Annotated in this window: 105 protein-coding genes, 2 tRNA genes, 1 pseudogene and 1 riboswitch (1 of these 109 only partly in view); of the genes and pseudogenes, 53 read left to right on the forward strand and 55 right to left on the reverse strand. The window is 66.2% G+C overall.

The window, feature by feature from the left end:
- Together I6J77_RS10830 and I6J77_RS10835 are read left to right on the forward strand one after the other, a co-directional pair.
- Window positions 1–56, forward strand: partial view of a phospholipase D family protein gene (locus I6J77_RS10830; protein ID WP_204108987.1) — the 3' end only. The gene continues 1,501 nt to the left of window position 1, outside the view; 56 of the gene's 1,557 nt are visible here — the last part of the coding sequence; its start codon lies off the left edge, out of view; the stop codon is at window positions 54–56.
- Window positions 57–134: 78 nt separating this feature from the next.
- Window positions 135–1,292: an isovaleryl-CoA dehydrogenase gene (locus tag I6J77_RS10835; RefSeq protein ID WP_056715690.1), complete on the forward strand. Its 1,158-nt coding sequence runs from the start codon at window positions 135–137 to the stop codon at window positions 1,290–1,292.
- Window positions 1,293–1,350: 58 nt separating this feature from the next.
- Here I6J77_RS10835 and I6J77_RS10840 read toward each other — a convergent pair whose 3' ends face one another.
- The 6 genes from I6J77_RS10840 to I6J77_RS10865 all read right to left on the reverse strand — a co-directional run bounded on the left by I6J77_RS10840 (window position 1,351) and on the right by I6J77_RS10865 (window position 11,172).
- A complete protein-coding gene (locus I6J77_RS10840) occupies window positions 1,351–3,414 on the reverse strand; it encodes an enterotoxin (RefSeq protein WP_204108988.1) in 2,064 nt (687 codons plus the stop codon).
- Window positions 3,415–3,539: 125 nt separating this feature from the next.
- Window positions 3,540–4,787: an RICIN domain-containing protein gene (locus I6J77_RS10845; protein ID WP_204108989.1), complete on the reverse strand. Its 1,248-nt coding sequence runs from the start codon at window positions 4,785–4,787 to the stop codon at window positions 3,540–3,542.
- Window positions 4,788–4,900: 113 nt separating this feature from the next.
- On the reverse strand, window positions 4,901–7,840 hold the full coding sequence (locus I6J77_RS10850; protein ID WP_204108990.1) for a TonB-dependent receptor: 2,940 nt from the start codon (window positions 7,838–7,840) through the stop codon (window positions 4,901–4,903).
- Between the two features lie 307 nt (window positions 7,841–8,147).
- Entirely contained in the window at window positions 8,148–9,077 is a 930-nt protein-coding gene (locus I6J77_RS10855) for a 1-phosphofructokinase family hexose kinase (protein WP_204108991.1), read from the reverse strand.
- Complete coding sequence (locus I6J77_RS10860) at window positions 9,074–9,997, reverse strand: carbohydrate kinase family protein (RefSeq protein WP_204108992.1); 924 nt, start codon at window positions 9,995–9,997, stop codon at window positions 9,074–9,076. Before I6J77_RS10860 ends, I6J77_RS10855 begins: the two co-directional genes overlap by 4 nt.
- A complete protein-coding gene (locus I6J77_RS10865) occupies window positions 9,994–11,172 on the reverse strand; it encodes an SIS domain-containing protein (RefSeq protein ID WP_204108993.1) in 1,179 nt (392 codons plus the stop codon). Before I6J77_RS10865 ends, I6J77_RS10860 begins: the two co-directional genes overlap by 4 nt.
- Before the next feature lie 117 nt (window positions 11,173–11,289).
- Here I6J77_RS10865 and I6J77_RS10870 point away from each other — a divergent pair, with 117 nt between their 5' ends.
- From I6J77_RS10870 to agaR, 3 genes are read left to right on the forward strand one after another with little or no spacing between them, the layout of a single operon-like run.
- Window positions 11,290–12,195, forward strand: coding sequence for a class I fructose-bisphosphate aldolase (locus I6J77_RS10870; RefSeq protein WP_239308938.1), 906 nt, complete (start codon window positions 11,290–11,292; stop codon window positions 12,193–12,195).
- Between the two features lie 25 nt (window positions 12,196–12,220).
- Entirely contained in the window at window positions 12,221–13,462 is a 1,242-nt protein-coding gene (locus I6J77_RS10875; protein ID WP_204108995.1) for an amidohydrolase family protein, read from the forward strand.
- The gene (gene agaR / locus I6J77_RS10880) at window positions 13,455–14,252 is read left to right on the forward strand and encodes a transcriptional repressor AgaR (protein ID WP_007806087.1); all 798 of its coding nucleotides are present in this window, start codon (window positions 13,455–13,457) and stop codon (window positions 14,250–14,252) included. Before I6J77_RS10875 ends, agaR begins: the two co-directional genes overlap by 8 nt.
- Before the next feature lie 16 nt (window positions 14,253–14,268).
- On the opposite strand, the gene I6J77_RS10885 is transcribed toward agaR, so the two are convergent.
- Window positions 14,269–17,100 carry a S8 family serine peptidase gene (locus I6J77_RS10885; RefSeq protein ID WP_204108996.1) on the reverse strand — a complete coding sequence of 944 codons (2,832 nt, stop codon included), beginning with the start codon at window positions 17,098–17,100 and terminating at the stop codon, window positions 14,269–14,271.
- A 227-nt stretch (window positions 17,101–17,327) separates the two neighbouring features.
- On the opposite strand from I6J77_RS10885, the gene I6J77_RS10890 reads away from it, so the two are divergent.
- The 5 genes from I6J77_RS10890 to I6J77_RS10910 all read left to right on the forward strand — a co-directional run bounded on the left by I6J77_RS10890 (window position 17,328) and on the right by I6J77_RS10910 (window position 23,996).
- Window positions 17,328–18,512 carry an acetyl-CoA C-acyltransferase gene (locus tag I6J77_RS10890; protein ID WP_204108997.1) on the forward strand — a complete coding sequence of 395 codons (1,185 nt, stop codon included), beginning with the start codon at window positions 17,328–17,330 and terminating at the stop codon, window positions 18,510–18,512.
- A 161-nt stretch (window positions 18,513–18,673) separates the two neighbouring features.
- Window positions 18,674–19,099 (forward strand): hypothetical protein, encoded by a 426-nt coding sequence (locus I6J77_RS10895; RefSeq protein WP_056715640.1) that lies wholly within the window; start codon window positions 18,674–18,676, stop codon window positions 19,097–19,099.
- Between the two features lie 155 nt (window positions 19,100–19,254).
- Window positions 19,255–20,862: a carboxyl transferase domain-containing protein gene (locus tag I6J77_RS10900; RefSeq protein WP_204108998.1), complete on the forward strand. Its 1,608-nt coding sequence runs from the start codon at window positions 19,255–19,257 to the stop codon at window positions 20,860–20,862.
- A 42-nt stretch (window positions 20,863–20,904) separates the two neighbouring features.
- Window positions 20,905–22,593, forward strand: coding sequence for a molecular chaperone HscC (locus I6J77_RS10905; protein WP_204108999.1), 1,689 nt, complete (start codon window positions 20,905–20,907; stop codon window positions 22,591–22,593).
- Entirely contained in the window at window positions 22,593–23,996 is a 1,404-nt protein-coding gene (locus I6J77_RS10910; RefSeq protein ID WP_204109000.1) for a J domain-containing protein, read from the forward strand. Before I6J77_RS10905 ends, I6J77_RS10910 begins: the two co-directional genes overlap by 1 nt.
- Here the strand turns inward: I6J77_RS10910 and I6J77_RS10915 are convergent.
- From I6J77_RS10915 to I6J77_RS10940, 6 genes are all read right to left on the reverse strand, one after another.
- Window positions 23,978–24,862 carry an FTR1 family protein gene (locus I6J77_RS10915; protein WP_204109001.1) on the reverse strand — a complete coding sequence of 295 codons (885 nt, stop codon included), beginning with the start codon at window positions 24,860–24,862 and terminating at the stop codon, window positions 23,978–23,980. The two genes, I6J77_RS10910 and I6J77_RS10915, sit on opposite strands and share 19 nt — an antisense overlap.
- Window positions 24,863–24,866: 4 nt before the next feature.
- Complete coding sequence (locus I6J77_RS10920) at window positions 24,867–25,193, reverse strand: cupredoxin domain-containing protein (RefSeq protein WP_056715623.1); 327 nt, start codon at window positions 25,191–25,193, stop codon at window positions 24,867–24,869.
- 203 nt (window positions 25,194–25,396) lie between these two features.
- Complete coding sequence (gene cgtA, locus I6J77_RS10925; protein ID WP_204109002.1) at window positions 25,397–26,476, reverse strand: Obg family GTPase CgtA; 1,080 nt, start codon at window positions 26,474–26,476, stop codon at window positions 25,397–25,399.
- A 176-nt stretch (window positions 26,477–26,652) separates the two neighbouring features.
- Window positions 26,653–26,910, reverse strand: a complete 258-nt coding sequence (gene rpmA / locus I6J77_RS10930; protein WP_007806105.1) for a 50S ribosomal protein L27 — start codon at window positions 26,908–26,910, stop codon at window positions 26,653–26,655.
- Window positions 26,911–26,929: 19 nt separating this feature from the next.
- Window positions 26,930–27,244 carry a 50S ribosomal protein L21 gene (rplU, locus tag I6J77_RS10935; RefSeq protein ID WP_007806107.1) on the reverse strand — a complete coding sequence of 105 codons (315 nt, stop codon included), beginning with the start codon at window positions 27,242–27,244 and terminating at the stop codon, window positions 26,930–26,932.
- 151 nt (window positions 27,245–27,395) lie between these two features.
- Window positions 27,396–27,911 (reverse strand): DUF2059 domain-containing protein, encoded by a 516-nt coding sequence (locus I6J77_RS10940; protein WP_204109003.1) that lies wholly within the window; start codon window positions 27,909–27,911, stop codon window positions 27,396–27,398.
- A gap of 139 nt (window positions 27,912–28,050) precedes the next feature.
- Between I6J77_RS10940 and uvrA the strand changes: the two genes are divergently transcribed.
- From uvrA to I6J77_RS10955, 3 genes are read left to right on the forward strand one after another with little or no spacing between them, the layout of a single operon-like run.
- Window positions 28,051–30,993 carry an excinuclease ABC subunit UvrA gene (uvrA, locus tag I6J77_RS10945; RefSeq protein ID WP_204109004.1) on the forward strand — a complete coding sequence of 981 codons (2,943 nt, stop codon included), beginning with the start codon at window positions 28,051–28,053 and terminating at the stop codon, window positions 30,991–30,993.
- On the forward strand, window positions 30,990–31,433 hold the full coding sequence (locus tag I6J77_RS10950; RefSeq protein WP_204109005.1) for a thioesterase family protein: 444 nt from the start codon (window positions 30,990–30,992) through the stop codon (window positions 31,431–31,433). Before uvrA ends, I6J77_RS10950 begins: the two co-directional genes overlap by 4 nt.
- Before the next feature lie 6 nt (window positions 31,434–31,439).
- Window positions 31,440–32,075 (forward strand): AraC family transcriptional regulator, encoded by a 636-nt coding sequence (locus tag I6J77_RS10955; protein WP_204109006.1) that lies wholly within the window; start codon window positions 31,440–31,442, stop codon window positions 32,073–32,075.
- 1 nt (window position 32,076) lies between these two features.
- Here the strand turns inward: I6J77_RS10955 and I6J77_RS10960 are convergent, their stop codons facing one another.
- Window positions 32,077–32,577 carry a GNAT family N-acetyltransferase gene (locus I6J77_RS10960; protein WP_204109007.1) on the reverse strand — a complete coding sequence of 167 codons (501 nt, stop codon included), beginning with the start codon at window positions 32,575–32,577 and terminating at the stop codon, window positions 32,077–32,079.
- 188 nt (window positions 32,578–32,765) lie between these two features.
- On the opposite strand from I6J77_RS10960, the gene I6J77_RS10965 reads away from it, so the two are divergent.
- Entirely contained in the window at window positions 32,766–34,235 is a 1,470-nt protein-coding gene (locus I6J77_RS10965) for a DUF4139 domain-containing protein (protein ID WP_204109008.1), read from the forward strand.
- 19 nt (window positions 34,236–34,254) lie between these two features.
- Complete coding sequence (locus I6J77_RS10970; protein WP_204109009.1) at window positions 34,255–35,016, forward strand: enoyl-CoA hydratase/isomerase family protein; 762 nt, start codon at window positions 34,255–34,257, stop codon at window positions 35,014–35,016.
- 65 nt (window positions 35,017–35,081) lie between these two features.
- Here I6J77_RS10970 and I6J77_RS10975 read toward each other — a convergent pair whose 3' ends face one another.
- The 3 genes and pseudogenes from I6J77_RS10975 to I6J77_RS10985 form a co-directional block, all read right to left on the reverse strand.
- Window positions 35,082–35,936 carry a sulfurtransferase gene (locus I6J77_RS10975; RefSeq protein ID WP_204109010.1) on the reverse strand — a complete coding sequence of 285 codons (855 nt, stop codon included), beginning with the start codon at window positions 35,934–35,936 and terminating at the stop codon, window positions 35,082–35,084.
- Window positions 35,933–36,738, reverse strand: a pseudogene (locus tag I6J77_RS10980) (DUF1289 domain-containing protein). Before I6J77_RS10980 ends, I6J77_RS10975 begins: the two are co-directional and overlap by 4 nt.
- Window positions 36,739–36,765: 27 nt before the next feature.
- A complete protein-coding gene (locus I6J77_RS10985) occupies window positions 36,766–37,494 on the reverse strand; it encodes an FKBP-type peptidyl-prolyl cis-trans isomerase (protein ID WP_007806123.1) in 729 nt (242 codons plus the stop codon).
- Between the two features lie 159 nt (window positions 37,495–37,653).
- Between I6J77_RS10985 and I6J77_RS10990 the strand changes: the two genes are divergently transcribed.
- Window positions 37,654–38,436 carry an enoyl-CoA hydratase/isomerase family protein gene (locus tag I6J77_RS10990; RefSeq protein WP_204109011.1) on the forward strand — a complete coding sequence of 261 codons (783 nt, stop codon included), beginning with the start codon at window positions 37,654–37,656 and terminating at the stop codon, window positions 38,434–38,436.
- Window positions 38,437–38,467: 31 nt separating this feature from the next.
- On the opposite strand, the gene I6J77_RS10995 is transcribed toward I6J77_RS10990, so the two are convergent.
- The 6 genes from I6J77_RS10995 to I6J77_RS11020 form a co-directional block, all read right to left on the reverse strand.
- Entirely contained in the window at window positions 38,468–39,376 is a 909-nt protein-coding gene (locus tag I6J77_RS10995) for a DUF1684 domain-containing protein (protein WP_204109012.1), read from the reverse strand.
- On the reverse strand, window positions 39,360–40,268 hold the full coding sequence (locus I6J77_RS11000) for a DUF1684 domain-containing protein (protein WP_204109013.1): 909 nt from the start codon (window positions 40,266–40,268) through the stop codon (window positions 39,360–39,362). The genes I6J77_RS10995 and I6J77_RS11000 overlap by 17 nt, the downstream gene beginning before the upstream one ends.
- Before the next feature lie 34 nt (window positions 40,269–40,302).
- Window positions 40,303–42,114: a DNA mismatch repair endonuclease MutL gene (gene mutL / locus I6J77_RS11005; RefSeq protein ID WP_204109014.1), complete on the reverse strand. Its 1,812-nt coding sequence runs from the start codon at window positions 42,112–42,114 to the stop codon at window positions 40,303–40,305.
- 43 nt (window positions 42,115–42,157) lie between these two features.
- Window positions 42,158–43,654, reverse strand: coding sequence for an N-acetylmuramoyl-L-alanine amidase (locus I6J77_RS11010; RefSeq protein ID WP_204109015.1), 1,497 nt, complete (start codon window positions 43,652–43,654; stop codon window positions 42,158–42,160).
- 166 nt (window positions 43,655–43,820) lie between these two features.
- Complete coding sequence (gene tsaE, locus I6J77_RS11015; protein ID WP_204109016.1) at window positions 43,821–44,297, reverse strand: tRNA (adenosine(37)-N6)-threonylcarbamoyltransferase complex ATPase subunit type 1 TsaE; 477 nt, start codon at window positions 44,295–44,297, stop codon at window positions 43,821–43,823.
- Window positions 44,290–45,789, reverse strand: a complete 1,500-nt coding sequence (locus I6J77_RS11020; protein WP_204109017.1) for an NAD(P)H-hydrate dehydratase — start codon at window positions 45,787–45,789, stop codon at window positions 44,290–44,292. Before I6J77_RS11020 ends, tsaE begins: the two co-directional genes overlap by 8 nt.
- A gap of 15 nt (window positions 45,790–45,804) precedes the next feature.
- Here I6J77_RS11020 and queG point away from each other — a divergent pair, with 15 nt between their 5' ends.
- Window positions 45,805–46,899, forward strand: a complete 1,095-nt coding sequence (gene queG, locus I6J77_RS11025; protein WP_204109018.1) for a tRNA epoxyqueuosine(34) reductase QueG — start codon at window positions 45,805–45,807, stop codon at window positions 46,897–46,899.
- Window positions 46,900–47,100: 201 nt separating this feature from the next.
- Here the strand turns inward: queG and panD are convergent, their stop codons facing one another.
- From panD to pcnB, 5 genes are all read right to left on the reverse strand, one after another.
- On the reverse strand, window positions 47,101–47,493 hold the full coding sequence (gene panD, locus I6J77_RS11030) for an aspartate 1-decarboxylase (RefSeq protein ID WP_204109019.1): 393 nt from the start codon (window positions 47,491–47,493) through the stop codon (window positions 47,101–47,103).
- Between the two features lie 104 nt (window positions 47,494–47,597).
- Window positions 47,598–48,443, reverse strand: coding sequence for a pantoate--beta-alanine ligase (gene panC, locus I6J77_RS11035; protein WP_204109020.1), 846 nt, complete (start codon window positions 48,441–48,443; stop codon window positions 47,598–47,600).
- Between the two features lie 49 nt (window positions 48,444–48,492).
- The gene (panB, locus tag I6J77_RS11040) at window positions 48,493–49,323 is read right to left on the reverse strand and encodes a 3-methyl-2-oxobutanoate hydroxymethyltransferase (protein ID WP_204109021.1); all 831 of its coding nucleotides are present in this window, start codon (window positions 49,321–49,323) and stop codon (window positions 48,493–48,495) included.
- Window positions 49,324–49,378: 55 nt separating this feature from the next.
- Window positions 49,379–49,858, reverse strand: coding sequence for a 2-amino-4-hydroxy-6-hydroxymethyldihydropteridine diphosphokinase (gene folK / locus I6J77_RS11045; protein WP_204109022.1), 480 nt, complete (start codon window positions 49,856–49,858; stop codon window positions 49,379–49,381).
- Entirely contained in the window at window positions 49,855–51,213 is a 1,359-nt protein-coding gene (gene pcnB / locus I6J77_RS11050; RefSeq protein WP_204109023.1) for a polynucleotide adenylyltransferase PcnB, read from the reverse strand. The genes folK and pcnB overlap by 4 nt, the downstream gene beginning before the upstream one ends.
- 192 nt (window positions 51,214–51,405) lie before the next feature.
- On the opposite strand from pcnB, the gene I6J77_RS11055 reads away from it, so the two are divergent.
- Window positions 51,406–51,481, forward strand: a tRNA-Glu gene (locus tag I6J77_RS11055).
- Window positions 51,482–51,649: 168 nt separating this feature from the next.
- Complete coding sequence (gene fdxA, locus I6J77_RS11060) at window positions 51,650–51,973, forward strand: ferredoxin FdxA (RefSeq protein ID WP_204109024.1); 324 nt, start codon at window positions 51,650–51,652, stop codon at window positions 51,971–51,973.
- A 72-nt stretch (window positions 51,974–52,045) separates the two neighbouring features.
- Here fdxA and I6J77_RS11065 read toward each other — a convergent pair whose 3' ends face one another.
- A complete protein-coding gene (locus I6J77_RS11065) occupies window positions 52,046–52,636 on the reverse strand; it encodes a hypothetical protein (RefSeq protein ID WP_204109025.1) in 591 nt (196 codons plus the stop codon).
- 35 nt (window positions 52,637–52,671) lie between these two features.
- Window positions 52,672–53,568 (reverse strand): 4-hydroxy-tetrahydrodipicolinate synthase, encoded by an 897-nt coding sequence (gene dapA / locus I6J77_RS11070; RefSeq protein ID WP_204109026.1) that lies wholly within the window; start codon window positions 53,566–53,568, stop codon window positions 52,672–52,674.
- A gap of 171 nt (window positions 53,569–53,739) precedes the next feature.
- Between dapA and I6J77_RS11075 the strand changes: the two genes are divergently transcribed.
- The 6 genes from I6J77_RS11075 (at window position 53,740) to I6J77_RS11100 (ending at window position 58,991) form a co-directional block, all read left to right on the forward strand.
- Complete coding sequence (locus tag I6J77_RS11075; protein WP_056766498.1) at window positions 53,740–54,258, forward strand: glycine cleavage system protein R; 519 nt, start codon at window positions 53,740–53,742, stop codon at window positions 54,256–54,258.
- Between the two features lie 253 nt (window positions 54,259–54,511).
- On the forward strand, window positions 54,512–54,973 hold the full coding sequence (locus tag I6J77_RS11080; protein ID WP_204109028.1) for a peroxiredoxin: 462 nt from the start codon (window positions 54,512–54,514) through the stop codon (window positions 54,971–54,973).
- A 55-nt stretch (window positions 54,974–55,028) separates the two neighbouring features.
- The gene (locus I6J77_RS11085) at window positions 55,029–56,411 is read left to right on the forward strand and encodes a PhoH family protein (protein ID WP_056766426.1); all 1,383 of its coding nucleotides are present in this window, start codon (window positions 55,029–55,031) and stop codon (window positions 56,409–56,411) included.
- A 168-nt stretch (window positions 56,412–56,579) separates the two neighbouring features.
- Entirely contained in the window at window positions 56,580–57,533 is a 954-nt protein-coding gene (locus I6J77_RS11090; protein WP_007806164.1) for an aspartyl/asparaginyl beta-hydroxylase domain-containing protein, read from the forward strand.
- Between the two features lie 59 nt (window positions 57,534–57,592).
- Window positions 57,593–58,495 (forward strand): RNA polymerase sigma factor SigJ, encoded by a 903-nt coding sequence (gene sigJ / locus I6J77_RS11095; RefSeq protein ID WP_204109029.1) that lies wholly within the window; start codon window positions 57,593–57,595, stop codon window positions 58,493–58,495.
- Between the two features lie 37 nt (window positions 58,496–58,532).
- Entirely contained in the window at window positions 58,533–58,991 is a 459-nt protein-coding gene (locus I6J77_RS11100; protein WP_056766428.1) for a carboxymuconolactone decarboxylase family protein, read from the forward strand.
- A 68-nt stretch (window positions 58,992–59,059) separates the two neighbouring features.
- Here the strand turns inward: I6J77_RS11100 and I6J77_RS11105 are convergent, their stop codons facing one another.
- From I6J77_RS11105 to grxC, 3 genes are all read right to left on the reverse strand, one after another.
- Complete coding sequence (locus I6J77_RS11105) at window positions 59,060–60,073, reverse strand: isocitrate dehydrogenase (protein WP_056716695.1); 1,014 nt, start codon at window positions 60,071–60,073, stop codon at window positions 59,060–59,062.
- A 212-nt stretch (window positions 60,074–60,285) separates the two neighbouring features.
- Window positions 60,286–60,681, reverse strand: coding sequence for a carboxymuconolactone decarboxylase family protein (locus I6J77_RS11110; RefSeq protein WP_204109030.1), 396 nt, complete (start codon window positions 60,679–60,681; stop codon window positions 60,286–60,288).
- Complete coding sequence (gene grxC / locus I6J77_RS11115) at window positions 60,660–60,923, reverse strand: glutaredoxin 3 (RefSeq protein ID WP_204109031.1); 264 nt, start codon at window positions 60,921–60,923, stop codon at window positions 60,660–60,662. The genes I6J77_RS11110 and grxC overlap by 22 nt, the downstream gene beginning before the upstream one ends.
- A 125-nt stretch (window positions 60,924–61,048) precedes the next feature.
- Between grxC and I6J77_RS11120 the strand changes: the two genes are divergently transcribed.
- The 19 genes from I6J77_RS11120 to I6J77_RS11210 all read left to right on the forward strand — a co-directional run bounded on the left by I6J77_RS11120 (window position 61,049) and on the right by I6J77_RS11210 (window position 78,119).
- Window positions 61,049–62,668, forward strand: coding sequence for a M48 family metalloprotease (locus I6J77_RS11120; protein WP_204109032.1), 1,620 nt, complete (start codon window positions 61,049–61,051; stop codon window positions 62,666–62,668).
- A gap of 73 nt (window positions 62,669–62,741) precedes the next feature.
- A complete protein-coding gene (phoB, locus tag I6J77_RS11125) occupies window positions 62,742–63,431 on the forward strand; it encodes a phosphate regulon transcriptional regulator PhoB (protein ID WP_204109033.1) in 690 nt (229 codons plus the stop codon).
- A 291-nt stretch (window positions 63,432–63,722) separates the two neighbouring features.
- Window positions 63,723–64,763 (forward strand): phosphate regulon sensor histidine kinase PhoR, encoded by a 1,041-nt coding sequence (phoR, locus tag I6J77_RS11130; RefSeq protein WP_239309275.1) that lies wholly within the window; start codon window positions 63,723–63,725, stop codon window positions 64,761–64,763.
- 54 nt (window positions 64,764–64,817) lie between these two features.
- The gene (gene ppk1 / locus I6J77_RS11135) at window positions 64,818–66,911 is read left to right on the forward strand and encodes a polyphosphate kinase 1 (protein WP_204109035.1); all 2,094 of its coding nucleotides are present in this window, start codon (window positions 64,818–64,820) and stop codon (window positions 66,909–66,911) included.
- Window positions 66,912–66,989: 78 nt separating this feature from the next.
- Window positions 66,990–68,507: a Ppx/GppA phosphatase family protein gene (locus tag I6J77_RS11140; protein ID WP_056766443.1), complete on the forward strand. Its 1,518-nt coding sequence runs from the start codon at window positions 66,990–66,992 to the stop codon at window positions 68,505–68,507.
- Window positions 68,508–68,570: 63 nt separating this feature from the next.
- Complete coding sequence (locus tag I6J77_RS11145) at window positions 68,571–69,302, forward strand: peptidylprolyl isomerase (protein ID WP_204109036.1); 732 nt, start codon at window positions 68,571–68,573, stop codon at window positions 69,300–69,302.
- Window positions 69,303–69,309: 7 nt separating this feature from the next.
- Window positions 69,310–70,041, forward strand: a complete 732-nt coding sequence (locus tag I6J77_RS11150; protein ID WP_204109037.1) for a UDP-2,3-diacylglucosamine diphosphatase — start codon at window positions 69,310–69,312, stop codon at window positions 70,039–70,041.
- A 603-nt stretch (window positions 70,042–70,644) separates the two neighbouring features.
- Window positions 70,645–71,874 (forward strand): site-specific integrase, encoded by a 1,230-nt coding sequence (locus I6J77_RS11155; RefSeq protein ID WP_204109038.1) that lies wholly within the window; start codon window positions 70,645–70,647, stop codon window positions 71,872–71,874.
- Window positions 71,871–72,419, forward strand: a complete 549-nt coding sequence (locus I6J77_RS11160) for a hypothetical protein (protein WP_204109039.1) — start codon at window positions 71,871–71,873, stop codon at window positions 72,417–72,419. The genes I6J77_RS11155 and I6J77_RS11160 overlap by 4 nt, the downstream gene beginning before the upstream one ends.
- Window positions 72,420–72,484: 65 nt before the next feature.
- Window positions 72,485–72,718 carry a hypothetical protein gene (locus I6J77_RS11165; protein WP_204109040.1) on the forward strand — a complete coding sequence of 78 codons (234 nt, stop codon included), beginning with the start codon at window positions 72,485–72,487 and terminating at the stop codon, window positions 72,716–72,718.
- A 167-nt stretch (window positions 72,719–72,885) separates the two neighbouring features.
- On the forward strand, window positions 72,886–73,092 hold the full coding sequence (locus I6J77_RS11170; RefSeq protein ID WP_204109041.1) for a helix-turn-helix domain-containing protein: 207 nt from the start codon (window positions 72,886–72,888) through the stop codon (window positions 73,090–73,092).
- Window positions 73,089–74,831, forward strand: coding sequence for a phage/plasmid primase, P4 family (locus tag I6J77_RS11175; RefSeq protein ID WP_204109042.1), 1,743 nt, complete (start codon window positions 73,089–73,091; stop codon window positions 74,829–74,831). Before I6J77_RS11170 ends, I6J77_RS11175 begins: the two co-directional genes overlap by 4 nt.
- Window positions 74,821–75,066: a hypothetical protein gene (locus I6J77_RS11180; protein ID WP_204109043.1), complete on the forward strand. Its 246-nt coding sequence runs from the start codon at window positions 74,821–74,823 to the stop codon at window positions 75,064–75,066. The genes I6J77_RS11175 and I6J77_RS11180 overlap by 11 nt, the downstream gene beginning before the upstream one ends.
- A gap of 238 nt (window positions 75,067–75,304) precedes the next feature.
- Complete coding sequence (locus tag I6J77_RS11185) at window positions 75,305–75,619, forward strand: hypothetical protein (RefSeq protein ID WP_204109044.1); 315 nt, start codon at window positions 75,305–75,307, stop codon at window positions 75,617–75,619.
- A 100-nt stretch (window positions 75,620–75,719) separates the two neighbouring features.
- Window positions 75,720–76,727, forward strand: a complete 1,008-nt coding sequence (locus I6J77_RS11190) for a phage major capsid protein (protein WP_204109045.1) — start codon at window positions 75,720–75,722, stop codon at window positions 76,725–76,727.
- On the forward strand, window positions 76,727–76,885 hold the full coding sequence (locus I6J77_RS11195; RefSeq protein WP_204109046.1) for a hypothetical protein: 159 nt from the start codon (window positions 76,727–76,729) through the stop codon (window positions 76,883–76,885). The genes I6J77_RS11190 and I6J77_RS11195 overlap by 1 nt, the downstream gene beginning before the upstream one ends.
- Entirely contained in the window at window positions 76,882–77,145 is a 264-nt protein-coding gene (locus tag I6J77_RS11200; protein ID WP_204109047.1) for a hypothetical protein, read from the forward strand. Before I6J77_RS11195 ends, I6J77_RS11200 begins: the two co-directional genes overlap by 4 nt.
- A gap of 107 nt (window positions 77,146–77,252) precedes the next feature.
- Window positions 77,253–77,579 (forward strand): P27 family phage terminase small subunit, encoded by a 327-nt coding sequence (locus I6J77_RS11205; RefSeq protein ID WP_204109048.1) that lies wholly within the window; start codon window positions 77,253–77,255, stop codon window positions 77,577–77,579.
- Window positions 77,580–77,582: 3 nt separating this feature from the next.
- Window positions 77,583–78,119, forward strand: a complete 537-nt coding sequence (locus I6J77_RS11210) for a hypothetical protein (protein ID WP_204109049.1) — start codon at window positions 77,583–77,585, stop codon at window positions 78,117–78,119.
- A 119-nt stretch (window positions 78,120–78,238) separates the two neighbouring features.
- Here I6J77_RS11210 and I6J77_RS11215 read toward each other — a convergent pair whose 3' ends face one another.
- From I6J77_RS11215 to I6J77_RS11250, 8 genes are all read right to left on the reverse strand, one after another.
- Window positions 78,239–78,811 carry a hypothetical protein gene (locus tag I6J77_RS11215; protein WP_204109050.1) on the reverse strand — a complete coding sequence of 191 codons (573 nt, stop codon included), beginning with the start codon at window positions 78,809–78,811 and terminating at the stop codon, window positions 78,239–78,241.
- A gap of 5 nt (window positions 78,812–78,816) precedes the next feature.
- Window positions 78,817–79,767 (reverse strand): hypothetical protein, encoded by a 951-nt coding sequence (locus tag I6J77_RS11220; RefSeq protein WP_204109051.1) that lies wholly within the window; start codon window positions 79,765–79,767, stop codon window positions 78,817–78,819.
- Window positions 79,768–80,665: 898 nt separating this feature from the next.
- Window positions 80,666–80,758, reverse strand: a tRNA-Ser gene (locus I6J77_RS11225).
- A gap of 79 nt (window positions 80,759–80,837) precedes the next feature.
- The gene (gene csrA / locus I6J77_RS11230; RefSeq protein WP_056716714.1) at window positions 80,838–81,041 is read right to left on the reverse strand and encodes a carbon storage regulator CsrA; all 204 of its coding nucleotides are present in this window, start codon (window positions 81,039–81,041) and stop codon (window positions 80,838–80,840) included.
- A gap of 271 nt (window positions 81,042–81,312) precedes the next feature.
- Window positions 81,313–83,940: an alanine--tRNA ligase gene (gene alaS / locus I6J77_RS11235; RefSeq protein WP_204109052.1), complete on the reverse strand. Its 2,628-nt coding sequence runs from the start codon at window positions 83,938–83,940 to the stop codon at window positions 81,313–81,315.
- An 84-nt stretch (window positions 83,941–84,024) separates the two neighbouring features.
- The gene (locus I6J77_RS11240; protein WP_204109053.1) at window positions 84,025–84,528 is read right to left on the reverse strand and encodes a regulatory protein RecX; all 504 of its coding nucleotides are present in this window, start codon (window positions 84,526–84,528) and stop codon (window positions 84,025–84,027) included.
- Window positions 84,529–84,767: 239 nt separating this feature from the next.
- The gene (recA, locus tag I6J77_RS11245; RefSeq protein ID WP_204109054.1) at window positions 84,768–85,805 is read right to left on the reverse strand and encodes a recombinase RecA; all 1,038 of its coding nucleotides are present in this window, start codon (window positions 85,803–85,805) and stop codon (window positions 84,768–84,770) included.
- Window positions 85,806–85,950: 145 nt separating this feature from the next.
- Window positions 85,951–86,460, reverse strand: a complete 510-nt coding sequence (locus I6J77_RS11250; RefSeq protein ID WP_082542815.1) for a CinA family protein — start codon at window positions 86,458–86,460, stop codon at window positions 85,951–85,953.
- An 87-nt stretch (window positions 86,461–86,547) separates the two neighbouring features.
- Between I6J77_RS11250 and mutS the strand changes: the two genes are divergently transcribed.
- Window positions 86,548–89,187, forward strand: coding sequence for a DNA mismatch repair protein MutS (gene mutS, locus I6J77_RS11255; RefSeq protein ID WP_204109055.1), 2,640 nt, complete (start codon window positions 86,548–86,550; stop codon window positions 89,185–89,187).
- Window positions 89,188–89,310: 123 nt separating this feature from the next.
- Here the strand turns inward: mutS and I6J77_RS11260 are convergent, their stop codons facing one another.
- The gene (locus I6J77_RS11260) at window positions 89,311–90,495 is read right to left on the reverse strand and encodes a PLP-dependent aspartate aminotransferase family protein (RefSeq protein ID WP_204109056.1); all 1,185 of its coding nucleotides are present in this window, start codon (window positions 90,493–90,495) and stop codon (window positions 89,311–89,313) included.
- 94 nt (window positions 90,496–90,589) lie between these two features.
- Between I6J77_RS11260 and I6J77_RS11265 the strand changes: the two genes are divergently transcribed.
- Window positions 90,590–91,066 (forward strand): Lrp/AsnC family transcriptional regulator, encoded by a 477-nt coding sequence (locus I6J77_RS11265; protein WP_204109057.1) that lies wholly within the window; start codon window positions 90,590–90,592, stop codon window positions 91,064–91,066.
- 72 nt (window positions 91,067–91,138) lie between these two features.
- Here the strand turns inward: I6J77_RS11265 and I6J77_RS11270 are convergent, their stop codons facing one another.
- From I6J77_RS11270 to I6J77_RS11285, 4 genes are all read right to left on the reverse strand, one after another.
- A complete protein-coding gene (locus I6J77_RS11270) occupies window positions 91,139–91,795 on the reverse strand; it encodes a PleD family two-component system response regulator (RefSeq protein WP_056716726.1) in 657 nt (218 codons plus the stop codon).
- Window positions 91,796–91,990: 195 nt separating this feature from the next.
- Complete coding sequence (locus tag I6J77_RS11275; RefSeq protein ID WP_204109058.1) at window positions 91,991–92,398, reverse strand: RNA-binding S4 domain-containing protein; 408 nt, start codon at window positions 92,396–92,398, stop codon at window positions 91,991–91,993.
- Between the two features lie 20 nt (window positions 92,399–92,418).
- Window positions 92,419–93,009, reverse strand: coding sequence for a PleD family two-component system response regulator (locus I6J77_RS11280; RefSeq protein WP_204109059.1), 591 nt, complete (start codon window positions 93,007–93,009; stop codon window positions 92,419–92,421).
- Window positions 93,010–93,075: 66 nt separating this feature from the next.
- Window positions 93,076–93,969 (reverse strand): AEC family transporter, encoded by an 894-nt coding sequence (locus tag I6J77_RS11285; protein WP_204111468.1) that lies wholly within the window; start codon window positions 93,967–93,969, stop codon window positions 93,076–93,078.
- A gap of 131 nt (window positions 93,970–94,100) precedes the next feature.
- On the opposite strand from I6J77_RS11285, the gene I6J77_RS11290 reads away from it, so the two are divergent.
- The 4 genes from I6J77_RS11290 (at window position 94,101) to I6J77_RS11305 (ending at window position 99,220) form a co-directional block, all read left to right on the forward strand.
- Window positions 94,101–95,237 (forward strand): phosphotransferase enzyme family protein, encoded by a 1,137-nt coding sequence (locus I6J77_RS11290; RefSeq protein ID WP_204109060.1) that lies wholly within the window; start codon window positions 94,101–94,103, stop codon window positions 95,235–95,237.
- 153 nt (window positions 95,238–95,390) lie between these two features.
- Window positions 95,391–95,486, forward strand: a riboswitch (TPP riboswitch).
- Window positions 95,487–95,541: 55 nt separating this feature from the next.
- Window positions 95,542–97,725, forward strand: a complete 2,184-nt coding sequence (locus tag I6J77_RS11295; RefSeq protein WP_204109061.1) for a TonB-dependent siderophore receptor — start codon at window positions 95,542–95,544, stop codon at window positions 97,723–97,725.
- A gap of 2 nt (window positions 97,726–97,727) precedes the next feature.
- Window positions 97,728–98,309, forward strand: coding sequence for a nicotinamide riboside transporter PnuC (gene pnuC, locus I6J77_RS11300; protein WP_007806225.1), 582 nt, complete (start codon window positions 97,728–97,730; stop codon window positions 98,307–98,309).
- Window positions 98,310–98,584: 275 nt separating this feature from the next.
- Window positions 98,585–99,220, forward strand: a complete 636-nt coding sequence (locus tag I6J77_RS11305) for a DUF4124 domain-containing protein (protein WP_204109062.1) — start codon at window positions 98,585–98,587, stop codon at window positions 99,218–99,220.
- Window positions 99,221–99,271: 51 nt separating this feature from the next.
- Here I6J77_RS11305 and I6J77_RS11310 read toward each other — a convergent pair whose 3' ends face one another.
- The 7 genes from I6J77_RS11310 to I6J77_RS11340 form a co-directional block, all read right to left on the reverse strand.
- Complete coding sequence (locus I6J77_RS11310) at window positions 99,272–99,964, reverse strand: histidine phosphatase family protein (RefSeq protein ID WP_204109063.1); 693 nt, start codon at window positions 99,962–99,964, stop codon at window positions 99,272–99,274.
- A 106-nt stretch (window positions 99,965–100,070) separates the two neighbouring features.
- Entirely contained in the window at window positions 100,071–101,702 is a 1,632-nt protein-coding gene (locus I6J77_RS11315) for a serine hydrolase (protein ID WP_204109064.1), read from the reverse strand.
- A 1-nt stretch (window position 101,703) separates the two neighbouring features.
- Window positions 101,704–102,618, reverse strand: a complete 915-nt coding sequence (locus I6J77_RS11320; protein ID WP_239308941.1) for a MurR/RpiR family transcriptional regulator — start codon at window positions 102,616–102,618, stop codon at window positions 101,704–101,706.
- A gap of 4 nt (window positions 102,619–102,622) precedes the next feature.
- Entirely contained in the window at window positions 102,623–103,945 is a 1,323-nt protein-coding gene (locus I6J77_RS11325; protein WP_239308943.1) for a peptide MFS transporter, read from the reverse strand.
- A gap of 16 nt (window positions 103,946–103,961) precedes the next feature.
- The gene (locus I6J77_RS11330; protein WP_204109065.1) at window positions 103,962–104,984 is read right to left on the reverse strand and encodes a dipeptide epimerase; all 1,023 of its coding nucleotides are present in this window, start codon (window positions 104,982–104,984) and stop codon (window positions 103,962–103,964) included.
- A 40-nt stretch (window positions 104,985–105,024) separates the two neighbouring features.
- Window positions 105,025–107,052, reverse strand: coding sequence for a serine hydrolase (locus I6J77_RS11335; protein WP_204109066.1), 2,028 nt, complete (start codon window positions 107,050–107,052; stop codon window positions 105,025–105,027).
- A 37-nt stretch (window positions 107,053–107,089) separates the two neighbouring features.
- Window positions 107,090–109,423: a TonB-dependent receptor gene (locus tag I6J77_RS11340; RefSeq protein WP_204109067.1), complete on the reverse strand. Its 2,334-nt coding sequence runs from the start codon at window positions 109,421–109,423 to the stop codon at window positions 107,090–107,092.
- 223 nt (window positions 109,424–109,646) lie between these two features.
- On the opposite strand from I6J77_RS11340, the gene I6J77_RS11345 reads away from it, so the two are divergent.
- The 3 genes from I6J77_RS11345 to I6J77_RS11355 all read left to right on the forward strand — a co-directional run bounded on the left by I6J77_RS11345 (window position 109,647) and on the right by I6J77_RS11355 (window position 111,258).
- Window positions 109,647–110,099, forward strand: a complete 453-nt coding sequence (locus tag I6J77_RS11345; protein WP_204109068.1) for a MarR family winged helix-turn-helix transcriptional regulator — start codon at window positions 109,647–109,649, stop codon at window positions 110,097–110,099.
- 64 nt (window positions 110,100–110,163) lie between these two features.
- On the forward strand, window positions 110,164–110,724 hold the full coding sequence (locus I6J77_RS11350) for an isochorismatase family protein (RefSeq protein ID WP_204109069.1): 561 nt from the start codon (window positions 110,164–110,166) through the stop codon (window positions 110,722–110,724).
- A gap of 72 nt (window positions 110,725–110,796) precedes the next feature.
- Window positions 110,797–111,258, forward strand: a complete 462-nt coding sequence (locus I6J77_RS11355; RefSeq protein WP_204109070.1) for a DoxX family protein — start codon at window positions 110,797–110,799, stop codon at window positions 111,256–111,258.
- Here I6J77_RS11355 and I6J77_RS11360 read toward each other — a convergent pair.
- Both I6J77_RS11360 and I6J77_RS11365 read right to left on the reverse strand, forming a co-directional pair.
- A complete protein-coding gene (locus I6J77_RS11360; RefSeq protein ID WP_204109071.1) occupies window positions 111,255–111,410 on the reverse strand; it encodes a hypothetical protein in 156 nt (51 codons plus the stop codon). The genes I6J77_RS11355 and I6J77_RS11360 overlap by 4 nt on opposite strands.
- A gap of 46 nt (window positions 111,411–111,456) precedes the next feature.
- Window positions 111,457–112,263, reverse strand: coding sequence for an isocitrate lyase/phosphoenolpyruvate mutase family protein (locus I6J77_RS11365; RefSeq protein ID WP_204109072.1), 807 nt, complete (start codon window positions 112,261–112,263; stop codon window positions 111,457–111,459).
- Window positions 112,264–112,491 lie beyond the last annotated feature (228 nt).

The following is a 112,491-nucleotide window of genomic DNA, read 5'->3' on the forward strand; positions in this document are numbered from 1 at the left end:
GGCTGCGCGCCACCACCCGCGTGATGAGCTGGCTGCCGATCGAATCGCAGCTGTAACTCCCTTGGGCGGGCATCGCCGGCGTTGGCGGGCCGCGTGGGTTAAAATCGCCGTTCTGCACACCCATGGAGTTCGTGATGCGCCCGTTTCCGCTTGGAGAAGACATCGACCTGCTGCGCGAATCCGTGCATGCGTTTGCGGAAAAGGAGATCGCCCCGCGCGCCGACAGGATCGACCGCGATAACCTGTTCCCGGCCGACCTGTGGCGCAAGTTCGGCGAGATGGGCCTGCTCGGCGTGACGGTTGCCGAGGAGTACGGCGGCAGCGGCATGGGCTTCCTGGCGCACATGGTGGCGATGGAGGAAATCTCCCGCGCATCCGGTTCGGTCGGGCTTTCGTATGGCGCGCACTCCAACCTGTGCGTCAACAACATCTTCCACAACGGCAACGAGGCGCAGAAGCAGAAGTACCTGCCGAAACTTTGCAGCGGCGAGTACGTGGGCGCGCTGGCGATGAGCGAGCCCGGCGCCGGTTCCGACGTGGTCGGCTCGATGAGCTGCAAGGCCGAGCTGCGCGGCGACGTGTGGGTCGCCAACGGCAACAAGATGTGGATCACCAACGGCCCGGACGCCGACGTGCTGCTGGTCTACATGCGCACCGCGCCGCGCACCGCCGGCAGCCGCTGCATGACCGCCTTCATCGTCGAGAAGGGCATGAAGGGTTTTTCCACGGCGCAGAAGCTCGACAAGCTGGGCATGCGCGGCTCCAACACCTGCGAGCTGGTGTTCGACAACTGCGAGATCCCCGCCGAGAACATCGTGGGCGAGGTCAACGAAGGCGTGCGCGTGCTGATGAACGGCCTGGACACCGAACGGCTGGTGCTGTCCGGCGGCCCGATCGGCCTGATGCAGGCGGCGCTCGACCTGGCCCTGCCCTACGTGCGCGAGCGCAAGCAGTTCAACGCGCCGATCGGCACCTTCGGCGTGATGCAGGCGAAGATCGCCGACATGTACACCGCGCTGCAGAGCTCACGCGGCTTCGCCTACATGGTGGCGCAGCAGTTCGACGCGGGCGTGAAGTCGCGCATCGACCCGGCCGCCTGCCTGCTCAACGCCTCGGTCAATGCGGTGCAGGTGGCGCTGGAAGCGATCCAGACGCTGGGCGGCAACGGCTACATCAACGAGTTCCCCGCCGGCCGCCTGCTGCGCGACGCCAAGCTCTACGAGATCGGCGCCGGCACCAACGAGATCCGCCGCATGCTGATCGGCCGCGAGCTTTTCCACGGCAAGGCGTGACGAGATCTGGTGCGAATGACCGGCGTTTCCACCCGATCATTCGCACCACCCCGGAGTATCAGGAACCCGCCACCGGCGTCAGCTCCAGCGTCAACACCTCGAACGGCGCCAGCGTGATCGTGCCTGGTTTGTCCGCATCAAGTGTCATTCCGGGCTTGGCCGCATCGCTTTTCCACGGACTGTGCGCATGGAAACGGCGCGCCGCGCCAGCAGGAAGTTCCAGCTGACGTTGCAGGTCGACCACCGCCAGCTGCGCGTGGTCACCCGGATTGCGCAGGGTGATGATCGACTTGCGCGGCGACCACGCTGCCCAACCGTATACGTCGAGCCGATCCGGATCGCCGCCGATCCAGTGTGTGTCGCGCAGCACGTCAGCGTTCGCGTGCGACCAGTTCGCCGCTTCGGCCAGCACGTCCCAGTCGTGGTCGCTCAGCAGCGACGGCGTGATGTACAGCTCCTGCAGCTCGGTGCCGCTGGCGAAGTACGAGTGCACCTCGTTGGCGAAGTCGTGGCCCGGATCGGTGTTGAGCTTGCGGTTCTCCTTCGCGTAGATGATGCCGTGGAGCATCAGCGAGTTGATCGGGAACAGCGGCCCCTTCAGCACGATGTTGCGGTAGGTCTGCGCATCGCGATAGGTGATCCACTGCTCGCGCGTGCTGCCGACGCCGGTTTCGCTGTCGTCCTCGCCGTCGCGCCAGATGGTGTCGGCGTAGCGCAGCCAGAACGGCGACGCCCAGGTCCCGGTGGTGAGGTTGATGAAGGTGTCCGGCTTGGCCGCGCGGATGTCGTCGATCAACTGGATCGCCGCCGCGAAGTCACTGTCGAAGCGGCTGCCCGGGAACACCTTGTCGGCGTTGCCGGTGCCGTCGAACTTGAACTGGTTGATGCCGTCCTTTTTGACCAGGTCCATCACCGCGTCGTGGAAGCGCTGGTAGTACTTCGGCCCGGACAGGGCCAGGCCGCCGTCGATGATTTCGTAACCCGCCTGGGCACCGCGTTCCGCGCGCTCCTTCGCGGGCGGGCCGTAGCCGCCCCACGGCGACAGCCACACGCCCGGCGCGGCGCCGTACTTTGCGGCGGCTTCGCGCAGCGGCACGAAACCATGCGGAAAGTCCTTGCTGAAGTGCCAGCTGCCGCTGCGGTCGTCCCAGCCATCGTCGAACAGGAACGAATCCAGTTTCACGCCGCGCTTCACGTGCAGCTCGGTGCCCACCGTGTTGATGCGGTCCAGCGCCTGCGCCTCGGTATACGGCGTGAAGTAGCCGATGTCGTACCAGGAGTTGTAGTGCAGGAACGGCCGGTACGGGTGCGCCCGCTCGCGCTCGACGTAGCCGGCGAAGTCGCGCCGCAGCTGGCCGTCGCGCACCACGCCGACCACTGCCGAATAGTCGACGGTCTTGCCCTTTTCCAGCGGCAGCGTGCGCGACAATGTGAGCTTCACTTCGTTGTGCCGCACCGCGCTGTCCGATTGCGGGTTCTCGAAACCGAGGTAGACGTTGCCGGCCACCACCGGCGAGCCGTTCACGCTGCCAACTACTTCGGCGTCCACCAGCTGCGTTTCCAGCAGCGACACCTTGGCGATCTTCTCGTCCTGCTTCAGCGCGGCGATGCTGACCACCTCGCGCAGGTAGGGCGAACCGTCACGCTGCACCAGTTTCCAGTCCACCCGGAAGCGGCCATTCGCGTCACCGAAGCTGGCCTCGACCGCCCGGCCAGGCTGGCGCATGGCGAGGCGCGAAGCCTTCGCGTCCACGGGCAGCGGGCGGGCGCGCGGCGGCGACAGCAGCTTCATGTCGGAAGCCTTGATCGTGCTGCCGTCGACCAGCAACAGCGCGAACGGCGCGGGCACGGCGAACGTGCGGTCGTGCGCCCGGTCGGTCATCGTCATGTCGACGAGCCGCTTGCCATCGAGCTTCCATGTCGCCTCGATCGCGGCGTTGCCGAAACGCTCCACGCCATGCCGATCGGCGAAGGTCGCTGCGCCGGGTTCGAGTACAGCCTTGTCCCGGACGGTGCCGTCACCGGCGTGTGCCGTGCTGAAACCCGTCAGCGCGGCCAACAGGCAGGAAGCCAGCACGCTCATGCGCGACAGGCGAAAGGGATGCGGATGCGTTGCTGCCATGGTTGCCTCTCGTGTTGATTCATTGATATCCACCCGCCGGTTGCGCTCGATGCCCGGTGCCAGTGCGGCTTCGCATGACGATGGGCGATGGCGGCATCGAGCGGCAGGTCGCCCTGCAGACACGCTTACAGCTGCCTGGGTATCCACTGCTGATAGTCGGACGAATTGCAATCCGCCAGATTCACCGTGCTGTTCTGGCCGGCATCGCCGGCTGCGTTCAGGCATTGACCGGAGCCCACGTTGAACCAGGCCTCCGAGCCCGGCATGTACAGCCACTCCTGATTGCTGTCGGCGGTGCAGCTTGCGGCAAGTACGGCACTGCTGCCGTTTGCCTGCAGGCATACGTTGCGATCGATCAGATTCAACCGGTTGCCGACATCGTTCGCCAGCAGCTGGTTGCCCACCGCCCAGGACGAGCTGTCGCTGCCCGCACAGACATTGAGGCCCAGATGGTTGCCGCCCAACGTATCCGCGCAGTAGTGCTGGACGCGGTTCCGGGCGATGAAAGGCGCCCCGGGCGGCTGGTTGATGGTGGCGATGGCCGTCTTGTCCGGGTTCATCATCGAACTGGCGATGGACGCGCAATCGCCATAGGTTTCTGTCGAGGCGTTGTTGGTCTGCACGGCATTGCCCGCGGGATCGTACATGACCGGAGCGTAGAACACCGCCGTCGTGGGCGGCACCTGGGAGCAGGAGGAATACTGCTGCGATCCCTGGGTGAAGTTTTCGACGAACTGCGGCACGACCGCCTGCAACAGGCCGTTGCCCGCCGGCGAATGGATGGTTCCGATCACCGTGGTCGTGCCGGTGTCCTCATCGGTGATGGAGGCCTGCCACAGGTAGTTTTCGCCGGCGTCGGCCGCGCCCGCAGGGATCGTCGTCTTTCCCGCGTACTCCACGTGCAAGGTGTACCTGGCCCCTTCCCTCCACGCCGGCTCCTTGCTGCCTTTGGTGGTGAACAGGCATTGAGTGCCGGTACCCTCGCCACCGAATGCCCGGCACACCGCACCGGAGGCGGAGCCGGGTTTGTCGACACTGGAATCGTAGGTCTGGCCGAAGATCGAAAAGAGAACGGTCTTGGTCTTTTTCGAATTCTGCTGGATCCCGGCATAGCCGCCCTGGTTGACGTTGACCGTCCAGAAAAACTGGCTGGCGTAGAACGTATTGCCGTTGTTGCCAGGCTCACGGGTCACCCGGATGGAAGCATCGATCCCGTTGTAACCGTACAAGCCGTCGGCGTTCGCGACGGTCGAGGCGGGATAGTAGTAGTGATTCGCCGCCATGCCGCCCGCAATCACGGCGTGCGCCGGGCCGGCCAGGAAGGCTCCGATACCTGCAAGCCCATAGGCGAGATGCAACAGATATTTTTTCATGGGATACCTCGGTGGATAAGCGAAGGTGATGCCGTCGGCCGCGCGGCGCGGGAACGTGGTTCGCGGACAATCAGCAGGGGCGTCGCACCGTATCGGCGCGACGCCCTGCGTCCTCATCGAAAGGTGTAACGGGCGATCAGCATCGTCGTCCGCGGTGCCTGCCAGGTTGCCGCGCCATAGCTCGGGTTGAGGATCGGCGAGCCATCGTTCTGGAAACTGCCGGTGTCGTAGCGCTGCTCCGCATCGATGCCACCCTGGCGATTGGTGACGTTCTGCATCTGCAGATCCAGGCTCAGGTGATGGGAGTCGCTGATGGCCCAGTCGTAGCCCACGCCCAGGTTCCATTGCCAGAACAACGGCGTACGCCCGGCCGCGCCCAGCGGTGCCGGTACGTTGTTGCAGAAGTGGCTGGCGGCGCCGTATTGCTCGGCGGGGTTGTCGATGTCCGGATAAGTGCCAAGGCAGTTCTGTGGCGTGCCGGTGGACAGATCGAACGTGCTGCCGATACGCAGGCCGGTCGCGAAGTAGTAGATGCCGTTGAGCTTGAGGCTGTGCCGCACGTCGCCGGCCAGGTTGCCGGAGCTGTGCTCCATCAGGCCGGGGAAGTCCCACAGGATCTGCTCGGACGGTCCGCCGTTGGTGCGCGTACCCAGGTTGAGCAGGCCGTCGTAGTTGCCGTACAGGTGCGCCCAGGTATAGCTGAGGTCGAGGAAGTACGGCTCGTCGCTGTTCTGCGTGTGCGTCAATTCCAGCGTGAGGTGGACGTACTTGCGCGTAGGCGCCGGACCGAACACGCTGCCCGGCACGGTCAGCGAATCCAGCTTGCCGTCGCCGTCGTAGTCGCGCATGAACACCTGGGCGATGCCCGGGTTGATCATCGGGCAGCCGCTGGAATCCTCGTAGTCCGGGTAGCCACGGGCCTGCGCGTAGTCGGTGATGCCCTGGGTGTAGCAGGTATCCTCGATGGCGCGCTTGAGCGAGGAGTAACCCAGCTCGGCCATCGACGACCAGCTGTTGCCCAGCGTCTTCTGCACGTACACCTGGAACTCGTACTGGTACGGCGCCTTGATGTTGGACGTGGCGACGTTCGCGGCGCTGGGCGCCTGGCCGTTGATCAGCGTCTCCTGCGGACCGATCTGGGTCAGTCCGGTCGGCGCCTGCGTGTTCGGATCCCTGCCGGCGTAGGTGTAATAGCGGTACCACTGGGTGACGGCGCCGGCTGCACCGTTGTTGACGCTGGACGGAATCGGGATGGTGTACTTGCCGGCGTTCGCACCGACCTTCATCGTGCTGTCGCCGTAGACGTCCCACGACACGCCGAACCGTGGCGACAGCAGCGGCAGGTGCCAGAAGTTCTGGCCGTTGACGTTCTTGTTGATGAAGGTGTCGTCGCGCAGGCCCGCATAGACGATCCAGCGGTCGGACGCCTGCCAGTAATCGTCGATGTAGAACGCCTTGTTGACCGTGTAGAACGGACCGCCGGTGCTGATGAAGTACTGCGCCACGTAGCGGCCATCGGCAGGTGCCGGCGAACCGTTTGGCAGCACGCTGCCGGGCTGGGTGTAATAGGTCCAGTCGCCGCCGTCGGTGGTGGTGCTGACGTTGTTGATGAAGTGCTTGTAATGCTCGCCGCCGATGGTGATCTTGTGGTCGCCCAGGTTCCAGGTGAAGTCGCCCTTGAAGCCGCGGCGCCAGTAGGCGAACGGATACAGCTTGCTGCTGGTGGTGGTGAGACCGATGTTCTTGTGCACCTGGGTCACCGGATCGACTTCGATCACGTAAGGCAGGTTGGTGCCCGAGGTGGAAGTCGGGCTGAGCGAGGACTGGCTCAGGTATCCGCCCATCAGGCGCAGGCTCATGCTGTCGTTGATCTGCCAGTGGTAGTTGCCGATCAGGAACTGGTTCTTCACCTGGGTCGAGGTCCAGCCTGCGTACGCGCCCTGCGAGGACGGGTCGTAGTCGCGCGTCAGGCTGTACCGGTTGTTGAAGGTATTCTTCCAGTCACGGTTGCCGACCACGTTGAACGACTGGTCGGCGTTGATGTTCCAGGTGAGGTTGAGCAGCCCGTTCTTGTCGCGGTTGGCCGTGTCGATGTGCCGGTTCTGCGTATTGCTCTGACTGGTATTGGCCGGCGAGTTGCCCAGCATGGCGAAGAAGAACAGCTTGTCCTTGACCAGCGCACCGGACGCGAACAGGTACTGGTTGGCCACGTTGGCGCTGTGGCTGTTGGAGGAATTGAAGTGGTAGTAGTCGCCCTGCGATGTGCGCGAATCGCGCGCATGCGGGTTGAACCACGAAGTCGCCGGCGTGAAGTACAGCGAATAACCCGCCTGGAACCGGTTGGTGCCCTGGCGCACGGTGGAGGCGATCGTGCCGCCGGTGGTGCTGGTCCAGCTCACGCCGGCGTTGGCGCTCAATACCTGGGTCGAGGTGATCGCCTCGGCCGGCAGGTAGGTGGCACCGAGCCCGTTGTAGTCGTAGGTGCTGTCGAATTCGTTGTAGTAGTAGCGGTTCTCGGCCGGACTCGCGCCGCCCATCTGGATCAGACCGGTAGTCTGGTTGTCGTATTTCACCTTCGAGCTCAGCAGCGCGACGCTCTCGGGGCCGCGCCCGGTCGGCAGCTGGTTGACCACGCTCATGCTGTAGTTGTTGGAGAACTCCGGCGTGCTCACGTCGATCGGCATCACGTCGGCATCGATGGCTCGTCCGGACACCCGAATCGCGCCGAGATTGGTGGCGCTCGCCGACGCGGTGGCAGCGGCCTCGACGCCGGAAAGCGCCGGCACCATCGTCTGCACGTTGGCGCTCACCACGACGGTGCGGGTGCCGATGGTGGAGCCGTCCTGCAACACGGTGACGGTGTACTTGCCCGGGTTGAGGCCGCCCACGTTGTAACGCCCATCGCTGTCCGGCTGCAGTTCGCGGTGGTAGCCGGTAGCCGGATTGACTACTTCGAGCGTGACATGACTGCCGCCAGGCTCCCTGCCATACAGGCCGCCGGTGATCGATTGCGCCTGCGCGACATTGGCGCCCAGTGACACCAGCAAACCCATGGCGAGCAGCGTTCGCCGCAAACCGTCAGCGCTGTTCCCGGCGCCCCGGTGTGCGGCAGCGATCAACAACTTCCTGCTCCTGCCCGCGACGGTGAAACCATCATTCTTTTCAGCATGCATTGAAATGCCCCTCACGTAGTTCGTTGTCGCCCTGCGCAGAAATGCCCCTCCCCTCTGCCACAGGCGGTTGTGGTTATCCGTGGGAACACCTCCTGCCCACGAACTCGCTTGCACGTTCTCCAGAATTTCGGACAAAAGCCTCCCTGCCGGACCCATGACTGGCCCGGTTTGACTTCCTGTTTTTCAATCACGCCAGACGCTGCACTCGAACCTTTGCGAGCAACGTCTCAACCGCCCGTCGTTCGACGAAACCGGTTTCCTGACCTTGCGCATTGGCCGAGCCGCAGGCCACGCCCAAACGCAAGATCCCCTCCAAATTCATGTTTCGCGCCATGCCTACCGTCATGCCGGCCAGCAGGCAGTCGCCGGAACCCACCGTGTTGCGTACCTGTTCCAGTTCGATCAAGGCATGCCAGACGCCAGTCGCATCGGCAGCCACCGCGCCCAGTGCACCCATCGTCACCACCGGCATCGCGATGCCGCCGGCATGCAGTTCGCGAACCGCCTCGACTGCTGCGGCGAGATCGCCGATCGGACGTCCGAGCAGATCGGCGATCTCGTCGCGATTGGGCTTGACCAGAAATGGTCGAGTCTGTGCCGCGTGCTGCAGCAGTTCGCCACCGGCGTCGATCAGGCAGTGCTTGCCGGCATCGCGCACATGCGCTGCCAGTTCGGCATAGGTGGTCGACGGAAACCCTCGCGGCAGGCTGCCGGACAGCACGATCAGCTCGCTGTCATCGACGCCACGACGAAACGCGCGCAGCAAGGCTTCCTGCTGCGCGCCGTCCAGCAGCGGCCCCTGCCCGAGAATCTCGGTGACCTGGCCGTCCGCATCCTGCAACGCGATGCAGGTGCGCAGGCTCTCGGCAACCTCGATGCCGTGGAACACAACGCCGCGTTCGCACAGCAGCCGACCGATCATGTTGCGATGGGCCGGGTCGACCAGGCCGACCAGTTGCACGCGCTCACCCAGCGCGGCAATGGTCTGTGCCACGTGCAAACCCTTGCCGCCGGGATACGCCTGTTCGTCGAGTGCGCGGCTGACTTCGCCGGGACGCAGCGCATCCAGCCGGATGAGCCGATCGATCGCGGTGTTGAAACCGATGACCGTGATCACGACAGGTTCGCCAGCAGGGTGTCCACTTCCGATACGCTGGCCTGGCCGACCGTGCCGCCGGTTCGGCGCGTGGAGAGGCTGCCGCAGGCACTGCCCCAGCGCATGCAGTCCTGCAGGGTCTGGCCACGCAGCCACGCATGCAGGAAACCGGCGTCGAACGAATCGCCGGCGCCGGTGCTGTCGACCGGATGGACCGCAAACGCCGGCACTTCGAGCAGTCGCCCCTGATCCAGGCTGGCGCAGCCGAGCTGTCCGCGCTTCACCACGGTTTGCGTGCGCCCGTTGTGCAGCGCATGCAGGCCATCAAGCACCCGCTCGCGGCCAGTGATGGCCGCCAACTCCAGCTCGTTGGGCAGGAACAGGTCGACTTCCTCAAGCGTGCCAAGCAGGTCGGACGCCCACGCCTGCTGCGGATCGAAGCCGGGATCAAGCGAAGTGCTCAGGCCGGCGGCATGCGCACGTGCGAACAGTGCGCGGCAATCGGGCCGCAGCGCACGCTGCAGGTAGTACGAGGAGACGTGCAGGTGATCGGCGCTGGCCAGCAACGCATCGTCCACCTCGTCCGCGCGCAGCGTGGCGATCGCGCCGGGGAACGTCACCAGAGCGCGATCCTGCGGCGTCGACAGCGAGACGGTGACGCCGGTGCGCAAGCTCGCCTGCGGCTGCACGGCGGCAATGTCGATGCCGGCGTTACGCAACGCATCGAGACAATAGGCGCCCCAGCTGTCGTCACCGAGCTTGCCGCGGAATGCCACGGGATTGCCCAGCCGGGCCAGCCCCATCGCACAGATCATCGAGGAGCTGCCTGGCGTCATGCAGAAGTCGTCGGCCAGCACTTCGCGGCCTGGCGCAGGCAAGGCATGGCAGTGCTTGAAGACCAGATCGACGTTGATTTCGCCGACGACCAGGATGCGCTTCATGCTTCCCCCTCATGCTCGCTTTCCGAGCTGCGCTCCCGGTGCATCGGAAAGTGCTCGACCACGCGCGTGAGTACGCCCTGCGACGGCGTGTCGGGTTTGCCACCCAGCTTGAGGCAACGGAAGAACGCGAGCAGTTGCCCCACCACCACATCCGCCAGCAGCGGCAATGCATCGTCCGTCGCACCCAGGCCCGCCTGCTCGATCGCCACGTCGTGCGGCCCCAGCACATCTGCCGGGATGTGCTCACCCACCAGCACACGGGTCGTGCCCAGTTGCTTGCGTGACAGTTCGCGCAACAGGTCGAGCTCGTAGGCACGCACCGCCGGGTCCGGTGACAGGAAGCCGACCACCAGGGTCCTGTCGTCCAGGCTCGACATCGGCCCGTGGCGCAGGCCGAGATAAGTTTCCGCCACCGTGACGACCGCGCCGCCGGTCATCTCCAGCATCTTCAGCGCACATTCGTGGGCCGCGCCGAGCGCGCCGCCACTGCCGAGATAGACGACCTTGCCGAACTCGCCACGGGCGACGGTCGCAAGCGCATCGGCCTGTTCGTCGAAGACGCGCTGGACGCCGCGCGCCAGCCGGGTTACCGCCGCGATGGCGTCGCTGCCTCCGCGCTGAACCAGGCCGAAGCCGGCCAGCAACAGGTTGGTGAAGCTGCTGGTCATCACCAGGCTACGGTCATTGGTGCGCTCGTCCAGCACCAGCACGGTAACCCGCGGGTCATTGCGATAACGGGTGGCGAGCTTGCCGTTGGCGTTGCAGGTGATGACCAGGTGGCGATAGTCGGGGGCATCCGCCAGCAGGCGATCCACCACGCCACAGCTTTCCGGGCTGTCGCCGGAACGCGCCAGCGAAATCAGCAAGCCGGCGCCGGGTGGTAGCAAACTGCGCCAGTGCGTGAGCAAGCTGCCGGCTGCAATCGCCTGGGCGGGGATACCCAACTCGACCTGCAGGCTGGGTGCCAGGCATTCGCCGATATACATGGAGCTGCCCGAACCGGTCAGCACGATATGGCTCGGGCGCGGCACCAGCGCTGCCTGCATCAGCTCGCGCAGTTGCGGCTGGCGCAGCAGCTCGGCCGTATCCGACCAGGTCGCCGGCTGCTGCAGGATCTCGCGCAGGGTATCGGCGTAGCCGTGCGCCTGCTGCGCCGCCAACGGGGCTGCATGCAAGGCGTCCAGCCCAGTCGAAACTTTCGTTTTATTGCTTAATTTTGACATTTTGCCAAATTCGATTGAATATGAAAGTATGCAGCTTCCGAACCGAGAGTATTCGAAATGAAACAAAGCTTGCAAGAGGTTTCGAACACCGGCAGCCAACTTTCCCGGCTCGCCCTGTCCCATGGCAAGCGCACCCGTCTATGGCGGTTGCTGTACGGCTACGGTCCGCGCAACGGCAGCTTGCTGGTGCTCCCGCTTGACCAGGGGCTGGAGCATGGTCCCACCGATTTCTTTCCCCACCCGCCGGCCGTCGATCCGAGCTATCAGTTCGAGCTCGCCGCGGCCGGTGGCTTTTCTGCCATCGCGCTGGGCATTGGCCTGGCCGAGAAGTACATGGCCGAGTACTGCGGCCGGGTGCCGCTGATCCTCAAGCTCAACGGCAAGACCAACATCGCCAGCGACGCCGAAGCCACCTCGCCGCTGTTCGCCTCGGTCGAGGACGCGGTGCGTCTCGGTGCCGACGCGGTCGGCTACACCATGTACGTGGGTTCGCCGCGCCAGCACGACGAAATCCGCCAGTTCGAAAAGGTACGCCAGGACTGCGAACGCTATGGCATGCCGCTGGTCATGTGGGCGTATCCCCGCGGCAGCGCGGTCAACGCCAGGGGTGGCACCAATACGCTCTACGCGCAGGATTACGCCGCCCGCGTGGCGCTGGAGATGGGCGCCGACATCGTCAAGCTGCACGAGCCGAACGACAGCGTGGCGAATGTACCGGCGCCTTACGACAAGTTGCAGGAGGAGGCCGCTGCCCGCTGCGAACGCGTGGTGCGCTCGGCCGGTCGCACGATGGTGCTGTTCTCCGGCGGCGAGAAGAACGACGATGACGCGGCGGTACTGCGCAAGGTCGAGTTCTACATGCAGTCCGGCGCCAATGGCGTGATGTTCGGTCGCAACATGTGGCTGCGCCCGTTCGATCAGGCAGTGGCGCTGGTTCGCTCCGTCCACGACATCATGGCGAAATATCCGCGCTGAACAGGCAGACGAGGCACGCAGCCCGATGAGCGACAGTTCCTCCCGATCGCAGTTCCTGATGCAGGCTGGCTGCCTGTGCTGCGCGCCGCCCGGCGGCGCCGGTACGGTGCGCATCGAGGGCAGCAAGAATCCCCTGCAAACCCGGCCTGACGCTGGCAAGAGCGGGTTGCGACTGAAGGACTTCCAGCCGCGCAGCATGCTGCAGGTACCGAAGACGCGCATCGAGCAACCGCGCTTCCCGGTCATCGACGTGCACGCGCACCTGAGCTGGTCGAGCAACGTGCGCAGCGGCATCTCGGTGGGCGAAGAAGTGACCTTGTTCGCCCGGCCCGAGGATCTGCTGCCGGTGATGGATCGCAAGGGCATCCGTACCCTGGTGAACCTCACCGGCGGCGTCGGCGCCGGCCTGGAAAAGAGCATCCGCAGCTTCGACCAGGCCGCACCCGGCCGTTTCCTCACCCTCACCGAACCGTCATACGAATACTTTGCCGAACCGAACTATGCGCAGTTGCAGGGCGACGCGATCGACCATGCCAAACATGTCGGCGCGCGTGGACTGAAACTGCTGAAGACGCTGGGCTTGTATCTGCGCGAACGGATCGACGAAGGCCCGCTGGTGGCGGTGGACGACCGCCGCTTCGATCCGATGTGGGAAGCCTGTGCCGCCCACGACCTGCCGGTATTCCTGCACGTCTCCGACCCGGAGGCATTCTTCCTGCCTACCGACGAGAACAACGAGCGCTACGAGGAACTGGCCAATCATCCGGACTGGTCGTTCTACGGTCCGGAGTTCCCCGGCAATGCGGAGTTGCTCGCCGCGCGCGACCGCCTGATCGCACGCCATCCGAAGACCACGTTCGCCCTGCTTCACGTGGGCAACAACGCGGAAAACCTCGCCGCCGTGGCCGCCTGCCTCGATCGCTTCCCCAACACGGTGATCGACATCAGCGCGCGCATCGGCGAGCTGGGTCGCCAGCCACGCATCGCGCAACGCTTCTTCGACCGTTACCAGGACCGGATCATGTTCGGCACCGACGCGGTACCATCACCGTACGGGGACGACGTGCCGCAGCAGCTGTTCGGCGACGAGCTCTACGAGATCTACTACCGCTTCCTGGAAACCGACGACGAATACTTCGATTACGCACCGGCGCCGACGCCGCCGCAGGGTCGCTGGTCGATCTACGGACTCGCCCTGCCGGACGAAGTGCTGCGCAAGGTTTACCATGACAACGCCGCCCGACTTCTGAAAATCGCCCATGAGTGAAACCCCCGTCGCCTCCCGCCGCCTGCTGGTCGAAGAACGTCGCCGCCTGATCGTCGAACTGGTCGAACAGCAGGGGCGCGCCACGGTGGAGGAACTGGCAACCCGCTTCGGCACCTCCACCGTCACCATCCGTGCAGACCTGGACGCGCTCGCGCGCAGCTCGGCAATCGCCCGCTCGCATGGCGGTGCCTTGCCGGCTGCGCCAGCAACGAACGACACCCCGCTCAATATCAAGGAAACCCGCTGGCACGCGCAGAAGCTGCGCATCGGCCAGGCCGCGGCGAAAATGATCCGGGACGGCGAGACGATCATCCTCGATTCCGGCTCGACCACGGTGGAGATCGCCCGGCAGATCCGCCAGCTGAAGTTCGAATCGCTCACGGTGATCACCAACGCGCTGAATATCGCGATGGAGCTGTCCGGCCTGCCGCAGATTCGCGTGATGATGCTGGGTGGCATGCTTCGGCAGACTTCGTATTCACTGGTCGGCCCGGATGCCGAGCAGGCGCTGGCCAAGCTTTCCGCGGATCGCCTGTTCCTCGGCGTCGACGGCCTCGATCCGGAGGTGGGCGTAACCACGCCCGATCCGCTCGAGGCGGCATTGAATGCGCTGATGATCCGCGTCTCGCGCCAGACCATTGCCGTGCTCGATGCCAGCAAGCTGGGCCAACGCAGCCTGTCGGTGATCACGCCGGTGAAGAACCTCGACATCGTGATCACCGACACCAGCGCGCCGGCCGAAACCGTCGAGGCACTGCGCGCCGCCGGCGTGCAGGTCGTGCTGGTCTGACGTCGGCGGGCGTCGCTCAGAAGTCCAGACGGAAGTTCGCCGTGGCCATCCTGGCCTGCTGGCGCTGACCGAGATACTCGTCGTAGCCCATCTGCAGGCTTGCGCGCGGGCTCATGCGCCAGTCCAGCGTGGTGCCGAGCACGCCGCCATAACGCGACAGCCCGATGCCGCCGACCGGAGCGAACTGATCGATACCGCTGAAGCTAGCGTCAAACACTTCGCCGCGCACACCGAACGACTGCTGCCACGACACGCGGCCCTGCAGGCTGAGACTGCCACCGCCGGGCAGACTCCAGTCACGCGTGGCCCGCAGGCCCGCGCCAGCCTGCCAGCGCGCCGTGGTTTGCGCCGCCGATTTCAGGCCGAAGCCATAGGCGCCCCGCTCGTTGAAACCGTCGCGCTGGATCTGCGCATACTGCAGGTTCATGTAGGGCGTGACCTGCGTGCGGCCCAGCGCCAGGCGATAGCCGCTTTCGCCATAGGCCACGCCGTAACGACCGTTGCCGTCACTGGCCACCCCGGCGAACTGATCGCCGAGCTGCAGCTGACGGCGCATGGTTTCGCGGTAGCTGCCGATGCCGAAGCGGCCCATCGCGTACCACGAGCCGTGGATCACGCCGCCATACAGCATCGCTTCCAGCGCATGGCTGTAACCCTGGTCCGCACGCTTGGTCAGCCGCCCCAGGCCCTGGCTCTGGCCCAGCGCGTAACCGACGATGCCGTTGCCGTCGACGCGATAATCCTGTCCCACCAGCGAGCCGCCAAGGTCATAGCCGACGTTGTCGTAGCCGCTGCGCGACAGGCCGCCGTGATAGCCGAGGTTCTGCGTCCAGCCACCCACGGTCGGTGCGTCGAGCAGGCTGTCGAAGCGATCGGACAACGCCCGCGTACCGGCATCGATCGCCTCGAACGTCATCGCCGCGCTGGCGGCATGCAGCTGGCCGGAAAGGCTGTCGAGTGAGCTTTGCACGGATGACACGTCACCCGACCGTTGCAGGCTGCCCGCACCCTGCACGAAGCTGGTCGATGCCGGGGTGATTCCTGTCGGTGCAGCCGGGCCCAACCGGGTGTTGATCAGGTCGAACGCGTTCTGGACGCGCTGCGCCGCTCCGTGGGATGCCGCGGTGTAGCTCATCCCCTGCACTGCGGTGACGCTGACCTGCGACACGTCCAGCCATACCGTGTTGGCATCGTAGTTGAGGGTCGCCGTGAGCAACACGTTGGACGCGGAACTCAGCGAATCGAAGGTACCGAAAAGTCCCCCGGTGGCATTGAGTACATCGGTATGGGAGTCGACCACGTAGTTGTCGACGACGGCGGCGACATTGAGGTCGCCGGCAATGGTCGCCTTGCCCGAGACGTTCAGCGCGGCGCCGAGATAGATGGACAGTTGTCCGCCGGAGCCCTGCGAATAATCGCCCGATATCAGGCCACCCCGGGATGCGAATCTGCCATTGTTCACCAGGTTTCCGTTGACGCCGTTGCCCAGCGCCGAGGCACCCACTTCCAGCGTGCCCCCCGGGCCGACCGATGCCGATCCCGGTACATATCCCGACACGACCGTGCCACCGAGTACGCTGGTAGTGCCCTTGTAAGTGTTGTTTCCTTGCAGATACAACGTGCCCGTGCCGGAAACGGTCAGGCCACCGTTGCCCGAGATGTCGTTGGACCAGGCGGACGTGCTTCCATCAAGCGTGACATCGGCATCGCCCCAATCGAACTTGCCCGGACCGTTCACCGCCTTGCCCACGTCCAGTTCGCCATAGCCGAACACCGGGTCCGGACCCGGCGCGCCAAGATCGTCGGCCGTACCCAGCAGGGTCTGTCGCACCAGGTCGTTGGTGAAGTAGGGAAACGCCTGCCATACCAGCGCCGCTGCACCGGAAACCTCCGGGGCAGCGAACGAAGTACCGCTGACCTGCCAGTAGGCGGGATTGGTGGTGCTGGCGAGGGTGTCCTTGTCCAGCACGATCACGTCGCCGGGTGCGGCCAGACAGTAATTCATCGCGACGCCACAGGCATTGGAATAGCTCGCCAGCTGGTTCGTATGGTTGCTGTCCACCGCCACCGCGACCAGCCAGCCCTTGTCGAGTTGGAGCGTCGGCGCGTAGGTCGGCAACGCGGCGATGTCGCTGGGGTCGCTCTTCGAATCATTGCCGGCAGCAAACACCACCAGGCCACCGTGTTGCACCACGAACGGCGCATAGGCGTTGCCGAAAGCCTGGTTGATGGAATTGTTGCCGGTATCCCAGTAAATGCCGCCCCAGGAATTGTTCATCACCTGCACCCCGGCAGCGATCATGGCCGGGTTGAGCGTCTGCGCAAAGAACGCCGCATCGGCGGCAGTGACTTCATTGCCCTGCCCCGAGCCGTCATCCTTGGGTGTCACGTCGCTGATGATTCGCGCGGATACCAGGGTGGCGCCCGGCGCAATGCCACCGGGGAACCTGCCAAACGCGGTACCGGCAGCAATCTCCGACACCCACGTGCCATGGCCCACCACGTCATCGATGGCAGTGTTGTTGCTGCCCGGGTCGACGTAGATCAACTCCTGCGAAACGCGCCCCGAGACGGTCGGATTGTTACGCATGATGCCGCTGTCGACGATCCCGATCACCACGCCGGTGCCGGTGTAGCCCTGATTGTGTGCGGCGTACGCGTTGGTGATGTAAAGCTGGGCATCCCGCGGCGGCGGATTGTTCGAGGTGGTGGGCGGCGGCGAGCTCGGCGTCGTCGGTGGCGGTGTCGGCTTGACGTTGCCGCCACCGCCGCAGGCGCTCAACCCCAGCGCCACCGCCACCAGCAGCGCCAACTCGCGACGCCGGAAAACCGAATCGAATCTGTTCATCATGCCCCCGCACGCGCGTTTCGACCTGACCACCGTCGGCGCAGCCAGCCCACCCGGCGCAGTCCCCGCACGCATCTTCGCACAACGAAATTCCAATGAAACACCCGCAAGTCCTTGCGCCCCAAGGATTCGCGTCGGTTTGCCCAGCTTCCCGACGGGCTGCGATAATCAATGGGTTTCCTTTCAGGCGTTCGCGCCCCACCAAAGTCTTGCAAGCGGAGTTGTCCATGTCGGATGTCAGCGTCGTCATCGTCGGTTCGAAGCGCACAGCGATCGGCTCGTTCCTCGGCCAGTTCACCGGCGTCCCCACCCCGAAGCTCGGTTCCGTCGCCATTCGCGCGGCGCTGCAGCAGTCCGGCGTGGCCCCGGCCGACGTCAGCGAGGTGATCATGGGTTGCGTGCTTCCCGCCAACCTCGGCCAGGCGCCGGCGCGCCAGGCGGCGCTGGGCGCGGATCTGCCGGTCGGCACCGGCTGCACCACCATCAACAAGGTGTGCGGCTCGGGCATGAAGGCGATCATGCTCGGCCATGACCTGATCAAGGCGGGCTCGGCCAACGTGGTGGTGGCGGGTGGCATGGAGTCGATGACCAATGCGCCGCACATGGTCAACGCCCGCACCGGCATCCGCTACGGCGATGGCCAGCTGGTCGACCACATGGCCTGGGACGGCCTGACCAACCCCTACGACGGCAAGGCGATGGGCGTGTTCGGCGAACTGTGCGCCGACAAGTACCACTTCACCCGCGAAGAGCAGGACGCGTTCTCGATCGAGTCGGTCAACCGGGCCAAGGCGGCCCAGCAGAACGGCGCCTTCGCCGACGAGATCGCCTCGGTCACGGTGAGCGGTCGCAAGGGTGACGTGGTGGTCGATACCGACGAGCAGCCGGGTCGTTCCGACGTGGCGAAGATCCCCACGTTGAAGCCCGCCTTCCGCAAGGAGAACGGCACGATCACCGCGGCCAGCTCCTCCAGCATTTCCGACGGTGCCGCTGCGGTGGTGCTGCTTTCCGCCGACGACGCGAACAAGCGGGGACTGAAACCGCTGGCGCGGATCGTGGCCCACGCCACCCATGCGCAGGAGCCGCAGTGGTTCACCACCGCGCCGGTCAGCGCGATCCAGAAGGTGCTGGACAAGGCTGGATGGAAGGTCGGCGACGTGGACCTGTTCGAGATCAACGAGGCGTTCGCCGTGGTCGCGATGACGCCGATGAAGGAGCTGGGCATCCCGCACGACAAGCTCAACGTCAACGGCGGTGCCTGCGCACTGGGTCACCCGATCGGTGCCAGCGGTGCGCGGCTGGTGGTGACCCTGTTGAACGCGCTGAAGATGCGTGGCCTGAAGCGCGGCGTGGCTTCCCTGTGCATCGGCGGTGGCGAGGCGACCGCCATCGCGATCGAATCCATTGACTGATCCCGAGGCCGACCGGCCACTGTCGCGCAATATTCACATGACGGCCGGTTAAATCTGTTTTTAATACGCACTGAAGGGTCGCCATAAACATCTGGCGCAATGTCCACGAAAGCGTTATTAATACACGGCCAAACGGCATTCCACGGCAAAGGAGATCCACCATGAAGTTTACGCGTACCCTACTCGCCGCCGCGCTCGTCGCGCTGTTGGCGGCATGCAGCAACGGCGCGCAGGATTCCGCGCAGGACGCCCAGAAGTCGGCTGATACCGCACAGCAGGCTGCCGATACGGCGCAGCAGGCTGCCGCGGCAGCTCCGACCCCGGCGACTGAGCAGGCTGCAGACCAGGCCAAGACCGCTGCTGACGCAGCTGGCCAGGCCGCCGATCAGGCTGCACAGGCTGCCGTCGCGGCTTCCGCCGCTGCTCCGGCCAACACCGATGCGTCGAAGGACGCCATGTCCCAGGCCAAGGACGCCGCCGGCAACGCTGCCGACGCCGCCGACAAGGCTGCCGACGCTGCGAAGGACGCCGCTGGCAACGCCAAGGACGCTGCCGACAAGGCCAAGGACGCGATGAAGGGTCACTGATCCCTCTCGGTTCTGCATTAAAAAAACGGTCGCCTCGTGCGACCGTTTTTTTTGGCCCGTGATTAACCGGCTGCACGGAGTGTTTTTGTCACGGCACAACGCCGGCTATCATCCATGGTTTGCCCCAACGGGAACCCGACCGTGAGCTTCCATTCATGAGCGTCATTGCATCGCAGATCGATCCGCGTTCGCCCGAATTCCAGGCCAGCAGCCAGCAGTTGCGCACCGTGGTCGAGGACCTGCAGCGCGAACTGGCCCGCAGCGCCGAGGGCGGCGGCGCCAGGGCGCGCGAAAAGCATGTGGCCCGCGGCAAGCTGCTGCCCCGCGAGCGCATCCGCGCCCTGCTCGATCCCGGCTCGCCGTTCCTCGAACTGTCGCCGCTGGCGGCGCATGGCATGTACGACGGCGACGCGCCTGCCGCCGGCGTGATCACCGGCATTGGCCGGGTCAACGGCACCGAGGTGGTGGTGGTCGCCAATGACGCCACGGTCAAGGGCGGCACCTATTTTCCGATGACCGTGAAGAAGCACCTGCGCGCGCAGGAAGTGGCGCTGGAAAACCGCCTGCCCTGCGTCTACCTGGTCGACTCCGGCGGCGCCTTCCTGCCGCTGCAGGACGAGGTGTTCCCGGACAAGGAGCACTTCGGCCGGATCTTCTACAACCAGGCGCGGATGTCGGCACTGAACATCCCGCAGATCGCCGTGGTGATGGGCTCGTGCACCGCTGGCGGCGCCTACGTGCCGGCGATGAGCGACGAGACCATCATCGTGCGCGAACAGGGCACGATCTTCCTCGGCGGCCCGCCGCTGGTGAAGGCCGCCACCGGCGAGGTGGTGGACGCCGAAACGCTGGGGGGCGCGGACGTCCATACGTCCATCTCCGGCGTGGCCGACCACTTTGCCGAGAACGACGCGCACGCGCTGGCGATCGCGCGCGACATCGTGGCCCACCTCAACCGGAAGAAGGAGATGCCGCTGGCGTTGCGCGCCCCCGTTGAACCGAAATATCCAGCCGAAGAACTCTACGGCGTGATCCCGGCCGACACCCGCCGCCCGTTCGACATCCGCGAGGTGATCGCGCGCGTCGTCGACGGATCGGAGTTCCACGAGTTCAAGGCGCGCTACGGCAAGACCCTGGTCTGCGGCTTCGCGCACATCCACGGCTACCCGGTGGGCATCGTCGCCAACAACGGCATCCTGTTCGCCGAGAGCGCGCTCAAGGGCGCGCACTTCATCGAGCTGTGCAACCAGCGCAACGTGCCGCTGGTGTTCCTGCAGAACATCACCGGCTTCATGGTCGGCAAGAAGTACGAGCAGGCCGGCATCGCGAAGGACGGCGCCAAGATGGTCACCGCGGTGGCCTGCTCGCACGTGCCGAAGTTCACCGTGGTGATCGGCGGCAGCTTCGGCGCCGGCAACTATGCGATGTGCGGTCGGGCCTATGGCGCCCGCTTCCTGTGGATGTGGCCGAACGCGCGCATCTCGGTGATGGGCGGCGAGCAGGCCGCGAGCGTGCTGGCCACGGTGAAGCGCGACGGCATCGAGGCCAAGGGTGGCGAGTGGTCGGCCGACGAGGAGGAAGCCTTCAAGGCGCCGCTGCGGGAGCAGTACGAGCGTCAGGGCCATCCGTACTACGCCAGCGCCCGCCTGTGGGACGACGGCATCATCGACCCGGTCGACACGCGGCGGGTGCTGGGCCTGGCCATCTCCGCGTCGATGAACGCACCGATCGAGCCGCAGCGTTACGGCGTGTTCCGCATGTAAGCTTTTCCGTCACGTACAACGACTTCACAGGGGAAGTCAGGGATGATTGTCGGTATCGATCTGGGCACCACGCATTCGTTGATCGGCTGTTACGACGAAACGGGGCCGCGGCTGTTCGCGAATGCGCTGGGCGAGTTCCTCACGCCCTCGGTGGTCAGCGTCGATGAAGCCGGCCAGGTGATCGTCGGTCAGCCGGCCCGCGATCGGCTGGTCAGCCATCCGCAGAGGAGCGTGGCCAGTTTCAAGCGCTGGATGGGCACCTCGCGCGAGACCCGGCTGGGCACGCACGGCTTCCGCCCGGAAGAACTGTCCGCGCTGATCCTGCGCTCACTGCTCGCCGATGCCGACGCGGCGCTGGGGGAAAAGGTCGACGAGGCCGTCATCAGCGTGCCGGCGTATTTCTCCGACGCCCAGCGCAAGGCCACCCGCGCCGCCGGCGAGCTGGCCGGCATCCGCGTCGAGCGGCTAATCAACGAACCGACCGCTGCCGCGCTGGCCTACGGCCTGCGCGAGCAATCCGACGGCGCCCGCTTCCTGGTCTTCGACCTCGGTGGCGGCACCTTCGACGTGTCGGTGCTGGAGATGTTCGAGGGCGTGGTCGAAGTCCATGCCAGCGCCGGCGACAACTTCCTTGGCGGCGAGGACTTCCTCGACCTGCTGGAACAGACCTGCCGCGCCGACCTCAAACTCGCCGACGACGCGCTGGACGCCAGCCAGCGCGGCCAGTTGCGACGGCGGCTGGAGGCGGCCAAACGCACGCTGGGCAGCGAAGGTCATGCACGCATCGATTTCGCGCTGGGCGACCGGCAGCTGGACTGGCGGATCGACGAGGAACGCTTCAACCGGCTGGCCGATCCGCTGGTGCAGCGCATGCGTGCACCGCTGGAGCGGGCGATGCGCGATGCCCGGCTAAAGCCGGAACAGCTGGACGAGATCGTGCTGGTCGGCGGCGCCAGCCGCATGCCGCTGGTCGCCCGCACGGTGTCGCGCATGTTCGGCCGGTTGCCGCTGCGTCACGTGAATCCCGACCAGGCCATCGCGCTGGGTGCCTGCATCGCGGCTGGGCTGAAGTCGCGCGACCAGCGCCTGGACGAGATCATCCTCACCGACGTCTGCCCGTATTCGCTGGGTACCGAAGTGGCGCGCCGCGACGAACAGGGGCGCGCCGTGACCGGCTTCTTCGAACCGGTCATCCAGCGCAACAGCACGGTGCCGGTCAGCCGCGAGGAGACGTTCTGGCCGGTCCAGGAACGGCAAAGGCAAGTGCAACTGGACGTCTATCAGGGCGAGAGCCCGCTGGTCGAGAAGAACATCAAGCTGGGCGAGCTGACGGTGGACATCGACCCGACGCTGTCGATCGCGGAGAACGCGGTGACCGTGCGCTTCACCTACGACATCAACGGTGTGCTGCAGGTCGAAGCGCACGTGCACGCCAGTGATCGCCGCTACGAGCTCCTGCTGGAACAGAATCCGGGCCTGCTCGACGCGCAGCAGATCCGCGAACGCCTGGCAGCGCTGAACGACCTCAAGATCCATCCGCGCAGCAAGCACGAGAACCTCGCCATGCTGGCCCGCGCCGAGCGCCTGTACGAGGAACACCTGCATGCGCGCGACCAGTTGCAGGAATGGATCGCGCGTTTCCGCACCGCACTGGAAAGCCAGGACGAGGCGATCATCCGCGAGCATCGCCGCGAATTCGGCCGCGCGCTGGATACGCTGGAGTCGGCCTGATGTCGCCGTTCGAGCTGCTCGGACTGGCCACCGACGCCGACGAACGCGCGATCAAGCGCGCGTATGCCCAGCGGCTTCGCTGCACCCGCCCCGACGACGACCCACAAGGGTTCCAGCAATTGCATGCCGCCTATCAGGCGGCGCTGGCCCATTGCCGGGCCGCGGCCGTCCATGAGTCCTTACCATCGCATGAGCCGATGCGTGAGCCATCCCTGCCCTTGCCCTCCGCATCCTTGGCAGCCACGGCCGCACCGGATCTCCCGGCCGCCATCGAGCCACCCGCGCCGCCTCGTTTCGACCTGGACGCATTCTGCAGCGCCGTGTTTGTGCAGGCTTCGATCGGCGATGCCGCGACGCTGCAGGCGTGGCTGGCGGGCCGCCAGGAACTGTGGTCGTTGCAGTTCAAGACGCGGATCGGCCGATACCTGCTGAACGAGCTCCACGAACAGGCGCCACCGATGCCGGTCGACTGCATGGAGGCCCTGCTGCGCTTCTTCGATCTCGATCACGCACTGGCCGACCACGATCCACTGGCCATGCTGCAGCTCACCCGGCGTTCTCGACTGGCCTGGCAACTGCAGGACAGCGACGAAGAAAGTCTTGGCGCGCGGCTGGAACTGCGTACGCCGCTGCAACGCTGGCAGGCGCATTGGGTTCTGCGCCAGTTGCAGCGCCCGTTCCGCTGGCTGCGCGTGCTCTGGCTGGGCGTGAATTTCGCCGTTCCCGAACGCATCGCGGATTTCGTCGCCGAGGTAAGCGACAACCACCCGGAAGACCTGCCCGAAACGATCGACCGCACCCAGCTCGGGTTCTGGCTGGCTGCTGCAGATCGTCAGCGCGTCACTCGTCCGCGGCTGATCCTGGGTGGCGTCCGCAGCGTGGGCATGCTGCTGCTTGGCATCGTGCTGGCGCCGCTGCTGAGCTTGCTCTACATCGACAGCATCGCGCTTCGCCCCATGCTGGTCGTGGCCGGCGTCGTGATGGTGCCGAGTGCGCTGTGGGCTCTCTGGATGGCCTGGTCTGCGCTCGTCTTCTGGTACATCGAACGGGAACCGGCCGGACGGCAGCGCGCCGCGCGCAAGTACGTGGTGCCGCTCCTGTGCGGTGCCGGCGTGGTGCTTGGCGCTTTGGGGCAGGACGGTCCCGGACTCGTGCTGATCGCCCCGGCCTTGTGGCTTTCGGTTCGTCGCTACTGGTACCACCACGCGAGCCGCTACGCGGTCTTCAACTCGGGCTACGTCCGACTGGCGCTGCTGTTGGCCATTCCTGTGCTCCACGCCGTATTGAATGCGGGCCTGGGCGCAGACCTGCTGTCATCCGGTGATGTCATCGCCGCGGCAGCCATGCTGGCATGGGCGGCCGATCTGCGAAGGCAGCCCCGGGGTCAGGCCAGCGTTCGCTGACCGAGGTTCGATGCAGCATCGTCAACGGACATGGTGCGCGACGGCGTCGTGCCGGTCGGGACTCGCCGCGTTTGCTGACGCCGCATGAAGCGCGCGCCCCACCACAGCACCACCAGGGTCATGCCATGGAACACCATCTGCATGCCGGCCGGGCGGGCGTCGTAACCGATCAGCACATGGGCGGTCTGGCCCAGCAGCGAGCCGTTGCCGAGCAGCCACGAGCTGTCCCACAACGGCTGCCCCCAGGCCGGCAGCAGGTCGGCCTGGATCAGGTAGCGTGCGGCGCTGGAGGCCAGTCCAGCGGCCAGCAGCACCAGCATGGCGTTGGTGGCGCCGAAGAAGTGGCGCAACGGAATCCGCAACAAGCCCGCATACAGGCCGAAACCCACGGCCGCGCCGGCCAGCACGCCAAGCGTCAGCCCGGCCCACAGGTGATCCGCACCGCCGGCGCGCATGCCGTACAGGAACAGCACCACTTCCGAACCTTCACGCAGCACCGCCAGGGCCACCACCAGCAACAGCAGGCCCAGCGAACTGGCGCCGCTGTGCACGGCCGTGCCCAGTGCCTGCATCTGCCGGCTCAATTCCCGCCCATGGCTGGACATCCACAACACGTGCCAGCCGATCATCAGCACGGCGGCGATCAGGATGGCCGCGTTGAACAACTCCTGGCCCGCGCCGCTGAAGGCATCGGCCAAGAGGTTGGCCGACAACGCCACCAGCACCGCGCCCAGCGCGCCGAGCGCGATGCCGCCGCCGACAAACCAGCCGCGCCGCGGCACGCCGCGGGTGGCGGCGGCGACCACGGTGACGATCAGCGCCGCTTCCAGCACTTCGCGAAATACCAGCAAGGCGATGGCCCACATGGCGCTACTCCACCACCAGCGTGCCCTGGGCCGTGGGCTGGTGGAAGTCGCCGTAGAAGCGGTAGCGACCCGGCTTGAACGGACCGATGAAGATGCTGATGCGGCTGTTCGGCATCACGATCTTCTCCGCCGGAAAATCATCGCTCTCGAATTCCTCCGGTGACGGGTCCTGGTTGACCAGTTCCACCTTCACCCGGGTATTGGCGGGGATATGCAGCTCGGCGGGCTGATAGCGGTGGTCTTTCAGGGTCAGCGTGTAGCCGGGCACGTCGGTCGCGCTGGCCAGCAGTGGCAGCATCAAGGCGAGCAAGGCGGACATCAGGATTTTCATGGCTTGGTCATGCCTCATCCAGTTGATTGATAATCATTATCAACCATGGCGACAAGAAAGCCCGCATTCAAGCCCTCCGCCCGACAAGGCACGGGTCTGGCATCGCTGCGGGCAACGGGCGTCATTCTGGCAGCAGAATGCAAGCGGGCCCCTGATCTGGATCAGGAGCCCGGCTGGAATGGAGGGCAGCAAGCCGACGCAGTTCAGTCCTGCGGCGGTTCCCCACGCAGGCGCACGTCGTTGGGCAGCATGTCGGTACGCTCCCGGTTTTCCTCGCGCTGGGACTCGAAGAAACGCTGCACCTGCTGGCAGACCGGCATGGTGTTGTCGCGGGTGGCCGCGGAGACCAGGAACCACGGCGCGGTCCAGCCCAGCTCGGCGACCACCTGCTCCGCCGCTGCCTGGCGTTCGTCCTCGGCCAGCAGATCGGCCTTGTTCAGTACCAGCCAGCGCGGACGCTCCAGCAGTTCGGGATTGAACTTCTCCAGCTCCTGTTCGATCGCCCGCACCTGACCGGCCACGTCGGAGCCGTCGATCGGCGCGATGTCGACAATGTGCAGCAACAGGCTGGTGCGCGACACATGACGCAGGAACTGGATGCCCAGACCGGCACCTTCGGAGGCGCCCTCGATCAGGCCGGGGATGTCCGCGATCACGAAGCTCTGGTCGGTACCCAGGCTGACCACGCCCAGGTTCGGATGCAGGGTGGTGAACGGGTAATCCGCCACCCGCGGCGTCGCCGCCGACACGGCGCGGATGAAGGTCGACTTGCCGGCATTCGGGAAACCGAGCAGGCCGACATCCGCCAGCAGGCGCAGCTCCAGCTTCAGCTCGCGCACGTCGCCCGGCGTGCCCGGCGTGGCCTTGCGCGGGGCCCGGTTCACCGAGGTCTTGAAATGGATATTGCCCAGTCCGCCCTTGCCGCCCTGGGCCACCAGCATGCGCTGGCCGTGGCTGGTCAGGTCGCCGATCACCTCGTCGGTGTCGACATTGGTGATCATGGTGCCGACCGGCACGCGGATCGTGGTGTCCTCGCCGCCCTTGCCGTACATCTGGCTGCCCATGCCGTTCTCGCCGCGCTTCGCCTTGAAGCTGCGCTGGTGGCGGAAGTCGATCAGCGTGTTCAGACCCTCGTCGGCCACCAGCCAGATCGAGCCGCCGAAGCCGCCGTCGCCGCCGTCGGGGCCGCCGAACGGGATGAACTTCTCGCGGCGAAAGCTGATGCAGCCATTGCCGCCGTCACCGGCCATAACCTTGATGTGTGCTTCGTCGACGAATTTCATGGGGGAGCCGGGAATAGGGAATGGAGAATCGGGAATGGGAAGAGCGCGCAATCAGGATAGGGTACGGGACTTGCGGAAACCCCGCTTTTACCATTCCCGATTCCCCATTCCCGATTCCCTGCCGCAAACGAAAAGCCCCGCCGAGGCGGGGCCTTCGCTATCGCATCGCGACAGGCTTACGCCTGGACGACGTCGACGAAACGGCGGTTCTTGTCGCCACGGATGGCGAACTTGACGGTGCCGTCGATCAGCGCGAACAGGGTGTGGTCACGACCCAGACCCACGCCCACACCCGGATGGAACTGGGTGCCGCGCTGACGCACGATGATGTTGCCGGCTTCGATGGCCTGGCCACCGTAGATCTTGACGCCGAGGTATTTCGGGTTCGAATCGCGACCGTTGCGGCTGGAACCTACGCCTTTTTTATGTGCCATGACTCAATGCTCCAGTTGCTCAGGCGTTGATGCCCGTGATCTCGATTTCGGTGAAATGCTGACGGTGACCCTGCTGACGCTTGTAATGCTTGCGGCGGCGGAATTTGATGATGCGGATCTTGTCGGCACGGCCGTGCTTGCGCACGGTGGCGCTGACGGTGGCGCCTTCGACGACCGGCGCACCGACGGTGACCGACTCGCCCGAACCGACCAGCAGCACCTGGTCAAAGCTGACCGTGGCGCCCTCTTCGGCGGTCAACAGTTCCACGCGCAGGACGTCGCCCTGCATGACGCGGTACTGCTTGCCACCGGTCTTGATGACTGCATAACTCATGGGAATGCCCTTCTGTCGTTATTCTCTTGGGTATCGCCATGACCCTTTACAGGTCTGGCGAACCGCGGATTATAGCGACGTGACCCCGCGCTGGTCAATTACTGACCACGCCGGCCCCGAACGGCCTTGCCGCGCGCCAGCGGCGAGCCGTTCAGTGGCCCGACCTGGGCGCCGGAATGGCCGGCTTCGCGGCCGCGGGACTGGCCGGACACTGGCCATTGGCGTCCAGCGTACCCTTCTGCTGCAGCTGCCTGATCATCGCCTGGCCGCGCTCGCGCCCCCAGGCCTGGCCCACCTTCATGCCCTCGGCCATCGTTACCGGCATCTGCGTGATGACCTTCTGGCCCAGCGGGGAGCGGTAGAACTTCAGCAAGCCGGCGACATCCTGGGCGGTGAAATGGCGCTGGTAGATCGGCACCATCTGGCCCAGCAACTGCCGGGTGCCGCTGGCGTCGATGAAACCCTGCCAGTAGGACGCCGGAACGCAAGGCACGGCCTGACCCATCACCGTGACCATCTGCGTGTTCATCTGCCCGAACATGCGATCCATGTGCATCACCTCGAACAGTTCGCGCACCTGCTTTTCGCTGGGCTGCGCGGCAACGGCCTGTCCGGCGGCGACCAGTGCCAGCGCTGCGGCAGCAGCGATTCCCGCCCATTTGTGCATGACTGGCCTCCGTACGGGTGAAACCGGCATTTAGCCACAGCCGGCACGGCGGGCCAAATCGACCGCCACCTGACGCCGTCGACACTGAACCATCAGAACTCCTTGGTATAGTAATGGTTCCCCCCCATATCCGGCGTCCATGGACACCATACGCATCCGCGGTGCGCGCACGCACAACCTCAAGAACATCGACCTCGACCTGCCCCGCGATCAGCTGATCGTGATTACCGGCCTGTCCGGTTCGGGCAAATCCTCGCTGGCCTTCGACACGATCTACGCCGAAGGCCAGCGCCGCTACGTGGAGTCGCTTTCCGCGTACGCGCGACAGTTCCTGTCGATGATGGAGAAGCCCGACGTCGACCACATCGAAGGCCTGTCGCCGGCGATCTCGATCGAGCAGAAATCCACCTCGCACAACCCGCGCTCCACCGTGGGCACGATCACCGAGGTGTACGACTACCTGCGCCTGCTGTACGCCCGCGTGGGTACGCCGCGCTGTCCCGACCACGGCATCCCGCTGGAAGCGCAGACGGTGAGCCAGATGGTCGACGCCACGCTGGCGCTCGATGCGGAGACCCGCTACATGCTGCTGGCGCCGGTGATCCGCGAGCGCAAGGGCGAGCACGTGCAGGTGTTCGAGCAGTTGCGCGCCCAGGGCTTCGTGCGTGCCCGCGTCGACGGCGCGGTGTACGACCTCGACGCCGTGCCGCCGCTGACCCTGCGCCAGAAGCACACCATCGAGGTGGTCGTCGACCGCTTCCGCCCGCGCGACGACATCAAGCAGCGCCTGGCCGAATCGTTCGAGACCGCGCTGCGGTTGGGCGACGGGCTGGTGATCCTGGCGAACATGGACGATCAGTCCGCGACGGAGCAGCTGTTGTCCTCGCGCTATTCCTGCCCGGTCTGCGACTACTCGCTGCCCGAGCTGGAGCCGCGACTGTTCTCGTTCAATTCGCCGGTGGGCGCCTGCCCGTCCTGCGACGGCCTCGGCGTGACCCAGGTGTTCGACGCCGCGCGCGTGGTCGGCCACCCCGAGCTGGCGCTGTCCAGCGGCGCGGTGCGCGGCTGGGATCGACGCAACGCGCACTACTTCCAGCTGATCCTGTCGCTGGCGGCGCACTACGGCTTCGACGTGGACGCACCGTGGCAGAAGCTTCCAGCGGACGTCCAGAAGGCCATCCTGTACGGCAGCGGCAAGGAACGCATCGCGTTCCGCTACATCACCGAACGCGGCGGCAAGGTCACCCGCGAACATCCGTTCGAGGGCATCCTGCCCAACCTGGAACGACGCTACAAGGAAACCGAATCCGCCGCGGTGCGCGAGGAGCTGGCGAAATACATCAGCGACCAGCCCTGCCCGGTCTGCGAAGGCCAGCGACTCAACCGCTCGGCGCGCAACGTGTTCGTCGCCGACCATGCGCTGCCTTCGCTGACCCATCGTTCGATCGACGACGCGCTTCAGTTCTTCGAAGAACTGAAGCTCACCGGCTGGCGCGGCGAGATCGCGGTGAAGATCGTCAAGGAGATCCGCGAGCGGCTGACCTTCCTCAACGACGTGGGCCTGAACTACCTCACGCTCGATCGCCAGGCCGACTCGCTCTCCGGCGGCGAGGCACAGCGCATCCGCCTCGCCTCGCAGATCGGCGCCGGTCTGGTCGGCGTGATGTACGTGCTCGACGAACCCTCGATCGGCCTGCACCAGCGCGACAACGAACGCCTGCTCGGCACGCTGACCCGGCTGCGCGACCTCGGCAACACGGTGATCGTGGTGGAGCACGACGAGGACGCGATCCGCATGGCCGACCACGTGCTCGACATCGGTCCCGGCGCCGGCGTGCACGGCGGCGAGATCGTGGCGCAGGGCTCGGTGCAGGACATGCTCGATTCGCCGCGCTCGATCACCGGCCAGTTCCTTTCCGGCGAACGCGCGATCGAGGTACCCAAGGAACGCCGCCAGCCGATCGACGACGAGTCGTGGCTGCACCTGAAAGGCGCCAGCGGCAACAATCTCAAGAACGTCGATCTGGCGATTCCGGCCGGCCTGTTCACCTGCGTCACCGGCGTGTCCGGATCGGGCAAGTCGACCCTGGTCAACGACACGCTGTTCCGCCTCGCCGCCGCCGAATTGAACGGCGCCAGCACGCAGGCGGCGCCGCACAAGTCCGCCACGGGCATGGACCTGTTCGACAAGGTGGTCGACATCGACCAGTCGCCGATCGGCCGCACGCCACGCTCCAACCCGGCCACCTACACCGGCCTGTTCACCCCGCTGCGCGACATGTTCTCGCAGGTGCCGGAAGCGCGCTCGCGCGGCTACACGCCGGGCCGCTTCAGCTTCAACGTGCGCGGCGGCCGCTGCGAGGCCTGCGAAGGCGACGGCATGATCAAGGTGGAGATGCACTTCCTGCCCGACGTTTACGTGCCCTGCGACGTCTGCCACGGCAAGCGCTACAACCGCGAGACGCTGGAGATCCTGTACAAGGGCCACACCATTGCCGACGTGCTCGACATGACGGTGGAGGACGCGCTGAAGCTGTTCGAGAACGTGCCGACCATCGCGCGCAAGCTCGACACGCTGCGCGCCGTGGGCCTCGACTACATCAAGCTGGGCCAGAGCGCGACCACGCTGTCGGGTGGCGAGGCGCAACGCGTGAAGCTTTCCAAGGAACTCTCCAAGCGCGACACCGGCCGCACCCTGTACATCCTCGACGAGCCCACCACCGGCCTGCACTTCCACGACATCGAGCAGTTGCTCGACGTGCTGCACCAGCTGGTCGACCAGGGCAACACCGTGGTAGTGATCGAACACAATCTCGACGTGATCAAGACCGCCGACTGGGTCGTCGACCTGGGCCCCGAAGGTGGCGCGGGCGGCGGTCGCATCCTGGTTGCCGGCACGCCGGAAACCGTGGCCGCCACACCCGCATCGCACACCGGCCATTTCCTCGCGCCGCACCTGAAACCGGCCAAGCCGAAAAAGCCGGGCACCGCCAAGCGCATCAAGGCCGCCACCAAGCACATCGCCTCGGCCGACAAGTACAAGCCGATGCGCGGCAGCGGAAAAAAGAAGAAGCCTGCATGAGCAACTTTTCGTCCGGCATTGCCGAAAACGGTACAGGAACGCCCGACGTCCCCCTGTTCGTCGCCTCGCTCGGCGTGCGCTGGCGCGACCTCGATGCGTTCAACCACGTCAACAATTCCAGCTACCTCACCTACCTGGAAGAGGCGCGGCTGCAGTGGCTGAGCCACGTGCCCGGCCCCTGGTTCGACGAGCACGCGATGCCAGTGATGGCCGCCAGCCAGATCAACTACCGTCGCCCCATCGCCTGGCCTGCGCAACTGCAGGTGCAGTTGTTCTGCGAGCGCATGGGCAACAGCTCGATGACCATCGCGCACCGGGTGATCGACGCCGACCAGCCCGACCGGCTGTACTGCGACGGTCACGTGGTGATGGTGTGGATGGACCCGGCCAGCGGCAAGCCCGTGCCGCTGCCCGAGGCGATCCGCGGCGCCGCCATCTAGCCGACCATGCGCATCCCGGTCGCCCGCACCTCATTCACGGTCCGCCCGGGCGGGTCCGGCTGGGTCGAGACGATTGCAGGCGCGCGCCATGACTGGCGCTTCCGGCCGCACTTCCACGCCGGCGACGAAATCGTCGAGGTGCTGGCAGGCCGGGCGCGGCTGCGCCTTCCCACGACCTGCCGCGAGGTTGCCGCCGGCGACAGCGTCGTGGTGCCGGCGGGCGTGATCCACCGCTTCGAGCCGGTGGACGGCAGCGGCTGGGCGTTCATCTCGCGCTTCGTGCCGCCGGCCACGGAGAATGTCCCGGCTGGCGGTCCCCGCGATGCGCTGGGCGTGCAAGCCAGGGCGTTGCTGGGCGAGCGTCCCTCGTTGCACACCGACGTGGAAGCGATCGCGCAAGCCTGCGCGGTTTCCTCCGGACATCTGGCGCGCACGTTCCGCCGCGAGACCGGCAGCAGCCTGCACAACTTCCACGTCCTGCTGGCCCTGCACAAGGCCAAGGCCCTGTTGCGCGATCGCGCCTTGATCATCGACGCGGCGCTCGAAGCGGGCTTCTACGACCAGGCGCATCTCAACCGCGAATTCGTCAAGACGTTCGGCATGACTCCCGCTGTATTCCAAGCGGGCTGGGCAGCGGTATAGCTCAGGGCGTCCCCGGCTCGAGCTCAAGCGCCATGTACAGCGTGTCCGGCAGCGGGTTGTCGTAGTACGGCGCCACCGGGCGAAAGCCCAGCGCGACATACAGCTGCCGCGCCGCCGTCATCGAGGCCAGCGTGTCCAGCAGCACCCGCACGTAGCCGGCCCGGGCCGCCGCGGCGATCACCGCTTCGGCCAGTCGTCGCCCCAGCGCCTGGCCGCGCGCCCCGGGTCGAACATAGAGGCGCTTGATCTCGCATGTGCCCGGCTCCGACCAGGGGCGCAACGCCACGCACCCCTGCACCGATCCGGCACCATCGCGTGCGATCAGGATCGCGCCCCGGGGCGGCGCGTACTTGCCGGGCAGCTGTGCCAGCTCCGCAGCCACGTCCTGGAAGGAAAGGTCGATGCCGAGGCTGTCCATGTAGTCGAGGAACAGCTCGCGCACGATCGCGGTTTCGTCCGGCAGCCGGGCCGCGGCGATATCGATCGTCGAAGTAGCGGACATGGTGGGTCTCCATGCGGAATACGCACGCCACGATAGTGAATCCCCGGCGCCGGCGCTTGGACAGTCCTGACCAGCACGGGAACCGGTGCAAGGCAGGCGTCCACCGCACACAGCGACGCAGTCGGCACGCGACATGCACCCACCCTCGTTATGATGGCAATCCACTCCCCACGATGGAATGCGCCCCCATGACGACGCCACATCGCACTGTTACTGCCTTCACCATCCTCGCCTCCACCTGCATCGCCGCCCTCGCCGGCACCTCCGCGGCGCATGCCGCCGAAGCCACCGAACTCACCCTGTATCGCAGCGACAGCGCCGCGCTGTATGCCGGCAACGATGGCGGCAGTGTCAACGACGGCTATGCCGTGGTGCGCGAACAGCGCACGCTGGAGCTCGCCGCGGGCACGCACGACGTGGTGATCGGCGACCTGCCGAATTCGCTCGACGCCGAGGCGCTGGCGCTGGGCTTTCCCGACCGCAATGCGAAGGTGGTTTCGCAGCGCCTGCTGTTGGCGCAGGGCGCGAATGCGGCATTGACCGGACTGGTCGGTCATGCGGTGGAAGTGCTCGGCGCCGGTGGTCTGCCGCTGGCCGACGGCACCCTGCTGCGCGCGGGTGACGGTCTGCTGATACGCGGCGTTACCGGCACCACGCTGGTACGCAACTACGCCTCGGTGCGCAGCACCGACGGCAAGTTCCCGCTCGGTTCCAGCCTGGCTCTGCGCGTGGACGCAGCACGCGCCGGCACGTCCCGCGCCGTGCTCAGCTATCCCACCTCGGGCCTGGGCTGGCGCGCTGCCTACGTGGCGACGCTGCAGCCGGGCGCCACCTGCCGCATGCAGTTCGAAGCGCGCGCCAGCATCGCCAACCGCAGCGGGCGCGACTGGCACGATGCGAAGCTCACCCTGATCGCCGGCGAGCCGAACATGGCCAAGCCGTCGGCGCCGCAACCGATGATGGCGATGGCACGCGGTTTCAACGCAAAGGCCGACGCCATGCCGCAACAGGACAGCATCGGCGACTATCGCAGCTATGCCCTGCCCGGCGCGATCGAGCTGCCGGATGGCAGCGTCAGCCAGGTGCCGCTGTATGCCAGCCGCGCGATGGATTGCACACGCACCGCGTTGTACGAGAACGGCGGCAGCTTCCAGCCGCAGCAGCCGATCGTGAACCGCGACTTCAACCAGGGCGGCGGCAACACCATCGTCAGCACCCTGAAGCTGAAAGCCTTCGACAGCCTGCCGGCCGGCTACCTGCGCGTACTCACGGCCGACCGCAACGGCACGCCCCGGTTCATCGGCGAAGGCCGCATCGACGACACGCCCAAGGGCAGCGACGCCACCATCACCCTGGGCACCGCGTTCGACCTGCGCGCCGAACGCGAGCGCACCAGCTTCAGCATCGACAAGGCCGCCCGCACGATGGACGAAGCGTTCCGCATCGACTTGAGCAATGCCGGCGAGAGCGCGCGCACCGTGACGGTCCGCGAGCATCCCGGCCGCTGGCGCCAGTGGGTACTGGTATCGTCCAGCAGCAAGCCCAGCCAGCAGAATCCGGACACGCTGGAGTTCCGCATCGAGGTGCCCGCCCACGGCAAGGCCGTGCTCGATTACGCGGTGCGCTACAGCTGGACCGCCGACGAACAGCCGCAATAATCATTGAACGGAGTCAACCATGCTCAACCTGATCAATCACGACGCGATCCGCGAGATCCAGCTGGCCCGGCCGCCGGTCAACGCGCTGAACCTGGAGCTGGTGCGGGCGCTGCACGCCGCCATCGATGAGGCAGTACGCGACAACGTGCGCGGCATCGTGCTGTCCGGCGCCCAGGGACTGTTCTCCGCCGGTGTCGACGTGCCCGCCCTGCTCGCCTGCGACCGGGCCGGCGTGCGCGAATACTGGCGCGAGTTCTTCGCGCTGTGCGCCACGCTGGCGCGCTGCCCGGTACCGATGGTCGCCGCGATCACCGGCCACAGCCCTGCCGGCGGCGCCGTACTGGCCCTGTTCTGCGACTACCGCGTGATGGCTTCGGGCCCGTTCCGGATCGGCCTCAACGAGGTGCAGGTGGGCCTGATCGTGCCCGAATCGATCCAGCTGGCATTGCGCCGCGTCGTGGGCACTTACCGTGCCGAACGCCTGCTGGTGGCCGGCGCGATGATCGAGTCGGACGCGGCACTGGCCTGCGGCTTCGTCGACGAACTGACCGGCGTGGACCAGGTCACCACCCGCGCCCTGCACTGGCTGGGCGAGCTGCTGGCGCTGCCCTCCAACGCCATGCTGACGACCCGCCGGCTGGCCCGTGCCGACCTGGCTGGCGTCTATGTCGACGTCGACGCGTTGCCGCTGGATGAATTCGTCGACGCTTTCTTCCATCCGGAAACGCAGGCCGTGCTGCAGGCGCTGGTGGCGAAACTGAAGAGCAAGAGCGAGAAGTGAGTGGCGAGGAGTGGGAAGAGAAAGTGGGAGTCGATAGCTCTATCTCGCTTCTCACTCCTCTTCACTCACTCCTCGCCCTTGGCCACGGGCCGCGCCGGATCGCTGACCCAGCCGCTCCATGACGGCGCGTACAGCCGCGAGCCGTGCAGGCCGGCGTGTTCCATCGCCAGCAGGTTGTAGCAGGCGGTGACGCCGGAGCCGCACATGTGCACGACCTGCCCGGGCGCGGCGTCGCCCAGTACGGCGGCGAATTCCTGGCGCAGCTGCGCCGGCGGCTTGAAACGGCCATCGGCCTGCAGGTTGTCGACGTACGGGCGATTGCGGGCGCCGGGCACGTGACCGGCGGCGCGATCCAGCGGCTCGACCTCGCCGCGATAACGTGCGCCGGCGCGGGCGTCGATCAGCAGCGGCGCCGGCGCGGCATGCAGGGCCGCGTGGTCGACGATCACCTGGCCCGCATCGCAGGCCAGCGTCACCTCGGTGGACGTGCGCGGATGGACGTCCGTTTCCAGCGGCAGGCCAGCCGCCTGCCATGCGGCGATGCCGCCATCGAGCACCGCCACGTTGTGCACGCCGGCCAGCCGCAGCAGCCACCACAGACGCGCCGCCGCCAGCGCCCCCGGCCCGGTGTCGTAGCTCACCACCTGCAGTTCCGGCTTCCAGCCCCAGCGACCGAGCACGGCGTTGAAGGCCGACGTCGACGGCAGCGGATGCCGGCCCAGTCCCTCGGGCACGCGCGACATGTCGGAAAGATCGCGTTCCAGGTCGGCGAACACCGCGCCGGGAATGTGGCCGGCCAGGTAGGTACGCTCGCCTTGCGTGCGGTCGGCCAGGTCGACGCGGCAGTCGACGATCAGCACCTCGTCGGACGGCAGCGCCGCCAGTGCATCGACATCGATCAGGGTGGTCTTCAGCGTCATGTCCGTCCCATCCTCTGCAGCAGGTTGTAAAGCATCGAGGCGGTGGCGCCCCAGATGCGATGGCCGCCGTGGACGAATTCCACCATCGGCCGGGTCTGGCCGCGGAACTCCATCGTGTAGCGGCGCAGGTTGGCTGGCTCCAGCAGGAACGCCAGCGGCACTTCGAAGACTTCGGAAACTTCATCCGGCGCCGGGTACAACTGCGCACTGACGTCGATGCTGGCCACCACCGGGGTGATGCAGAAGCCGCTGATGGTCTCGAAACGGTCGAGGTAGCCCAGCGGCTTCACCAGCTGGCGATCCAGCCCGATCTCCTCCTCGCTCTCGCGCAGCGCGGTGGCCAGTGCGTCGTCGTCGGCGGGATCGGTGCCGCCACCGGGAAACGCCACCTGACCGGCGTGCGCCTGCAGGTTGTCGTTGCGCACGGTGAGCACCAGCCGCGGCTGCACGCCTTCGCGAAAGCCCACCAGCACGGCCGCCGGCCGGCGCTCGGTGGTGCCAAGCAGCTGCGCCATGTCCGCATGGTTCCAGCCCGGGCCGGTCGGTGGCGACGACAACGGCAGCAAGGCGTCGATCAGGCCATCGATGCGGTCGTCGATCATGGTTGCCGGCGCAATGGCAGGACCTGCTGCATCACGTACCGGCGTTCGGCCTGGCTCATCATGCGCCAGCGGCCGATCTCTTCGCCGCTGCGCTGGCAACCGATGCAATAGCCCCGCGGGTCCAGTCGGCAGGTGCCGATGCAGGGCGTCAGCGGGGCATCGTGGGCGGCGTCTTCAGCGCGGGCGGGATCGTTCGACATGACCCCGGGATGTTATCACCGCAGGGGTCACGGCCGGGCCGGGTCAGACTTGATCGCCAGCAGTTCGATCTCGAAAACGAGCGCCTCGTTCGGACCGATGCGCGGCAGGGCGCCCGCCTCGCCATAGGCCAGCCTCGGCGGAATCACCACCTTCCAGCGATCACCCGTATGCATGCGCGGAATCACGTCCTGCCAGCCGGGGATCACCTTGTCGACGCTGAAGCTGACCGGCGCACCATGCGCCCAGGTGCTGTCGAACTCGGTGCCATCGATCAGCATGCCGCGATAGTTCACCGTGACCAGGCTGGTCACGGTGGGACTGACCTTGCCGTCGCCCTTGCTCAACACCCGGTACTGGATGCCCGACGGCAACTGCACCACGCCGGGCTGCTGCCGGTTGCTGGCCAGGTAGGCGGCGCTCTTGCGTGCATTCGCCGCGGCGATCCGCTTGAATTCGCTCAGCGCCTCGGCGTGCATCTGCTGGTCGAGGCGCTGCAGCTGCTGGTGCATCTCCTGCATCGACACGCCAGGTCGTCGCCTGGCGTAGGCATCCTCGATCGCCTTCACCAGCACCGGGATCTCCACATCGGGCTTGCCGTCGGCGAACTGGCTGCCGATCTGGTATCCGATCGCGTACGACAGGCTGGCCTTGTCCGTTCGCGCCGGTGCCGGAGCAGCGCTCTGGGCGCAGGCCGCGCCGGCAACCAGCAGCAGGCCGAACGCGGCGCAACGCAGATGTGTGATGCCTTGTTCCACCGATCCTTCCTCTCGCCGGCGCGAGCCTTGATCCCGAGCAAACATCCTAAGCGGTTCGCGCATCCCGTGCAGCGGATCGCGCACGTGGCTTGAGAAACCCGGCGGCGGCAAAGGTTCCCGCTGCTACCATCGGCGGCTTGCAACTGTCAGGAGCCAGCCATGGCCTATCGCAATCTCGAAATCGGCAACCGCGGTGCCGTGCGCACCATCGTCGTCAACCGTCCGGACAAGCTCAACGCACTGAACCGCGACACCTTGAACGAACTGACCCTCGCCTTCGCGCAGGCCGGCCAGGACGACGCCGTGCGCGTCGTGGTGCTGACCGGTGCGGGCGAGAAGGCCTTCGTCGCCGGCGCCGACATCGCCGAGATGAACGGCTATACGCCGGTGCAGGCCCAGGGCTTCTCGCGCACCGGCCAGCGCCTGATGAGCTCGATCGAGCGGCTGGGCAAGCCGGTCATCGCCCGCATCCAGGGCTTCGCACTGGGCGGCGGCATGGAGCTGGCGATGGCCTGCCACCTGCGCGTGGCCAGCGAGAAGGCGAAATTCGGCCAGCCGGAAATCAACCTCGGCCTGATCCCCGGCTTCGGCGGCACCCAGCGCCTGCTGCGCCTGGCCGGCCGCGGCGCCGCGCTGGAACTGTGCCTGACCGGCGCGGTGATCAACGCGCAGCGCGCGTTCGAGCTGGGCATCGTCACCCGCGTCGTCGCGCCCGAGGCGCTGGACGAGGCGGTCGACGCGCTGGCCGATCACCTGGCTGCTGCCGCGCCGCTGGCCGCGGCCGGCATCCTCGACGCGGTGCTGCAAGGTGGCGAAACCGCCATCGACCAGGGCCTGGAATTCGAAACCCAAGGCTTCGCGCTGGCGTTTTCCACCGAGGACATGCGCGAAGGCACCGGTGCGTTCCTGGAAAAGCGCAAGGCGGAGTTCAAGGGGCGCTGAGGCCCTGCACGCAGGGCAGGCGCTGCCTGCCCTACTTTTCGGCTTCGTCGAATTTCTTCTCGCCCGCGGTCACCGCGAGCTTCAGGCGATTCTCCGGCGGCGCCAGCGGGCAGACCACGTGCGGTGTGATCGCGCACGGCGGGTTCTCGGCCAGGTTGAAATCCAGCACGAGCTTGCCGTTCTTCGGCGCGGCCGCGTACAGGAAGCGGGCGCCGCCATAGGTCAGCTTCCCCGCCGTGCGGTCGCTGAAGACGAAGAACAGACGGCCGTCCTCTTCGATCGGCAGCAGCTCGTAGCTGCGGCCGTCACGCCGGAATACCGCCTTGCCGGCGATCGGCGTGTCGCTCACGGTGCCGGTGACGTAGGCCATCTTCAACGTGTGCGACGGCTTGAACGGCACCCAGTCCGCCTCGATCCGCCAGGACGGATCGATCGGGAAATAGTCGAAGCCCGGGAAGTGCGTGCGCAGCGGCGCATCGTTGTCCTTCACCCGCAAGCCGCGCTGCGCGCCGTTCTCGATCACGTACAGATAGCTGCTGCCGAAACCCACCCGGGTCGGTCGCTGCTTGCCGTCGGAACCTTGCGTGCGCAAGACGTTGTCGATCACCGCCGGTGCGCCGTCGACGGTGATGCCGCGGGTATCCGCCAGATGCAGCCTGACCTGCCCGTCGGTCGCAAGCTCCAGCACGCCCAGGTGCGCAGGGGCACCGGAGACGGGGAAGTGGTTGTCCGGCGCACTGCCCACGCTGTTCGATCCGGGCTCCAGCCAACCCGAGGCAGTCAACGCCAGATAGCCGTCCATCTGCCTGAGTTGCTCGACGCGCTCGCTGCGCGCGCGTTGCACCGAGGCGACGTAATCAGCCGGCGTGGCCGCCGGCGCGGAGAATGCCAGCAGCAGGCCCAGCGCGACCAGCGCGCTCCTTTCAGTGATGCGAGCCACGATAATTCTTCTCCCCCGCGGTCACGCGCAGATCCAGCCGGTTCTCCGGCGGCGCCAGCGGACAGGTGGCGAAGCCGGTGAACGCGCACGGCGGGTTGTAGGCTTTGTTGAAGTCCAGCACGACCTTGCCTTCCTTCGGCGGGTCGATGTACAGGAAGCGCGCCGCGCCGTAGGTTTCCTTGCCGCTGGTGCGGTCGGCGAACACGATGAAATACTGCGCGTCGCCCGGCTCCTCGATCACCGGCAGCAACTCGAAATGCTTGCCGTCGCGGGTGAACTCCAGTTTGCCCGGCACCGGGTACTTGTCGATGGTGCCGATCACCGAGCCCATCTCCAGCGTCTCGCCCGGCTGCGCCGGCACCCAGTTCGCCTCGATCCGCCAGGACGGATCGATCGGGAACGAGTCGATGCCGAGGAAATGCTTGCGCGAGGGTGCTTCGCTGTCCTTCACGCGCAGGCCCTTGCGGCCGTCGCGATCGATCACGTAGAAGCTCGCCGTGCCGAACGCCACCTTCGTCGGCGCCGCATCCGCGGTGGCGTGCGCATCATCCACCAGCACGGCTTCGCTGACGGCCTTGCCGTCGATGGTGGCATGGCTGTCCTGGTCCAGCACGATCCGCATGCTGCCGTCGGTCGCCAGCGTGACCACGCCGAGATGGGCCGGCCCGGCGGTCAGCACGATGTCGTTGTCGGCGGCGCTGCCGACCCGGTTGGCGCCCGGCTGCAACCACTCCAGGCCGATCAGGCTGAGCCAGCCGTCCGCGGCGGTAAGCCGTTCCACACGGCCGGCATGCCACTGCTGGATACCCTGCGTGTAGTTATCGATGTCGGTGGCGTGCACGGTAGCGACTCCCAGAATGGCGGCGGCAACAAAAAGGCTGTTACGGAGCATCGGTTTCTCCAGTGAAACGTTTCTCGACGGCGCGTCAGCGACCGCGCATGAACAACCGGTCCAGCTCGGGCAGGCTCAGTTGCACCCAGGTCGGACGCCCATGATTGCATTGTCCGGAGCGCTCGGTCGCCTCCATCTCGCGCAGCAGCGCATTCATCTCGGGAAGGGTCAGGCGCCGGCCGGCGCGTACCGAGCCGTGGCAGGCCATGGTGGACAGCAGTTCGTTCTCCAGCTCCTGCAGTCGACGCGAGCTGCCGTGCTGGGCCAGTTCGGACAACACGTCACGGCTGAGCTGGGCCACGTCGGCGCCTTCCAGCAACGCCGGGATGCGCCGCACCACGATCGTGGCCGGACCGCTGCGCGAAAGTTCCAGGCCCCAGTCGGCCAGCGCCTCGGCGTGTTCCTCGGCGGCGGCAGCCTCCCTGGCACTCACCGCCAGGCTCAACGGCACCAGCAGCATCTGCGAGCGCAGGTTGCTGCCGACGCGGCCGGATTTCAGCTTCTCGTAGGTGATCCGCTCGTGCGCCGCGTGCATGTCGACCAGCACCAGCCCGTGCGCGTTCTCGGCCAGCACGAAGATGCTTTTCAGCTGCGCGATGGCGAAACCCAGCGGCGGCGCCTCGCCTTCGGCCGACTCCGGCAGCGGCGCCGCAGCCACCGGCGCGAACGAAGACGGGCCCAGCAACGCGGCATAGTCGGCCAGCGGTTCCTCACGAGTGCCCAGACCCAGCCGACTCTGGCTGGATGCACTGGGCCACGCTGACGGATACGCGGCGGCCACCGGCGCCGGATGGGCTTGGGCCGGCATCGAAACAGCTTCCGTCACCGGCAGCGTGCCCAGCCCCGCCCGCGTCTGCGCCAGCGCCTCGTGCAGGGTGCGAAACAGGAAGTCGTGCACCAGTCGCTGCTCGCGGAAGCGCACCTCGTGCTTGGCCGGGTGCACGTTCACGTCGACGCCGGCCGGGTCCAGCTCCAGATACAGCACGAACACCGCATGGCGGCCGTGGAACAGCACGTCGGCATACGCCTGGCGCACCGCATGGGCCACGATGCGGTCGCGCACCAGCCGGCCGTTGACGTAGAAATACTGCGAGTCGGCCTGCGCCCGCGAGGCGGTCGGCAAGCCGACCCAGCCGGACAGGTGCAGGCCCGCCGCCGCGTGATCGATACGCAGGCTTTGCGATGGAAATTCATCGCCAAGCACCTCGGCCACCCGCTGCAATTGCGCCTGCTGATCGCGGGCGGCCTTCCAGATGCGCACCGGCTTGCCGTTGTGGCTGAGCCGGAATTCCACCGAGCCGCGGGCCAGCGCCAGCGATTTCAGCAGGTCGTCGACATGCGCGAACTCGGTGCGTTCGGCGCGCATGAATTTCCGTCGCGCCGGCACGTTGTAGAACAGGTCGCGCACCTCGACGCTGGTGCCGGAAGGATGCTGCGCCGGGCGCGCCGCCTGCAGCTTGCCGCCGTCGACCTCGATGCGGAACGCGGCGTCCTGGTCGCGCACGCGCGAAGTCAGCGCGAAACGCGACACCGACGACACCGAGGCCAGCGCCTCGCCCCGGAAACCCATGCTGGCGACATGTTCCAGGTCGTCGAAGCTGCCGATCTTGCTGGTCGCGTGCGAGGCCACCGCCAGCGGCAGCTCGTCGACATGGATGCCGCCGCCATCGTCGCGCACGCGGATCAGTCGCGCGCCACCGGCCTCGATGTCCACCTCGATGCGCGTGGCGCCGGCGTCGAGGCTGTTCTCGACCAGTTCCTTGACCACCGAGGAGGGCCGCTCGATGACTTCGCCGGCGGCGATCTGGTTGATGAGTTCGGGGGGAAGCAGGCGGATGACGGTCATCCGCCAACTTTAACAGCGAACAACCGCGATGCCGCGGGGAAAGTCAGCCGGCGGGAATGGTCAGCGTGGTGCCGGCGCGCACCGTATTGCTGCTGATCTGGTTCGCGTTCTTCAGCGCACCGACGCTGACGCCGTACTGGCGCGCGATGCTGCTGAGACTTTCGCCGCGCCCGACCTTGTGCACGTCGCGCCCGGACGCCTTGCCAGACGACTGACTGGCGCTGGACGCCAGCTGCACGCCATTGCGTCGCGCCGCCTCGGCAGCAAACCAGGTGCCCGGCGGCGGCGTCGATTCAAAATAATTCTTCACGCCGCCCATGACCGCTTCGGCGAGCTTTTTCTGGTGCCCCGGATCGCGCAGCTTGCGCTCTTCGGCCGGATTGCTGATGAAGGCCGTCTCGACCAGGATCGACGGCACGTCGGGCGAACGCAGCACCACGAAATTCGCGCGCTCGACATAGCCGCGATGGGTCGGCCCCAGACGCCCCAGCGCCTTGAGCACGTTGCCGGCGATCATGTCGCTGGCCTGTATCGCCCAGCCCTGCTGCATGTCCAGCAGCACCTTGGCCAGGCTGTCGTCCTTGTCGTCCAGCGAGGTGCCACCGATGAGGTCAGCGCGGTTCTCGCGATCGGCCAACCAGCGCGCGGCCTCGCTGGTCTTGCCGCGCGGCGACAGCACCCATACCGAAGACCCTTTGGCGTCGCCGCTGGTGAACGCGTCGGCGTGGATCGACACGAACAGGTCGGCATTGTGCTCGCGGGCGATCTTGTAGCGCTGCGCCAGCGGAATGAAGAAGTCGCTGTCGCGCGTCAGCACGGCCTTCATGCCGGGCTGGCGATTGATCTCGGCGGCCAGCTCGCGTGCCACCGCAAGGGTGACGTTCTTTTCCAGCGTGCCGCCCGGACCGTGCGAGCCGGGGTCCTTGCCGCCATGACCGGCGTCGATCGCCACCACCACCTGGCGCTGGCCGTTGAGCATCGCTGCCGCCTGCTCGGCGGCAACCCGGCGGCTGTGCGTGGGATTGCTGTAGGTCTCGACGGGGGCCGGCTTCGCGACCGCAGCAGCAGCCACCGGAGCCACCGGAGCCTTCGGCGCCGGCGCGGCACTGTCGGCAGCGACATCACGCTCGACCTCGGCGGCGTTGTCGGCCGGATAGAAATCCAGCACCAGCCGATAGTCGCCATCGTCCTTCGGTTTCAGCAGGAAGCTTTTCAGCCGGCTCGACGGATCGACCCTGGCGGTCAGCTGCATGCCACTGCCGAGGCGGGAATGCGTCATGCCGTGGAACAGGCCCTGTGCGGACGGGTCGGAGAAATCACCGCCGGGGTTGCTGTCCGGCAGTTCGATCAGCACCTGGCCATGCTTCTGGCTGATCTTGTACTGCAGCGGGCCGGACGCGTCGAACACCACCCGGGTATAGGCCGGACCGGCCCAGACGCGAACGTCCTTCAACTGCGCGGCACCGGTCGCGCCCACGGGCAGCAGCGCCGCGATCGCGACGGCACACCAGCCGATCCGGTTGTTCAGGCAAGCCCTCATGCTCCGCATTGAAACGCAGGGCGATGCGCATTGCAAGATCTTTCCCTTGAATATCCAATACCTGCGGGGCATTTATCAGGTGAGATCAAGCTAAGGGATGCAACTCGTGTTTCCAGCACAAGTCCCTGGCCTGCACGACCGAATCAGGTTTTTCCAGCGAAAAGAATTACTTGGAAATCCTGTCGAGCAGCCTTGCACCGCGTCCGCCATGGGCGCGCAGCGATGCCTGACGACCAGCCCCGGCGTAGTCCAGGGTCACGGCAAGATCCGCCGCAGGCAAAGCCCCGCTGCCGCGCTCGGGCCATTCCACCAGCACCACCGCGTCGGGATCGGCCAGCGCGTCCAGGCCCAGCCATTCCAGTTCGCCCGGATCGGCGATCCGGTACAGGTCGAGGTGCCAGGCGGGCCGTCCGCCTGCCACATAGCCTTCGACGAGGCTGTAGGTGGGGCTCTTCACCCGCTCACCGACTCCCAGCGTCGTCAGCAGGGCGCGGGCGAAACTGGTCTTGCCGGCGCCGAGCGGGCCGTGCAGGTAGATCACCAGCCCGCCGTCCAGCGCACCGGCCAGGCGCGCGCCCAGTGCCGCGGTGGCCGCCTCGTCGGCAAGCATCCAGGTCGATACCGCCTGCGCCGGTTCAATCATGGTCACGTTCGTAGCCCGTCATGCCATTGCCCAGTGCCCGCAACGGCGCCAGCAGGTCGCTGGCCAGCAGGCCGCGCTCGCCCTGCCGCGCCGCCCGGTCGCCGGCACGGGCGTGCAGGCCCGCGCCAAGCCCGGCCGCCTGCCACGCACTGCAGCCCTGCGCCAGCAGTGCCGCCACGATGCCGGTGAGCAGGTCGCCCATGCCGCCGCTGGCCATGCCCGGATTGCCCCACGGACAGACGTCCAGACGTCCATCCGGGTCGGCGACCAGACTGCCGGCGCCCTTCAACACCACGACGGCGTGGTAGCGGCGCGCGATTTCGCGCGCCGCGGCGAAGCGATCCTGTTCGACCTCGTCGGTGGTGATTCCCAGCAGACGCCCGGCCTCGCCCGGATGCGGCGTCAGCACGGTCGGCGCGGTGAATCGACGCGGTTCGCGTGCCAGCAGGTTCAGGCCATCGGCATCGAGCACCAGCGGCCTGTTCACATCCAGCGCGGTCAGCCACAGGGCGTGACCCCAGGCCGCCTGGCCCAGCCCCGGGCCCAGCGCCAGCACGCTGGCACGGTCGAGCTGCGTGGCCAGTGCCTGGGGACCGTCGGCACCATGCGCCATCAGTTCCGGTCGCGCCGCGTTCAGCGCGAACACATGGGCCGCCCGCGTCGCCACGCTGACCAGCCCGGCACCGGCGCGCAGCGCCGACTCCCCGGCCAGGTGCACCGCACCGGCCATGCCATGGTCGCCGCCGATCACCAGTACGTGGCCGTAGTTGCCCTTGTTGGCGTAACGGTCCCGCGGCGGCAGCGACTCGGCGAACAGCAGACGGGCATCCGCCGGCACCGCCGCGCAGACGCTTTCCGGCACGCCGAGGGTGGCCAGTTCGAGTACGCCGACGTGATCGGCGGCGCGCCCGGTATGCAGGCCGCGTTTGCCGGCGATGAAGGTCACCGTGACATCGGCGCGAATCGCCGCAGCGGCGCAGCTGCCGCGGTCGGTGTCCAGCCCGCTGGGCACATCCAGCGCCAGCACCGGGCGACCGCTGCGGTTGATCGCCTCGATCAAGCGTGTCGGAGCCGCTTCCGGCGCGCGATTGAGGCCGATGCCGTACAGCGCATCCACATGCAGTTCCGCTTCGGGAAGCGCGGCCTGTGCGTCCCAGACCAGCACCTGCCCGCCAGCGGACTCCCATGCCGCGCGCGCCACCGCTGCATCGCCATGCGAGCTGGCCGTCAAGTCGACCATGTCGACCTGCAGGCCGGCCTCGCGCGCCAGCACGCCCAGCAGGAAGCCGTCGCCGCCGTTGTTGCCGGGGCCGCAGTGGATGCAGACGTGCTGCACCTGCGGCCAGTGCCGGCGCAGGCTGCTCAGCGCGGCGCTGGCCGCGCGCCGCATCAGTTCGGGCCCGGAAATGCCCAGCGCCGACAGCGCCGCGCGCTCGATCGCGCGCAACTGGTCGACGGTATGTAGGTTGCGGCTGGTCGGGTGGACGGGCATGCGCGAATTATAGGCATGCAGCGCACCTACAATAGCCGGATGTCCGACATCGACACCCGCACACCCGACTACGCCACGCTTGCCCGCGACATCAAGGGCTGGGCGCGCGAACTGGGTTTCGCCGACACCGGCATCAGCGGCACCCAGCTGGCCGACGACGAACAGCATCTGCTGAGCTGGCTCGATCACGGCCACCACGGCGAGATGGAATACATGGCGCGGCACGGCACCAAGCGCACCCGGCCGGCCGAACTGGAGCCGGGCACCCAGCGGGTCATCTCGGTGCGCATGGACTACATCCCGCCCGGCACCGCAAACGCCTGGGGCGTGCTGAATGACGCCGAGGCCGGTTATGTTTCCCGCTACGCGCTGGGTCGCGACTACCACAAGCTGATGCGCGGCCGCCTGCAGAAACTGGCCGAACGCATCCACGGCGTCGTCGGCGACTTCGGCTATCGCGCCTACGTGGATTCGGCGCCGGTGCTGGAAAAGGCGCTGGCGCGCAACGCGGGCCTGGGCTGGATCGGCAAGCACACGGTGCTGATCAACCGCAGCGCGGGCTCGTATTTCTTCCTCGGCGAGCTGTACACCGACCTGCCGCTGCCAGTGGACGAACCGGCCAGCGCGCATTGCGGCAGCTGCACGCGCTGCATCGAGGTCTGCCCGACCCAGGCAATCATCGGGCCTTACCAGCTCGACGCCAAGCGCTGCATCTCCTACCTGACGATCGAGCTGAAGGGCAGCATCCCCGAAGAACTGCGCGCGCCGATGGGCAACCGCATCTTCGGCTGCGATGACTGCCAGCTGGTCTGCCCGTGGAACAAGTTCGCGCAGACCACCATCGAGGCGGATTTCGCGCCGCGGCACAGTCTGGATGGCGCGAAACTGGTCGAGCTGTTCGCCTGGAGCGAGGACGAATTCCTCAAGCGCACCGAAGGCATGGCGATCCGCCGCACCGGTTACGAAGGCTGGCTGCGCAACATCGCGGTGGCGCTGGGCAATGCGCCCCGATCGGCCGCCGCGATCGAGTCACTCCATGCACGCGCCGACGATCCGTCGCCGGTGGTGCGTGAACACGTGGCATGGGCGCTGGCAAAGCAGCGCCGCTGACGCTCAGGGCCTGTGAAGAAAACCAGGTCCTGTGGTTTTCTTCTATCGCGAGTCCGGCGCATGTCCGGACTCGCTCACATGAAGCGGTCACTTGCGTGACTGCTTCATGTCCGGCCATCGGGCAACCGCTCCTGCGTTGCCTCAACTCGGGCATCCATGCCCTCGCCCTGGCCGGCCTGAGAAGTTGGAACTCACAACTTCTCAGGCGTCGGCCATCTGCTTCGGGATCGAACGATTGGTGTGGCTGATGCGGTTGCCCGGGCCGGCGGCGACGTAGACGCAGGTCGGCTGGTAGTTCTCCAGCTCCGCTTCGCTCAACTGCACGAAAGCGGCGATGATGATGACGTCGCCGGCCTGGGCACTGCGCGCCGCGCTGCCGTTGACCGAGATGATCCCGGAACCTTCCTCGGCGCGCAGCGCATAGGTGACGAAACGCTGGCCGCTGTTGACGTTCCAGGCGTGGATCTGCTCGTACTCGCGGATGCCGGAGGCGTCCAGCAGCAGACCGTCGATCGCGATCGAGCCTTCGTAGTGCAGTTCGGCGTGGGTCACCGTGGCACGGTGGATCTTGGCCTTGAGCATGTTCAGGTGCATGGGAATCTTTGTTTCCGGCAGGGTCAGCCTGCAAAGTCGGGCATTATCGAACTGCTGACGCTGCATCGCAACATCAACGGCCTGTTCCCGGATATGCGGCCATCTCAGTCGAACAGCAAGTTGTCGATCAGGCGCGTGTTGCCCAGCCGGGCCGCCACCAGCGCAATCAGCCCGTCGGACTCGCCGTCGGCCGGTTCGGCCAGGTCCTCGGCGCGACGGATCACCACGTAGTCCGGCACGAATCCCGCGCGTTGCAGGCGCGCGGCGGCGGTCTGCTCGATCGCCTGCCACGGATGTCCCTGCGCCAGCAGTTCGCGCATTTTCTGCAGGGTGTCGTGGATCAACGGCGCACGCGCCCGCTCCTCGGCGCTGAGGTACTGATTGCGCGAGCTGAGCGCCAGGCCATCCTCGGCGCGCAGGATCGGCGCCGCCATCACCTTCAGCGGCAGGCCCAGGTCGCGCACCATCCGCTCGACCACCTTCAACTGCTGGAAGTCCTTCTGGCCGAATACGGCCACGTCCGGCTGCACCAGGTTGAACAGCTTGCACACCACCGTGGCCATGCCATCGAAGTGGCCTGGCCGATGGGCGCCTTCCAGCTCGTCGGTGATCCGCGGCACGCGCACGCTGACGCTGTGCGCGGCACCGAACGGATAGATCGTGGCGACCTCCGGTGCGAACAGCAGGTCGCATTCACTCTCGGCCAGCGCGGCCTGATCCTGCGCCAGGGTGCGCGGATAACGGTCGAAATCCTCGTTGGGACCGAACTGGGTCGGGTTGACGAAGACACTGGCGACGACCCGCTCGGTGCGCGCACGCGCCAGCTTGATCAGCGACTGGTGACCGGCGTGCAGGTTGCCCATGGTCGGCACGAAACCCACCGTCTGGCCCTGCGTGCGCCAGCCACGGATCGCGGCCCGCAGCGCGGGGATGTCTTGTACGGTCTGCATGATCGGTCGACTCGCAGCCCGGTAGAAACGGGCTCAATGAAAACGAAGGTCAGTTGAAACAGTGCTCGGGCGCCGGAAAGGCGCCGCTGCGCACGTCCTCGGCATAGGCGGCAATGGCCGCGGCGACAGAATCGCGCCCGGCCAGGAAATCCTTGCTGAATTTCGGGCGCTTGCCCGGCGTGATGCCGAGCATGTCGTGGATCACCAGCACCTGGCCGTCGCAATGCGGGCCGGCGCCGATGCCGATCACCGGAATCGAAAGCGCCTCGGTTACCCGCCGTCCCAGTTCCACCGGCACGCCCTCCATCACCAGCAGGTCCGCGCCGGCGGCCTGCACCGCCAGCGCCTCGGCCAGCACGCGATCGGCGGCGGCCTGTTCGCGTCCCTGGATGCGGAAACCGCCGAACTTGTGCACCGATTGCGGGGTGAGCCCCAGGTGCGCACAAACCGGAATGGCCCGCGCGCTCAGCGCCGCGATCGCCTCCTGGACGTGCGGCGCGGCGCCTTCGATCTTGACCATCGCCGCACCGGCCTCGCCGACCAGTCGCGCGCCGGCTTCCAGCGCATGCGCGACATCGCGATCGGCCATGAACGGCAGGTCGGCCACCAGCATGGTGGCCGCCAGTCCGCGGGCCACCGCGGCCGTGTGGTAGACCATGTGATCGAGCGTCACCGGCAAGGTGCTGCGATGGCCCTGCACCACCATGCCCAGCGAATCGCCGACCAGCGCGATGTCGATGCCGGCCGATTCCAGCTGCCAGGCGAAGCTGGCGTCGTAGGCGGTGAGCATCACGATGCGCCGACCCTCGGCCTTCATCGCAAGCAGGCCTGGCACGGTCACCGGCTTGCGGTCGGGGACACTGGCGTTCTGCACGTACACGGCAATTCCTGATCGATGCTGGGCCGCCGATTATCCGGCGCGCCACGTTGAGGGCTCAAGCCACGCGTTCACAACCGGATGGATCGAGCCGGGCCAGTTGTTCAGCTACGGTAGCCTGTCCGGACGGGCGCAGGGTGGGCACAATGTCGCACAGGGGCAGCAGCACGAAGGCCCGCTCGGCCATGCGGGGATGCGGCAGGGTCAGGTCGGGATCGTCAAGCTGCACGCCTTCGACATGGAGCAGATCCAGATCCAGCGTGCGCGGCCCGTTGCGCTCGGCCCGCACGCGACCGGCGCGCTGCTCGATGACCAGCAGCGCCTCCAGCAGCGCATGCGGCGAGAGCTCCGTGTCCAGTTCCACCACCGCATTGATGAAGGGCGGCTGCTCCAGCACGCCCCATGGCGGCGTGCGATACAGCGAGGAGCGTTGCCGCAGTCGGGTCCCGGGCAAGCGCGCCAGCGCGTCCATCGCGTCCAGCACCTGTTGCCGGGGATCGCCGAGATTGCTGCCCAGCGCCACGTAGGCCAGGCTCATGCGGAGCCTGATTTGTTGCCCGGCTTGCGACGACGACGGCGTGGACGCGGCGGCTTCGCGGCGACCGGCGCGGGGACGTAATCATTGGCGCCTGCCCCGCCACCGGCCGGCAGGGCCGAAGCCAGCACATCCTGCGGCAGCTGCTGGGCGTGGGCCCACCACTGGCCCAGCTCGCGCATCGCCGGCGACTCGTCGGCACGCAGCAGCAGGAAATCGAAGGCGGCACGGAAGCGCGGATGGGCCATCAGGCGGAATACGCGCTTGCGCTGGATCTGTTCGAAACGCGGCTGCAACGACCAGATCTCCTCCATGGTGAAGGTGAACCGGCGCGGGATCGCCACGCGCTGGCACTGCTCGCCCACCACCCGGGCGGCGGCTTGCGCCCAGGCCTCGTTGCTTTCGACGCCACGCCCGATCAACTGGTGCGCCACGTCGCGCACTTCGCCCCACAACAGCACGGCGAACAGGAAGGCCGGCGTGACCGACTTGCCCTCGTGGATGCGGGCATCGGTATTGGCCAGCCCATTCTCGACCAGCGAACGCAGCGCATCGTCGCCGCGCCGAAGCGCCCGTGCGGTGGCCGGAAACAGGAACTTGAGCAGGCCGCAGTGTTCCAGCATGCGGAAGCTCTTCAAGCCGTTGCCGGACAGGAACATCTTCAGTGATTCGTCGAACAGGCGCGCGGGCGCGGCGTCGGCCAGCAGCGGCCCCAGCGTCTCGAACGGCGCCATCGCGGCGGCGTCGATCTGCATGTCCAGCTTCGCTGCCAGCCGCGCCGCGCGCAGCATGCGCACCGGGTCCTCGTGGTAGCGGACGTCCGGATCGCCGATCAGGCGCAGCATCCGGTCCTGCAGGTCCTGCATGCCGCCGACGTAGTCGCGCACGGAGAAATCGCTGATGTCGTAATACATCGCGTTGACGCGGAAGTCGCGGCGGATCGCGTCCTCCTCGATGGTGCCCCAGATGTTGTCGCGCACGATGCGGCCATCGACGATGTGCCGGTCGCCCTCGCCGCCCTCCTCGCCGGTGCCGCGAAACGTGGCGACCTCGATGATTTCCGGGCCGAACACCACGTGGGCCAGGCGGAAGCGGCGGCCGATCAGGCGGCAGTTGCGGAACAGCCGCTTCACTTCATCCGGCGTGGCGTCGGTGGCCACGTCGAAGTCCTTCGGCTGCAGCCCCAGCAGCAGGTCGCGTACCGCACCGCCGACCAGATAGGCCGTGTGCCCGGCCTCGTTCAGCCGATACAGCACGCGCAAGGCGGCCTTGCTGATGTTCTTGCGCGAAATGATGTGCTGGTCGCGCGGAATGATCCGCAGCGTCGGCGTGGCGTCAGTCCTTGATTGTAGATTCAAGCGGTGGGAATCCTTGGCGGGGCGAAGCTGCCCGTCGGTTGCAATATATCGCGGCACAGAGCAACGCGGGCCGCTCCGCGTGGCGCCGGACACGTGCACCGGCAGGTCCCGTTTCGGGCAACGCAGGCAGATGCACGGCAAGCATTGCCGGGGGAAACAATTCCGCTATACTAGCGCGCCTCGCTGCATAACGCTCCCTTCGTCTAGTGGCCTAGGACACTGCCCTCTCAAGGCGGGAACACGAGTTCGAGTCTCGTAGGGAGCACCATTGTTTGTGCGATCATCCATGATCGCTGCAACATCGACTGCAAGAAGCTAGGGTGCAGACTGCGCTCCGGGTAGAGATCAAAAGCGGCCATCCATGGCCGCACTCCTCACAAAAGCTCGCATTCTGCGACACTCGTCTGCAGTGCATATCCTTTGAGAGCCCTCTTCCATGACCTTTGTTGTCATCGACAACTGCATCAAGTGCAAGTACACCGATTGCGTCGAGGTCTGCCCGGTCGACGCGTTCCACGAAGGCCCGAATTTCCTGGTGATCGATCCGGACGAGTGCATCGACTGCACCCTGTGCGAGCCCGAGTGCCCGATCAATGCGATCTACCCGGAAGACGACGTTCCCGCCGGCCAGGAAGCGCTGGTGGTGCTGAACGCGGAGCTGGCCAAGGGCTGGCCGGTGATCACCGAGCGCAAGGATGCCCCGGCCGATGCGAAGGACTGGGAAGGCAAGCCCGGCAAGCTGGAACTGCTGCAGCGCTGATATCGCGCCGCGCCGATGCCCGATGCGAAAACGCCGCCCGAGGGCGGCGTTTTCAATGGCCGGACGGAAGACTCAGCCGCCCAGACGCGACTTCAGCGTATCCACCACCTTGCCCACCGCGGCCGGATTTCCGGTGGCGCGCACTTCGCTGCCGCTGGCGCCGCTGGTGTTGATGCTGACCTGCACCTGGTGCGAGCCGGCGCCCGGCGCCTGCACCGCGCTGCTCTTGTCGCGACCGAACATGCGGCCGAAGAAGCCCTTCTTTTTCTGCTGGGCGACAGCATCGGACACGTTCAGCGTGTAGCTGTGCGCCGCATCGTCATGCGCGATCACCTCGCCCAGGTTGCCGCCTTCCAGCGCCTGGCCGACACGGCGATAGACGCTGTCGGCACCATCGGCGACCACGAAGCCGTCGCTGATCTGGCCATTCGACGAACCGACCCGGGCCGTTGCGCCATTGGCGGTCGGCTGGTTGCCACCGGGCGGCGGAATCACCAGCGCTTCAGCGGTCGAGGGCCGGTCAAGCGCAGGCGGGATCTCCAGCGGGGCTTCCTGCAGCGCAGTCTCCCAGGCCTTGTGCGAACGGAATGCGCCGCAGCCGGTGAGCAGCAGGCCACTGAGGGCCACGGCCGGCAAGGCCACGAGGAGCGAGGTTTTCTTCATGTAATCGGATTCCGTAAGGTAAGTCAGGCAACCGTTCAACCGGCCGCAGTCGCCAAGGATGCCAGACTGGACAGCGCTTGGTGCAATCGGGCGCGATCCGGACCGTCGTTCAGTTCCACCAGCGGCAACCTCGGCAGGGCCAGTCCCAGCCCCAGCACAGGCAAACCGGCCTTGACCGCGATCGGGTTCGGCGCGCAGTTGAGCGCCTCGACCAGGGGTTCCAGCGCGGCATGACAACGCGCGGTGGCCGCCCGATCTCCGCCGGTGGCCGCGTCGCACAAGTCACGGAACGCCCGCGGCACCAAGTTGGCCACCACCGAGATGGTGCCGGCGGCACCGGCCAGCATCGCCTGCCCGGCTGTGCCGTCGTCGCCGGACAGATAGACGAAATCCGGACGCACAAGTTCCGCCAGCGCCGAAATCCGCGGCTGGTCGCCACTGGCCTCCTTGATGCCCACGATCGCGGGATGATCACGCAGTGCGGCGACCGTCTCCGGCAGGACATCGCAACCGGTACGGCTCGGCACGTTGTAGAGCAGTACCGGCAGCTCGCCGTGTTCGGCCACTTCCAGGTAGTGGCGGCGCATGCCTTCCTGGGTCGGCCGCACGTAGAACGGCGCCACCACCAGGGCCGCATCGGCGCCCAGCGCACGGGCCCGCCGGGTCAGTGCCACCGTTTTTGCGGTGCCCGCCTCGCCGGTACCGGCAATCACCGGAACCCGTCCGTTCACCCGATCGACGGCAAACGCCAGCAGGCGCTCGAACTCGTCGTGTTCGAGCATGTGCGCTTCACCGGTGGAGCCGGCCACCACCAGCGCCTGGGTGCCGCCGGCGATCTGGTAATCAAGCAGCCGACCGAAGGCCGCCAGATCGAGCGAGCCATCGGCCGCGAACGGCGTGACCAGCGCGCAGATGCTTCCGCGAATGTTCAAGACCCGATTCCACTGCAAGGCAAGCCCTGCATGTTACTTGCCGCTTCGCGAGCCGGGCAAGTAAGCTCGATGGGAGTAGTCTCACCGTTCCGCATCACGCGGTCGACGTTACGCAGGCAGACCTCCTTGAAATCCACTTCCGGCTCCGCACGCTCGGGCAACGACAACCAGTTGCTGATCCATGCGCTTACCACCTCGACCCAGTCGCCACTGCTGGCACTGGCCCGGCGAATCGCCGACGCCGGCTGCAACCTGTCCGAATCGCGAGTCGCCACCATCGGCACGGAAACCTCGCTGATGCTGCTGGCCAGCGGCGCCTGGGACGCCCTGGCCAAGCTGGAAACAGCCCTGGCCAAGCTGACCCGCGACGAGAGCATGCGGCTGGTGCACTACCGCACCGGGCCGCGCGAGAACAGCTCGCACCTGCTGCCTTATCTGGTGGAAGTGGTGGCCGCCGACCGGCCGGGCATCGTGGCCCGCATCGTGGACTTCTTCAGCCAGCACGGCATCAGCGTGGAGCAGCTCAACTCCACCCGCTATCACGCCATGCAGACCGGGGCGGAGATGTTCCAGGCCCAGTTCACCATCGGCATTCCGGCGGAAATCCACATCGCCGCCTTGCGCGACGACTTCCTGGAACTGTGCGACGGCCTGAATCTCGACGCGATCATGGACCCGGTCAAATTCTGAGCCGGTGACATCCGCCGAGCATCGCGCGATCGTGGCGTCCTGACAAGGACTGTCCTGCGCCAAGCCACCCGCGCTAGTCTGTGGCCGTGAGTTGCCGGAGGACCGTTGCATTGCAGCCAGCTTGTCGAATCACCCCGACCCTTTCCGGCGCAACAGCTCGCCCTGCCGCCGTCGCAACGTCGACCTCAGCGGCCTTCTCCATCCTTTCCTTTTCCCACACGTCGCGGCATCGCCTCGCCGCGCAGGACCCCTCATGCCCGATATCGGCAAGAAACTGCCCGCACTGAAAGGCCTCACCGGCGACGGCAGCGAACTGAAGCTGTCCAGCCTCAAGGGACAATGGCTGGTGGTGTATTTCTACCCGAAGGACTCGACGCCAGGATGCACCACCGAAGCGAAGGACTTTCGCGACCTCTACCCGGCCTTCCGCAAGCGCCATGCGCAGATCATCGGTGTCTCGCGCGATTCGCAGAAGTCGCACGCGAACTTCGCCAACAAGCAGGAACTGCCGTTCCCGCTGGTCTCCGATGCCGACGAAACCTGGTGCCGCGCCTTCGACGTGATCCACGAAAAAGTGCTGTACGGCAAACGCTTCATGGGCATCGTGCGCAGCACGTTCCTGATCGATCCGGAGGGCAAGCTGGCCGCGGAATGGCGTGGCGTGAAAGTTTCCGGCCATGCGCAGGCCGTGCTCGACGCCATTCCCGCTGCCTGACCCTGGACGTACCCGCCGGCCCGTTCCTTCCACCCACCAGTGAGGACACTTCCGCATGACCGGAAGCAAGCGCATCTACGCTCTCGACACCAACGTCCTGCTGCATGACCCGACCTCGCTGTTCCGCTTCGAGGAACACGATGTCTTCATCCCGATGACCGTGCTGGAGGAACTGGACGAAAAGAAGAAGGGTGCCTCGGAAGTCTCGCGCAATGGCCGCCAGGTCAGCCGCTTCCTCAACGAACTGGTCGAACTGGGCAAGCAGCACGATCTGGGCGAGGGCCTGGAACTCAGCAATCCGCAGGGCATCAAGCTCAAGCGCGGCGGCTCGGTGGGCCGCCTGTATTTCCAGCATCGCACCAGCAGCAACGGCCACACCAAGGCGGACAACCAGATCCTCGCCGCGGTGATCGAGTTGCGCGACCAGAACCCCGGTCGCGACGTCATCCTGGTCACCAAGGACATCAACCTCCGGATCAAGGCCAGCATCAACGGCATCGTCGCCGAGGATTACGAAAACGACCGCGCGCTGGACGACTTCTCGCTGCTCTACACCGGCTCGGCCGAACTGCCCGAGGACTTCTGGGACCTGCACCCGGAAGTGCGCTCGTGGACCGAGCGCGGCCGCACCTATTACGAGGTGAACCGGCGCGAGCAGGACGACTGGCATCCGAACCAGTGCCTGTACCTGCCGGGCGAAAACGCAGTCGAGCTGCGCGTGCTGCACCTGGACGAGACCAGTGCCACCTTGCTGCTGCTGGACGACCATTCGCACGCGAACCATCACGTCTGGGGCATCGGCGCGCGCAACCGCGAGCAGAACTTCGCGCTCAACGCGCTGATGGACCCGGACATCGACTTCGTCACCCTGCTCGGCAACGCCGGCACCGGCAAGACCCTGCTGGCGCTGGCCGCCGGCCTGGCCCAGGTGATGGACCAGCAGCGCTACCGCGAGATCATCATGACCCGCGCCACCGTGTCGGTGGGCGAGGACATCGGCTTCCTGCCCGGCACCGAAGAGGAAAAGATGACGCCGTGGATGGGCGCGCTCACCGACAACCTCGAAGTGCTGGCCAACCCCGAGGATGGCGGCAGCTGGGGCCGCCAGGCCACCAACGACCTGCTCGCCTCGCGCATCAAGATCCGCTCGCTGAACTTCATGCGCGGGCGCACCTTCCTGTCGCGCTACCTGATCATCGACGAGGCGCAAAATCTCACCCCGAAGCAGATGAAGACCCTGATCACCCGCGCCGGCCCGGGCACCAAGATCGTCTGCCTGGGCAATGTCGAGCAGATCGACACGCCGTATCTGACCGAGACCACCTCCGGCCTCACCTACGCGGTCGATCGCTTCAAGAACTGGGAGCACTCCGCCCACATCACCCTGCGCCGCGGCGAGCGGTCGCGACTGGCGGACTTCGCGGCGGAGTCGCTTTAGTACCGGGATTTCGGATTCGGAAAGGCCGAAGCCGGCGCTTCGTCGATGACTGGAAACTCCCCGCGCGGCTGAATGCCGCGCGGGTGATTCGGCGGGCACCGAGCCGGGGCGCGGCAAACGCGTAGAATGGCAGGCCCCGGAATCCCTGCCACGGCTGCTCGCGTTGCCATGATCCTCACCCCTCGCCTCATCCTGCTTGCCGTATTCGTGTTCTTCGCGCTGTGCGTGCTGCTGGTGCACCTGCGCGGTCGCGTGCGGCTGCGTTTCGATCGCCAGCTGGTCGACCACTCGGCGATCTTCGCCCCGTACAACCTGCTGATGTACGCGTTTTCCGCCGTGCCGGCGAAACCCATCCTCGATCGTCGCGGCTTTCCGCAACTGGACCTGCTGCAGGCGAACTGGCAGGCCATCCGCGACGAAGCGCTGCAGCTGTTCGACGAAGGCCACATCCGCGCGGCCGCGAAGAACGACGACGCCAGCTTCAACAGCTTCTTCAAGCAGGGCTGGAAGCGTTTCTACCTGAAGTGGTACGGCGAGCCGCTGGCCTCGGCCGAGGCGCTGTGCCCGAAGACGGTCGAGTTGCTCAACGCGATTCCCGGCATCAAGGCGGCGATGTTCGCCACGCTGGCGCCAAACAGCAAGCTCAACCCGCATCGTGACCCGTTCGCCGGCTCGCTGCGCTACCACCTGGGCCTGATCACGCCGAACTCGCGCGACTGCCGCATCTTCGTCGACGGCGAGGAGCACGCCTGGGGCGACGGCAAGGACGTGGTATTCGACGAGACCTTCGTGCACTGGGTCGAGAACAAGACCGACCAGACCCGGGTGATCCTGTTCGCCGACGTGGAGCGTCCGCTGCGCACGCGCTGGATGAGCGCGATCAACCATCGCGTCGGCGCGTTCATGGGCAGGATCACCGCCTCGCCGAACAGCGACGCCGGCACCGAGAAGACCGGTTTCGTGAACCGCCTGTACGCGCTCAGCCAGCGCAAGGGCGCCACGCATCGCTGGAAGGTGGAGTTCAAGCGCCGCCACCGGACGCTGTACAAGGCCTTCAAGTACACCGGCATCGTGCTGCTGATGTGGCTGATCTTCCTGGCGCCGTGGCCGCTGTTCCGCTGAGCAGTCACATCGCGTGAGTGGCGCGCGTCCTTGATCAGGATGCCTCAACCGAGAACGCCATGGACCCGCAAACCGCACTGTTCCAGCAACACCGCCCCCGCCTGTTCGGGCTGGCCTACCGCATGCTCGGCACGCCCGCCGACGCCGAAGACGTACTGCACGATGCCTGGCTGCGCTGGCATGCGCAGGACACTGCCGCGCTGGACGATCCCGAAGCATGGCTGGTGACCGTCACCACCCGGCTGGCGCTCGACCGCCTGCGCCGCGCCCGGACCGAGCGCGAACACTATCCTGGCCCCTGGCTGCCCGAGCCGCTGCTGGTCGACGCCGACCAGCCCGAGGCGCAACTGGAGCGGGCGGAAAGCCTGACCCTCAGCTTCCTGCTGCTGCTCGAACGGCTCAGCGCCGAGGAGCGCGCCGCCTTCCTGCTGCGCGAGGTGTTCGATTACAGCCACGCCGAGGCCGCGGCGATGCTCGAGATCAGCGAAGACGCCTGCCGCCAGCGCGTGCACCGGGCGAAACAGCGTCTGCGCCAGGAACGGCCGCGCCCGGACGCGCCCGATACCGATCGGCAGCACCGTTTGCTGGAGCGCTTCGCCGAGGCCCTGCAACAACCGGACATGGATACCTTGCGCGCGCTGTTCGCCGAGGACGCGGTGCACATCTCCGACGGCGGTGGCCTGGTCACCGCCACCCTGCGCCCCCTCCACGGGGCCGAACGCCTGGCCCGGTTGTATCTGCAGATCGCCCTGCATCAGCGCGGACAGGGCGTGCGCCATGAAATCCATCGGCTCAACGGCACGCCTGCCCTGCTCAGCTGGCAGGGCGACACCCTGATATCCGCCAGCTGGATCGACGAAGACGAGACGGGAATCAGCGCGATCCACGCCTTGCGTCACCCCGGAAAGCTGGCCCGGCTGGCGGCTGTCACGAAATCGGCCGGCCCTGCGTCCTTGCATTGAACGGCCACTGCGGCCGCACCACAGAAAGGAGTTCCCCATGTCATCCCGTCAATCCTCGGTCCCCACCCAGGAAGCCATGAAACCCTTGTTCGCCCTGAACAAATACGTGCACTCGGGCAGCCTCGAACCGGCCCTGATCGAGCTGGTGCTGATGCGAGCCTCCCAGCTCAACGGCTGCGCCTACTGCCTGGACATGCACAGCAAGGATGCCCGCGCCGCCGGCGAAACCGAGCAGCGGCTGTATGTGTTGCAGGCCTGGCGCGAAGCGCCGTTCTACAGCGATCGCGAGCGCGCCGCGCTGGCGTGGTGCGAGGCCGTCACCCGGCTCGATCCGGTCCACGGGGTAGCCGACGACGTCTACGAGCAGGCCCGCGCGCAGTTCAGCGAAAAGGAACTGGGCGACCTCAACATGGCGGTGATCCTGATCAACGCGTGGAACCGCATCGCGATCCCGTTCCAGAACCCGCCGGGCGCATACCAGCCCGCAAAGCACTGAACATCGCGCCCATGAAAAAAGCCGCGGCTGCCGCCGCGGCTTTTTTTACGCTCGACGAAAACCGCAGCTCAGCCCTTGATGCGCTTCACGATCGCATCGGCGAAGCTGTCGGTGCTGCCCTTGCCGCCGATGTCCGGCGTCACGCTGTCGCGATCATTCGTCATGGTGTCGCGGATCGCCTGGCGCAGCCGGTCGCCCTTGGCCACCATGTCCAGGTAATCCAGCATGTCGGCGGCGGCCAGCAGCAGCGCGCAGGGGTTGGCGATGCCGCGGCCGGCGATGTCCGGCGCCGAGCCGTGCACGGCTTCGAAGATCGCCGCGTGCTCGCCGATGTTGTCGCCCGGCGCCAGGCCCAGGCCACCGACCAGGCCGGCGCACAAGTCGGACAGGATGTCGCCGAACAGGTTGGTGGTGACGATCACGTCGAACTGCTCGGGCTTCATCACCAGCTGCATGCAGGTATTGTCCACGATCATCTCGTTGAACTCGATCTGCGGGTATTCCTTCGCAATCTCGCGCGCCACGTTGAGGAACAGGCCCGAGCTGGTCTTCAGGATGTTCGCCTTGTGCACGGCGGTGACCTTCTTGCGGCCCTTCTTCACCGCCAGCTCGAACGCGTAGCGGACGATCCGGCTGCTGCCCTTGCGGGTGTTGCGCGCCACCGACTCGGCGATCTCGCCGTCGGCGGACAGGGTCTGGCCCTCGGAGCGGTAGGCGCCTTCGGTGTTCTCGCGCACCGTGATGATGTCGATGTTCTCGTAGCGCGACTTGGTGCCGGGGAAGCTCACCGCCGGGCGCACGTTCGCGTACAGGTCGAAAAGACGGCGCAGGGTCACGTTGACCGAGGTGAAGCCGCCACCGATCGGCGTGGTCAGCGGGCCTTTCAGCGCGACCTTGTGCTCGGCGATCCTGTCCAGCGTGGCCTTGGGCAGCAGATCGCCATGCTTGTCCAGCGCGACCATGCCGGCGTCGACGAAATCGTAGGTCAGGCCGCAGTCCAGCGCGTCGAGCACGCGCAGCGTGGCGGTCATGATCTCCGGGCCGATGCCGTCGCCCGGGATCACGGCGATGGTTTTGTTCATGGGGATACTCCTTGGGGGGACGATTGCGTGCGCATGGAACGGCGCAGGTCAAGACCGCCCATTATCGCCCATGCAACCGTTCCCGGACAGCCGATGGCCCGGGAAAACCGTTGCAAATCCTCGCACGGAGCATTGCAGAAACTCGCAGGGGAGCATTCCCGTGCCTCCCCGCCGGTGAACCGCCTCGCCCGCGAACGGGCTCCCGCGCAGGATCAGCCGTGGTCGGCGCATTCCGCCGTGGCCGATTCGCCGGCTTCCAGCTTGTCCAGGAAATCCACCGCCCTGCGCAGATGCGGGATCACGATCGAGCCACCCACCACCAGGCCGACACTGAACACCTCGAAGAACTCTTCGCGCTGCACGCCGGCCTCCTTGCACTGGGCCACGTGGTAGCTGATGCAGTCGTCGCAGCGCAGCACCATCGAGGCGACCAGGCCCAGCATCTCCTTGGTCTTCACGTCCAGCGCGCCGGCCTTGTAGGTCTGCGTGTCCAGCGCGAAGAAGCGCCGCACGACCTGGTTGTCCTCGGCCAGGATGCGCTCGTTCATGCGCTGGCGGAAGGCGGTGAATTCGGCAAGCTTGTCGCTCATGCGCCCTGCTCCAGCCATTGCGCCAGCTTGCCGCTGCGGTCAGCGGCCACCAGGTCGTCGTAGCCGCCCACGTGCCGGTCGTTGATGAAGATCTGCGGCACCGTGCGGCGACCGCCGCTGCGCGCCAGCATCGCGTCGCGTTGCGCGGGATCGGCGTCCACGCGCACCTCGGTCCATTCCAGCCCCTTGGATTTCAGCAGGTTCTTGGCCGACACGCAGTACGGACACACGGCGGTCGAGTAGACCTCGATCTTGGACATCACGACACTCCACGAACAATGGGGAACTGCACAGCAGATGGGGCCGCGCGCGCCCGGCTCAAGCCGGACGGCTGCGGTGAACCGACGCAGCAGGACACGGTCACAATGCTATTGTCGCCGAACCCATGATCATGCCGCCACGTCCCGTCCCCTGCCTGCTCGCCACCCTGCTCTGCGCCGCGCTGGCGAGCACCGCCAGTGCCCAGCAGGACATGCGCCTGCCGGACCTGGGCAGTTCGGCCAACGCACTGATTTCGCCCAGCGAGGCGCAGGATTACGGCGCCTCCATGCTGCGCCAGATGCGCGCGCTGGACATGGTGGTCGACGACCCGCTGCTGGACGACTACATCAACGACCTCGGCTACCGGCTGGTCGCCAGCAGCGACAAGCCGAAGGAACACTTCGCCTTTTTCATCGTCAAGGACCCGGAAATCAACGCCTTCGCCGCGCCCGGCGGCTATATCGCGGTGAACTCGGGGCTGCTCACGATCACCCGTGACGAAAGCGAGCTGGCCGGCGTGATCGCCCATGAGATCGGCCACATCACCCAGAACCACCTGCAGCGTGCGTTCGAGGACTCGAAGAAGGATGCGCCGCTGATGGCCCTGGTGCTGCTCGGCGCGATCGCCGCCGGGGCCAGCAACCACAGCGGCGACGCACCGATGGCCGTGCTGGCCGGCGGCCAGGGGCTGATCGCGCAGAAATCGATCAATTTCACCCGCAAGGACGAGATCGAGGCCGATCGCGTCGGCATCCAGACGCTGTCCAAGGCCGGCTTCGACCCCAATGCGATGGCGGGCTTCTTCCAGCGCATGCAGGATGCGATGAGCGCCGGCGCCGGCGGCGAGGACGTGCCGGCGCTGTTGCAGACGCATCCGGTGACGACCAGCCGGATCAGCGACGCCAAGGCGCGCGCCGATGCGCTGATCGCCGCGCAGAAGCTGCGCGTGGGCACCACCGGGATCGATCGGCAGCAATGGGCGAGGAGCACGGCGCCGATCCCCTTCGTGAAGGACCCCACCACCCTGCTCGCTGCCCACCGCCCAAGCGATCTGGACACCTACGCGCTGATGCGCGAACGCGCCCGCGTGCTGGCCGGCGACGCCACGCGGCTGGCCACGTATTACGCGTCCAGCCTGCAGACGCGACACGATTTCGACACCCCGGCAAATCACTACGGCTACGCGCTGGCGCTGACGCGCAGCGGCCGCGGCGCGCTGGCCATGGGGCAATTGCAGCCACTGCTGGACAACCACCCGGGAAACCTGCTGCTGAAGCTGGCCGTGGCCGATGCCCGCCTGCAGGCCGGCCAGCGGGCCGCCGCGCTGGCCATCTACTCGGAACTCAACACCCAGTCCCCGCGCAACCGTGCGGTCGCGCTGGCGTATGCCCATGCGCTCACCGCCGGCGGCGACAAGGACCAGGCCCGGCTCGCCGCCGGCAAGTTGCGGCCGCTGCTGGACAATGCCAGCGAACCGGAGATCTACAGCACCTACGCCCGCGCCAGCGACAAGGCCGGCGACAGCGTGCGCGCCGGCGAAGCCTACGCCGATGCGAGCTATTACTCGGGCCGACCGTACGACGCCATGGAGCAGCTCAAGCGGCTGCTCAAGCGCGACGACCTGGACTACTACGCCCGCGTGCGCATCCAGGCGCGGATCACCGAGCTGACGCCGCTGGTGCTGGAACTGCACAAGCGCAAGATCAGGACCGCGGACAGTCCAGGCGATGATTCGCGGCAATAAGTGCCGCACTGTCATCGCCGCGTAACATGGATTCGCTGCAATACTTTCGTCATCCGCCACGGCAGACCACCGCGTGCACAAACGCATCCTCATCGTTGAAGACGAAACCTCGATTCGCGAAATGATCGCCTTTGCCCTGCGCAAGGCCGGCATGGAAGCGATGCAGGCGGTCGATGCCCGCGCCGCACAACTGGCGCTGTCCGAACAGGTGCCGGACCTGATCCTGCTGGACTGGATGCTGCCGGGCATGAGCGGGCTGGAACTGGCGCGGCGCCTGCGCAAGGAAGAGCTCAGCCGCGAAATCCCGATCATCATGCTGACCGCGCGCGGCGAGGAAATGGATCGCGTCAACGGCCTGGAGGCCGGCGTCGACGATTACGTGGTGAAACCGTTCTCCACCCGCGAGCTGGTCGCCCGGATCAAGGCCGTCCTGCGGCGCAGCCAGGGCGACGACGGCACGGGTGCGATCGAACTGGGCGGTCTGCGCATCGACGGGGCCGCGCACCGGGTGTTCGCCGGCGAGGAACCGGTGGCGATCGGCCCCACCGAGTATCGGCTGCTGTATTTCTTCATGACCCATGCCGAGCGGGTCTACTCGCGTGCGCAATTGCTGGACCACGTCTGGGGCGGCAGCGTCTACGTGGAAGAGCGCACCGTCGACGTGCATATCCGCCGGCTGCGCAAGACGCTGGAGCCCTGGAAGCTGGATGAACTGGTGCAGACGGTGCGCGGCACCGGCTACCGCTTTTCCACCAGCATCTGAACGGCGCCGCCTCGCTTGCGTCGCCAGGATCTTTTGCCGATGCTGGCGGTCGCCGCATACGCCCCCGGATGATCCCGCTCCCGCATGCCTGACTGGAAACTCCCCGCGTTCCTCGCCTCGATCCTGTGCGCCGGGGCGGCACTGGGCTGGCTGGCCGGAAGTTCCGCCTGGGTCGGGCTGGCCATCGCCGCCATCCTCGGAGTCGTCTTCCTGCTGACCCGGCTCCGTCATCTGCAGCGGGCCATGATGGCCGCACCCGCTGCCGCCGGCGCCACTCACGATGACCGACTCATGACCCGCGCGCACCAGCTTGCCGCGAACCTGCGCGACCTTCGCCGGGCCGCGGACCACCTGCCGGATGCGATGGTGCTGCTCGACCGTCACCAGCAGGTGCGCTGGTTCAACCACGCCGCGGGCAACCTGCTGGGACTGGATCGGGCGGGGGATCGCGGCCAGTCGCTGACCGAACGACTGGCCGGCTCCGAACTGGCCGACTGGCTGCGCGACGGGGCACAAGACCAGCTCGACGACGTCGCCGCCCCCGGCAACAAGGCGAGCCAGCTCAACGTCACCCTGCTGCCGTTCGGCAAGCATCAGCAATTGCTGCTGGCGAACGACATCACCCACCTGAAGCGACTGGAACAGGTGCGCCGGGATTTCGTCTCCAATGTTTCCCACGAGCTGCGCACGCCGTTGACGGTGATCCACGGCTATCTCGAATTGCTGGACCCCGAAGACGTGCCCGAGCTGGCGCCGGTGCTCACCGAGATGCGGGCGCAGTCGAAGCGGATGGGCCAGATCGTCGAGGACCTGCTGACCCTGTCGCGACTGGAGACCCAGCACGAGGTGGTCGACGAACGCGTGCCGATGGCCGCCCTGCTGGCCACCGTGCGCAAGGAAGCCGAGGCGCTCAGCCAGGGCCGCCATCAGATCAGCCTGGAATCCACCGCCAACGCGGACCTGTTCGGTTCACCGAAGGACCTGCACAGCGCCTTGTCGAACCTGGTCAGCAACGCGGTGCGCTATACGCCCAACGGCGGCAGCATCGCGATCCGCTGGCGGCGCGAACCTGGCGGCGCGGTGTATTCGGTCAGCGATACCGGCTTCGGCATCCCCGCCAGCCACCTGGCCCGGCTGACCGAACGGTTCTACCGGGTATCCTCCAGCCGCTCGCGCGACAGCGGCGGCACCGGACTGGGGCTGTCGATCGTCAAGCACGTGCTGAACCTGCACCAGGCACGCTTGCAGATCGAAAGCGAAGCCGGTGCGGGCTCCACCTTTTCCTGCCACTTCGGCGATGCACGGTTGCTGGCTCCCGACGCCGGCGGATGAAGCCGCTGCCACGCGCGCGATATATTTGGCGCACGTCATGGGCCAGAATGAAGCATGCCCACACCACCGAGTTGCCCATCGCCCGATACCGGTCCCGGTGCACCGGAGTTGTATCTCAGCCGCGAGCTGGCCGCGCTGGAATTCAACTTCCGGGTGCTGGCGATGGCGCGCGACCCGAGCGTGCCGCTGCTTGAGCGCTTGCGCTACCTGAGCATCGTGGCCAGCAACCTCGACGAGTTCTTCGAGGTGCGGGTGGCGATGCTCAAGCACCACCACGCGTACGGTTCGGCCGCACCGGGTCCCGACGGGGTCAGCTCCGGCGACCTGCTGGCGCAGATCCGCAGTCGCGTGCTCGACCTGGTCGCCGAGCAGTACGCAACCTGGCAGGAACAGATCGGTCCCCAGCTGGATGCCGAGCAGATCCACATCCTCACCCGCAAACGCTGGAACCCGCGCCAGCGGCGCTGGCTGCAGGGCTATTTCGAGCACGAGGTGCTGCCGGTGCTGTCGCCGCTGGGACTGGACCCGGCGCATCCGTTCCCGCGCATCCTCAACAAGACGCTGAACATCGCGGTGGTGCTGAAGGGACGCGACGCCTTCGGCCACGAGGGGCACATGGCGCTGGTGCGGGCACCGCGTTCGCTGCCCCGGATCATCCGGGTGCCGGCCGAGGTCAGCGGCCCGGGGGAGCACTTCGTGTTCCTGGCCGAGCTGCTGCAGGCCTTCGTCGACCTGATGTTTCCCGGCCTCAGGGTGGTCGGCTCGTACCAGTTCCGGGTCACCCGCAACAGCGAGCTGATCGTCGAGGAAGCCGAAGTGGAGAACCTCGCGCTGGCCCTCAGCGAGGAGCTGGTCGGGCGCGGCTACGCGCGGCCGGTGCGGCTGGAGATCGCCAACGATTGCCCGAAGGCGATCACCGCGATGCTGATCGAGAACTTCCAGCTTGAAGAGACCGACGTCTATCGCTGCGACGGCCCGGTCAACATCATCCGCGCCGGCCTGATCTACGACTGGCTGGACCGGCCGGAGCTGAAGTTCCCGCGCTTCAATCCGCAGCTGCCCTCGGCGCTCGAAAGCAACCGCAACAAGTTCGACCTGATCGGCCAGCACGACGTGCTGCTGCACCATCCGTACCAGAGCTTCGCGGCGGTGATCGACCTGCTGCGCCAGGCTACCGCCGACCCGCAGGTGCTGGCGATCAAGCAGACCCTGTATCGCGCCGGCGAGGACACCCCGCTGGTCGACCTGCTGGTCGAGGCGGCCCGCCACGGCAAGGACGTCACCGTGGTGATCGAGCTGCGCGCGCGCTTCGACGAGGAGGCCAACATCCGCCTGGCCACGCGGCTGCAGGAAGCCGGCGTGCAGGTGGTCTATGGCGTGGTCGGCTACAAGACCCACGCCAAGATGATGCTGATCGTGCGCCGCGAGGGCGAGGCGCTGCGCCGCTACGTGCACCTGTCCACCGGCAACTACCACCAGGCCAACAGCCGGATGTACACCGACATCGGGCTGATGACGGCCAACCCCGAGATCGGCGAGGACATGCACAAGGTCTTCCAGCAACTGTCCGGCCTGGGACCCATCATCGACCTGAAGCGCCTGCTGCATTCGCCGTTCACGCTGTATCCGAAAGTGCTGGAGAAGATCGAGCGCGAGACCGCCCACGCGACCGCGGGGCGGCCGGCGCGCATCGTGGCCAAGCTCAACGCGCTCAATGAAGCGCGGGTGATCTCCGCGCTGTACCGGGCCTCGCAGGCCGGCGTGGAGATCGACCTGATCGTGCGCGGCGCGTGCACCCTGCGCCCCGGCCTGCCCGGCATCTCCGAGCGCATCCGGGTGCGCTCGATCGTGGGGCGTTTCCTCGAACACAGCCGGGTGTACTGGTTCGCCAACGATGGCGACGCGGAGATCTATTGCGCCAGCGCGGACTGGATGGAGCGCAACCTGATGCGGCGTATCGAGGTGGCCTTCCCGATCCTGGACCCGGACCTGGCGGCGCGCGTGTTCGAGGAAACCCTGGCCAACGGCCTGGCCGACAACACCCAGGCCTGGCTGCTGGGCAGCGATGGTCGCTATGTCCGCGCCACTCCCGGCGAGCACCCGCCGTACAGCGCCCAGCAGGGCCTGCTCGAACGCTACTGCAAGTGAGCCGATCGCCATGAACCGATGCAAGCCTTTCACGCGCGCGTGCGAGAATCCGTCCTTTGCCATCGCGGGAGCCCCGGCGTGAGCCCAGCCGAACAGACACCGATCCGCGATGGCGAACTCATCGCCGCGATCGACATGGGTTCCAACAGCTTCCACATGGTGGTCGCGCGGATGGAACATGGCGAGCCGCGCGTGATCGATCGCCTGCGCGACACCGTGCGGATGGCCGCCGGCCTGCGCGCCGACGGCAGCCTCGACGCCGAACGACGCGCCCGCGCGATCGCCTGCCTGGCGCGCTTCGGCCAGCGCATCGCCGGCCTGCCGTCGATACGGGTGCGCGCGGTGGCCACCAACACGGTACGCCGGCTCGCCTCGCCACAGACCTTCCTGACCTCGGCCGAGGCCGCGCTCGGCCATCCGATCGAAGTCGTCTCCGGGCGCGAGGAAGGCCGCCTGATCTTCCTCGGCGCCGCCCACGACCTGCCCGTTTCGCGCGAGCCGCGACTGGTCATCGACGTGGGCGGTGGCAGCACCGAATTCATCATCGGCCGGGGCCTGGCTCCGCTGCACACCGAGAGCGTGCAGGCCGGCTGCATCGCCTCGACCCTGCGTTTCTTCCCGGGCGGCAAGATCAACCGCAAGCGCTGGCAGCGCGCGGTGAGCGAGATCGGCGTGCTGCTGCAGCAGTTCGCCGAGGACTACCGCGAATCCGGCTGGCAGGATGCCTACGGCTCTTCCGGCACGGCCAAGTCGATCGGCTCGGTCGTGCAGGAAATGAAATTCTGCGACGACGGCATCACCTCCGCCTCGCTGGCCTCGCTGCGCGACGTGCTGATCGAACACGGCCAGATCAACACGCTCAAGCTGCCCGGCCTGGTCGAAGACCGCGCGCCCGTGCTCGCCGGCGGCGTGGTGATCATGGAAGCGGCGTTTGCCGCGCTGGGCATCGACCGACTGCGCGTGTGCGAAAGCTCGATGCGCGAAGGGCTGCTGTGGGACCTGCTGGGCCGCGCCGGCGGCAGCGATCCGCGCACTGCCAGCATCGAGGCACTGGCCAGCCGCTATGGCGTGGATCGCGCCCAGGCACGCCGGGTCGAATCGACCGCGCTGATGCTGTTCGATCAGGTGGCACGCAGCTGGAAGCTGGACGCCGACGCGCGCGAGTGGCTTTCTTGGGCCGCGCGCGTGCATGAGATCGGCCTGGCCATCGCGCACAGCCAGCACCACCATCATGGCGCCTACATCCTGCGGCACGCTGACCTGGCCGGCTTCTCGCGGCAGGAGCAGCAGCTGCTGGCCGCGGTGGTCGACATGCACCGGCGCAAGCCGGACAAGCCGGTGATTACCGCCCTGCCACAGCGTTATCGCACACTGGCCCGATACACCACGGCGCTGCTGCGCCTGGCCGTGCTGTTCCGCCGCGCACGTCGTGCCGAGTCGCTGCCGCAGATGCGCCTGGCCGCCAGCAGCCGATCGCTGCGACTGACCTTGCCGCACGCGTGGTTCGAGCAACACCCGCTCAGCGAAGCGGACCTGCAACAGGAACAGGCGCCCATGGCCGAACTCGGCCTGCGGCTGGAACTTGCCGGCAGCTGACGCGAACCCGCGCCGCGGCGTCGCCGCGTATGATGTCCCGAGGCCCCGACCATCTTTATGCCCATGCTGAAATCCCTGCTCGCCACCCTGCTTCTGTCACTGCCACTGACGCTGACCGCGCAGACGGCCAAACCGGCGCCGGCCGCCGCGCCGGCGCCGCCACCGCAAGTCATGCTGACCACCTCGCAAGGCGAGATCACGCTGGAGCTGTATCCGGACAAGTCACCCAAGAGCGTGGCGAACTTCCTGCAGTACGTCCGCGACGGCTTCTACGACGGCACGCTGTTGCACCGGGCGATTCCCGGCTACCTGGTGCAAGGCGGCCTGTATACCCGCGACCTGCAGCCCAAGCGCACCCGCTCGGCCATCGCCAGCGAGGCCGACAACGGCCTGTCCAACCTGCGCGGCACGGTGGCCGTCGCCCGTGGAGCGGACCCGAACTCCGGCACCGCGCAGTTCTTCTTCAACCTGGTCGACAATCGGCGGCTGGATTTCGCCGGCAACCAGAGCGGGCTGACCTGGGGCTACACCGTGTTCGGCAAGGTCATCAAGGGCATGGACGTGGTCGACAAGATCGCCGCCATGCCGACCCGCGCACTGGGACCCTTTGCCGGCGACGTGCCCAATCCACTGGTGTTGATCGAAAGCGCCCGGGTGATCGGCGAACAGGCACCAGCCTCCGCCGCCAGCGCCGCGAGTCCCGCCAAGGCAGCGTCGTCGGCGACGCCTGCGAACGCGGCCAAGTCCGGCAAGAAGGCTTCCAGGAAAGTTGCCAAGCCCGCCGGCAAGGACTGATCCGCCCATGAGCACCCTGTTCATCGCGGACCTGCATCTGGACGCCAGCCGACCGCAGATCACCGAGCTGTTCGAAGAATACCTGGCCAGCGACGAAGTCCGTCAGGCCGACGCCCTGTACATCCTGGGCGACCTGGTCGAGGCGTGGATCGGCGACGATGATGACGCCGAACTGCCCGCGCGCATCGCCGCCGCAACGCGCGCGGTGCGCGACGCCGGCGTGCCGGTCTATTTCATGGTCGGCAACCGCGACTTCCTGCTCGGCGAAGCCTTCGCCGAACGTGCCGGCCTGACCCTGCTCGACGACGGTGTCGTGCATGACGTGCAGGGCCGCCCCACCCTGCTGATGCATGGCGACGTGCTGTGCACCGACGACACCGCCTACCAGGCCGTGCGCCGCCAGGTGCGCACGCCCGAATGGGCCGCGCAGATCCTCGCGATGCCGCTGGAAGCGCGCCGCGCGTTTGCCGCCAAGGCGCGCGCCGACAGCAAGGCGCACACCGGCAGCACCATGGAAAGCATCATGGACGTCAACGCCGATGCCGTAGCCGATGCGATGCGCCGAGCGGGCGTGACGCGATTGATCCACGGGCATACGCACCGGCCCGCCATCCATCGCCTTGAGGTGGATGGAAAGCCGACCGAGCGGATCGTGCTGGGAGACTGGTACGAACACGGCTCGGTGTTGCGGGTGGATGATCGGGGTGCAGTGGAGCTTCGCGGGTTGGCCTTGGGCTGAGCCGGGTTCTGCTCATCGGGATCGGTGTGGGGCTGCTCCCGGCAGATCGCACGGAGTGCAGCCTTGCTCCCTCCCCTGCTTGCAGGGGGAGGAGCCAGAAGCACGAGGCCGACGCTCCGCTCCCTCCCTGCTTGCAGGGGAGGGCTGGGGTGGGTTGCTCTTGATCTTGTGGTGACGCAGCCAGATACGCAAAACGCCCCTTGCGGGGCGTGCGTTCCGGTCAGTGGCGCGGCGGCATGGAGTGCGGGATTGTGAATCCCATCCATGGGATTCACCCTTCCGCGCTGCGCGCTCCAGGGCCAGCCTGCGGCTGTCCAATTTTGTTCCAGACAAAATTGTCGAACCCGAGAGGATTCGTCCACCACCTCTCTCCGCCAGATACGCAAAACGCCCCTTGCGGGGCGCTTTGCGTATCTGGCGGAGAGAGAGTCCGGGGAAGGCTCGTCCGGCCCCGTTCGCCCGTTTCCGAAAATGATCGCCAAGCCTATGTGTTGCAAGCATTTTTCTGCCTAACCTCGTCCGGCGACGTTCGCTAGAATCCGCCTACAGCGCCTATACTTCGTAGGGACGGAAGTCGGGACGGTCAGTTTGGCGGAGGCAAGTATGAACAACAGGCTCACAGCGATCGGCGTCAGGAACACAACGAAACCGGGGAGGTACTGCGACGGGGGCGGGCTGTATCTGTACGTTCCCGCCACCAAGTTTCGCGGCGGCAAACGGTGGGTCTTTCGATGGCGCGACCGGATCACGGGCAAGACCCGAGACAAGGGACTCGGCCCCGTCAGCGACGTGACGCTCATCAAGGCGCGCGAAAAGGCGGCTGAGTACCGGCAGCAAGTTCGCGACGGCATCGACCCCATCGACTCCGCACGGCAGGCCCTCGCCGCCGTAAAGCTGGAACGCGCCCGGCGGCTCACCTTCGGGCAGTGCTGCGAGAAGTACATGGATGCGCACCGCGACGGCTGGCGCAATGCGAAGCATGCCGCGCAATGGCAATCCACACTCGACACCTATTGCGCCTCACTGCTCCCGCTTCCCGTCGCCGAGATTGATACCGCCCTCGTCATCAAGGCGCTGGAGCCGATCTGGACGACTAAAACCGAAACCGCCACCCGCGTCCGGCAGCGCATCGAGGCGGTGTTGAATTGGGCGACGGCCCGCGAGTTTCGTACTGGCGAAAATCCGGCGCGCTGGCGCGGGCATCTCGACAAGTTGCTACCAAAGCCGACCAAGCTGAAAAAGGTCGAACACCGCGCCGCCCTCCCCTACACCGAGGCTGGCGCGTTCATGACCGAGCTACGCCAGCAAAAGGGGCTGGGCGCGCTCGCACTGGAACTGCAAATTTTGACCGCCTGCCGACCGGGCGAAGTGGCCGGTGCGCGGTGGGCCGAGTTCGACCTAGACGCGGCTACCTGGACGATTCCGGGCGAGCGCATGAAGGCCGGCAAGGAGCATCGTGTACCGCTGTCGCCGCCCGCTGCCGCGTTGCTGCGCAAGCTGCCCCGTGTCAATGCGTTCGTGTTCCCTGGCCCGAAGAAGGGCCAATCCCTCACGACCGCCGCCATGCTCAAGGCGCTACGCACCGCGCGCCCCGGCTTCGACGCACACGGCTTCCGCAGTACGTTCCGCGATTGGGCCGCTGATCAGACCGCCTACCCGCGCGATGTAGCCGAAGCCGCGCTGGCGCACGCCGTCCAAGGTGTAGAGGCCGTGTATCGTCGCACCGACTTGTTGAACAAGCGCGCCCGCCTCATGGCGGACTGGGCGAAGTACTGCGCGAAGCCCGCGTCCACCGGCAACGTGCGCGGTATTCGCGAGGGGGCGAAGGCATGAGCATCAAGAAATTTCGTGATCCGGCTGGACTGCTTCCTGTGCGAGTCAGGGTGAACATTAAGCATGGAAGCAACCAACTCGACATTGATGCGATCGCGAGCATTTTGAAGTCGAACAGCCCCACTGCGCGTATCCAGCAACTTCGCCGCCACCATACATTGCGATCCGAAGCAAGCGCGCTCAAAAAGGACTATCTCGTCGCGACAACTGCTGTCGAGGATGCGGACAACAAACTTACTGCGGAACATAAAGCAGCACTAAAAGATGTCAGGTTAAAGGCTTTTATGATTCGGTTGGAAAGCGCCGAGAAAAAGTCGATCTACCTTGACGCTGCTGAACCTCTAATACGCGACAAGGCACGACAGGAAGGAACGAAGAAGGAACGACGCCCAGACGTAACGGAATGGATTTCAGCCAAGTTGCGGCGCGATCCATTGGCCAAATCCCCTGAGCTTTGGAGCCGCGCGCCGGAATGGCTCACCGATCAGATTGGCTATGAGCGATTTCGCAAGCGGGTAACTGCTGTTCGGATGGGGCGCAAGTAACTAACGGCACAATTCAATTGCAGCTTGTCTCACGTCGCATGTGCGACGTACAAGAGACAAACGATATGAACGAGTTGACCTTGGCGGAAAAGGAAGCAATCTTGCGCAGTGAACCCGGACTCTGCCTTGACGATCTTGATGGTGCGTTAAGTGTTGAGATTGTTTGTGGCCCGGATGGTCATGGAAACATCGACGGTTTTCTCATTTGCCAGATAGCCGGAGAGAAACCTGACTACGTTGATGTAAGGATCAAACGGTTTCGGTACCCGTTATCTTCCGGGAAGATGAAAGCCAACTGAGGCAAACGAAGCATTTTCTGGAAATGGCAAAAGGATGTGATGCTGTCGAAAGGGTCGCTAGTAAATAGCGACCCTTTCCATTTCGAAACTCTGTCCGTAGCCCACCGACCAAGCGGCTACGGACGCGGGCATTTCCGTCGCGTCCAATCTCGAAAGAGGAACGCGACATGAAAGACGACAAGACCCCTGCACCGCTGGCGTACTCCCCGCTGGACGCAGCGCGCCGTCTCGGCGTAGGCCGCTCCACCATCTACGAACTTATCAAGTCCGGCGAGCTGGAAGTCAGCAAGCTCGGCACCCGCACTTTGATCCATGCCGATTCCTGCGAGCGCGTGCTTGAGAAGTCTCGCGTGAAGTCGGGCAGCCGCGCGTGAGTCGCAAACGCAAGCCTGATCTGGAGGGCGCATCGTCGCCTGACCTGACGCCAGAGATGCGGGAAGAGGCGCTGCACCTGCTCGCTGAAGAAGAAGCTGGGATGAGTGAAACGGAACGCCGCGCGAAGGCCGACGCGAAGCGTAAACGGCTGCACAAAGAGCATCGTGCGCAGCAGCGTAAGAAAAAGAGCGGTGCTTCTGGCGGTGGCGGTGAAGAACAAACTGAAACCCCAGCAATGCCAGCGGCTGATCCGCGAATCGCGGAAGAAGTGCGCCGGTTCATGGAAGGCCAGCAGCAACGCATAGAAGAGGACGACGAGCGCAACCCGGTGCTGCCGTCGCTGAATACCAATCCGTTCGGCGCGGCGACCATCGTGCTGGATCGGTTCTTCACGAAGGACAGGGTTCGACTGCTGATCTACTACCGAGAAGATTGGTACCGCTACAAGAACCAACGCTGGGTGCTGGTGAGCAAGAAGGATGTGGAAAGCGTCTTGTTCAAGCGCCTCCTGCTCTGCCGGCAGGTCGATGCGGAAGGCGAGATTCATCCTTTTGTGACGTCGCAGCCGAACGTCAGCAAAATCTATTTTCAAATTGAGAACAACGAGACGATCCCGTCAGATCTGACGGTGCCTTGCGTGCGCGAGCCGGACGGGAATTGGCACGAAGTCGATGGGCAGGGACAGATGGTGTGTCGCGGCGAGATCGTGGACATGATGACGGGGGCTGCGAAGCCGACCTTGCATATGTTCGTGCCGAACGGCGCGGACTGGCGCTATGCCCCGGATGCCCCGAACCCTGAACGCTGGCTCCAGTTCCTTGAAGAGTTGTTCGGCAAAAAGGCCGACGAAATCGCCGTGCTACAAGAGTGGTTTGGCTACGTGCTTAGCGGCGACACATGGGCGCAAAAGGCGCTGCTCATCGTCGGGCCGAAGCGCGCAGGTAAGGGCACCATCGGCGGAGTGCTGAAGCTGTTGTTGGGTAAGTCGATGGTGTCTAGCCCAGCGATCAATGCCATTGGGGATCGGTTCGGGCTTCAAGACTCCATCAACAAGCGACTGCTGCTGGTCAGCGATGCCAAGCTGTCGAGTAAAAAGGACACGATGGCGGTTGTCGAAAACCTGCTGCGCATTGTGGGCAATGACCCGGTCATGGTGGATCGAAAAGGCAAGGAGCCGATCACCGATCAGCTAGGCGTCCGGGTAATGATGCTGACGAATACGCTGCCGCAATTTGCAGACAGCTCGGATGCCATCAGCTCGCGCTTCCTGATCCTCCAGTTGGGCAAATCGTTTTTTGATAACGAAGATCACCAACTGCTGGACAAGTTGACTGATGAACTTCCTGGCATCGCCCTGTGGTCGATTGAAGGCTATCAGCGTCTGCGTGAGCGGGGCCGGTTCGATGAGCCGGAAAGCTCCGAGCAGGCTCGCAAGGATTGGTACGAAACCGGAAACCCGCTTGCCGAGTTTGTGAAGGACTACTGCGTGTTTCCGTCAGCGAATAGCGCCAAGCCAGAAGATTTTACGTATGCCTACAACGTGTGGCGGCAGAAGCGAGAAATGACGGTCATTGCCTCCAATAAACTGATCCAAGAACTGCAGGCTATGCACGGTGATGGCATCAAGCGCGGCTACAAAGGTAGCGATCGTTGCTGGCGTGGAATAGAGCTCAATGAACTTGGAAAAGAGCTTTTGCCTCCGCCCCCCGATCCCCGCGATGTACCCAATGGATTTTGATGCCAGCTGCATGCGTTTTTATCGTCGGCATATCGTCGGTTTGATCGTCGGTCTACCGACGGTCACCGCCCCCGGGGCTGCACAAGCAACGAAGTCGCATTTGCCGGCAGATGGGTATCACGCTGCCACCGACGATCAAACCGACGATATGCCGACGATACTGCCGACGGTTCTAAGCCTTGGTATAGCTGCGTTGCCGACGATACCGACGATTACTTTCTATTTCCCCGGATAAGGAAAAAAAGATAGGGAATAGAGAGATAGAGGGTAAGGAGTAGGTTTTTAGCGTCGGTATCGTCGGCCCCCCTGTCGAGTTGATAAATCGCCCCGGCAGTTTCGCGGCCGACTCGCCCCGGCAGCACCGAGACCATGCAGGAGCTTGTAGGAGCGCCTCGCGCGGCTCGCCGGTAGTTCGGGGCTGCGGTAACTACCCGGTCGCCGCGTAGCGGGCCGGAGAAATAGGAGAAGAGCTGATGCCGATACATAACTGCCCCTGCTGCCGGTGTGACCACGACGACGATGCGGATCGCGCTGCGCGGATAACCGACCGCATCGAATCCTTCACCCGCGACTGCGAACGTTTGGGCTATCGAGTGGAAGCAAATCGAGTTGACCCCCGCACGGCAGCGAATTTGTTGGGCATGAAACCGAAAACATTTAACGGATGGCGGACCTCAGGCGACGGCCCGCGCGCTGAGCGCATTCCCGTCAATCGTTCACAGTATTCCTACGATCTGAATGTGCTGGCGGCATGGTCTGTCGATCAAAGGATTGAAAAAAAGTTCTAGCAGCACCGATTTGATGACCATCGTTGACCATAGATCACCATAGACGTCCAAACGACTGGCGCATGCTCGACGCGTACCTACTCGCACGAGGATTTCCCCCATGTCGTTCTCCACTGGCCCGCGTGGCCGTTTCTATATCCGCAGCCTCTGCACGCAGATCGGTGGCGGCGCTTCGCCTGAACTAGCCAATAGCTTCGCTGCTGCCCGCTGGGGCGCTGAAGGCCTCGCCATCTCCAAGGCTGCTGTGGCTGCGCTAACATCTGGCGACATTGGCACGCCAGAAGCCACTGAATATCTGAATGCCGTGCGTGAGCGCAGCGTACTCGGCGGCTTGCTCGGCACTCGCCCCGTCGCCTTCAATCGACGCATGCTGGCGCGTACGAATGGCGCCATTGGTTTTTGGGTAGGCGAAGCCGCACCCGCACCGATGCTCAAGGCCGTACTTGCCGGCAGCACGTTGAAAGCCAAAAAGGTCGTGGCGCTGATCGCGGTCACTGACGAAGGCATGCGTGCGGAAAGTCCCGCTGTCGAAGCTGGGTTACAGGCCGACTTGGAAACCGGGTGTGCCGGTGCTATTGATCAAGCGTTTCTCGACCCTAGCAACGCGGGCAGCGACACCATGCCGGCTTCGGTCACGCACGGCGCTCCGATCATCGCCGCCAGCAGTGATGCCGCCGCCGATCTCAAGGCGCTGGTCGCTGCGTTCGCGGGCGACCTGTCCACCAGCTATTTGATTACAGACCCATCGACGGCTACCGCGCTCGCAATGGTGCGTGGTGCTAACGGATCGTTCTTGTTTCCCGACGCTGGCCCGCGCGGCGGCTCCGTGCTCGGCATCCCGTTGCTGGTGAGCCGCCATAGTCCGCGTGATACAGCCGGTGGGATGCTCGCCCTGGTGGACGCGTCCGGTATCGCGCTCGCCATGGACAGCATCGAGATCAGCCAGTCCGATCAGACCTCGCTTGCTATGGCCGACACGCCGACGTCTCCAGCAACGATGGTGAGCCTCTTCCAGACCGGCACCACGGCCATGAAGGCTGTGATCCGCTGCAATTTCGAGAATCAGCGCGTCGGCGGCGTCGCGGTGCTCACTGGGGTCGATTACTGATGACCATCCTCGACGAGCAGTATGCCGCCATGACCAAGGCCGAGCGTGATGCGCCGGCTACGCGCGGCGACTTGATGCAATTCATCGCGCTCATGCTCAAGCACATGAAGGCACTCAACCAGCGCATCAAGGAATTGGAGAAAGGAGCGCACTCATGATGATGACTGACTTGAACGAAGCGGAACGTAACTTTCCGCGCGCGTGGAACAACGTCAAGGAACAGATCGCTTACTTGAAGCAGGTCACCGATGCCGACCTTGTGCCGTTCTCCGCCGAAGTCATCGACGTCAAAGGTGTGCCGATGCTGGAGGTGTACGTCATGACGGACTTGGTGTTTGCGGACTCCAATAAGTCGCTCAACGCCATGCGCTTCCGCGCGTTCGTCCACGACCCAGCATCGTTGAAGAAGCTGCACTGATCGCAGCCGACCGGGGGGCGTGGTCAATGTTCCCCGCGCATGCGCCGGAATACGCCATCCCCATCATTTTGATGTGAAACAAAGGTTGCCTCACAAAAAATCAGGCTATGGCTACAGCAAAATCCCCGCCAAAAGGGCTGTCCACCGAGGCGAAAGCATGGTGGAAACGGCTGGCATCTGAGTACGGAATTGACGACGACGCAGGGCTTTTGCTGCTGCAAACCGGCCTTGAAGCCTTCGACCGAATGCGCGCCGCGCAAGAGGCGATCCAGCACGACGGCATGACCGTCCGCGACCGCTTCGATCAACGTAAGCCGCATCCACTCCTGCCCGCCGAGCGCGATGCCCGCGCCCAAATGCTCGCCGCGCTACGGGCGCTCAACCTCGACGTTGAACCGCTTCACGACCGCCCCGGTCGCCCGGCAGGGCGTTGACCGATGCCGACCACACGCCGCCTTCGCACTCGCACCCGCCGCGAAACCATCGACCCGACGCACTGGGCAATCCTTACCGACGCATTGCCGCCGGCAGACGCCAATCCCTTCACCGCGCTGGACGCGGAGAGCTACGACGTCATGCGGTTGCTGTGGGAGGATCACCGCGCCGGCATCCTCCCGGATTGGATCAAGACCAAGCCAGGCACGCGCCCGGCGATGTGGTGGCGGTACGATGCACCGCGCCTCGACCCTACGCAGCTAGGGCGCTGGTCGCGTACCGTACTCGCACCGCGCATGATCGAGACGCGACGCAAGCTGCGCGGCGACGGCAAGCCGCTCCATGAAGTGCTCGCCTACGCGCCAGCGCATCACTACGGGATTCCAGCTTGGTGCGGCGATCCCGACAACCCGCCCGTATTCGAGTCGCAGCACGCCTACCTCAAGCGTCACGGTCTACTGCTGCCGGCAGAGCGTCGTCCGTCCGCCGAACCGTTCTCGCACCCGCTGCGCATCGAGGATGCTAGGCGGTGGAAATAGAGACGCGCGTGAAGTTTTTTGGCGTGATCGCGCGTTGGATCAATCCATTGGTTAACGTGGGCGGCACCATCGAGTGAGCCGCCATGTGCACCGTGAATGTCGGTGCAGGTGGCGCTCGACTACTTTGGCGGCGTGTTCTGCCTGTCCTCGTCGTCCTGGCTATCCAGATAGTCAAACATGCGCACCAAGTTCGCTCGAATAAGCCACAGTGCCCAAGCCAAGAGCAGCAACGAAACAGACACTGCCCATAGACAGACAAGTGCAGCCAGAAAACTGTGCACAAGGCCGACAGTAAGTTGAAGCACTGCTGTCGATAGGCATGCCAGTATCGCCGCATAAAGCACTCCGCTCAGATAGCGAAGAGGGGTGTACCGCTTACCCATTTTGTTGTTGGTGTCGAGCTTCTTTTGATCATCCCATTCCTTTTTGTAGACGGGAGACTCAAAAACCTCCTTTTTCATGTTGACCACAATGAAGGTTTTAAGTGACAACAAGAATCCACCAAGCGTCAAAAACCCTGCAAACAGACTGCCCCGCAACTTATCACCATAAAATGTCGTGAATCCATCGAAGGCGGAGCAATATGGGTGATTAATGTCAATTAGTCCGCAATAATACAGGTGCGCGCTCGCGTAAACGGCATATGCTGCCGCCAACGATATCAAAGCAATGATAAAGGCACCCTTCTTCATGACAGCTATTTTACCTTCTTCATGAAAATATGCTTATACGTATCCTTGCACGCAGCAATTAGTTCGTTAACCACTTGGTGTTCCGAGAACGTCGTCACATCCAGTTGATCAAGTTTACCTGCTACGGCGTCATATTCTTGTTCACCAAAGTGTTCAGGGATGTTTGCAATTTTTACTGAAAGCGGCACATCTTCATCATCAATTTCATCAACGACCGAAACGCGGCCCGATTTGGGGTTAAGCATATCCACTGTTCCCTGGATTGCCTTGGCCAAAACGCCGACAGCCGTATCCGTCTTAAAGACGACCTTTTCTTTCTTTCGCCTTACATAGGGCGAAATTGGAACACCATTTTTCGCGTCCGGTTCAATAGCTGCGAGTTCGTACTCAAATCCCTTTATTTGCTTAAATCCTGCGAGGATATCAGCCAGATTTTCGTTATGCACCAATAACGCGAATGACATGGGAGCACGATATTTAGCGCGGATTGCCTTCTCCCTCTTTTGAGTCAGCTCACCAGCTTCTTTAGCCCCCTCCAACTCCTGTTCGGTCAGCATATGCGATAGCGTGAAGTATCTTTTTTTAAGGTAATCGCCAAAGGTAAATGTTGAGCAAGAATGAAAATAATGTTGGTAAATACCTAAACCATTATCCTTATTTACGACGAAAAAATTGAATTCCATCAATTTATTTTCGCCTTCAAGATTTTTTACACTGATAACGAAACCGCCGTCATCATCCTTCACGAGCTCGCAAAACGCCTTCTGATCCTTAACCGTAACGACTAATCCACGAACGAAATCCGGGTCGCTCTGGTCGTCAAGATAGAAACGACGTTCGTTAGATTTGCTTGTGTCGGGTTGGCCATTTTGGCTAGCCATGAGCGAAAAAACGTCGGCAACTGAGACATGGCCGTGACCGGCTTCCACCGAGAAGCCGTAAGAACGAACAATCATGGATTCCCCCTTTTATGGCAGCCGACCATCCAGTCAATTCGGCTTCAACGCGAAGCCTGCCTCAGAACGCCCAGGGGTGCAAATCTCAGAGCAAGGTTCTCAGGGACGAGTCGCATGGACTGCGACTGCAACCGTTGCGAAGAAAAAGCCCCCGCATGCACGGGGGGCTCAACTACCGCTACTTTTTCTTAGATGGTGATGACGGCTTCGGCGGCGGCCGGTTGTGTTCTTTTTCAGTGGTCGCCTTGTGGCTCTTCGCGAAGCTCTCGGGAACAAATCGACCAGTCTTCGCACTGCGGTAGTCTGGAGGCCCTTTCTTGTCTGCCATTGCCTGATCCCCATTCTCGCCCGCTGGTGGGCAGCCTCATCATTCACCTGCACCGCCAGCAGATCAATCCAAGACATTGCAATGCGGGCTTCCCCTACACGTCAGCGCGCGACAGGCCGACGTTAGCCGCCTCCTGGCGAGGGCACAATGAAGCTGCCCCGTAAGTCTGGATACAAACTGACGGGAGTCAGGCGCAAGCCGACAACGGACGTCAGGCGGAACCGACGACCGGGTCAGCTTCCTAGACCATGCTCCTGGCCCGCTACAGGCCGCGCGTTGCACAAGGCTGGCCGATCTATCGCCCCAGCCACTGAGCGCGACGCGGTGGGCGCGCGACGACCGGAAAGTGCCTCCGACCATGCAGGCGTGTGCAGGAGGGCCGCGCGCTGGCCAACCCTTACCCCCGCCTACCCCGGAGCCTAGATCGCGAAGGCGAAAGGCGAGCGCCCCGCCCCGTTTCTCGTCCGTAGACGTCCGTTTACAAGCAGAATATCGCGTCGGGACGCAAAGCGGGACGGATGAACTGCGGATACAAAAAAGCCCCTTTTTTCAGGGGCTTAGTTGCGTATCTGGCGGAGAGAGAGGGATTCGAACCCTCGATCAGGTGTTTAGCCCGATACTCCCTTAGCAGGGGAGCCCCTTCGGCCACTCGGGCATCTCTCCGGGGTCTTTGTTCCGCATTGCTGCGGAGCCGGCAAGGATACTGACCGGCGCGGTCGAGGTAAAGGCTTAATTCACTCGATCAGTGTTCGACGGACTCGTCGGGGCCACTGCCGGGCTCGCTTTCGCCCTTGATGCGCTGATAGATCTCTTCGCGATGCACCGCCACATTCTTCGGTGCGTTGATGCCGATGCGTACCTGATTGCCTTTCACACCAAGAACGGTGACGGTCACCTCGTCGCCGATCATCAGGGTCTCACCGACCCTGCGGGTCAGAATCAACATGATTTTGCTACTCCATAAAAGCTGTTGGTCACAGGCCTGCAGATCGACGTTGCCTCACCCCTGAGCGTCCGTCTTTCCGCAGTTCGACGAATGATCCGTCGAAGGCCCTACCCCGCCTTCCCGGCTCACAGCCAAAACACTCCTTGGCGTCCTGACTGGCGACACGAGCGTTTCCGACCGCGTCGACACTGTTTCGATAGTAACTGAGCACGATTCCCCTGTGCAATCTGCCAGGGTCGTGACGAATGGCACACGCAAAAGCTGGTAGGGATCAATGCCCCGAGATCCACTCCGGCAAGGCCGACAGGATCGTCGGCAGCTCCGGCGCATCCGTGCCGCCGCCCTGGGCCATGTCGGGCCTGCCGCCGCCCTTGCCGTCGATCTGTTTCGCCACGTGTGCCACCACGTCGCCCGCCTTGATCCGGGCCAAGGCCTTGCCGTGGACTCCCGCGATCAGCGAGACCCGGCCGTCTGCCGCGCCGGCCAGCAGGATCACGCAGTCGCCCAGCTGCTGCTTGAGCTGGTCCACGCTGTCGCGCAGCGACTTGGCGTCGAGGCCCTCCAGTCGGGCCGCGACCACCTTGATTCCATCGACATCCGTGGCCGAACCGGCCAGGTCGGCGGTCGCCGAGCCGGCGGCCTTGCTGCGCAGGGATTCCAGTTCGCGTTCAAGTTTCTTCTGGCGATCGAACAGCTGGCGCAGTTTTTCCACCGCATCGTCGCCGCTGCTGGAAAGCAGCTGCGAGAATTCGGCCAGACGACGCTCTTCGTCGGCGATGTAGGCCAGCGCGCCGGCCCCAGTGACCGCCTCGATGCGGCGCACGCCGGAAGCCACGCCCGCCTCGCTGACCACCTTGAACAGGCCGATGTCGCCGGTACGACCGACGTGCGTGCCGCCGCACAGCTCGGTGGAGAAATCGCCCATCTTCAGCACGCGCACTTCATCGCCGTACTTCTCGCCGAACAGCGCCATCGCGCCGAACTCGATCGCCTGGTCGTAGCCCATGTTGTGCACTTCGGCCGCCGCGTTGCGGCGCACCTCGGCGTTCACCAGGGCCTCGACCCGGGCCAGCTCGTCGTGGTTCATCGGCTTGTGATGCGAGAAGTCGAAGCGCAGCCGCTCCGGCGCCACCAGCGAGCCCTTCTGCGTGACGTGGGTGCCCAGCACCTGGCGCAGGGCCGCGTGCAGCAAATGGGTGGCCGAATGGTTGAGCACGATGGCCTGGCGGCGCGAGGCGTCGACCGAGGCATCGACCAGGTCGCCGGTCCGCAGCGGCTGGTCGCCATGCCAGGTGCCGGCATGGCCGAAGAACACGCCGCCCATCTTCAGCGTATCGCCGACGTCGAAACGGCCGGACGCGTTGGACAGCGTGCCGGTGTCGCCGACCTGGCCACCCGACTCGGCATAGAACGACGTGCGATCGAGGATGACGAGGCCCTCCTCGCCCTCACCCAGCTGGTCGACCTGCTTGCCGCCGCGCACGATGCCGAGCACCTTGCTGCCGCTGCCCTGCAGCGCCTCGTAGCCGAGGAACACGGTGGGCTTCAGCTGGCTGGCCAGCTCGGCCGGCATCTGCCCCTTGGCCTCGAACTTGCCCGCGGCGCGGGCGCGCTCGCGCTGTTCGTTCATGGCCTGCTCGAAGCCGGCCATGTCGACCTCAAGCCCGCGCTCGCGCGCGATGTCGGCGGTAAGGTCGACCGGGAAGCCATAGGTGTCGTAAAGACGGAACGCATCGACGCCCGGGATCATCTTGCCGGATTTGCCGGCGATGTCGTCGAACAGGCGCATGCCGTGCTCCAGCGTCTCGCCGAAGCGCTGTTCCTCGGTGCGCAGCGCATCCTCGACGAAAGCCTGCCTTGCCGAAAGCTCCGGGTAGGCCGCGCCCATTTCCTCGACCAGCGGCTGCACCATCTTCCAGAAGAAGTCGCCGCGCACGCCGAGCATCCAGCCGTGCCGCAGAGCGCGGCGGATGATCCGACGCAGCACGTAGCCGCGGCCTTCGTTGGACGGCAGCACGCCGTCGACGATCAGGAAGGAGCAGGCGCGGATGTGGTCGGCGATCACCCGCAGCGACTTGTTGCCCAGGTCCTGCGTGCCGGTCAGTTCGCCAGCGACACGGATCAGGTGCGCGAACAGGTCGATCTCGTAGTTCGAATGCACGTGTTGCAGCACCGCGGCGAGGCGCTCCAGGCCCATGCCGGTGTCCACGCACGGCGCCGGCAGCGGGCTCAGCGTGCCGTCGGGCGCGCGGTCGAACTGCATGAACACCAGGTTCCAGATCTCGATGTAGCGGTCGCCGTCCTCGTCCGGCGAGCCGGGCGGGCCCCCGGCGATGTCCGCGCCGTGGTCGTAGAAGATCTCGGTGCACGGGCCACACGGGCCTGTGTCGGCCATCTGCCAGAAATTGTCCGAGGCGAACGGTGCGCCCTTGTTGTCGCCGATGCGCACGATGCGTTCGGCCGGCACGCCGACCTGCTTGTTCCAGATGTCGAAGGCCTCGTCGTCGGTGTGGTAGACGGTGACCCACAGCTTGTCCGCCGGCAGCTTGAAGACTTCCGTCAGCAGCTCCCACGCGTAGGCGATCGCGTCGCGCTTGAAGTAGTCGCCGAACGACCAGTTGCCCAGCATCTCGAAGAAGGTGTGGTGGCGCGCGGTGTAGCCCACGGCGTCCAGGTCGTTGTGCTTGCCGCCGGCGCGCAGGCAGCGCTGCACGTCGGCCGCGCGGACGTAACCGGGTTTTTCGCTGCCCAGGAACACGTTCTTGAACTGCACCATGCCGGAGTTGGTGAACAGCAAGGTCGGATCGCTGGACGGCACCAGCGAGCTGGACGGCACGATGGTGTGGTCCTTGGAGCGGAAATAATCGAGGAAGGCGGAACGGATTTCGGAGGTTTTCATGCGGATCGCGATGGCTGGCGGCAACGGGCCACGCCGAGATCGGGCCAATCGCTCCGTCAACCCATGGCCGCGGGGCGATGGATGTCAGGAAATATCGTCGGCGTCGTCCACTTCGGCGTGGGTAACATTCCGTACTGTGGCGGCGGCAAAGCCGCGACGCAAGAGGAATTGCGCCCGGCGGGCGCGTTCGGCGGGGTCCGCGGTGCCCGCCCCGCCATAGCGGCGACGCAGTTGGGCCGCGGCCGAGGCATCCCAGTCGACCTCGGCTTCATCCATCAGCTCGCGGATGCGCGCATCGGCCAGTCCGTGGCTTTTCAGCTCCACGCGCAGGCGCATCGGACCATAGCCCTGGGCGATCCGGCTGCGCAGCAGCACCTCGGCGAAACGGTCGTCGTCCTGGTAATGCTGCTCGCCGAGGCGGTCCAGCGCAGCGACGGTTTCGTCACCTTCGTAGCCACCCTGGCGCAACTTGGTCTTCAGCTCCTTGCGCGAATGCTCGCGGCGCGCCAGCAGGCCCAGCGCCTTGTCGTAGGCGCTGCGTTTCGGCTTGGTCGGGTCATTTGGGCCAGGACGCTTTTTCATCTTCATCGCCATGCATACGGGCACCCGATAGGAGCGGATTTCCCCCGCGGTTCCCCCTGAGCGTAGCGCAGCGAAGTCAAAGGGCGGCCCCTCGACTCCACCACCCCTGCGGATACACGCTCAGGAGCAACGACCGGGAAGACCTGCATTGTCGCGCCCAAATACGCCAACGACACCGGACCAAAACGCACATGGCCCGGGCAAGCCGGGCCATGTGCATGCAACAGACCGTCAACCCTCACGGTTCACGCTTCCTCGAGCGCCTCTTCAGCGGCGGCGGCAACCGGCCGGCCGACCGGCACCAGCAGGCGTTCGCGCAGCTGCTTGTCGATCTCGTTGGCGATCGCCGGGTTGTCGCGCAGGAACTGGCGCACGTTCTCCTTGCCCTGGCCGATGCGGTCGCCGTTGTAGCTGTACCAGGCACCGGACTTGTCGATCAGGTTCTGCGCCACGCCCAGCTCGATGATCTCGCCCTCGCGCGAAGTGCCCTCGCCGTAGAGGATTTCAAACTCGGTCTGGCGGAACGGTGGCGCCACCTTGTTCTTGACCACCTTGACGCGGGTTTCCGAGCCGATGATCTCGTCGCCCTTCTTCACCGCGCCGATGCGGCGGATGTCCAGGCGCACCGAGGCGTAGAACTTCAGCGCGTTGCCGCCGGTGGTGGTTTCCGGGCTGCCGAACATCACGCCGATCTTCATGCGGATCTGGTTGATGAAGATCACCAGGCAACCGGACTTCTTGATGTTGGCAGTGAGCTTGCGCAGCGCCTGGCTCATCAGGCGGGCGTGCAGGCCGACGTGGGAGTCGCCCATCTCGCCCTCGATTTCCGCCTTCGGGGTCAGCGCGGCGACCGAGTCGACCACCACCATGTCGACCGCGCCGGAGCGCACCAGCATGTCGGCGATCTCCAGCGCCTGCTCGCCGGTATCCGGCTGCGACACCAGCAGGTCGTCGACCTTGACGCCCAGCTTCTCGGCGTAGGTCGGGTCGAGCGCGTGCTCGGCGTCGATGAACGCGGCGGTGCCGCCGGCGCGCTGGCAGCTGGCGATCGCCTGCAGGGTCATGGTGGTCTTGCCGGAGGATTCCGGGCCGTAGATCTCGACCACGCGACCGCGCGGCAGGCCGCCGACGCCCAGCGCGATGTCCAGCCCCAACGAGCCGGTGGAGATCGTCTCGATAGCCTCGTTGACGCGATCGCCCATGCGCATGACGGCACCCTTGCCGAACTGCTTTTCGATCTGGCCGAGGGCGGAGGTGAGCGCCTTGCGCTTGTTGTCATCCATCGTAGGTATTCCGGTTGGGCTGTGAATGGGGAGCATGATGCCCGGGTCGAATCTCACGGGCTGCGATCTGCGCCATCGGCGCGGAGCGACGTGTACGCGGCCAGTATCCCACACTGGTCAAGCCGGTCTGGCGGCCGATCGCGTGTCACTCCGTCAGCGTTTTGCGCAAGCCGATGAGCGCGGCGGCCACCGTTTGTCGGCGCACCGCCTCGCGGTCGCCCGGAAAATGGAACAGCCGCGCATGGGCGTAGCCGCCACGACGCTTCCAGCCGATCCAGACCGTGCCCACCGGTTTGTCCGGCATGCCTCCGGAAGGCCCGGCGATGCCGGTCACCGCCACCGCCACGCCGGCGCCGAAACGCGCCAGTGCGCCGGAGACCATTTCCAGCACGGTTTCCTCGCTGACCGCGCCGGCATGCTCCAGCGTGCGGGGATTGACCCCAAGCAGCGCCTCCTTCGCCTCGTAGCTGTAGGTCACCACGCCGGCGTCATACCAGGCCGAACTGCCCGGCAGGTCGGTCAGCGTCTTGGCGATCCAGCCGCCGCTGCAGGATTCCGCCGTCACCAGCATCAGCCGACAGCGCTGCACCTCGGCCGCGGCCTCTGCAGCCAGCGCCAGCAACTCCGCATCGGTAGGAACAGACAACAACTCCATGCGAGACTCCCGGACTTGAACGCTTTGCGCCACGCGCAGAGGCACCGTTCTACCCGTTCCGCGCGACCACGCCAAGACTTGCATTGCATGAGCCAAGACGATCTCACCAAACACACCCCGTTCATGCGTCAGTACCTTTCGGCCAAGGCCGAGCATCCGGACGTGCTGCTGTTTTTCCGCATGGGCGATTTCTATGAGCTGTTCTACGACGACGCCCGCAAGGCAGCGCGGCTGCTCGACATCACCCTGACCCAGCGCGGGCAATCCGGTGGTGCGCCGATCCCGATGGCCGGCGTGCCCTACCACGCGGCCGAGAACTACCTGGCGCGGCTGGTGCGGCTGGGCGAATCGGTGGCGATCTGCGAGCAGATGGGTGATCCGGCGCTGGCCAAGGGCATCGTCGAGCGCAAGGTGGTGCGCATCATCACGCCAGGCACGGTGACCGATGCAGCCTTGCTCGAGGATCGCCGCGACAACCTGCTGCTGGCGATCGCCGCCGGCACCCGCGGCGACTACGGGCTGGCCTGGGTCGACCTGTCCAGCGGCCGCTTCCTGCTCAGCGAAGTGCCGAGCGCCGAGGCGCTGGCTGCCGAACTGGCGCGACTGCAGCCGGCCGAGACCCTGGTCGGCGAGGACGTGGCCTGGCCGAAACTGGTCAGCGCCCTGCCCGGACTGCGCAAGCGGCCGCCGTGGCATTTCGATGCCGATGCGGCGAAGCGCGAGCTCAATCGCTTCTTCGGCACGCGCGACCTGGGCGGTTTCGGCGTCGACGGCATGCCGCTGGCGGTCGCCGCTGCCGGCTGCCTGCTCGGCTACGTCGAGGAAACCCAGAAGAGCGCGCTGCCCCACCTCACCGGCATGGCAGTGGAAAGCGCCAGCGAGACGATCGCGCTGGATGCCGCCACCCGGCGCAATCTGGAACTGGACACCCATCCCAGCGGTCGCGTCGAACACAGCCTGCTCGGCGTGCTCGACGAAACCGTGACGCCGATGGGAGCGCGCGCACTGCGTCGCTGGCTGACCCGCCCGTTGCGTTCGCGCCAGGCCCTGCGCCGGCGTCATCAGGCGATCGGCATGCTGATCGACAGTCGCCGCCACGAATCCCTGCGCGAACAGCTGCGCGGCATCGGCGATCTCGAACGCATCCTCGCCCGAGTGGCGCTGCGCTCGGCGCGACCGCGCGACCTGTCCACCCTGCGCGATGGTTTGGCTGCCACGCCGGGCATCACCCGTGCGATCTTCCATGATCGCGAAGATCAACAAGCGGCCATCCGTGGCCGCACTCTTCGACAAGAGCTCAGCCCGCTGCTGCACACCCTGGTCGAAAGCATCGGCGACCACGCGGACACGGCCGCCCTGCTCGCCCGCGCCATCGTCGAACAGCCGCCGGTACTGCAGCGCGACGGCGGCGTGGTCGCCGACGGCTACGACACCGAACTCGACGAACTGCGCCGCCTGTCCACCCACGCCGACCAGTACCTGGTCGAACTGGAGGAGCGCGAGAAGGCCGCCAGCGGCATCAGCACGCTGAAAGTCGGCTACAACCGCGTGCACGGCTATTACATCGAGATCAGCAAGGGACAGTCCGACAAGGCGCCCACGCATTACACGCGCCGGCAGACCACGAAGAACGCCGAGCGCTACATCACCGAGGAGCTGAAGAGCTTCGAGGACAAGGTGCTGTCGGCGAAGGAACGCTCGCTGATGCGCGAGCGCGCACTGTACGAAGCGCTGCTCGACACGCTCACCGAAAAGCTCGAGCCGTTGAAGGCCGCGGCCAGCGCGATCGCCGCGCTCGACGTGCTCGCCACCCTGGCCGAGCGTGCCGAGGCGCTGGACTGGAGCGCGCCCGAACTCACCGACGAGCCGGGCATCTGCATCGAACGCGGCCGCCATCCGGTGGTGGAGAAAGTCCGCGACGAACCGTTCGAGCCGAACGATTTGAAGCTCGACGACGCGCGCCGGATGCTGGTGATCACCGGCCCCAACATGGGCGGCAAGAGCACCTACATGCGCCAGAACGCGCTGATCGTGCTGCTCGCCCACATCGGCAGCTACGTGCCGGCCAGCCGCGCGGTGATCGGCCCGATCGACCGCATCTTCACCCGCATCGGCGCCGGCGACGACCTGTCGCGCGGCCAGTCCACCTTCATGGTCGAGATGAGCGAGACGGCCAACATCCTGCACAACGCCACCGCCGACAGCCTGGTGCTGATGGACGAGGTCGGCCGCGGCACCAGCACCTACGACGGCCTGTCGCTGGCACGCGCCGCGGCGGTGCATCTGGCCCGCCATTGCCGTGCATACACCTTGTTCGCCACGCATTATTTCGAGCTGACCGAACTGGCCGGCGAATTCCCGTCAATCGCCAACGTGCACCTGGACGCCGTCGAACTGCACGATCAGAAGCGGGGCGAGCAACTGGTATTCATGCACGCGGTGAAGGACGGTCCGGCGAACCGCAGCTTCGGCCTGCAGGTGGCGGCATTGGCCGGCTTGCCCAAGTCCGTGATCGCCGATGCGAAACGCACCCTGACCGAACTCGAACGGGGCATGCATCAGCACGTCAGTGCACCGGCGCGCGCAGCCGAAGCCTCGCCGCAGTTGGGCTTGTTCGCCGCCGCCCAGCCGTCGGCCGCCGAGCGTGCGCTGGCAGACATCGATCCGGATGCACTGACCCCGCGCGAGGCACTGGAGGCGCTGTACCGCCTCAAGTCGCTGAACTGAGCGCATGAAAAAAGGCCGGCGCCCTGTGACGCCGGCCTTTCCAGGCCCTCCCGACCCATCGCCGATGATCAGGATCGGCGATACCCCTCCCCAACTGTTGCCGCCTGCGTGCGGCTGGAATCGTCAGGCCGCTGCGCTGAGCCGCGCCGCGTCCAGCGCCTGACGCAGATCGGCCCACAGGTCGTCGACATGCTCGATGCCCACCGACAGACGCAGCAGACCCGGCGTGATGCCGTGCTGCGCCTGGGTGGCGGCGTCGACGACGCGATGGGTCAACCCGGCCGGGTGCTGGATCAACGTATCGACCGAGCCCAGACTGACCGCCGGCGTGGCCAGCCTCACCGCAGCCATCACCGCGCTGGCGGCCGCATGACCACCATGCATCTCGAACGCCATCAGGCTGCCCGGGCCATGCATCTGCGTCTCGACCAGATGCGCATTCGCCACCGTGCCGAGGCCGGGGTAGCACACCTTCGCCACCACCGGATGCGCCGCCAGCAACTTCGCCAGCCTCTGCGCGTTGTCCTGCGCCTTCAGCACGCGCAACGACAAGGTCTGCAGGCCACGATGCAGCAGGTAGGCGCCCAGCGGATGCAGCAGGCCGCCGGTGGCGGCCCGCACCTGGCGCAGTGCCGCAGCCCATGCCGCGTCGCAGGCGACCACACCGGCGATCACGTCGCCGTGGCCGCCGAGGAACTTGGTCGCGCTGTGCAATACCAGCGTGGCGCCCAGCGCGGCCGGTTGCTGCAGCACCGGGGTGGCAAAGGTGGAATCGACCAGCACCGGCACCGAGCCGGCCGCCTTCACTACGGCGGCGATGTCGATCAGGTCCAGCGTGGGATTGGCCGGCGTCTCGATGATCACCAGCGCCGTGTCGGCATTGATCGCGCCGGCCACGTCCTTCGGCTCGACCCAGCGCGTGGCGATGCCGAGCAGGCCCGAATTCAGCAGATGATCGTTGGTGCCGTAAAGCGGGCGCACCGCCAACACATGCCGGCCGCGCTGGCCGGCGGCAAGCAGGCAGGCCGACATCGCCGCCATGCCGGAGCCGAACGCGACGGCATCGGTGGTGCCTTCCAGCTGCGCCAGCGCGTTTTCGAAACGCGCCACGGTCGGGTTGTGCAGGCGCGCGTAGATCGGATTGGCCGCCGTCGCCGCGCCGCCCACCAGCGCATCGAAGCTGGTGGTGCCCTCGGCCAGGTCGCGCACCGGATAGGTGGTGGACAGGTCCAGCGGCGGCGCGTGCACGCCCAGCTCGCCGAAATCCTCGCGACCGGCATGTACACCCAGTGTTTCAAGACGCGGCATCAGTCCAGCCTCATTCGATGGAATGGCCGGATACTAGAATCATCCGCTATGCTGAAAATCCATCACCGAATTTAATTTCGCCAAAGCCCGAATCATGCGCCTGGACCGAATCGACTTCGCCATACTGCGCGAGCTGCGGAAGAACGCGCGGCTGCCCAACAAGACACTGGCCGAACGGGTGGGCGTGGCGCCCTCGACGGCGCTGGAGCGGGTGCGCCGGCTACGCGAAAGCGGCGCGATCAGCGGTTACCACGCGGAAGTTGCCCCGGCGGCGGTGGGCATCGGCCTGCAGGCGATGATCAGCGTGCGGTTGGCGCGCCACTCGCGCGAGGATCTGGACGCCTTCCACGCCTACCTGCTGACCCTGCGCGAGGTGCTGGCGTTCTATCACGTGGCCGGCGCCAACGATTACCTGCTGCACGTGGCGGTGGCCGACAGCGACCACCTGCGCGATTTCGCGCTGGATGCGTTCACCACGCGACCGGAAGTGGCGCACATCGAGACCAGCCTGATCTTCACCTTCCGGCGCAATCCCGACGTGCCGATCTACCGCGAGGCGGACGAAGGCTGAGAGCTGCGATCATCCCGGACCGCGGGCAGCGAATTTCTTCACCGGCCGAGGCCGTTGCGGAACAGTCCGTGCTCAACCGATACCGTGGGCCAGCTTCAGGACCAGCGGTGGCGGTGTTGCCGGCGCGGCCAGCTGGGCGGTCACGTCCGCATCCGGCATCGCGATGTCCGGAATGTCGGTCAGGTCCTCGGCGGTCAACTCGACCGCCTCCAGCGCAGCGGGCTGCTGCTCGACCAGTGGCGAATCCTGACGTGCGGGCAATCGTCCCGACTGCACCAGCTGGCCGATGCGCAGATACACCTCGTCGCGGTCGAAGGGTTTCTGCATGAAGTCGTCGGCGCCGAAACGCTGCACGTAGAACTGCTCGGTGGCCTGCGGGTTGCCGCTGATCATCACGATCGGGATGTCGCGTGTCAGCGGGTCATGGCGCAGCGCACGCAGCACCGCGAAGCCGTTCATGCCCGGCATCACGATGTCCAGGAAAATCAGTGACGGCTGCTCGCTGCGCGCCAGCTCGATCGCCGCCTTGCCGTCGCCGGCTTTCAACACGGCGTAACCGTCCTGCCGCAGCATCTTGCCCAGCACGGCGCAGATCGTGGGGGAATCGTCGACCACCAGCATGCGCGCACCCAGCGGTGCCTGCGCTTCAACGCGATGGATCGCCTCGACATGGTTGCCCAGCAGGCGCTTGAAAAAGCCGATGCCATTCTTCAGTGCGTGTCCGTCCATGCAAGCCTCCGCGGCCATGTGGTGGCTGGATCGCCAACCCGGTGGATTTGAAGGGATAGTCCTCCATCCACGCAGGGCATTCTGCGATGCACTGCTCAGAGCCCACGAAGAAACGCCGTTTTCAACGGGTTTTACCCGCGAATTCGCCACTGTTGACGGCAGCGCCGCCCGGACGGGCGTCTGATCCGCGGCGGCTCAATGATCGTGCTTGAGCCGGCGCAGATCACGTCGCGCCTGCTTGTCCGGTCGCTTCGGCGGACCGCTGGCACCGATCAGGTGATGCAGCTCGCGCGCCGCCTCGCGTGCCACGCGGCTGGCCTCGGTCTCACGATAGAGAAGCTGTGCGGCGCTGGCTGGCCCCCGCCGATCGGACAACGCCAGCACCTCGACTTCCATCCGTTCCTCACCACGGCTGATCTTCAGGCGATCGCCCGAATGGAGCGTTCTTGCCGGTTTGCAACCGGCGTCATTGACGTCGATGCGACCACCGTCGATGGCCTGCTTGGCGAGGCTGCGAGTCTTGAAGAAACGTGCGGCCCACAGCCACACGTCGACGCGTGTGGTGGCCGGCGCGGGTATCGGAGACTTGTTCATGGCGCCCATTGTCGCGCCATCGACGTGCTTCAGTCGTGCGTGGCGGCCGGTGCGACCATGTCGTGCGGGTCGGGCATGGCGATATCGGGAATCGCCGCATGCTCGGCTTCGGTGTGCTCGGGCTCGCCCGCGGGCGCCTCCACCTCCGCCCGCTGGCGCACGACCAGGCGTCCGCTGCGGGTCAGGTGTTCGATGCGGGCAAACACCTCACCGCGCCCAAACGGCTTCTTCATGAAATCGTCGGCGCCGAAACGCTGCACGTAGAACTGCTCGGTGGCCTGCAGGTTGCCGCTGATCATCACGATCGGGATGTCGCGGGTCAGCGGGTCGTGGCGCAGTGCGCGCAGCACCGCGAAGCCACTCATGCCGGGCATCACGATGTCGAGGAAGATCAGGTCGGGACTTTCCCGGCGCGCCGTCGCCAGTGCCTGCTCGCCGTCGGCCGCCTTCAATACCATGTGGCCGTTCTGCATCAGCATCTTGCCGATCACCGCACGGATGGTGGCCGAATCGTCGACGACCAGGATGCAGGCGCCCTTGGGTTCACCGGTGCGCGGCACGGCACGACGTTCGCCATGCTCGCTGCCGAACAGCCGCTTGATCAGTTCGAAACCAGCCATGCCCCGAGCTCCCCTGCCCCGTTCGGGCTAGTTTCGATGTACTCCGCGCCGGACGCAAGAAATGCGTTACCCGCCAAGTAGCGCGTTGCCCAGCGGAATGGTCAGCAGGGACAGCACGATGCCGGCGCCCAGCACGGTATTGGCCAGGGTCGGTTCCAGCCCGTATTCGTCGGCCAGGATCGTGGCGGACACCATCGGCGCCATCGCCGCCTGCAGCACGCCCACGGTCAGCACCAGTCCGTCGACGCCGGCGGCAGCCCCCATGGCCCAGCACAGCACCGGCGCCAGCAACAACTTCCAGGCCAGACCCCAGCTGGCTGCGCCCAGTTGCCGCTGGCCGGGGTGGAACCTGAACTGCAGGCCGACCGAGAACAGCGCCAGCGGGGTCAGCGTGGCGCCGATCGGCACAAACACCCCGTCCAGCAGTGGCGGCCAGCCTCCGCACATACCGGCCACGATGCCGATCAGCAGCGCGATGGTGGGCGGGAAGGTGCAGATGCGGCGGGCTACCAGGCCCAGCTCCGGCTTGCGCCCCGAATACAGCGAGGCGACCACGATGCCGCCGATCGCCAGCACCGGGAAGCAGCCCAGTTGGTCGGCCACCACGGCCAGCGCCAGCCCCTGCTTGCCGTGCAGCGCCTCCATCAGCGGATAACCCATGAACGAGGTGTTGCCCAGCCCGCACACCAGGATCAGCGCGCCCGTGCGCTGGCGCGACCAGCCCAGCCGGGGCCCGAGCAGGCCGAACAGCAGCCACGCGCCGCCGAAGGTCAGCCACATCACCGCCACCAGGAACCACAGCTGGGGATCGAAGCTGACCTTCGGGATCAGTTCCAGCACCAGGGCCGACAGCGCCACGTTCAGCACCCACCAGTTGATGCCCTGCACGATGCCGGCCGGCGGCTTCGCGTAGCGCGCCACCAGGGTGCCGAGAATCAGGCAGACGAACAGCAACAACATCGCACTCATCGAACGGGTGCCGCGGGGAAAGTCCGGCAATTAGACGCGAAGCGGGCACGACTGGAAAGCCGCCATCGCGGAACCGTCGGCGATAATCCGCCGCCCGCGACCGCCCGTGGCACCATGCGCCGATGAATGACCCCACCCACCTCGCCCACGGACTGGCCGGCGACAACACGCCGCCGGATTGGCCACCGCTGCGCGCGGACGAAGTCGAAGCCGTGCTGCGCGACTATCCCGCCATCGGCGGCCCGGCCCGCATTGCCTGGCACAGTCCGCGCCCACTGTCGGCGGCGTGCCTGGTCGAAAGCCCGCGCGGCACGTGCTTCGTCAAGCGCCATCACCAGCGTGTGCGTAGCGTGGAAACGCTGGGCGAGGAACATCGCTTCATCGCGCACCTGCGCGAGCGCGGCATGCCGATCCCCGAGGTGTTGCGCCACGCCGGTGGCGGCACGGTCACCGCACGCGGCGAGTGGGTGTACGAAGTGCACCGCTGTGCTGCCGGGATCGACCTGTACCGCGAAGCGATCTCGTGGGAACCGCTGCCCAGCCGCGAGCACGCACTGGTCGCCGGACAGATGCTGGCCAGCCTGCACGAGGCCGCCGCCGACTATCGCGCCGCCCAGCGCAGCACCCACGTCCTGGTCGCACGCAGCGAACTGATCTGCGCCGTCGATCCCGTCGCGACGCTGGCCGCGCAACTGCCGCAGCGGCCCGCGCTGGCCGCCTATCTGCGCGATCGTCGCTGGCAGGACGAACTGGGCGAACTGCTGGCCCCGTGGCACGCCGCCGCCCAGCCGGGGCTTGCACGGCAGCCGCCGCTGTGGACCCACGGCGACTGGCACGTGTCGAACCTGTACTGGAGTGACGACGGCGCCGGCGCACGGATCAGCGACGTGCTCGACTTCGGCCTGTGCGCGCGCAACTTCGCACTGTTCGACCTGGCCACCGCGATCGAGCGCAACGCCATCGCCTGGCTGGAGCTGGATCGGCGCAACGACGTCGCCCACCCCGACATCGCCCGGGCGCTGATCGACGGCTATCACCGGCAGCGGCCATTGAGCCGCGACGACCGGCAGCTGCTGGCCAGCCTGCTGCCGCTGGTGCACGTGGATTTCGCGCTGTCCGAAGTCGAGTACTTCCAGGGCATCACGCAGTCCCCGGCCAACGCCGACGTGGCCTGGGACACCTTCCTGCGCGGCCATGCCGCGTGGTTCCACACGCCGCCGGGACAGGCCCTGCTGCAGCTCATCCGCGACCTCGACTGACAGGTTGTGCGTTTTCAACCTCTCAGTCCGGCCATGGATGGCCGGGCGCGGAGCAGTCACGCAAGTGGCTGATTCGCGTGAGCGCGTCCGGGCATGTACCGGACACGCGATGGAAGCTCGAGCAGCTCCGCTCGATCCGTGGTTCAATACGCGTTCTTGAAGCGGGGGTGCCCGGCGTAGCCGGGCTGAGAGAGTCCCTTGGAACCTGATCCGGCTTGTACCGGCGTAGGGAGCTTGCAGATCCGGCGCGTCCTTGCGACTGCCGGGTCGCCGTCGCTTCGTCCGTACTCCCTTGACGACGACGATGACGATGCTTCTTTCCCGCACTCCCCTGCTTCTCGCCCTGCTCGCGGTGATCGCTCCCGTGCATGCCACGGATACCGCCGGCGAACCGCAGGCCACCCGCCTGTCGCCGGTCCACGTGAACGCGAACGGCAGCAACGGCTACCACGCCGACAGCTCGCAACTGGACACCTTCGGCAGCTTCGGCAACGCGCCGCTGCAGGACACGCCCGCCGCGATCACCGTGATCACCCGCGACCAGATCGACGACCGCCAGCCGCATACGCTGAGCGAACTGGCGCGCAGCGACGCCGCACTCGGCGACAGCTACGCGCCGGTCGGTTACTACCAGGATGTCGCCATCCGCGGCTACGCGCTCGACCTGGCCACCGGCTACAAGCTCAACGAAATGAGCCTGGTCGGCGAACAGCCGATCGCGCTGGAAGACAAGCAGCGGGTGGAAATCCTCAAGGGCCTGGGCGGCCTCGAAGCGGGCGTGGTGGCGCCGGGCGGCCTGGTCAACTACGTCAGCAAGCGGCCGACCGACGTGCGCAGCGCCACCGTCGGCACCGATTCGCACGGTTCGCGCTACCTCGCCATGGACGTGGGCGGCTGGCTGTCGCCGACGTTCGGCGTGCGGGTCAACGCGGCCCATGACGGCGTGCAGTCCTACGTCGACCATGCCGACGGCCGGCGCAACTTCGTCTCGCTGGCAGCCGACTGGAAGATCAGCCCGAACGCCACCCTGCAACTGGACAGCAACTACCAGTCCAGCTCGCAGCGTTCGGTGTCCGGCTACCAGCTGCTCGGCGGCCGCACGATCCCCGCGCATCCCGAGCGTACCCGCATGCTCGGCTTCGAGCCGTGGCAGCAGCCGGTCGGCATCGACGCCAGCAACAGCACGCTGCGCCTCGACTACCGCCTGGCCGATGCCTGGACGGCCCAGCTCTCGGCCAGCCACAGCCGCGCGGTGATCGACGACAACGTGGCGTTCGCCTACGGCTGCTTCTACTCGACCGACTGCGCCAGCGGCGCCACGCCGGGCTGGTTCTTCGCACCCAACGGCGACTACGACGTCTACGACTACCGCAGCCCCGACGACACCCGCGCCAACGACGAAGCGCGCGCGGTGCTGAAGGGCGCGTTCGACACCGGCGCGGTCAGCCACGAGATCAGCCTGGGCGCCAGCGCGTTCCGCCGCACCATCGACCGTCGCGCCGACGTGTACGACTACGTCGGCACCGCCAACGTCGATCAGGTGGACCCGCCGTACTTCGCGCCGTCGCCGAACCAGCCGGGCGCCTCGGTGCGTCGCCTGACCAGTTGGCAGCATTCCGTGTTCGCGCTGGATCGACTGCATCTCGGCACGCAGTGGCAGTTGCTGGCCGGCGGGCGTTTCGTGCGACTGCACGAGCGCGCCAGTGATTCCGACGGCCTGCCCGAACGCGACACCCGACTGGGCAAGTTCCTGCCGCAGGCGGCCGTGCTGTACCAGCCCACCACGCGGCTGACCACTTATCTCAGCTACAGCGAAAGCCTGTCGCTGGGCAACGAGGCGCCGTACTGGACCGCCAACGGCGGCACCACGCTGGCCCCGCTGCTGGCGCGCCAGACCGAGGCGGGCGTGAAGTACGCTGCCAGCGATGCCCTGAGTCTGTCGGCCGCGCTGTACCGCATCAGCCAGCCATACCAGTTCGCCCGACCGGACAGCAGCGCCGAGGGCTTCACCTTCGTCCAGCAGGGCAACGAGGCGCATGCCGGACTGGAACTCAACGCCGCCGGCCAGCTGACCGATCGCCTGCGCCTCACCGCCAGCGTCAACCTCATTCGCGCACGTGCGCATGACACCGGCGCGCCCGCTTACGAAGACCACCAGGTGGTCAACGTGCCGCGCCTGCGCAGTGCGGTGTACCTGGACTATCGCCTGCCGTTCGCCGACCGGCTCAGCCTGCTCGGCGGCTGGCGCTACGCCAGCAGCAACGTGGCCACGCCCGACGGCGTGACGCGGGTGCCGGCCTACCACGTGTTCGATGCGGGCCTGCGCTACGCCAGCCAGTGGAACGGTCACGCGATGACCTGGCGGCTCAGTGTCGACAACGTGTTCAACCGCTTCTACTGGCGCGACACCGGCAGCTCCGGCGGCGACAGCTACCTGTTCCCGGGCGCGCCGCGCCTGGCACGCCTGTCGCTGACGTTCGCGTTCTGAAGATGACCTGGGTCGAACTCATCGCGGCGATCGTCAGCGCGCTCGGCGTCTGGCTCACCGCCCGGCGCCAGCCATGGTGCTGGCCGATCGGGCTGGTGTCCGTGCTGATCTACGCCTGGGTGTTCGTCGACGCCAGGCTGTATTCCGATGCACTGCTGCAACTGGCGTTCGCGGGATTCATCGGCTACGGCTGGTACCGCTGGCTGCAACACCTGGGCGAAGACGGACTCGTCCAGGTGGCGCCGCTGCCACGGCGCCAGGCGATCATCCACCTCGCCATCGGCGGCGTCGGCGCGATCGCGCTCGGCGCCTTCATGCATCACCTCACCGACGCCGCCCTGCCCTGGCTGGACGCGGCGCTGACCGCCTTCAGCCTGGTCGCCCAGTGGTGGCAGGCCCGGCGGCACGTGGCCGCGTGGTGGCTGTGGATCGCGGTGGACGTGATCTACGTGGGCGAGTACGTCTACAAGCACCTGCTGATCACCGCGGTGCTGTATGCCGGCTTCGTGGTGCTGGCGGTGATCGGCCTGCGCGCGTGGCAGGGCGCCGGCCGCCAGCCGGCCGAGGCGTCGCCCGCCGCTTGAACGGCGCGACCCGGCCGCGCTACCGTCGACGCGTCGCCCTCGCGTTCAGCGCGGCCTAACCCGCGCGGCGGCAACATCCAGCCGATGCCAGAAGCGTGGGCGGTAGAAACCAAGCGGCTGCGGCTGCGTGGTTTTGGCCAGCTTTTCCGCTCACTTTCGTTGAATAGCTACGGCTATTCGCCTCAAATGATCGAAAAACCTGACTCAAAACCACTTTGCCTCGCTCGCTTGGTTTCTACCGCCCACGCTCCTAGTCACCCAGGATGGACGTCCCCATGAAAGTCCGGCCGAACCGAATTTCCCTGTCATGCCTGGCGCTCCTGCTGCTGGCCGCCGCGGGCACCGCGGGCGCGCAGAACATCTACAAGTGCACCGTCGGCGGACAGGTCAGCTACACCGACCATCCCTGCCCGCAAGGCAATGGCGAGCTGCTGCACCAGGCCGACGACACCGAAGTCATCGACCGCTACCTGCGCCTGGGCCAGGACAAGCTGGCGAAGAGCTATGCCGACTCGCACCACCTCGAAGCGCTGTACCAGCAGCGCATCGAGGCTCGCCAGCAGGCGCAGGACGAGAAGGAACAGCGCCAGGCCGATGAGGCCTACGCCGCGCAGCAGCGCGCCGAGCAGGAACGGCAGCAGGCGCTGGTCGACGAGGCCGCCGAGCGCAACCGCCTGCAGGGCGAGAACGAAGTCCTGCGCCAGCAGAACGACGCCTACCAGGACCAGCTGCAGCAACAGCAGGCGTACAACCCGCCGCCGGCGTACTGGGTGCCGTACCCGAACCGTCGTCCGGGCCGCGATCACGACCACGATCACCACGGCGATGGCGACGGTCATCACCGCCCGCCGCCGAAGGAACCGGTGTTCCACCCGTGCAAGCAGCTGGCCGGTGGCCGCGTGCAGTGCTGAGCTGACGGGCTGAAACCACATCACGCGTGATCGCAACGCCGGTGTTCGTCGCTACGGCAACGCGGGAATCGCCAGGCTGCGTTCGGCATCGCCGGTGGCGCCGGTGCGCAGGCTCGGCGGGATGTGTCCCACGTCGCCCGCCGAGATGACCTTGAAGCGGCCGTCGGCCTCGACCAGGATTCTGGTGATGCTGGCGTTGCCCACCGACATTTCCAGCCAGGCCTTGCTGTCGACACCCAGTGCACGGACCACCATGTTGCGGATCACGTTGCCGTGGCAAACCATCAGCTCGGTCTGCGCGTGGCCGTGCGCCGGCTTGAAGTAATCCGCGAACAGGCGATCGAACTGGCGGGCGCAGGCCGCAAGGTCCGCCGGTTTCTCGTCGGCGGTCACTTCGGTGCGACGGGTCGGCGGCGTGCATTCGGCCAGGTCGTCGACCACCTCGAAATGCCGGCCCGGAAAGTCACCGGCGATGACGGCCGCGGTGTCGCGCGCACGCTGTACCGGGCTCACGTACATCGCATCGAAGCGCTCCGGCAAGGCGGCCAGCCGGGCGCCGGCCAGATGCGCCTGGGCCACGCCGATCGGCGCCAGGTGCGGGCCCAGCTTCGGGTCAGCCTTCGCATCGGGCAGGTAGTAGCCGTGGCGCACCAGCACGATGGTGCGCGTGGCGGGCGCCTCGGTCGCGCCGATTGACGCCACCGGCAGCAGGCACAGCAGCATCAGCAGAAGTCGTGGAAACATGGGCGTGCCCCGTTGCGGTCAGTGCGCCGAGTATCCAACGCCAACACGCAAGGAACCAGCTCAGGCCGCCAGTCGCCGCAGCAGCAAGGTCTTCGGACGAAGCGCGCTACTTGCCGGCAGCCACCGGGACGAAGCGCAGGTCCTGGTAGTCCCAGCTGAAATCGGCGATCGGCGACACCGCCTTCATCCTCATCTGCGCGATGCTGCCATCGGGGTTCAGCGCGAAGCTCACGTAGGCGTCCTCCACGTCGGGCATCGCCCAGTGCGTGCGGAAGGTGTCGTGGCGCACGTGCTCCAGTACGCCGTGCAACCCGGGCGAGCGATCGAAGCTGATCGTCAGCACGCCGTTCGCGTCCTGGCGCAGGGTGGCCGTGCCGTACCACGGGTCGCGATACACGCCGGCGTATGCCGAAAGCGGCAGCGACGGAGCACCGCGGGACTGCGTGTCACTGCCCGCAGCCTTCAGCGCCGCCGTGGCGCTCGCCCTGATCCCTTCGAACATCCTGCCGTAGCCGGCGATCCAGTCCGGCGAGGGAAGCCCCAGCAGGCTGTCCAGCAGGTGCTCGCGCATCGCCAGCAAGGTGGCGGGATCTTCGGCGTTGAGCATCACGGCGAACGCCGCGTGCCGTTCCGGAATGATCACCACCGCGGAATAGCCGCCCAGCACGCCGCCCAGATGGGTGATGATCCGGTGGCCGCGGTAGTCCTGCACCTCGAAGCCCAGTGCGTAGGCGTTGAATTGCGGTTGCGCCAGCGCGACCTCGGCCGGCAGCGGAGCGATCGGGATCAGCGTCTGCGGCGTCCACAGCATCTTCGCGGCCGCGGCGCTGAAGATCGGCCTGGCGTCCTTCCGCTGACCGCCATCGAGCTGCAGCCGCAACCATTGCCCCATGTCGGCCGCACTGACCTGCAGCGCACCGGCGGCCGCGAACACGCTGCCGGTCATCACCGTGGTCAGCACCCGCTGGGGGCCGACGCCGCGCACCGGCGTGGTGTTCTTGCCGTGCAGCGCGGCCTGGTCGGCGGTGCGGGCATCGATGCTGGTCTGCGTGTCGCGCATCTGCAGCGGGTCGAGGATGTGCTGCTGCACGAAATCCTCCCAGCGCTGGCCGGAAACGGCTTCGACGAGTTGCCCGGCGACGATGTACAGCACGTTGTCGTAGTCGTAGCCGCCGCGGAACGAGCGCACCGGTTTCAGGTAGCGGATGTCATGCACCAGTTCCGCGCGCGTGCGGTCGCTGGTGGGAAACATCATCAGGTCGCCCTCGCCCAGGCCCAGCCCGCTGCGATGCACCAGCAGGTCGGTCACCGTCATCTCGGCCGACGCATAGGCGTCGTACATGCGAAAGCCGGGCAGCTTGTCCACCACGCGGTCGTCCCAGTGCAGCTTGCCCTGGTCGACCAGGATCGCCAGCGCTGCCGCGGTGAAGGCCTTGGTGTTGGAACCGATCGGGAAGATCGTGTGCGCGTCGACCCGCGCGGCCTCACCCAGCTTGCGCACGCCGTAGCCGTGCGTGGTGATGGTCTGGCCGTCGACGATGGTCACCGCCATGCCCGGCGTGCCGAAGGTCTTCATGGCCCGCGCGGCGAAGGCGTCCAGATCCTGCGCCGGCGCGGCAGCCAGCGCCGGTGCGCCGGCGACGACCAGCGCGATGAGCAACCCGGTGAGGCAACGGCGCAGCGACAGTCGCGGAATCCTGCAGGTCATGCTCTTGCCTCGCTCGGTGATGTCGCCCATGTCAGCGCCGCTTTGCCGGCTTCTTCGCGTTCTTGTGCTGCCCGGCACGGGCCGGCTTGCCCTCGCCGGACATCGAAGGCCCGTCGTAGCCGATGAATTTCTGGCGCAACTCGGTGATCTCGCCGACCCGTCCGAGGATGTCGCCCATCTCGCGGATCACCGCGTTGATCAACAGGCTGAACAGGCTGGTGAGCGTGCCGAAGCTGTGCCAGGCGCGGCCGGTCTGCATCGGGATCATCAGCACGTGCGGAGTCAGCTGGCGCGCCCAGTAGCACTGCGTGTCGGTGATGATCAGCAGCGGAATGCCGCGTTCGACCACCTCCTCGGCCAGCAGGCGGAAGTGGCGCGAATAGCGGCGAATGTCGATCAGCACCACGCAACTCTTCTCGGTGGAATCCAGCAGCATGCCGGTATAGGAGCCGTCGGCGCCGGGTTCGAACGACACCCGCGGCCGCACGTGCTGCAGCGAGGAAGCGAAGCCCAGTCCCAGGAAGGAGCCGTGCTGGAAGCTGGCCACCGACACGCGATCGGCCGACACCAGCATCTTCACGATGGGCGCCCATTCCTCGCCCCGCGCCAGCGCGTAGACGTCGGTGAGGCTGCGGATCTCCGCCTGCAGGCTCTCGCTGATGTAGTCGGCGTCGGCTGCCGGTTCGGAGGTCTTGTACAGCTGCATCCACGGTGCATCGCCGCGCAGTTCCTCCTTCAGGTCGCCGACGCCGGCATAACCCAGGTTGCGCAGGAACCGGCCCACCGTCATCGCGCTCACGCCCACGCGCTTGCCCAGCGACGCGGCCGTCTCGAACGGGATGCCGCTGATGTTGTGCAGCAGGTAGCTGGCGATCTTCTGCTCGGCCGTGGTGAAGCTGTCCCAGCGGCTCTTCAGTTTTTTTTGCAGGTCCTTGGTCATCGTCATCCGCTTATCTGGCCAGCGCCATGGCGGCGCCTTCCGTTCCATGGGTTTCCACGTCGCCCAGGCGACGGCCAAGCATATACAACAGCGCGGCCGACACGCCGGCCACCGCCGCGATCAGGGCGAAGAACCAGGCGTGGCCGAGCTGGCTCCACAGCGTGCCCAGCGCGCCGGCCAGCAGGTTGCCGAAGAAGCCCGCGAAGAACCAGGTGGCGATGCTGGTGGCCCGGAAACCCTCCGGCGCCATGCGCCCGAACAGGGCTAGCCCCACTGGCAGGATGTACAGCTCGCCGGTGGTCATCAGCACGAACCAGGCCGCCAGCCAGCCCCAGTGCGCGCGCACGCCGTGCGCCTCGCACCACGCCGACAGCACGGCCAGCATCAGGTAGGAACCACCCACGATGGCGGCGCCGAACGCCATCCGCCCGAGCAGCGGCGTCTCCACGCCGCGCTGCGCCAGCCGCCCCCAGCGCGCCACCAGCAGCGGGGTGAAGGCGAACACCACCACCGAGTTGATCGACTGGAACCAGGTCATCGGGATGACCCAGCCCGAGGCCAGCTCGCGGTCCACGCTCTGGTCGATCCACAGCGCGATGGTGTTGCCGACCTGCTCGTAGGCGCCGCGGAACACCACCACGATCGCGGCGACGCCGAGCAGCAGCGCGAAGCGATCGATCACCGCCCGATCCACCGGCGGCCGTGCCGCCCGCGCCTCGGCGCCGCGCTTCGGTTCCGGCGGCAGGTAACGGGCGCCGGCCAGGTAGATCACCAGCGACAGCAGCATGCCGAAGCCGGCCGCGGCGAAACCCCAGTGCCAGCCGTACGCCTCGCCCAGCGTGCCGCAGATCAGCGGCGCCAGGAACGCACCGAGGTTCACCCCCACGTAGTAGATGTTGTAGGCGCTCTTGCTGCGCGGATCGCCATCGCGGTAAAGCCCTTCGATCTGGCTGGCCAGGCTGGGCAGGAACAGCCCGTTGCCCAACGCGATGGTGGCCAGCGCCGGATAGAACAGCGGCTCGGAGGCCATCATAAAATGACCCAGGGCCATCGTGGCGCCGCCGATCATCACCGCGTTGCGCTTGCCCAGCCAGCGGTCGGCCACCATGCCGCCGAACACCGGCGTGAAATACACGAAGGCGGCGTAGGCGCCGTAGATCAGCGAGGCGTATTGCTGGTCCAGGTCCAGGTGCTTGGTCATGTAGTAGACCAGCAGCGCGCGCATCCCGAAGAAGGAGAACATCTCCCACATTTCGGTGAGGAACAGCACGCTCAGGCCGCGCGGATGGCCAAACCAGTTTTTCTCGCGTGCTGGAATCATGCTGTCGGACACGGTGCGATCCTGTGGTCTAGGCGGCCGCCGCCAGCGGCCCGCCCCATATCGCATCGTCGCACCAGATGCGGCCATGCTCGTAGATCGCCGACGGTGCCGGGTCGCGCCGCAAATAGATCGGCCCGTCCAGGTCCACCACCTTGCACGACTGGCCCAGCACGAAGGCCGGCGCCATCGCCAGCGACGAGCCGGACATGTTGCCCACCATCAGCTCGAAGCCCAGCTCGCGCGCCTGGGCGGCCATCGCCAGCGCCTCGGTGAGGCCGCCGCACTTGTCCAGCTTGATGTTGATCATGCCGACCCGGCCCACCAGTGACGGCAGGTCATGGTGATCCTGCACGCTCTCGTCGGCGGCGATCATGATCGGGCTGTCCAGTCCGTCGAGCCAGGCCTCATTGCCGATCGGGAACGGCTGCTCCACCACCGCCACCCGCGCCTCGACCAGCGCCGGCAGCAGGCGCGCGAACGAGTCGCGGGTGAAACCCTGGTTGGCGTCGACCATGATCCACGCGTCGGGGCACGCCGCGCGCACCGCGCGCACGCGATCGGCGTTGAGCTCGTCATTGGTGAGCTTGAGCTTGAGCGCGCGCGCACCGGGGAAGCCCCGCGCGATCCCGGCCATCGTCGTCGGCGCGTCGGCGCCGAGGGTGAAGGTGGTCACCAGCGGCTGCGGCGCCTCGCCGCCGGCCAGCATCCACACCGGCCGGCCGCTGCGCTTGGCCTCCAGATCCCACAGCGCGCAGTCGACCGCATTGCGCGCGCCGCCGGCCGGCAGCAGCTGCAGCAGTTCCTGCCGCGTCAGGCCGCCCTCGATCCGTTCGCGCAGCGCCTCGACCTGCACCTGCATCGCGGCCGGCGTGTCGTTGCGGTAGTAGACGCCCAGCGCCTCGCCACGACCGAACCGGTCGCCCTCGTGCAGGGTCACCACCAGCGCCTCGAACTCGTCGAAGGTGTAGCCGGTGATGTGGAACGGCTCCTTCAACGCCCACTTCTCGAGCCGCGTGTGCAACTGCAGCCGTGCGTGTCCCTCGGTACCCATGATCTCTCCTGCCTGATTGATGTCGATGCGCAGCGGTCCGTCAGAACCTCACGTTGAAACTGACCAGCCCGAACGCCACGATGAACCAGGCCAGGTAAATCGCCGCCAGCGCCAGCAGCGTTTCGCCGGCGAGCACCCAGCGGCCGCGCCGCGGCACCATCCATGCGCGCACCGCATGCACCAGCACCGCCAGCGCACCGAGCAGGCCGAACACGCCCAGCACGTAGAGCAGGCACAGCCAGCCCGTGCCCGAGCCGTCCAGCAGCTTCGACTCGTCGGCCGAGGTCACCGCGATGAAGGTCAGCCAGCCCAGCACCACCACCAGCAACGCCAGCACGCCGAGATGCGACAGCAGGCGCGTGCGCAGCTGGAGTGCCGTCAGCTGCAGCGGTCGCCGGTAATGCCGGCGCACCCAGCCGCCGACGAACCAGCTCAGCAGCGTTGCCAGCAGGACCGCCACCGACGCGCCCAGCAGCGGGCCGACCGTGCCCAGGCTGCGGGCCGCGGACACGCGCTGGAACAGGAACACCGGCACCTCGGCATCGGTGGCCCAGTAACGGATGCCGCCGTTCGCATCGGCGACGAAGGCCAGCTGCGACTTGCCGTTCACTTCGCGGTAGTGCAGCGGCCCGGTCTCGTGCCACTGCAGCGGCTTGCCCGCGTAGTCGGTGAGCATCGACACCGCCAGCGTGCCGTCGGGTTTCGCCGCCACGTTGACCTGGCCGAACAGATACAGCATGCGCAGCGCGCTGTCGTTGCGGCGGCTGGCCTGGTACCAGCCAGTCACGCGCGCGGCATCGGCCTTGGCCGTGGCCACCGTTGCGGGTGCCGGCGCTTCCCTGGGGAAATAGCGATCGAGGAAGGCCTGGAAGATCGCCTTGCGGATCACGTGCGCGGCACCCGCGTCGCCGGCGCTGTTGAACGACATGAAGATGCCCACGTTCGCATCCAGCAGCAGGTGCAGATCACTGTGGAACACGATCGTGTCGCCGCCGTGGCCGATGATGCGCTGGCCGTTGCGATCCTCCTGGTAGAAGCCCAGGTCGAAGCCGTTCAGGCCCGGCGCCGCGGTGTACTGCGGGCTGTGCATCAGCTCGGCGGTGGCCTGCTTGAGGATGCGGGTGTCGCCGAAGCGGCCGCCCTGCAGCTGGGCGATCATGAAGTTCGCCATGTCGGTCGCGCTGCTGCTCAGCGCCCCGGCCGGCGCGGGATCGACCAGTTCGAACGGCTGCGGCTTGCCGTCGGACGCGCTCTTGTAGCCCTTGGCCATCAGCGGTGCCAGCTGCGGCGGCAGCGGCATCGCGAAGCTCGAGTGATGCATGTCCAGCGGGTCGAGGATGTGCTGCCGGATGTAATCCTCGAAGCGCTCGCCGGAGACGCGCTGCACGATGTAGCCGGCCAGTCCGCAACCGTAGTTGGAGTACGCCACGATCTCGCCCGGCGGATAGATCCGCGCGGGGATGTGCGTCTTCAGGTAACGCTCCAGATCGACGTCCTCGGGCTTCGTCGGCAACAGTCCGCGGGCGGTGTCCTCGAAGCCGGCGGTGTGCGTCATCAGCTGGCGCAGCGTCACCGGCTTGCCGTCGCGCGCCGGGATGGTGAAGTCGAGGTATTCGTTGACGTCGTGGTCGAGGTCCAGCTTGCCCTGCTCCACCTGCTGCATCACCGCCGTCCAGGTGAACAGCTTGGAGGTCGAGCCGGGACGGAACAACGTGGTCTCGGGCGACACCGGCGTGCGCCTGGCCAGGTCGGCGTAACCGTAGCCGCGGGCGAACAGCAGCTGGCCGTCCTTGACCACCGAGATCACCCCGCCGGCGACGTCGCCGCGCTGGATCATGTACGGCACCATGCCGTCGAGGAAGGTGGCCAGGTCGTCGGCGGTCAATGCATGCGCGACGCCGACCGGCGGCGCCGGCGCCGCGGCTGGCGTGGCGGCGACGGGCACGGCCGGCACCGGCAGGATCGAGCTGGCGGGCGCGGGGTTCGGCGACGATGGCACCTGCGCCATCGCGATGCCGGCGGCACAGGTGATCGCGAATGCCGCGGCGAATTTCGCATAGCGGTTCATGGACGCACTCCGGATACGGTTCGGTGGAAGGGCATGCTCAGAAATCGACGCTGGCGGACAGGCCCACCGTGCGCGGCATCACGTAGACGGCGGCGAAAGGACTGGCGTGGGGATCGGTGGTTTCCGACCCCAGCGAGGTGATGCCGCGTTCGTTGGTCAGGTTCTTGACGTAGGCCTTGACCGTCCAGTTGCCGAAGTTGACGCCGGCGCGCAGGTCGATGCCGTCGTAGTCGGGCACGTCGCGGCGCGGGCCCGGCGCGGCGACGAAGTCGGTCTTGCGCTCGCCCACGTAGCGATAGCCCGCGCCGACGAAGCCGGACCAGCCGCTGGCCAGCGGAAAGTCGTAGTCCACGCCGACGCTGGCGTTCCACTTCGGCACGTAGGGCAGCCGATCGCCCTTGTAGCCGAACAGGCCCGGTGGCGTGTCCGCGTCCAGCTTCGCGTCGGTCCAGCTGGCATTGGCCGACAGCAGCAGGCCCCGCACCGGTGCGTACTGCCAGGCCGCCTCGACGCCCTGGCTGCTGGCCTTGCCGCCATTGCCCATGAAGCCGATGCCGCCGGAGACGACGGTGAGCTGGATCTGGCTCCAGTCGATGTAGAAGGCGGACACGTCGAAGGTCATGCGCCGCTGCATCGTGGTGGCCTTCAGGCCCAGCTCGTAGCTCACCAGCTTGTCCGGCCCGAACGTCAGCGGCGCGCCCAGCCCCGGCGGCACGCCGACATTCGGGCCGCCCGGACGGAAGCCGGAGGCGATGCGTCCATAAACCATCAGGTCGTCGCTGAAGCGGAAACTGGGATTGAGCAGATACGTGGTCGGGTTGTCCGATCCGCGGATGGTGAATTGAGTGGGCCCGAGGATCAGCCCGTCACCGGTTTGCGCGTAGGTGGTGCGGTCGCTGCTGTAGCGCGCGCCCACCAGCACGCTGAAACGCGAGGTGGCGTGCCAGGTCACGTCGCCATAGGCGGCCCACTCGGTGAAGATCGCCGGCCCCATCGAAAGGTCGGCCAGCGTCGGCAGTGCGATCGGTTCGCCAGTGCTGGCATCGAAGCTCAGGATGTTCTGGTGGGCGGTGGTCTTTTCGCGCGTGTAGAACACGCCGGCGCGCCATTCCACGGTCTGCGTCTCCGGCGACTGCAGGCGCAATTCCTGGGTGAACTTGTCCAGCGTCATCGGGTTGACCAGCGAATAGCCACCGTTGGGCAGGCCGAACAGCGGGTTCAGCAATGGCCCGTAAGCCGCCGTGATGTCGGCGTTGGAGTTCATGTCCAGCGTGCCGTAGCTGGTCGACGAAAACAGTTTCGCCCCGCCGAAGTCCGCATTGAGCGACGCGTCGTAGAGCCGGTACTTCAGCCGGAACTGGCCGGTGCCCGGCGAGCGCACCTGCTGCAGGTCGCCGTGGATCGGCTGCAGCGTCAGCGCATCGACGTCGACGCCGCCATCGACCAGGCCGGCACCGTCGCTGCCCAGGTTCTGCGCCAGCGCCGACAGGCGCAGCGAAACCGTGTCGCTCGGCGTCCACAGCAACTGCGCGCGCGTGCCGCTCACCTTGGCGCGGTTGACGTCGTGCTTGCCGGTGAGGACGTTGTCGACATAGCCGGGATCGTGGCGTTCATACGCATTGATCCGCAAGGCCAGTTTGTCCGCAGCCAGCGGCACGTTGAACATCGCATGCACGTCCGAACCGGTGCCGCCATCCTCGACGCTGCTGACGCCGGCACGCAGGCGACCGTAGGCGCGGGTGGCGTCCGGCGGCGTGGTGACGAACTTGACCAGCCCGCCCAGCGTGTTCGATCCATACAGCGTGCCCTGCGGCCCGCGCAACACCTCGACGCGCTCCAGGTCGGCCGGATCGATGTCCGGCGTCAGCACGCTGCCGGCGGCATACACGGTGCTGGAGCCGAACGGCACGTCGTCGATGTAGGTACCCACCGTCGAGTTCGGCTGGCCGCTACCGGAAGTGATGCCGCGCAGCACCAGTTGGGTCCTGCCCTGCCCGCTGGAAATCACGTTGAGCCCGGGCACCCGCGTGGCGTAGTCGGCAAAGTTGACCGCGCTCTCGCGTTCGAGCTGCAAGCCCTGCAGCGCCGACACCGCCATCGGCACATCCTGCAAGCGTTCGCTGCGCTTGTTCGCGGTCACGATGACCGTGCCCAGGTCGGTGGGTGCCGAGCTGGCGGAGGCCGGTGACGATTGCGGACCCGCCCCGGCGCCCGACGCATCCTCCGGCGGGGTGCTGCCGGACGCCGGCGCGCCGGCATCGGAACCGCCCGGCGACGATGGCTGCGCCGCGATGCCCAGCGGCGACCACAGGGCCACCGCGATGGCAACGCAGATTCCCCGACGAGCATGCTGCAGATAGCGAAAATCCATGACTCTCTCCCCCGAGATGGTCGCGTGGACAGCCCACGATCTGCAGTGTTATTCTATTAACATCATCGTGTCAATGATATTTTCATATCAAAGAGGCTTCCCGCCACCTGCCGGACGCCGATGGCCAGGGTCATCCACGGCGGCCCCGAACCGGTCGATCGACCACCTTTCATTCATGAAGTTTGCCTTTGTAGTTTGGCTTTCCATCTGACAGACTGCGCGGATGAACAAGCCATCCGTCAATCCGGCGGCGGCCGATACCATGGCGACGGCCGTCGAGCTGCGCGTGCTGGTGGGCAAGCTGCGGCGGCGCCTGCGCGAACAGATCAACCTGGGCGGCCTGCCGTGGTCGCAGGTGTCGGTGATCGGTCACCTGGAGCGCGACGGGCCCGCCACCGTCACCGCGCTCGCCCACGCCGAAGGCATGCGCCCGCAATCCATGGGAGCCAACGTCGCGGCACTGCTGGAAGCCGGGCTGGTACGAGGCACGCCCGATCCCGCCGACGGGCGTCGAACCCTGCTGTCGCTGACCCCCGCCTGCCGCAAGCTGGTCAAGGCCAGCCGCGCGGCGCGGGAGGACTGGCTGTTCCACGCCATCCAGACCAGGCTGGCGCCGAAGGAGCAGGCCCAGCTCGCCCGCGCCGTCGACCTGCTCAAGCGTCTCGTCGAGCCGTGACGGCAAGGCCGCAGCACATCTCCCCTGCGCGAAACGTACGCCCGCTTTCCCCAAGGACACCCCCATGGCCATCACCACGCTCGACCCGATCACTGCCCTGATCGTCATCGACTTGCAGAAAGGCATCGTTGCCTATCCCACCGCTCATCCGACCGCCGAGGTGGTGACCCGTGCCCGCGCGCTGTCCGAGGCGTTTCGCCGCCACCAACTACCGGTCATCCTGGTCAACGTGAGCGGCGGCGCGCCGGGCCGGACCGAACGCCCGCGCAACCTGAATGATCTGCCTGCCGACTGGGCCGAGCTGGTGCCCGAACTGGATCGGCAGCCGCAGGATCACGTGGTGACCAAGCACACCTGGGGCGCATTCACCGGCACCGGCCTCGACACGTACCTGAAAGCGCAGGGCGTCACCCAGATCGTGCTCGCCGGCATCGCCACCAGCATCGGGGTCGAATCCACTGCACGCCAGGCGCACGAACTGGGTTACCACGTCACCATCGCCGTCGACGCGATGACCGACATGAGTGCCGAGGCCCACGCCAACAGCATCGCCCGCATCTTTCCGCGGTTGGGCGAAACCGGCAGCACCGGCGAAATCATCGGCCTGCTCGGCACGCACGGGTAACCGGGGCGGGGTCCGCAGCGAACCCCGGTGGAAGCCTGCCGCTCCGGCGGGCGTCTGCCCGGAATCCAGACCATGAACAATCCGCTGATCGCCCGCTGGGCGCCCCTTCCGCTGCGCCTGATCGTCGGCTACGGATTCATGGAACACGGGTTCGCCAAGATCATCCACGGTCCGGCGGGATTCGCCGCCATCCTGCAGGCGCTGGGCGTGCCGGCACCGCACCTGATGGCATGGCTCACGATCCTGGTCGAAGTGTTCGGCGGCCTGGCGATCCTCCTTGGCGCCTTCGTGGCGCTGGCAAGCCTGCCGATGGCGGTGGTGCTGCTGGTGGCCATCTTTACCGTGCACGTGCCGTACGGCTTCAGCTCGATCAAGCTGCTGGCGGTCACCGCAACGGGCGCGCATTTCGGCCAACCGGGATACGAGTGCGACCTGTTGTACCTGGCCGGCCTGGCCGCGCTGGTACTGGGTGGTTCCGGCCCCTGGTCGATCGACGGGTTCATCCGGAAACGTCGACAGGCCGCACTTCGCTAGTCGGGAGCGGCCTCCGTGCACTCGCCCCGGATGAGTGCCTGCACGATCAGGCTCGCGCCGATGACGACCAGCCCGAGATGGATGCAGCGCAGGCGGCTCGGCAGCGAGTACGGGGAAAACGCCGCGATCAGCACGACCAGCGGCGCGATCACGCCAGAAACAGCACGGCCATCACTTGCAGTATCATTCCGTCCGCGGTCACCGGCCGGTGAACAGGGCCTGCAGCTGCGGATACGGCATCGCGCCTTCGGCCATCGATTCGGAGCGACCGCTGTCGAGGAAATCCTGCGCCAGCTTCCCCGCCTGCCCCCACAGCATCTGCGCAATGCCCGAGCCCGCGCTCAATCGCCGCACGCCCAACCGCTCCAGCTCGGCCGCCGGCGCCAGCCCCGGGTACGCCATCACGTTGACCGGCAAGCCGGCGCCTTCCACCACGGCGGCGATCTCGCCGGCAGCGCGAAGACCCGGCACGAACAGGCTGTCGGCGCCGGCCGCGCGATAGGTCGCACCACGCGACAGCGTTTCCCCGACCCGCTGCGGCGCGTCGACCAGGCTGGCCAGGAAGACGTCCGTGCGGGCATTGATGAAGATGTCCGCGCCGGCGTTCGCGGCAGCGTTCCGGATGGCTTCGATCTTCGCGGCAAGCTTGGCCGGCGCATCGCGACCGTCCTCGATGTTGATGCCGGCAATGCCCGCGTCGATCAGGCGTCGGACGGTTTCACCCACCGTCTTTGCGTCGTCCGAATAACCGTTTTCCATGTCGACCGACAACGGCACGCGCAACAACCGCGCCATGTTGACGGCGGCGCCGATCGCCACATCGGCCGGCATCTTTCCGCCGTCGGGGTAGCCCAGCGCCCACGCCACGCCCGCACTGGTGGTGGCGATGGCCCGTGCGCCTAGGCTCTCGAACAGGCGGGCGCTGCCGGCATCCCAGGCATTGGGAAAGCGCAGGAGTCCGGGGCCGCCATGCATCTGGCGGAAGGTGGTGGCGTGCTGTGACATGGGGGGTCTCCGTGACTGGGCCTTGGGGAAGTCGAAGGGTAACGCCAGATGCCCGCATTCGTGATTCCGCGACCTCAACGCCGCACGCGAGTCAGCGAGGAAGCTGACAGAATGCCTCCGTCGACAACCACCGCGCCTGGAACGGATACGCAGCCATGCCTGATGCAGACGCCATCATCGTCGGCGCCGGCCCCGCCGGCCTCGCCTGCGCCGCAGCCATGCGCGAGC

Source organism: Rhodanobacter sp. FDAARGOS 1247, assembly GCF_016889805.1.
GTDB lineage: Bacteria > Pseudomonadota > Gammaproteobacteria > Xanthomonadales > Rhodanobacteraceae > Rhodanobacter.

Excerpts from the sequence above, each read along its gene's own strand:
- I6J77_RS10835 (WP_056715690.1), top strand. The coding sequence starts at position 135 with ATGCGCCCGTTTCCGCTTGGAGAAGACATCGACCTGCTGCGCGAATCC.
- I6J77_RS10840 (WP_204108988.1), bottom strand. The coding sequence starts at position 3,414 with ATGGCAGCAACGCATCCGCATCCCTTTCGCCTGTCGCGCATGAGCGTG.
- I6J77_RS10845 (WP_204108989.1), bottom strand. The coding sequence starts at position 4,787 with ATGAAAAAATATCTGTTGCATCTCGCCTATGGGCTTGCAGGTATCGGA.
- I6J77_RS10850 (WP_204108990.1), bottom strand. The coding sequence starts at position 7,840 with ATGGGTTTGCTGGTGTCACTGGGCGCCAATGTCGCGCAGGCGCAATCG.
- I6J77_RS10860 (WP_204108992.1), bottom strand. The coding sequence starts at position 9,997 with ATGAAGCGCATCCTGGTCGTCGGCGAAATCAACGTCGATCTGGTCTTC.
- I6J77_RS10875 (WP_204108995.1), top strand. The coding sequence starts at position 12,221 with ATGAGCGACAGTTCCTCCCGATCGCAGTTCCTGATGCAGGCTGGCTGC.
- agaR (WP_007806087.1), top strand. The coding sequence starts at position 13,455 with ATGAGTGAAACCCCCGTCGCCTCCCGCCGCCTGCTGGTCGAAGAACGT.
- I6J77_RS10885 (WP_204108996.1), bottom strand. The coding sequence starts at position 17,100 with ATGAACAGATTCGATTCGGTTTTCCGGCGTCGCGAGTTGGCGCTGCTG.
- I6J77_RS10890 (WP_204108997.1), top strand. The coding sequence starts at position 17,328 with ATGTCGGATGTCAGCGTCGTCATCGTCGGTTCGAAGCGCACAGCGATC.
- I6J77_RS10895 (WP_056715640.1), top strand. The coding sequence starts at position 18,674 with ATGAAGTTTACGCGTACCCTACTCGCCGCCGCGCTCGTCGCGCTGTTG.
- I6J77_RS10900 (WP_204108998.1), top strand. The coding sequence starts at position 19,255 with ATGAGCGTCATTGCATCGCAGATCGATCCGCGTTCGCCCGAATTCCAG.
- I6J77_RS10905 (WP_204108999.1), top strand. The coding sequence starts at position 20,905 with ATGATTGTCGGTATCGATCTGGGCACCACGCATTCGTTGATCGGCTGT.
- I6J77_RS10910 (WP_204109000.1), top strand. The coding sequence starts at position 22,593 with ATGTCGCCGTTCGAGCTGCTCGGACTGGCCACCGACGCCGACGAACGC.
- I6J77_RS10915 (WP_204109001.1), bottom strand. The coding sequence starts at position 24,862 with ATGTGGGCCATCGCCTTGCTGGTATTTCGCGAAGTGCTGGAAGCGGCG.
- I6J77_RS10920 (WP_056715623.1), bottom strand. The coding sequence starts at position 25,193 with ATGAAAATCCTGATGTCCGCCTTGCTCGCCTTGATGCTGCCACTGCTG.
- cgtA (WP_204109002.1), bottom strand. The coding sequence starts at position 26,476 with ATGAAATTCGTCGACGAAGCACACATCAAGGTTATGGCCGGTGACGGC.
- rpmA (WP_007806105.1), bottom strand. The coding sequence starts at position 26,910 with ATGGCACATAAAAAAGGCGTAGGTTCCAGCCGCAACGGTCGCGATTCG.
- rplU (WP_007806107.1), bottom strand. The coding sequence starts at position 27,244 with ATGAGTTATGCAGTCATCAAGACCGGTGGCAAGCAGTACCGCGTCATG.
- I6J77_RS10940 (WP_204109003.1), bottom strand. The coding sequence starts at position 27,911 with ATGCACAAATGGGCGGGAATCGCTGCTGCCGCAGCGCTGGCACTGGTC.
- uvrA (WP_204109004.1), top strand. The coding sequence starts at position 28,051 with ATGGACACCATACGCATCCGCGGTGCGCGCACGCACAACCTCAAGAAC.
- I6J77_RS10950 (WP_204109005.1), top strand. The coding sequence starts at position 30,990 with ATGAGCAACTTTTCGTCCGGCATTGCCGAAAACGGTACAGGAACGCCC.
- I6J77_RS10955 (WP_204109006.1), top strand. The coding sequence starts at position 31,440 with ATGCGCATCCCGGTCGCCCGCACCTCATTCACGGTCCGCCCGGGCGGG.
- I6J77_RS10960 (WP_204109007.1), bottom strand. The coding sequence starts at position 32,577 with ATGTCCGCTACTTCGACGATCGATATCGCCGCGGCCCGGCTGCCGGAC.
- I6J77_RS10965 (WP_204109008.1), top strand. The coding sequence starts at position 32,766 with ATGACGACGCCACATCGCACTGTTACTGCCTTCACCATCCTCGCCTCC.
- I6J77_RS10970 (WP_204109009.1), top strand. The coding sequence starts at position 34,255 with ATGCTCAACCTGATCAATCACGACGCGATCCGCGAGATCCAGCTGGCC.
- I6J77_RS10975 (WP_204109010.1), bottom strand. The coding sequence starts at position 35,936 with ATGACGCTGAAGACCACCCTGATCGATGTCGATGCACTGGCGGCGCTG.
- I6J77_RS10990 (WP_204109011.1), top strand. The coding sequence starts at position 37,654 with ATGGCCTATCGCAATCTCGAAATCGGCAACCGCGGTGCCGTGCGCACC.
- I6J77_RS11000 (WP_204109013.1), bottom strand. The coding sequence starts at position 40,268 with ATGCTCCGTAACAGCCTTTTTGTTGCCGCCGCCATTCTGGGAGTCGCT.
- mutL (WP_204109014.1), bottom strand. The coding sequence starts at position 42,114 with ATGACCGTCATCCGCCTGCTTCCCCCCGAACTCATCAACCAGATCGCC.
- I6J77_RS11010 (WP_204109015.1), bottom strand. The coding sequence starts at position 43,654 with ATGAGGGCTTGCCTGAACAACCGGATCGGCTGGTGTGCCGTCGCGATC.
- tsaE (WP_204109016.1), bottom strand. The coding sequence starts at position 44,297 with ATGATTGAACCGGCGCAGGCGGTATCGACCTGGATGCTTGCCGACGAG.
- I6J77_RS11020 (WP_204109017.1), bottom strand. The coding sequence starts at position 45,789 with ATGCCCGTCCACCCGACCAGCCGCAACCTACATACCGTCGACCAGTTG.
- queG (WP_204109018.1), top strand. The coding sequence starts at position 45,805 with ATGCAGCGCACCTACAATAGCCGGATGTCCGACATCGACACCCGCACA.
- panD (WP_204109019.1), bottom strand. The coding sequence starts at position 47,493 with ATGCACCTGAACATGCTCAAGGCCAAGATCCACCGTGCCACGGTGACC.
- panC (WP_204109020.1), bottom strand. The coding sequence starts at position 48,443 with ATGCAGACCGTACAAGACATCCCCGCGCTGCGGGCCGCGATCCGTGGC.
- folK (WP_204109022.1), bottom strand. The coding sequence starts at position 49,858 with ATGAGCCTGGCCTACGTGGCGCTGGGCAGCAATCTCGGCGATCCCCGG.
- fdxA (WP_204109024.1), top strand. The coding sequence starts at position 51,650 with ATGACCTTTGTTGTCATCGACAACTGCATCAAGTGCAAGTACACCGAT.
- I6J77_RS11065 (WP_204109025.1), bottom strand. The coding sequence starts at position 52,636 with ATGAAGAAAACCTCGCTCCTCGTGGCCTTGCCGGCCGTGGCCCTCAGT.
- I6J77_RS11080 (WP_204109028.1), top strand. The coding sequence starts at position 54,512 with ATGCCCGATATCGGCAAGAAACTGCCCGCACTGAAAGGCCTCACCGGC.
- I6J77_RS11085 (WP_056766426.1), top strand. The coding sequence starts at position 55,029 with ATGACCGGAAGCAAGCGCATCTACGCTCTCGACACCAACGTCCTGCTG.
- I6J77_RS11090 (WP_007806164.1), top strand. The coding sequence starts at position 56,580 with ATGATCCTCACCCCTCGCCTCATCCTGCTTGCCGTATTCGTGTTCTTC.
- sigJ (WP_204109029.1), top strand. The coding sequence starts at position 57,593 with ATGGACCCGCAAACCGCACTGTTCCAGCAACACCGCCCCCGCCTGTTC.
- I6J77_RS11100 (WP_056766428.1), top strand. The coding sequence starts at position 58,533 with ATGTCATCCCGTCAATCCTCGGTCCCCACCCAGGAAGCCATGAAACCC.
- I6J77_RS11105 (WP_056716695.1), bottom strand. The coding sequence starts at position 60,073 with ATGAACAAAACCATCGCCGTGATCCCGGGCGACGGCATCGGCCCGGAG.
- I6J77_RS11110 (WP_204109030.1), bottom strand. The coding sequence starts at position 60,681 with ATGGCTGGAGCAGGGCGCATGAGCGACAAGCTTGCCGAATTCACCGCC.
- grxC (WP_204109031.1), bottom strand. The coding sequence starts at position 60,923 with ATGTCCAAGATCGAGGTCTACTCGACCGCCGTGTGTCCGTACTGCGTG.
- I6J77_RS11120 (WP_204109032.1), top strand. The coding sequence starts at position 61,049 with ATGATCATGCCGCCACGTCCCGTCCCCTGCCTGCTCGCCACCCTGCTC.
- phoR (WP_239309275.1), top strand. The coding sequence starts at position 63,723 with ATGACCCGCGCGCACCAGCTTGCCGCGAACCTGCGCGACCTTCGCCGG.
- ppk1 (WP_204109035.1), top strand. The coding sequence starts at position 64,818 with ATGCCCACACCACCGAGTTGCCCATCGCCCGATACCGGTCCCGGTGCA.
- I6J77_RS11145 (WP_204109036.1), top strand. The coding sequence starts at position 68,571 with ATGCTGAAATCCCTGCTCGCCACCCTGCTTCTGTCACTGCCACTGACG.
- I6J77_RS11150 (WP_204109037.1), top strand. The coding sequence starts at position 69,310 with ATGAGCACCCTGTTCATCGCGGACCTGCATCTGGACGCCAGCCGACCG.
- I6J77_RS11155 (WP_204109038.1), top strand. The coding sequence starts at position 70,645 with ATGAACAACAGGCTCACAGCGATCGGCGTCAGGAACACAACGAAACCG.
- I6J77_RS11160 (WP_204109039.1), top strand. The coding sequence starts at position 71,871 with ATGAGCATCAAGAAATTTCGTGATCCGGCTGGACTGCTTCCTGTGCGA.
- I6J77_RS11165 (WP_204109040.1), top strand. The coding sequence starts at position 72,485 with ATGAACGAGTTGACCTTGGCGGAAAAGGAAGCAATCTTGCGCAGTGAA.
- I6J77_RS11170 (WP_204109041.1), top strand. The coding sequence starts at position 72,886 with ATGAAAGACGACAAGACCCCTGCACCGCTGGCGTACTCCCCGCTGGAC.
- I6J77_RS11180 (WP_204109043.1), top strand. The coding sequence starts at position 74,821 with ATGGATTTTGATGCCAGCTGCATGCGTTTTTATCGTCGGCATATCGTC.
- I6J77_RS11185 (WP_204109044.1), top strand. The coding sequence starts at position 75,305 with ATGCCGATACATAACTGCCCCTGCTGCCGGTGTGACCACGACGACGAT.
- I6J77_RS11190 (WP_204109045.1), top strand. The coding sequence starts at position 75,720 with ATGTCGTTCTCCACTGGCCCGCGTGGCCGTTTCTATATCCGCAGCCTC.
- I6J77_RS11195 (WP_204109046.1), top strand. The coding sequence starts at position 76,727 with ATGACCATCCTCGACGAGCAGTATGCCGCCATGACCAAGGCCGAGCGT.
- I6J77_RS11200 (WP_204109047.1), top strand. The coding sequence starts at position 76,882 with ATGATGATGACTGACTTGAACGAAGCGGAACGTAACTTTCCGCGCGCG.
- I6J77_RS11205 (WP_204109048.1), top strand. The coding sequence starts at position 77,253 with ATGGCTACAGCAAAATCCCCGCCAAAAGGGCTGTCCACCGAGGCGAAA.
- I6J77_RS11210 (WP_204109049.1), top strand. The coding sequence starts at position 77,583 with ATGCCGACCACACGCCGCCTTCGCACTCGCACCCGCCGCGAAACCATC.
- I6J77_RS11215 (WP_204109050.1), bottom strand. The coding sequence starts at position 78,811 with ATGAAGAAGGGTGCCTTTATCATTGCTTTGATATCGTTGGCGGCAGCA.
- I6J77_RS11220 (WP_204109051.1), bottom strand. The coding sequence starts at position 79,767 with ATGATTGTTCGTTCTTACGGCTTCTCGGTGGAAGCCGGTCACGGCCAT.
- csrA (WP_056716714.1), bottom strand. The coding sequence starts at position 81,041 with ATGTTGATTCTGACCCGCAGGGTCGGTGAGACCCTGATGATCGGCGAC.
- alaS (WP_204109052.1), bottom strand. The coding sequence starts at position 83,940 with ATGAAAACCTCCGAAATCCGTTCCGCCTTCCTCGATTATTTCCGCTCC.
- I6J77_RS11240 (WP_204109053.1), bottom strand. The coding sequence starts at position 84,528 with ATGAAGATGAAAAAGCGTCCTGGCCCAAATGACCCGACCAAGCCGAAA.
- recA (WP_204109054.1), bottom strand. The coding sequence starts at position 85,805 with ATGGATGACAACAAGCGCAAGGCGCTCACCTCCGCCCTCGGCCAGATC.
- I6J77_RS11250 (WP_082542815.1), bottom strand. The coding sequence starts at position 86,460 with ATGGAGTTGTTGTCTGTTCCTACCGATGCGGAGTTGCTGGCGCTGGCT.
- mutS (WP_204109055.1), top strand. The coding sequence starts at position 86,548 with ATGAGCCAAGACGATCTCACCAAACACACCCCGTTCATGCGTCAGTAC.
- I6J77_RS11260 (WP_204109056.1), bottom strand. The coding sequence starts at position 90,495 with ATGCCGCGTCTTGAAACACTGGGTGTACATGCCGGTCGCGAGGATTTC.
- I6J77_RS11265 (WP_204109057.1), top strand. The coding sequence starts at position 90,590 with ATGCGCCTGGACCGAATCGACTTCGCCATACTGCGCGAGCTGCGGAAG.
- I6J77_RS11270 (WP_056716726.1), bottom strand. The coding sequence starts at position 91,795 with ATGGACGGACACGCACTGAAGAATGGCATCGGCTTTTTCAAGCGCCTG.
- I6J77_RS11275 (WP_204109058.1), bottom strand. The coding sequence starts at position 92,398 with ATGGGCGCCATGAACAAGTCTCCGATACCCGCGCCGGCCACCACACGC.
- I6J77_RS11280 (WP_204109059.1), bottom strand. The coding sequence starts at position 93,009 with ATGGCTGGTTTCGAACTGATCAAGCGGCTGTTCGGCAGCGAGCATGGC.
- I6J77_RS11285 (WP_204111468.1), bottom strand. The coding sequence starts at position 93,969 with ATGTTGTTGCTGTTCGTCTGCCTGATTCTCGGCACCCTGGTGGCGCGC.
- I6J77_RS11290 (WP_204109060.1), top strand. The coding sequence starts at position 94,101 with ATGAATGACCCCACCCACCTCGCCCACGGACTGGCCGGCGACAACACG.
- I6J77_RS11295 (WP_204109061.1), top strand. The coding sequence starts at position 95,542 with ATGACGATGCTTCTTTCCCGCACTCCCCTGCTTCTCGCCCTGCTCGCG.
- pnuC (WP_007806225.1), top strand. The coding sequence starts at position 97,728 with ATGACCTGGGTCGAACTCATCGCGGCGATCGTCAGCGCGCTCGGCGTC.
- I6J77_RS11305 (WP_204109062.1), top strand. The coding sequence starts at position 98,585 with ATGAAAGTCCGGCCGAACCGAATTTCCCTGTCATGCCTGGCGCTCCTG.
- I6J77_RS11310 (WP_204109063.1), bottom strand. The coding sequence starts at position 99,964 with ATGTTTCCACGACTTCTGCTGATGCTGCTGTGCCTGCTGCCGGTGGCG.
- I6J77_RS11315 (WP_204109064.1), bottom strand. The coding sequence starts at position 101,702 with ATGGGCGACATCACCGAGCGAGGCAAGAGCATGACCTGCAGGATTCCG.
- I6J77_RS11320 (WP_239308941.1), bottom strand. The coding sequence starts at position 102,618 with ATGACGATGACCAAGGACCTGCAAAAAAAACTGAAGAGCCGCTGGGAC.
- I6J77_RS11330 (WP_204109065.1), bottom strand. The coding sequence starts at position 104,984 with ATGGGTACCGAGGGACACGCACGGCTGCAGTTGCACACGCGGCTCGAG.
- I6J77_RS11335 (WP_204109066.1), bottom strand. The coding sequence starts at position 107,052 with ATGAACCGCTATGCGAAATTCGCCGCGGCATTCGCGATCACCTGTGCC.
- I6J77_RS11340 (WP_204109067.1), bottom strand. The coding sequence starts at position 109,423 with ATGGATTTTCGCTATCTGCAGCATGCTCGTCGGGGAATCTGCGTTGCC.
- I6J77_RS11345 (WP_204109068.1), top strand. The coding sequence starts at position 109,647 with ATGAACAAGCCATCCGTCAATCCGGCGGCGGCCGATACCATGGCGACG.
- I6J77_RS11350 (WP_204109069.1), top strand. The coding sequence starts at position 110,164 with ATGGCCATCACCACGCTCGACCCGATCACTGCCCTGATCGTCATCGAC.
- I6J77_RS11355 (WP_204109070.1), top strand. The coding sequence starts at position 110,797 with ATGAACAATCCGCTGATCGCCCGCTGGGCGCCCCTTCCGCTGCGCCTG.
- I6J77_RS11365 (WP_204109072.1), bottom strand. The coding sequence starts at position 112,263 with ATGTCACAGCACGCCACCACCTTCCGCCAGATGCATGGCGGCCCCGGA.